Annotated in this window: 113 protein-coding genes, 1 tRNA gene, 2 pseudogenes and 1 riboswitch (1 of these 117 cut by a window edge); of the genes and pseudogenes, 61 read left to right on the top strand and 55 right to left on the bottom strand. The window is 64.4% G+C overall.

The features are described from left to right. Positions 1-399: 399 nt before the first annotated feature. Both HZZ13_RS06880 and HZZ13_RS06885 read right to left on the bottom strand, forming a co-directional pair. Positions 400-1,146, bottom strand: a complete 747-nt coding sequence (locus tag HZZ13_RS06880) for a C13 family peptidase (RefSeq protein ID WP_197958894.1) — start codon at positions 1,144-1,146, stop codon at positions 400-402. Between the two features lie 180 nt (positions 1,147-1,326). Further along, a complete protein-coding gene (locus tag HZZ13_RS06885) occupies positions 1,327-1,518 on the bottom strand; it encodes a hypothetical protein (protein ID WP_197958895.1) in 192 nt (63 codons plus the stop codon). Positions 1,519-1,781: 263 nt separating this feature from the next. On the opposite strand from HZZ13_RS06885, the gene HZZ13_RS06890 reads away from it, so the two are divergent. The 3 genes and pseudogenes from HZZ13_RS06890 (at position 1,782) to HZZ13_RS06895 (ending at position 5,699) form a co-directional block, all read left to right on the top strand. Then, entirely contained in the window at positions 1,782-2,060 is a 279-nt protein-coding gene (locus tag HZZ13_RS06890; RefSeq protein WP_197958896.1) for a hypothetical protein, read from the top strand. A gap of 264 nt (positions 2,061-2,324) precedes the next feature. Beyond that, a pseudogene (locus HZZ13_RS37605) lies at positions 2,325-2,450 on the top strand (double zinc ribbon domain-containing protein); the annotation flags it as partial. Positions 2,451-2,549: 99 nt separating this feature from the next. Then, positions 2,550-5,699 carry an AAA family ATPase gene (locus tag HZZ13_RS06895; protein ID WP_246504332.1) on the top strand — a complete coding sequence of 1,050 codons (3,150 nt, stop codon included), beginning with the start codon at positions 2,550-2,552 and terminating at the stop codon, positions 5,697-5,699. On the opposite strand, the pseudogene HZZ13_RS36705 reads toward HZZ13_RS06895, so the two are convergent. Continuing rightward, positions 5,699-5,848, bottom strand: a pseudogene (locus HZZ13_RS36705) (SAM-dependent methyltransferase); the annotation flags it as partial. The gene HZZ13_RS06895 and the pseudogene HZZ13_RS36705 sit on opposite strands and share 1 nt — an antisense overlap. A 103-nt stretch (positions 5,849-5,951) precedes the next feature. On the opposite strand from HZZ13_RS36705, the gene HZZ13_RS06900 reads away from it, so the two are divergent. Beyond that, positions 5,952-6,797 carry a class I SAM-dependent methyltransferase gene (locus HZZ13_RS06900; RefSeq protein WP_197958898.1) on the top strand — a complete coding sequence of 282 codons (846 nt, stop codon included), beginning with the start codon at positions 5,952-5,954 and terminating at the stop codon, positions 6,795-6,797. Between the two features lie 84 nt (positions 6,798-6,881). On the opposite strand, the gene HZZ13_RS06905 is transcribed toward HZZ13_RS06900, so the two are convergent. The 3 genes from HZZ13_RS06905 to HZZ13_RS06915 form a co-directional block, all read right to left on the bottom strand. Continuing rightward, positions 6,882-7,085, bottom strand: a complete 204-nt coding sequence (locus tag HZZ13_RS06905) for a hypothetical protein (RefSeq protein WP_197958899.1) — start codon at positions 7,083-7,085, stop codon at positions 6,882-6,884. 171 nt (positions 7,086-7,256) lie between these two features. Next, a complete protein-coding gene (locus HZZ13_RS06910; protein ID WP_197958900.1) occupies positions 7,257-7,481 on the bottom strand; it encodes a DUF3606 domain-containing protein in 225 nt (74 codons plus the stop codon). Between the two features lie 160 nt (positions 7,482-7,641). Beyond that, on the bottom strand, positions 7,642-9,072 hold the full coding sequence (locus tag HZZ13_RS06915; RefSeq protein ID WP_197958901.1) for a TAXI family TRAP transporter solute-binding subunit: 1,431 nt from the start codon (positions 9,070-9,072) through the stop codon (positions 7,642-7,644). 243 nt (positions 9,073-9,315) lie between these two features. Here HZZ13_RS06915 and HZZ13_RS06920 point away from each other — a divergent pair, with 243 nt between their 5' ends. The 5 genes from HZZ13_RS06920 to HZZ13_RS06940 all read left to right on the top strand — a co-directional run bounded on the left by HZZ13_RS06920 (position 9,316) and on the right by HZZ13_RS06940 (position 15,033). Beyond that, positions 9,316-10,560, top strand: coding sequence for an MFS transporter (locus HZZ13_RS06920; RefSeq protein ID WP_197958902.1), 1,245 nt, complete (start codon positions 9,316-9,318; stop codon positions 10,558-10,560). 103 nt (positions 10,561-10,663) lie between these two features. After that, complete coding sequence (locus tag HZZ13_RS06925) at positions 10,664-11,857, top strand: M20/M25/M40 family metallo-hydrolase (protein WP_197958903.1); 1,194 nt, start codon at positions 10,664-10,666, stop codon at positions 11,855-11,857. A 5-nt stretch (positions 11,858-11,862) separates the two neighbouring features. After that, a complete protein-coding gene (locus HZZ13_RS06930; protein WP_197958904.1) occupies positions 11,863-12,399 on the top strand; it encodes a hypothetical protein in 537 nt (178 codons plus the stop codon). Between the two features lie 170 nt (positions 12,400-12,569). After that, the gene (locus HZZ13_RS06935; RefSeq protein WP_197958905.1) at positions 12,570-13,655 is read left to right on the top strand and encodes a mandelate racemase/muconate lactonizing enzyme family protein; all 1,086 of its coding nucleotides are present in this window, start codon (positions 12,570-12,572) and stop codon (positions 13,653-13,655) included. Positions 13,656-13,884: 229 nt separating this feature from the next. After that, on the top strand, positions 13,885-15,033 hold the full coding sequence (locus HZZ13_RS06940; RefSeq protein WP_197958906.1) for an amidohydrolase: 1,149 nt from the start codon (positions 13,885-13,887) through the stop codon (positions 15,031-15,033). Position 15,034: 1 nt separating this feature from the next. Here HZZ13_RS06940 and HZZ13_RS06945 read toward each other — a convergent pair whose 3' ends face one another. Continuing rightward, complete coding sequence (locus tag HZZ13_RS06945) at positions 15,035-15,250, bottom strand: hypothetical protein (RefSeq protein WP_197958907.1); 216 nt, start codon at positions 15,248-15,250, stop codon at positions 15,035-15,037. A gap of 91 nt (positions 15,251-15,341) precedes the next feature. On the opposite strand from HZZ13_RS06945, the gene HZZ13_RS06950 reads away from it, so the two are divergent. From HZZ13_RS06950 to ftsH, 3 genes are all read left to right on the top strand, one after another. Next, positions 15,342-16,064 (top strand): DUF72 domain-containing protein, encoded by a 723-nt coding sequence (locus HZZ13_RS06950; protein WP_197958908.1) that lies wholly within the window; start codon positions 15,342-15,344, stop codon positions 16,062-16,064. Between the two features lie 185 nt (positions 16,065-16,249). Continuing rightward, complete coding sequence (locus HZZ13_RS06955; protein ID WP_197958909.1) at positions 16,250-16,528, top strand: hypothetical protein; 279 nt, start codon at positions 16,250-16,252, stop codon at positions 16,526-16,528. Positions 16,529-16,708: 180 nt separating this feature from the next. Next, complete coding sequence (gene ftsH / locus HZZ13_RS06960; RefSeq protein WP_197958910.1) at positions 16,709-18,550, top strand: ATP-dependent zinc metalloprotease FtsH; 1,842 nt, start codon at positions 16,709-16,711, stop codon at positions 18,548-18,550. A 12-nt stretch (positions 18,551-18,562) separates the two neighbouring features. Here ftsH and HZZ13_RS06965 read toward each other — a convergent pair whose 3' ends face one another. Continuing rightward, the gene (locus HZZ13_RS06965) at positions 18,563-18,787 is read right to left on the bottom strand and encodes a hypothetical protein (protein ID WP_197959190.1); all 225 of its coding nucleotides are present in this window, start codon (positions 18,785-18,787) and stop codon (positions 18,563-18,565) included. Positions 18,788-19,043: 256 nt separating this feature from the next. Between HZZ13_RS06965 and rpoH the strand changes: the two genes are divergently transcribed. After that, the gene (rpoH, locus tag HZZ13_RS06970) at positions 19,044-19,949 is read left to right on the top strand and encodes an RNA polymerase sigma factor RpoH (RefSeq protein ID WP_246504333.1); all 906 of its coding nucleotides are present in this window, start codon (positions 19,044-19,046) and stop codon (positions 19,947-19,949) included. A 450-nt stretch (positions 19,950-20,399) separates the two neighbouring features. Here rpoH and HZZ13_RS06975 read toward each other — a convergent pair whose 3' ends face one another. Continuing rightward, positions 20,400-21,083 (bottom strand): GntR family transcriptional regulator, encoded by a 684-nt coding sequence (locus tag HZZ13_RS06975; protein WP_197958911.1) that lies wholly within the window; start codon positions 21,081-21,083, stop codon positions 20,400-20,402. 123 nt (positions 21,084-21,206) lie between these two features. On the opposite strand from HZZ13_RS06975, the gene dctP reads away from it, so the two are divergent. From dctP to HZZ13_RS07000, 5 genes are read left to right on the top strand one after another with little or no spacing between them, the layout of a single operon-like run. Next, positions 21,207-22,226 carry a TRAP transporter substrate-binding protein DctP gene (gene dctP / locus HZZ13_RS06980; protein ID WP_197958912.1) on the top strand — a complete coding sequence of 340 codons (1,020 nt, stop codon included), beginning with the start codon at positions 21,207-21,209 and terminating at the stop codon, positions 22,224-22,226. After that, positions 22,223-22,780, top strand: coding sequence for a TRAP transporter small permease (locus HZZ13_RS06985; protein WP_197958913.1), 558 nt, complete (start codon positions 22,223-22,225; stop codon positions 22,778-22,780). Before dctP ends, HZZ13_RS06985 begins: the two co-directional genes overlap by 4 nt. Beyond that, positions 22,777-24,132 carry a TRAP transporter large permease gene (locus HZZ13_RS06990; RefSeq protein WP_197958914.1) on the top strand — a complete coding sequence of 452 codons (1,356 nt, stop codon included), beginning with the start codon at positions 22,777-22,779 and terminating at the stop codon, positions 24,130-24,132. Before HZZ13_RS06985 ends, HZZ13_RS06990 begins: the two co-directional genes overlap by 4 nt. Before the next feature lie 18 nt (positions 24,133-24,150). After that, on the top strand, positions 24,151-25,560 hold the full coding sequence (locus HZZ13_RS06995; RefSeq protein ID WP_197958915.1) for a malonyl-CoA decarboxylase: 1,410 nt from the start codon (positions 24,151-24,153) through the stop codon (positions 25,558-25,560). Continuing rightward, a complete protein-coding gene (locus HZZ13_RS07000; protein ID WP_197958916.1) occupies positions 25,557-27,077 on the top strand; it encodes a malonate--CoA ligase in 1,521 nt (506 codons plus the stop codon). Before HZZ13_RS06995 ends, HZZ13_RS07000 begins: the two co-directional genes overlap by 4 nt. Positions 27,078-27,134: 57 nt before the next feature. Here HZZ13_RS07000 and HZZ13_RS07005 read toward each other — a convergent pair whose 3' ends face one another. The 3 genes from HZZ13_RS07005 to groES form a co-directional block, all read right to left on the bottom strand. Then, positions 27,135-27,470, bottom strand: coding sequence for a hypothetical protein (locus HZZ13_RS07005; RefSeq protein WP_197958917.1), 336 nt, complete (start codon positions 27,468-27,470; stop codon positions 27,135-27,137). Between the two features lie 88 nt (positions 27,471-27,558). Further along, complete coding sequence (groL, locus tag HZZ13_RS07010) at positions 27,559-29,181, bottom strand: chaperonin GroEL (RefSeq protein ID WP_197958918.1); 1,623 nt, start codon at positions 29,179-29,181, stop codon at positions 27,559-27,561. A gap of 36 nt (positions 29,182-29,217) precedes the next feature. After that, positions 29,218-29,532: a co-chaperone GroES gene (groES, locus tag HZZ13_RS07015; RefSeq protein WP_197958919.1), complete on the bottom strand. Its 315-nt coding sequence runs from the start codon at positions 29,530-29,532 to the stop codon at positions 29,218-29,220. 234 nt (positions 29,533-29,766) lie between these two features. Between groES and HZZ13_RS07020 the strand changes: the two genes are divergently transcribed. After that, complete coding sequence (locus HZZ13_RS07020; RefSeq protein WP_197958920.1) at positions 29,767-30,654, top strand: VOC family protein; 888 nt, start codon at positions 29,767-29,769, stop codon at positions 30,652-30,654. 27 nt (positions 30,655-30,681) lie between these two features. Here HZZ13_RS07020 and HZZ13_RS07025 read toward each other — a convergent pair whose 3' ends face one another. The 6 genes from HZZ13_RS07025 to HZZ13_RS07050 are packed head-to-tail and all read right to left on the bottom strand — an operon-like array spanning position 30,682 to position 36,545. Continuing rightward, positions 30,682-31,731: a LacI family DNA-binding transcriptional regulator gene (locus HZZ13_RS07025; RefSeq protein WP_197958921.1), complete on the bottom strand. Its 1,050-nt coding sequence runs from the start codon at positions 31,729-31,731 to the stop codon at positions 30,682-30,684. Further along, positions 31,728-32,372 carry a ThuA domain-containing protein gene (locus HZZ13_RS07030; protein ID WP_197958922.1) on the bottom strand — a complete coding sequence of 215 codons (645 nt, stop codon included), beginning with the start codon at positions 32,370-32,372 and terminating at the stop codon, positions 31,728-31,730. The genes HZZ13_RS07025 and HZZ13_RS07030 overlap by 4 nt, the downstream gene beginning before the upstream one ends. 11 nt (positions 32,373-32,383) lie before the next feature. Further along, positions 32,384-33,481: a Gfo/Idh/MocA family protein gene (locus HZZ13_RS07035; protein ID WP_197958923.1), complete on the bottom strand. Its 1,098-nt coding sequence runs from the start codon at positions 33,479-33,481 to the stop codon at positions 32,384-32,386. Positions 33,482-33,500: 19 nt separating this feature from the next. Continuing rightward, on the bottom strand, positions 33,501-34,346 hold the full coding sequence (locus tag HZZ13_RS07040) for a carbohydrate ABC transporter permease (protein ID WP_197958924.1): 846 nt from the start codon (positions 34,344-34,346) through the stop codon (positions 33,501-33,503). Then, positions 34,339-35,277 (bottom strand): carbohydrate ABC transporter permease, encoded by a 939-nt coding sequence (locus HZZ13_RS07045; protein ID WP_197959172.1) that lies wholly within the window; start codon positions 35,275-35,277, stop codon positions 34,339-34,341. The genes HZZ13_RS07040 and HZZ13_RS07045 overlap by 8 nt, the downstream gene beginning before the upstream one ends. 2 nt (positions 35,278-35,279) lie before the next feature. After that, entirely contained in the window at positions 35,280-36,545 is a 1,266-nt protein-coding gene (locus HZZ13_RS07050; RefSeq protein WP_197958925.1) for an extracellular solute-binding protein, read from the bottom strand. A 163-nt stretch (positions 36,546-36,708) separates the two neighbouring features. Here HZZ13_RS07050 and HZZ13_RS07055 point away from each other — a divergent pair, with 163 nt between their 5' ends. Next, entirely contained in the window at positions 36,709-37,467 is a 759-nt protein-coding gene (locus tag HZZ13_RS07055; RefSeq protein WP_197958926.1) for an SDR family NAD(P)-dependent oxidoreductase, read from the top strand. Between the two features lie 43 nt (positions 37,468-37,510). On the opposite strand, the gene HZZ13_RS07060 is transcribed toward HZZ13_RS07055, so the two are convergent. From HZZ13_RS07060 to HZZ13_RS07080, 5 genes are all read right to left on the bottom strand, one after another. Next, positions 37,511-38,035, bottom strand: coding sequence for a DUF2867 domain-containing protein (locus tag HZZ13_RS07060; protein ID WP_197958927.1), 525 nt, complete (start codon positions 38,033-38,035; stop codon positions 37,511-37,513). A gap of 14 nt (positions 38,036-38,049) precedes the next feature. Next, positions 38,050-38,862 (bottom strand): hypothetical protein, encoded by an 813-nt coding sequence (locus tag HZZ13_RS07065; RefSeq protein WP_197958928.1) that lies wholly within the window; start codon positions 38,860-38,862, stop codon positions 38,050-38,052. A gap of 95 nt (positions 38,863-38,957) precedes the next feature. Further along, positions 38,958-39,512, bottom strand: coding sequence for a TetR/AcrR family transcriptional regulator (locus HZZ13_RS07070; RefSeq protein WP_197958929.1), 555 nt, complete (start codon positions 39,510-39,512; stop codon positions 38,958-38,960). After that, positions 39,509-39,937, bottom strand: a complete 429-nt coding sequence (locus tag HZZ13_RS07075) for a hypothetical protein (protein ID WP_197958930.1) — start codon at positions 39,935-39,937, stop codon at positions 39,509-39,511. The genes HZZ13_RS07070 and HZZ13_RS07075 overlap by 4 nt, the downstream gene beginning before the upstream one ends. A 64-nt stretch (positions 39,938-40,001) precedes the next feature. Beyond that, positions 40,002-40,238, bottom strand: a complete 237-nt coding sequence (locus tag HZZ13_RS07080) for a hypothetical protein (RefSeq protein ID WP_197959191.1) — start codon at positions 40,236-40,238, stop codon at positions 40,002-40,004. Between the two features lie 504 nt (positions 40,239-40,742). Here HZZ13_RS07080 and HZZ13_RS07085 point away from each other — a divergent pair. Together HZZ13_RS07085 and HZZ13_RS07090 are read left to right on the top strand one after the other, a co-directional pair. Next, positions 40,743-41,018: a hypothetical protein gene (locus HZZ13_RS07085; protein WP_197958931.1), complete on the top strand. Its 276-nt coding sequence runs from the start codon at positions 40,743-40,745 to the stop codon at positions 41,016-41,018. Positions 41,019-41,131: 113 nt separating this feature from the next. Then, positions 41,132-41,368, top strand: a complete 237-nt coding sequence (locus HZZ13_RS07090) for a hypothetical protein (RefSeq protein WP_197958932.1) — start codon at positions 41,132-41,134, stop codon at positions 41,366-41,368. Positions 41,369-41,882: 514 nt separating this feature from the next. Here HZZ13_RS07090 and HZZ13_RS07095 read toward each other — a convergent pair. After that, positions 41,883-43,172, bottom strand: a complete 1,290-nt coding sequence (locus HZZ13_RS07095) for a DUF445 domain-containing protein (protein WP_197958933.1) — start codon at positions 43,170-43,172, stop codon at positions 41,883-41,885. 98 nt (positions 43,173-43,270) lie between these two features. Here HZZ13_RS07095 and HZZ13_RS07100 point away from each other — a divergent pair, with 98 nt between their 5' ends. Beyond that, positions 43,271-43,882 carry an HMA2 domain-containing protein gene (locus HZZ13_RS07100; protein ID WP_197958934.1) on the top strand — a complete coding sequence of 204 codons (612 nt, stop codon included), beginning with the start codon at positions 43,271-43,273 and terminating at the stop codon, positions 43,880-43,882. Positions 43,883-44,063: 181 nt separating this feature from the next. Continuing rightward, positions 44,064-44,552 (top strand): hypothetical protein, encoded by a 489-nt coding sequence (locus HZZ13_RS07105; RefSeq protein ID WP_197958935.1) that lies wholly within the window; start codon positions 44,064-44,066, stop codon positions 44,550-44,552. Here the strand turns inward: HZZ13_RS07105 and HZZ13_RS07110 are convergent. The 3 genes from HZZ13_RS07110 to HZZ13_RS07120 all read right to left on the bottom strand — a co-directional run bounded on the left by HZZ13_RS07110 (position 44,536) and on the right by HZZ13_RS07120 (position 48,557). After that, positions 44,536-47,664: a cation-translocating P-type ATPase gene (locus HZZ13_RS07110; RefSeq protein ID WP_197958936.1), complete on the bottom strand. Its 3,129-nt coding sequence runs from the start codon at positions 47,662-47,664 to the stop codon at positions 44,536-44,538. The genes HZZ13_RS07105 and HZZ13_RS07110 overlap by 17 nt on opposite strands. A 96-nt stretch (positions 47,665-47,760) precedes the next feature. Further along, positions 47,761-48,054, bottom strand: coding sequence for a DUF5132 domain-containing protein (locus HZZ13_RS07115; protein ID WP_197958937.1), 294 nt, complete (start codon positions 48,052-48,054; stop codon positions 47,761-47,763). Positions 48,055-48,482: 428 nt separating this feature from the next. Continuing rightward, positions 48,483-48,557: transfer RNA gene (locus tag HZZ13_RS07120), tRNA-Gln, on the bottom strand. A gap of 246 nt (positions 48,558-48,803) precedes the next feature. On the opposite strand from HZZ13_RS07120, the gene HZZ13_RS07125 reads away from it, so the two are divergent. From HZZ13_RS07125 to HZZ13_RS07170, 10 genes are all read left to right on the top strand, one after another. Continuing rightward, entirely contained in the window at positions 48,804-50,582 is a 1,779-nt protein-coding gene (locus HZZ13_RS07125) for an acyl-CoA dehydrogenase family protein (protein WP_197958938.1), read from the top strand. A 158-nt stretch (positions 50,583-50,740) separates the two neighbouring features. After that, on the top strand, positions 50,741-51,499 hold the full coding sequence (locus HZZ13_RS07130; protein WP_197958939.1) for an enoyl-CoA hydratase-related protein: 759 nt from the start codon (positions 50,741-50,743) through the stop codon (positions 51,497-51,499). Between the two features lie 176 nt (positions 51,500-51,675). Further along, on the top strand, positions 51,676-53,331 hold the full coding sequence (locus tag HZZ13_RS07135; RefSeq protein ID WP_197958940.1) for a bifunctional metallophosphatase/5'-nucleotidase: 1,656 nt from the start codon (positions 51,676-51,678) through the stop codon (positions 53,329-53,331). A 122-nt stretch (positions 53,332-53,453) separates the two neighbouring features. Beyond that, positions 53,454-54,383 (top strand): histone deacetylase family protein, encoded by a 930-nt coding sequence (locus tag HZZ13_RS07140; RefSeq protein WP_197958941.1) that lies wholly within the window; start codon positions 53,454-53,456, stop codon positions 54,381-54,383. A 73-nt stretch (positions 54,384-54,456) separates the two neighbouring features. Beyond that, entirely contained in the window at positions 54,457-54,708 is a 252-nt protein-coding gene (locus tag HZZ13_RS07145; RefSeq protein ID WP_008132970.1) for an exodeoxyribonuclease VII small subunit, read from the top strand. A gap of 637 nt (positions 54,709-55,345) precedes the next feature. Then, positions 55,346-57,274 (top strand): 1-deoxy-D-xylulose-5-phosphate synthase, encoded by a 1,929-nt coding sequence (gene dxs / locus HZZ13_RS07150; RefSeq protein ID WP_197958942.1) that lies wholly within the window; start codon positions 55,346-55,348, stop codon positions 57,272-57,274. A 179-nt stretch (positions 57,275-57,453) separates the two neighbouring features. After that, a complete protein-coding gene (locus HZZ13_RS07155) occupies positions 57,454-58,008 on the top strand; it encodes a nucleoside 2-deoxyribosyltransferase (RefSeq protein ID WP_197958943.1) in 555 nt (184 codons plus the stop codon). Between the two features lie 28 nt (positions 58,009-58,036). Next, on the top strand, positions 58,037-58,771 hold the full coding sequence (locus tag HZZ13_RS07160) for a TlyA family RNA methyltransferase (protein ID WP_197958944.1): 735 nt from the start codon (positions 58,037-58,039) through the stop codon (positions 58,769-58,771). Continuing rightward, complete coding sequence (locus tag HZZ13_RS07165; protein ID WP_197958945.1) at positions 58,764-60,011, top strand: class I SAM-dependent RNA methyltransferase; 1,248 nt, start codon at positions 58,764-58,766, stop codon at positions 60,009-60,011. Before HZZ13_RS07160 ends, HZZ13_RS07165 begins: the two co-directional genes overlap by 8 nt. Positions 60,012-60,108: 97 nt before the next feature. Next, on the top strand, positions 60,109-61,188 hold the full coding sequence (locus HZZ13_RS07170) for an Acg family FMN-binding oxidoreductase (RefSeq protein WP_311972607.1): 1,080 nt from the start codon (positions 60,109-60,111) through the stop codon (positions 61,186-61,188). Here HZZ13_RS07170 and HZZ13_RS07175 read toward each other — a convergent pair. Continuing rightward, the gene (locus HZZ13_RS07175; RefSeq protein ID WP_197958947.1) at positions 61,185-61,784 is read right to left on the bottom strand and encodes a hypothetical protein; all 600 of its coding nucleotides are present in this window, start codon (positions 61,782-61,784) and stop codon (positions 61,185-61,187) included. The two genes, HZZ13_RS07170 and HZZ13_RS07175, sit on opposite strands and share 4 nt — an antisense overlap. 61 nt (positions 61,785-61,845) lie before the next feature. Here HZZ13_RS07175 and HZZ13_RS07180 point away from each other — a divergent pair, with 61 nt between their 5' ends. Then, entirely contained in the window at positions 61,846-62,739 is an 894-nt protein-coding gene (locus tag HZZ13_RS07180) for a nucleotidyltransferase domain-containing protein (RefSeq protein WP_311972608.1), read from the top strand. Between the two features lie 67 nt (positions 62,740-62,806). On the opposite strand, the gene HZZ13_RS07185 is transcribed toward HZZ13_RS07180, so the two are convergent. Further along, positions 62,807-63,670, bottom strand: coding sequence for a DUF1194 domain-containing protein (locus HZZ13_RS07185; RefSeq protein WP_197958948.1), 864 nt, complete (start codon positions 63,668-63,670; stop codon positions 62,807-62,809). Between the two features lie 297 nt (positions 63,671-63,967). Beyond that, a riboswitch (Fluoride riboswitch) is annotated at positions 63,968-64,045 on the top strand. Between the two features lie 132 nt (positions 64,046-64,177). On the opposite strand from HZZ13_RS07185, the gene HZZ13_RS07190 reads away from it, so the two are divergent. The 6 genes from HZZ13_RS07190 to HZZ13_RS07215 all read left to right on the top strand — a co-directional run bounded on the left by HZZ13_RS07190 (position 64,178) and on the right by HZZ13_RS07215 (position 67,344). Continuing rightward, positions 64,178-65,380, top strand: a complete 1,203-nt coding sequence (locus tag HZZ13_RS07190) for an MFS transporter (protein WP_197958949.1) — start codon at positions 64,178-64,180, stop codon at positions 65,378-65,380. Between the two features lie 19 nt (positions 65,381-65,399). Next, complete coding sequence (gene crcB, locus HZZ13_RS07195; protein ID WP_197958950.1) at positions 65,400-65,786, top strand: fluoride efflux transporter CrcB; 387 nt, start codon at positions 65,400-65,402, stop codon at positions 65,784-65,786. Between the two features lie 6 nt (positions 65,787-65,792). Further along, on the top strand, positions 65,793-66,215 hold the full coding sequence (gene crcB, locus HZZ13_RS07200) for a fluoride efflux transporter CrcB (protein WP_197958951.1): 423 nt from the start codon (positions 65,793-65,795) through the stop codon (positions 66,213-66,215). Positions 66,216-66,217: 2 nt separating this feature from the next. Beyond that, positions 66,218-66,559, top strand: a complete 342-nt coding sequence (locus HZZ13_RS07205) for a DUF190 domain-containing protein (protein ID WP_197958952.1) — start codon at positions 66,218-66,220, stop codon at positions 66,557-66,559. A gap of 43 nt (positions 66,560-66,602) precedes the next feature. Next, the gene (gene clpS, locus HZZ13_RS07210; protein ID WP_197958953.1) at positions 66,603-66,908 is read left to right on the top strand and encodes an ATP-dependent Clp protease adapter ClpS; all 306 of its coding nucleotides are present in this window, start codon (positions 66,603-66,605) and stop codon (positions 66,906-66,908) included. 244 nt (positions 66,909-67,152) lie between these two features. After that, the gene (locus tag HZZ13_RS07215) at positions 67,153-67,344 is read left to right on the top strand and encodes a hypothetical protein (protein ID WP_197958954.1); all 192 of its coding nucleotides are present in this window, start codon (positions 67,153-67,155) and stop codon (positions 67,342-67,344) included. Positions 67,345-67,400: 56 nt separating this feature from the next. Here HZZ13_RS07215 and HZZ13_RS07220 read toward each other — a convergent pair whose 3' ends face one another. The 4 genes from HZZ13_RS07220 to fabI all read right to left on the bottom strand — a co-directional run bounded on the left by HZZ13_RS07220 (position 67,401) and on the right by fabI (position 71,394). Next, positions 67,401-68,591 (bottom strand): adenylate/guanylate cyclase domain-containing protein, encoded by a 1,191-nt coding sequence (locus HZZ13_RS07220; protein WP_197958955.1) that lies wholly within the window; start codon positions 68,589-68,591, stop codon positions 67,401-67,403. A 101-nt stretch (positions 68,592-68,692) separates the two neighbouring features. Beyond that, entirely contained in the window at positions 68,693-69,781 is a 1,089-nt protein-coding gene (aroC, locus tag HZZ13_RS07225; RefSeq protein ID WP_197958956.1) for a chorismate synthase, read from the bottom strand. A 185-nt stretch (positions 69,782-69,966) separates the two neighbouring features. After that, the gene (locus HZZ13_RS07230; protein WP_197958957.1) at positions 69,967-70,566 is read right to left on the bottom strand and encodes a histidine phosphatase family protein; all 600 of its coding nucleotides are present in this window, start codon (positions 70,564-70,566) and stop codon (positions 69,967-69,969) included. Positions 70,567-70,578: 12 nt separating this feature from the next. Next, positions 70,579-71,394, bottom strand: a complete 816-nt coding sequence (gene fabI, locus HZZ13_RS07235) for an enoyl-ACP reductase FabI (protein ID WP_080135587.1) — start codon at positions 71,392-71,394, stop codon at positions 70,579-70,581. Between the two features lie 172 nt (positions 71,395-71,566). Between fabI and HZZ13_RS07240 the strand changes: the two genes are divergently transcribed. Then, on the top strand, positions 71,567-72,055 hold the full coding sequence (locus tag HZZ13_RS07240) for an RNA polymerase sigma factor (RefSeq protein ID WP_197958958.1): 489 nt from the start codon (positions 71,567-71,569) through the stop codon (positions 72,053-72,055). Between the two features lie 61 nt (positions 72,056-72,116). Next, positions 72,117-72,887: an anti-sigma factor family protein gene (locus HZZ13_RS07245; protein ID WP_197958959.1), complete on the top strand. Its 771-nt coding sequence runs from the start codon at positions 72,117-72,119 to the stop codon at positions 72,885-72,887. Between the two features lie 400 nt (positions 72,888-73,287). On the opposite strand, the gene HZZ13_RS07250 is transcribed toward HZZ13_RS07245, so the two are convergent. After that, a complete protein-coding gene (locus HZZ13_RS07250) occupies positions 73,288-74,250 on the bottom strand; it encodes a DnaJ C-terminal domain-containing protein (protein ID WP_197958960.1) in 963 nt (320 codons plus the stop codon). Between the two features lie 167 nt (positions 74,251-74,417). Continuing rightward, entirely contained in the window at positions 74,418-74,825 is a 408-nt protein-coding gene (locus tag HZZ13_RS07255) for an RT0821/Lpp0805 family surface protein (RefSeq protein WP_197958961.1), read from the bottom strand. Positions 74,826-74,938: 113 nt separating this feature from the next. Here HZZ13_RS07255 and pdxH point away from each other — a divergent pair, with 113 nt between their 5' ends. Both pdxH and HZZ13_RS07265 read left to right on the top strand, forming a co-directional pair. Then, positions 74,939-75,580, top strand: coding sequence for a pyridoxamine 5'-phosphate oxidase (gene pdxH / locus HZZ13_RS07260; protein WP_197947614.1), 642 nt, complete (start codon positions 74,939-74,941; stop codon positions 75,578-75,580). Between the two features lie 26 nt (positions 75,581-75,606). Beyond that, the gene (locus HZZ13_RS07265; protein WP_197958962.1) at positions 75,607-76,359 is read left to right on the top strand and encodes an SDR family NAD(P)-dependent oxidoreductase; all 753 of its coding nucleotides are present in this window, start codon (positions 75,607-75,609) and stop codon (positions 76,357-76,359) included. 308 nt (positions 76,360-76,667) lie between these two features. On the opposite strand, the gene HZZ13_RS07270 is transcribed toward HZZ13_RS07265, so the two are convergent. After that, on the bottom strand, positions 76,668-76,886 hold the full coding sequence (locus HZZ13_RS07270) for a hypothetical protein (RefSeq protein ID WP_035696491.1): 219 nt from the start codon (positions 76,884-76,886) through the stop codon (positions 76,668-76,670). A gap of 205 nt (positions 76,887-77,091) precedes the next feature. Next, complete coding sequence (locus HZZ13_RS07275) at positions 77,092-78,069, bottom strand: magnesium transporter CorA family protein (protein WP_197958963.1); 978 nt, start codon at positions 78,067-78,069, stop codon at positions 77,092-77,094. A gap of 338 nt (positions 78,070-78,407) precedes the next feature. On the opposite strand from HZZ13_RS07275, the gene HZZ13_RS07280 reads away from it, so the two are divergent. Beyond that, on the top strand, positions 78,408-79,088 hold the full coding sequence (locus tag HZZ13_RS07280; RefSeq protein ID WP_197958964.1) for a L,D-transpeptidase: 681 nt from the start codon (positions 78,408-78,410) through the stop codon (positions 79,086-79,088). Between the two features lie 36 nt (positions 79,089-79,124). Here the strand turns inward: HZZ13_RS07280 and HZZ13_RS07285 are convergent, their stop codons facing one another. Beyond that, positions 79,125-80,219 (bottom strand): extensin family protein, encoded by a 1,095-nt coding sequence (locus HZZ13_RS07285; protein ID WP_197958965.1) that lies wholly within the window; start codon positions 80,217-80,219, stop codon positions 79,125-79,127. A gap of 65 nt (positions 80,220-80,284) precedes the next feature. Here HZZ13_RS07285 and HZZ13_RS07290 point away from each other — a divergent pair, with 65 nt between their 5' ends. Together HZZ13_RS07290 and HZZ13_RS07295 are read left to right on the top strand one after the other, a co-directional pair. Continuing rightward, positions 80,285-81,913: a fatty-acid--CoA ligase gene (locus HZZ13_RS07290; RefSeq protein WP_197958966.1), complete on the top strand. Its 1,629-nt coding sequence runs from the start codon at positions 80,285-80,287 to the stop codon at positions 81,911-81,913. Positions 81,914-82,143: 230 nt separating this feature from the next. Next, positions 82,144-82,998, top strand: coding sequence for a DUF1499 domain-containing protein (locus tag HZZ13_RS07295; protein WP_197958967.1), 855 nt, complete (start codon positions 82,144-82,146; stop codon positions 82,996-82,998). A gap of 71 nt (positions 82,999-83,069) precedes the next feature. On the opposite strand, the gene HZZ13_RS07300 is transcribed toward HZZ13_RS07295, so the two are convergent. The 4 genes from HZZ13_RS07300 to HZZ13_RS07315 form a co-directional block, all read right to left on the bottom strand. Beyond that, a complete protein-coding gene (locus tag HZZ13_RS07300; protein WP_197958968.1) occupies positions 83,070-83,987 on the bottom strand; it encodes an MBL fold metallo-hydrolase in 918 nt (305 codons plus the stop codon). 151 nt (positions 83,988-84,138) lie between these two features. Continuing rightward, complete coding sequence (locus HZZ13_RS07305; RefSeq protein WP_024340297.1) at positions 84,139-85,353, bottom strand: acyl-CoA dehydrogenase; 1,215 nt, start codon at positions 85,351-85,353, stop codon at positions 84,139-84,141. A gap of 148 nt (positions 85,354-85,501) precedes the next feature. Continuing rightward, entirely contained in the window at positions 85,502-86,578 is a 1,077-nt protein-coding gene (gene ribB / locus HZZ13_RS07310) for a 3,4-dihydroxy-2-butanone-4-phosphate synthase (RefSeq protein WP_197958969.1), read from the bottom strand. A 176-nt stretch (positions 86,579-86,754) separates the two neighbouring features. Beyond that, entirely contained in the window at positions 86,755-88,485 is a 1,731-nt protein-coding gene (locus HZZ13_RS07315) for a cation:proton antiporter domain-containing protein (protein ID WP_197958970.1), read from the bottom strand. Between the two features lie 67 nt (positions 88,486-88,552). On the opposite strand from HZZ13_RS07315, the gene HZZ13_RS07320 reads away from it, so the two are divergent. Both HZZ13_RS07320 and HZZ13_RS07325 read left to right on the top strand, forming a co-directional pair. Beyond that, positions 88,553-89,080: a DUF3124 domain-containing protein gene (locus HZZ13_RS07320; RefSeq protein ID WP_197958971.1), complete on the top strand. Its 528-nt coding sequence runs from the start codon at positions 88,553-88,555 to the stop codon at positions 89,078-89,080. Positions 89,081-89,133: 53 nt separating this feature from the next. After that, the gene (locus HZZ13_RS07325; protein WP_197958972.1) at positions 89,134-90,366 is read left to right on the top strand and encodes an aminotransferase-like domain-containing protein; all 1,233 of its coding nucleotides are present in this window, start codon (positions 89,134-89,136) and stop codon (positions 90,364-90,366) included. A 19-nt stretch (positions 90,367-90,385) separates the two neighbouring features. Here HZZ13_RS07325 and HZZ13_RS07330 read toward each other — a convergent pair whose 3' ends face one another. Beyond that, the gene (locus tag HZZ13_RS07330) at positions 90,386-90,658 is read right to left on the bottom strand and encodes a helix-turn-helix domain-containing protein (RefSeq protein WP_036031024.1); all 273 of its coding nucleotides are present in this window, start codon (positions 90,656-90,658) and stop codon (positions 90,386-90,388) included. A 159-nt stretch (positions 90,659-90,817) separates the two neighbouring features. Between HZZ13_RS07330 and HZZ13_RS07335 the strand changes: the two genes are divergently transcribed. After that, positions 90,818-91,270 (top strand): hypothetical protein, encoded by a 453-nt coding sequence (locus tag HZZ13_RS07335; protein ID WP_197958973.1) that lies wholly within the window; start codon positions 90,818-90,820, stop codon positions 91,268-91,270. Positions 91,271-91,337: 67 nt separating this feature from the next. Here the strand turns inward: HZZ13_RS07335 and HZZ13_RS07340 are convergent, their stop codons facing one another. From HZZ13_RS07340 to HZZ13_RS07360, 5 genes are all read right to left on the bottom strand, one after another. Beyond that, positions 91,338-92,156, bottom strand: a complete 819-nt coding sequence (locus HZZ13_RS07340) for an aldo/keto reductase (RefSeq protein ID WP_197958974.1) — start codon at positions 92,154-92,156, stop codon at positions 91,338-91,340. 145 nt (positions 92,157-92,301) lie between these two features. Beyond that, on the bottom strand, positions 92,302-93,867 hold the full coding sequence (locus tag HZZ13_RS07345; protein ID WP_197958975.1) for an alkaline phosphatase D family protein: 1,566 nt from the start codon (positions 93,865-93,867) through the stop codon (positions 92,302-92,304). Between the two features lie 112 nt (positions 93,868-93,979). After that, positions 93,980-94,399 carry a hypothetical protein gene (locus tag HZZ13_RS07350; protein ID WP_197958976.1) on the bottom strand — a complete coding sequence of 140 codons (420 nt, stop codon included), beginning with the start codon at positions 94,397-94,399 and terminating at the stop codon, positions 93,980-93,982. A gap of 109 nt (positions 94,400-94,508) precedes the next feature. Continuing rightward, complete coding sequence (locus HZZ13_RS07355) at positions 94,509-95,510, bottom strand: NAD(P)H-dependent flavin oxidoreductase (protein ID WP_197958977.1); 1,002 nt, start codon at positions 95,508-95,510, stop codon at positions 94,509-94,511. A gap of 62 nt (positions 95,511-95,572) precedes the next feature. Then, entirely contained in the window at positions 95,573-96,310 is a 738-nt protein-coding gene (locus HZZ13_RS07360) for an SDR family oxidoreductase (RefSeq protein ID WP_197958978.1), read from the bottom strand. A gap of 170 nt (positions 96,311-96,480) precedes the next feature. Here HZZ13_RS07360 and HZZ13_RS07365 point away from each other — a divergent pair, with 170 nt between their 5' ends. Then, complete coding sequence (locus HZZ13_RS07365) at positions 96,481-96,954, top strand: winged helix-turn-helix transcriptional regulator (RefSeq protein WP_197958979.1); 474 nt, start codon at positions 96,481-96,483, stop codon at positions 96,952-96,954. Here HZZ13_RS07365 and HZZ13_RS07370 read toward each other — a convergent pair. The 3 genes from HZZ13_RS07370 to HZZ13_RS07380 all read right to left on the bottom strand — a co-directional run bounded on the left by HZZ13_RS07370 (position 96,951) and on the right by HZZ13_RS07380 (position 100,293). Next, entirely contained in the window at positions 96,951-98,564 is a 1,614-nt protein-coding gene (locus HZZ13_RS07370) for a DHA2 family efflux MFS transporter permease subunit (RefSeq protein WP_197958980.1), read from the bottom strand. The two genes, HZZ13_RS07365 and HZZ13_RS07370, sit on opposite strands and share 4 nt — an antisense overlap. Further along, positions 98,561-99,721, bottom strand: a complete 1,161-nt coding sequence (locus tag HZZ13_RS07375) for an HlyD family secretion protein (protein WP_197958981.1) — start codon at positions 99,719-99,721, stop codon at positions 98,561-98,563. The genes HZZ13_RS07370 and HZZ13_RS07375 overlap by 4 nt, the downstream gene beginning before the upstream one ends. Before the next feature lie 197 nt (positions 99,722-99,918). Further along, positions 99,919-100,293: a PRC-barrel domain-containing protein gene (locus tag HZZ13_RS07380; protein WP_197958982.1), complete on the bottom strand. Its 375-nt coding sequence runs from the start codon at positions 100,291-100,293 to the stop codon at positions 99,919-99,921. A 146-nt stretch (positions 100,294-100,439) separates the two neighbouring features. On the opposite strand from HZZ13_RS07380, the gene HZZ13_RS07385 reads away from it, so the two are divergent. The 7 genes from HZZ13_RS07385 (at position 100,440) to HZZ13_RS07415 (ending at position 105,105) form a co-directional block, all read left to right on the top strand. After that, positions 100,440-102,227 carry a thiamine pyrophosphate-requiring protein gene (locus tag HZZ13_RS07385; RefSeq protein WP_197958983.1) on the top strand — a complete coding sequence of 596 codons (1,788 nt, stop codon included), beginning with the start codon at positions 100,440-100,442 and terminating at the stop codon, positions 102,225-102,227. Between the two features lie 8 nt (positions 102,228-102,235). Further along, positions 102,236-102,463: a hypothetical protein gene (locus HZZ13_RS07390; RefSeq protein ID WP_197958984.1), complete on the top strand. Its 228-nt coding sequence runs from the start codon at positions 102,236-102,238 to the stop codon at positions 102,461-102,463. Between the two features lie 84 nt (positions 102,464-102,547). Further along, a complete protein-coding gene (locus tag HZZ13_RS07395) occupies positions 102,548-103,102 on the top strand; it encodes a DUF4142 domain-containing protein (protein WP_197958985.1) in 555 nt (184 codons plus the stop codon). Between the two features lie 159 nt (positions 103,103-103,261). Then, positions 103,262-103,849 (top strand): phosphatase PAP2 family protein, encoded by a 588-nt coding sequence (locus HZZ13_RS07400; RefSeq protein ID WP_197958986.1) that lies wholly within the window; start codon positions 103,262-103,264, stop codon positions 103,847-103,849. Then, the gene (locus tag HZZ13_RS07405) at positions 103,846-104,193 is read left to right on the top strand and encodes a DUF3147 family protein (RefSeq protein ID WP_197958987.1); all 348 of its coding nucleotides are present in this window, start codon (positions 103,846-103,848) and stop codon (positions 104,191-104,193) included. The genes HZZ13_RS07400 and HZZ13_RS07405 overlap by 4 nt, the downstream gene beginning before the upstream one ends. Next, complete coding sequence (locus tag HZZ13_RS07410) at positions 104,193-104,681, top strand: DUF3147 family protein (protein WP_197958988.1); 489 nt, start codon at positions 104,193-104,195, stop codon at positions 104,679-104,681. The genes HZZ13_RS07405 and HZZ13_RS07410 overlap by 1 nt, the downstream gene beginning before the upstream one ends. Positions 104,682-104,856: 175 nt before the next feature. After that, complete coding sequence (locus HZZ13_RS07415) at positions 104,857-105,105, top strand: hypothetical protein (protein ID WP_197958989.1); 249 nt, start codon at positions 104,857-104,859, stop codon at positions 105,103-105,105. Positions 105,106-105,251: 146 nt separating this feature from the next. Here the strand turns inward: HZZ13_RS07415 and HZZ13_RS07420 are convergent, their stop codons facing one another. The 3 genes from HZZ13_RS07420 to HZZ13_RS07425 form a co-directional block, all read right to left on the bottom strand. Then, positions 105,252-105,455 carry a hypothetical protein gene (locus HZZ13_RS07420; protein WP_197958990.1) on the bottom strand — a complete coding sequence of 68 codons (204 nt, stop codon included), beginning with the start codon at positions 105,453-105,455 and terminating at the stop codon, positions 105,252-105,254. Between the two features lie 71 nt (positions 105,456-105,526). Then, on the bottom strand, positions 105,527-105,655 hold the full coding sequence (locus HZZ13_RS37165; protein ID WP_283817128.1) for a hypothetical protein: 129 nt from the start codon (positions 105,653-105,655) through the stop codon (positions 105,527-105,529). Positions 105,656-105,768: 113 nt separating this feature from the next. Continuing rightward, on the bottom strand, positions 105,769-105,963 hold the full coding sequence (locus HZZ13_RS07425; RefSeq protein WP_197958991.1) for a hypothetical protein: 195 nt from the start codon (positions 105,961-105,963) through the stop codon (positions 105,769-105,771). A 95-nt stretch (positions 105,964-106,058) separates the two neighbouring features. Here HZZ13_RS07425 and HZZ13_RS07430 point away from each other — a divergent pair, with 95 nt between their 5' ends. Next, complete coding sequence (locus tag HZZ13_RS07430) at positions 106,059-106,571, top strand: DUF4142 domain-containing protein (RefSeq protein ID WP_197959174.1); 513 nt, start codon at positions 106,059-106,061, stop codon at positions 106,569-106,571. 3 nt (positions 106,572-106,574) lie between these two features. On the opposite strand, the gene HZZ13_RS07435 is transcribed toward HZZ13_RS07430, so the two are convergent. Next, positions 106,575-106,868 carry a hypothetical protein gene (locus HZZ13_RS07435; protein ID WP_197958992.1) on the bottom strand — a complete coding sequence of 98 codons (294 nt, stop codon included), beginning with the start codon at positions 106,866-106,868 and terminating at the stop codon, positions 106,575-106,577. Between the two features lie 283 nt (positions 106,869-107,151). Between HZZ13_RS07435 and HZZ13_RS07440 the strand changes: the two genes are divergently transcribed. Next, positions 107,152-109,555 carry the 5' portion of a HAMP domain-containing protein gene (locus HZZ13_RS07440; protein ID WP_197958993.1) on the top strand. Its footprint extends 3,890 nt past the window's final position, so the window shows 2,404 of its 6,294 coding nt (coding positions 1-2,404); its start codon is at positions 107,152-107,154; its stop codon lies off the right edge, out of view.

Raw genomic sequence — 109,555 nt, forward strand, 5'->3', positions numbered from 1 at the left:
TCCTTCCAAGCTGCGTCAGGATTGCTTCGGAAAGTGGTATGACGTCGTGCCGATAGCCGGCCGAGTATGTGAAATAGAGGACACGTTCTGGCGGGCGCTCTGCACGCGCGCCGAGCGGTCGGATTGCCGCCGCGCTGCTGACGAGTGTGATGAACTCGCGTCGCGTCACAATCCTCTCCCGATGCTTAACCGGCCAGAAAAGCTTAGCACATATCAGCGCGCCGCGCGCCCTGCGGCGCCGCCCTACGCCCGCGGTTCAATTGATAGCCTCGACTTGGCAATGTCGCTTAATGGCCCGAATGCGAAGTCTGAGCGGACCGCCAAACAGCCTGCTTATCGGAGGAGACCGGAACGGCGATGCGTCCGCAAGCACTAGCCTCTGCGTTCGCAGCCGGTAGTTCATGGGCGTGCGACAAGCAACGGCAGCACGTTTGCGCCGCCCGCCATGAGCGGATTCGACGGCTCGAAATGTTCCCGCAATTCTCGCTTCCGGACGAGTGAGCGCGCAGCGAGAAACGCCTCCTTCAGGCTAATGGCATTCCGGAGCGCGCGATTGAAAAAAGCGTCGCCAAAATAAGTCCACTTGGCCTTGTCCTGGCAGCCGAACGATGGATGCTTGGCATCGGCCGCGGTGATAACCAGCACATCGGGATTTGCCAGACGCGGGATAAAAATCCCAGAATAACAAGCCGAGATGACCACCACCTTGTGTCGCACACCTGTCTTCGCGAGGATGTCGCGGAGGCGAGATGGCGTGAGCGTTTCTGTGAGCCGCCCCGCCTTGATTGCAAGGCCATCAGGAGAGCCATGCGAGGTGAGAATCAAAAAAAGAACATCTTTCTCGGCATCCAAGCGGTTGGCTGCCGTCTGCAACGACTTGGTCAGAGCTTCGATTGTTGCACTTCCGCCATTCTTGGAATTGTACTCCACGTTGATCGGGCCAGTGTCGAAACGGCTGGCCACGACCCGAGCCGCGCCGATCGCCTCGAATCTAAACACGCCTTGATCGCCGTACAGTCCAAAGGACACCACGCCAACCTTTCTGGCGTCCTCAACAGCACCTACCGGCGCAACCAACGGCCAGATGGTCAGAAAAAAGGCGACGAGCGGCGCGCCGAGCCGCCTGATCGAGGGCCTGGAGGTCATGGCAAACCTCGTTTCGAGATGCCGCTATAGTACTGCCGTTCAACACAAGATAGCGGAAAGCCAGCACGCGCATGGGTCGGGATATGGCCCGGAGCCGAAGGTCCCTTGGGCGTTGGCGGCTTCCGTTGTCCGCTGCGGAGGTCAGCCACGGGGAGACGGTTGCTGCGCGATTGCAAGCCTTTAGCTGATAATCTGCTTGACCTTGATGCCGCGCAAGGTCTCGATGCAGTCAGCTACCAAATGCAAGAACTCTTGCCGCTTTATGCTTTTCACCTGACGACCTTCCATATTGATGAGAATGAATCTCGCCATGTCGTAGGCGACTTCAAACTGCGATTTTCCGGTAACCTCGACATCGATTCTTTCAGTCATTTCGCTCCCCGCTAATTGTAATTGGAAAGCAGAAGCCTATTGGAAAGCGCGTGGCCAAGTCGAGTCTGTCTTCCTTTGCGGTTACATCATATCGGCCTGAACGTCCGCTGGCGCCGCAACCTCGAACGGTAAGGTGGTTCGCGGTTCAACGTATGGAACTTTACCCATTTCTTGGGTACATCGTTTGACGTGCTAGAGCTAAGTTAGTGGGCATTGCAGCTTGGTCCAGTGACGGAGTGGTGGGGATTATGCCGATAAACAAGATGCCGGATTATCCCTCGTATATTGGCTATTGGCTTCTTTGGCTGGTTGCGGGTTTCGTCGTTTGGATCTTTAGCATTGCGCTATTCTGGTCTGGACACTGGATCATTGGCGTTATCGCCATTCTCGCGACCATCGCTCTCTACTTCCGTCACGGAATGGCAATCGCAAAGCAGCGGGAACGATGGCTGCGGTTTTCGTACGGCGCCCGCTATCGGCGGTATTTTCTCCGAGCGCGTTTCGGCACGGCTTCTCTGTTTCGACGTCGCAATGTGAGCTGATCCGGCGCAACTCAGACTTCCGCTTCTGGGCCCGTGGCTGACTTCCCCTCTTGGCCTCGCATGGTCCGCTTCCGAGGGCTGAGTGGAGAGTCATCGTTGAGACGCCGAGGGCAGCCTTTGACCCGAAGCGGTCATTCCGCCGCACTTCAAAGACCCGTTTCGTCCCAAATAGCCGTAGAATTTGCTCATTGCGTGTTGGATGATGCGATAGGAGCTTGGAAAGCTCCTGTGCTGGGCTCCCTGGTTGCCAAAAATAGGTGCCGCATGGAGTGCCCGAGCTGCGGCAGTGCGAATCCCGAGTGGAAGCGGTTTTGCGGCGACTGCGGCGCCCCACTGCCGCTTCGCTGCTCTGCTTGCGGAGCCGAGAATCCGCCGGACAAAAAGTACTGCGGCGATTGTGGCGCTGCGCTGACCATATGTTTGCCAGCCAGCCCGCAAGTACCAGCAGCGCAGGCCATATCGAGGCCCGCGAACAGGCGCGGAGAACCTTTGGCGCTGCCCGCTCGGAGACGCTCGCCTGAGCGCCGGCAGGTCACGGTGATGTTCTGTGACCTAGCCGGTTCGACCGCGCTGGCATCCCGCCTCGATCCTGAGGAGATGCGCGAGGTTCTCACGGCGTTTCAGAACGCGGTCACGGGCGAGATCGCGCGGCTCGAGGGCCACGTTGCGAAGCTGATGGGCGACGGCATCTTGGCTTATTTCGGCTGGCCGAGAGCCCATGAAGATGAAGCGGAGCGGGCCGTCCGCTCGGGGCTCGCCATCACCGCAGCGGTGGCCCGGCTCCGCACGCCGATGGGTGTGCCGCTGGCCTGCCGGGTCGGGATTGCAACCGGTTTAGTTGTGATCGGGGACCTCGTTGGTGAAGGCTCAGCGCAAGAGGAGGCCGTGGTGGGCGAGACCCCGAACCTCGCCGCCCGCCTTCAGGAGCTTGCCGAACCCGGCAAAGTGATCGTGGCTGATGCTACGCGCCGCCTTCTCGGTGCAGTGTTCGAGCTAACCGAACTCGGACCGCAATCGGTCAAAGGCTTCGCCGCCCCGATCCGCGCGCATATCGTCGAGGGCGAGACGACCGTCGAGGGCCGTTTCGATGCCCACCATGGCCTGGCGGTGCCGTTCGTCGGCCGTGCGCAGGAACTGGCGTTGCTTCTCGGCCGCTGGCAACTGGCGCAGGCCGGCGAAGGTCAAGTCGTGCTGCTCTCGGGCGAGCCCGGCATCGGCAAGTCGCGCCTCGTGCAAGCGCTGCGTGAGGCGACGCGGGGTGAGCGCCGCGTAAGCTTGCGCTACCATGGCTCGCCCTATCACGCGAATGACGCGCTCTGGCCGGTGGTGCAGCAACTCGTGCGGGCGGCCGGCCTCAGCCCGGAGGACTCGACCGAGACCAGGCTCGACAAGATCGAAGTTCTACTCGCGAGAGCGGTCGCCGACCCGCGAGAGCCGGCGCCACATCTCGCCAGGCTCCTGGGCCTCGAAGCCGGCGAGCGCTATCCGGTGCAGGACCTCACTCCGCAGCAGCAGAAGATGCGGACGTTCCAGGCCTTGATCACCCAGCTCGAGGGTCTAGCCCGGCAAGAACCCGTGCTCATCGTGGTCGAAGACCTGCACTGGTTCGACGCGACCACGATAGAGCTGTTTGAATCCGTCGTGGAGCAGCTGCAGCGCTGGCCGGTCCTGCTCCTCGGGACCTTCCGCCCGCAGCTTCCGCCGCCCTGGACTCGCTTTCCACACGTCACACTCCTGACGCTCAACCGTTTGGGGCGCGGCGACACAACGAGGCTCATCGACGGCATTGTGCGCGGTCGCAGCCTGCCTCCGCCCGTCGTCGACGCAATTCTGACCCGGACCGAAGGCATTCCGCTGTTCACGGAGGAACTGACGAAGACGATTCTCGAATCGGACCTATTGCGTACAACGGATCACGGCTTCGAGCTGGCCGGCCCGTGGCGACAGCCCGCCATCCCGAACACACTGCAGGACTCACTGATGGCCCGCCTCGATCGGCTGGGTCCTGTGAGAGAGTTGGCACAAGTTGCCGCATGCATCGGTCGGGAATTTAGCCACCAGCTGCTCGCTGCCGTGACCTCGCGGCCGGAGCCCGATCTGCTCGCGGCCCTCGACCAGCTGGTGGCCTCAGAACTGGTCTTCCGCCACGATCTCGCACCTGCAGCGACATACAGCTTCAAGCATGCGCTGGTGCGCGATGCCGCCTACGGCAGTCTGCTCAAGGAGCGCCGGCGCCAGATCCACGGCCGCATCGCCGAGGTGATCGAAGAGCGGTTTCCGGAGATTGCGGCCGCCCACCCAGGCATCCTGGCGCAGCACCTGGCCGAGGCAGGTCTGATTGAGCAGGCCGCCGAGGCCTGGACACGAGCCGGTCTCGCAGCGCTTGACCGCTCGGCCATGACCGAGGCGACGAATGCGCTCCAGAACGCGTCAAGACTGCTCGGCGAGCTTCCGGATACGAACGAGCGCAAGCGGCGCGAACTCGACCTGCTGGGCCCCCTCAGCGTCGCCCTTCTGAACACCCGCGGCCCCGCCGCGGCGGAGACCTCCGCGACCTACGAGCGTGCCGCGGTGCTAGCGCAGCAGCTCGGCGACAATGAGAATTGGCGCCGTGCCCGATGGGGCATTTGGCGTGTGGCCAATGCCCGGGCGCATCTGCACGAGGCCGCGGTGATCGCGGACGGGCTGCTAGAGGACGCGGCACGCGAGGGGAGCGCAGCTTGGGCCCTGCATGCGCATCACGCCGCCTGGTCGACGCGGCTGTTCATGGGCGATCTCGCGGCCGTTTGCCGCCGCGTCGACATAGGGCTTGCGCTCTACGACATCGATCGTGATCCTGCCGATTGCGTCGCTCTCGGCGGACACGATGCGCGCGAATGTGGGCTGGTCCAAGCTAGCACTTCGCAACTGGTCATGGGCTTTCCAGATCGCGCCCGCGCCATGAACCGTGCCGCAATCGAGCACAGCTTCCGCTTGGGCATTCCTCAGGCGATCGGCCACGCGCACAACTGGAGCCTGATCCTGCTCCAGCTAATCGATGACACTCAGGAACTCGAGGCTCGCACCAATTTCCTGGCCGATCTCGCCGAGCAACACGGAATGAACATCTACTATCCCGAGGCGCGGATCTTGAATGCCTGGCTCGGTGTGAAGCACGACCGAGATCCGAGGGCGCTGACGGCCATGCGCGACTTCTTCGAGCGCCGGCTCGCCATGGGGACGTACTTCTTCCAAACCTATTTCTATTGGCTGATCGGGGAGGCTGCCCTGCAGCTCGGTCGCGCAGAGGAGGCGCTCGCCGCAGCCAAACAGGGCTTGGCGCGGGCCTCTGCGACAGCTGAGGGTTTTTGCGTCGCCGAGCTGCGCCGCCTTGTGGCGCGCTGTCAGCTCGCGCTGGACGCCAGCGATTGCGAGAGCGCTGAGCACGCGCTCCAGGCTGCATTGGCGGATGCACGTGGTCGCTCGGCGCTCCTCTGGGAGGTGCGTGCGGCGAAGGATCTGGCGCGGCTTTGGAGCGAGCGTGTGCGTCGCGAAGAAGCGCTTCGTCTCCTCTCGTCAGTCTATGCCCGATTCACTGAGGGGTTCGACACGCCAGATCTGAAGGACGTGAGAAGGTTACTTGAGCAGCTGAGGGACTAGTCCATGCGCATCATCAGCTGCCTTTCCGTTACGTCCGCAAGTCCCTGTTCGAGAAAGGTCCGTTTCAATTCGCCGGGCTGCATCATCGGTTGGAAGCAATAGCGAACACGCAGCTGGCGCCCCGCTTCGCTGCACGCCGCCACGGTGGAGGTTCCGCGGGATATCGTCGGATACTGCCCCAGGATCGGAGTTTCGCCTGCGTTGCCGCTGCGATATATTGCCTTCGCTGGGGCAGGCTCCGAGGCACTGTCGATGGCCGACGATTCATTGAAATCCGAGCTTCGCAAAACGTGGGAGTCAGCAGCGCCTGGCTGGGCGAAGTGGGAGCACGTGTTCGCTGAGAGTCTTTCCAGCGCCACTGATGAGCTGATCGACATGGCCGGTATCGGACCCGGGATGCGAATTCTGGATCTTGCCTGCGGTGCCGGAAGCCAGAGCATCCAGACGGCGATGCGTGTGGGCCCGAACGGCAAGGTTATAGCCTGTGATATTTCGGCCACCATGCTGGAAAACCTGCGCCGAAACGCTGCTCGCGCAGGCCTTCAGAATATCGAAACCCTGGAATGTGCGGCGGACGAACTGAACGCCCAGCCGCCGTTCGACGCCTCGATTTGCCGATTGGGATTGATGCTTTTCCCATCGCCGCCCAAGGCGCTGGAGGCTGTCCGACGTGTGCTGAAGCCTGGCGCGCGTTTCGCGGCACTGGTCTTTGCGACGCCGGCCAACAATCCCTTCATGGCGCAGCCGATGGCCATCCTTCTGCGCAATGCCGGCAAGTCCCCTCCCGCACCCGGGCAACCCGGCATTTTCGCGTTAGGGGGTGATGGCGTGTTGGAACGCGTGATGAAGGACGGTGGCCTTGCAGATGTTAAAATCAGAACCGTGCGGACACGACTAAGGCTGCCAAGCGCATCCGACGCTGTGCAGTTGATGCAGGAAGCCGCCGGGGCATACCGTGCGGTCGTGGCGGACCTCAGCGAGACGGAGAAGTCCAAGGCTTGGAGCGAGGTTCATGAGTGCCTGAAGCAGTTTGAAACCAGTGGCGGCTTCGAGACAGAGCTCGAGCTCTTCATCGGGTCAGGTGCCAGGCTCAGCTAGCGCCTTCGGCGAAAGCTGACGTAACTTCCGGTCCTGGCCCCGAGCGGCACGCACGGCCAAATCGTTCAAAGACTACAGCGGGGTTCATCTGCTCCCAGCGGCGGAGCTAGCTGGCGTGATCTCCGGATCCACGGGGACAATCTGCAGCCCGGCTGCATTCAACGCTTCAGTGACCTGCTTTGCCAGTAGCTTGGCTTCTTCAATTCCGATTTGTGCGTCGGGATGCCCGTTGAAGAATGCGCAAACCGTCGTTGCGATGATGGTATTCACCTGGTGTGCATCAGCCATGTGCTGCTCGCGAGATTGCGGACTGCTTCACCGGGTCGGTACATCAGCCTGCAGGACGAGGACGGTCACCGCAAGCCGAAGAACGAAAGAATGGCCGCGATGATGACGACTAGTCCTATGAGATAGATCAGGCTGTTCATTGCAATTCTCCTCCTCCGGCGGGACTTGCATCTATTCGAGGGCTTGGGATCCGCTCTTGGGTTGACACTGCTGAACGGCCAACTTCTCGATCTCCACTTCCTTCTCTATGGCTGCCAGAGAGTTGCCGATCTTGTCGACGATCCTGACCAGATCGGACTCGGAGATGCGAAACCGCCTACGAACAGATTTGACCTGCCTTGCGTTCGCGAGATCGAGCGTGGTCCGAATGGGCCGTGGCGGTCGTGACGACAGCATGAGCAGGTCTCCTGACCGACCTAAGAGCGAGACGTCTCTTTTGTTCCTATTGTCCGCGACCGGAAGGCTCCCCAAAACGAGACGTGAGCGGGCGGCGCGACGATGGCAGCCATCGCGGGCCGCAGCGGAGCCCGCGATGACAGATTCACACGGCCGCGCGCTATCCGCGCCCGATAGCGCCCTGGCCTGCGACCACGCCTCGAACGGTTTCGGAGCCGGGACGTTGCAGCGCGGCTCGCCTTTCGGCAATGGCATTGCTCAAGAGATCCAGTACCAGGCCGAACGCCGCGAGCTCCTCTTGCTCGATTGCGCCGTCATCGTAGCACCCGAGCGTTTCAGCGATGATGGTATCCGCCTCGCGCTGGAGGGCGAGCAGTTCCTGGTTGGATTCCGCCGTGCGCGCGCTGGACACCATGTCGAGGATTCTCTTGCGATGGCTGGTGTTATCCTCCCTTTCGTCGCGGTTCAAATAGCGGCGTAGCCAGGCGGCAGCCGAGCCAATGCCGGAGAGAAGCAGGAGCCCGAACCAGAAGTAATCGCCGTAACGGTCGAGAAAGGTGCGTTCGTTGCCATCGATGACGGCTGCCGCGCCCCGATGCACCGGCAGCTCGGTATCCTTTTCGAGGTCGGGCTTGGTGATGTGTGTCGCGCCGGGGACCTGCCGCGCAATCGCCTGGCGAACGGCAAAGAGCTGCCGGAAGAAGGCCGCGACCGTCGTTTCCGATAAGCTCTTTCTCGCCACGAGCAAATGGCTGACGCTGAGCGTCTCGACCTTGTCTCCCGGCCAGGCCGGGTCCGCATTGAAGACGCTGGGCGGAATTTCCTCCGATTCGTACCGGGGATGCCTCAGGGCGATCGCTTCCGATGTCTCGATGGCGAGAAACTTCGGCTCGCCGCGAGCCCGCGCCGTGGCAGCGACGGCATCCGACGTGATCTTGCTGTCGAGCGGTCCGACCGCCATGAATGCATCGAGGGCGGGATCGCGCGCCAGCTCCTCGATCTGGTCCGTGCCAAAGTGCGTCACCGCGACCTTGTCCGCCTGCACGCCGGAGGCGCTCAGGATGACGCGCAGCAACGCGGCGTTCACCGGAGTCCGCCCGATCACGCCGACGCGACGCCCGGCGAGATCGGCGACTTCCTTGATCTTCGGCGACGGCTTTCGTTTGGAGCCCTTGCCCGCAAGCCCGGAGGGCGCCCAGAGCACGACGAAGTTCTTGCGCACGACGGCGACGGTCTGCGCCTCGGCGGGCATTTCCAGATCACCGCGGCCGACGGCAAGGTCGGCCTTGCCAGCACCAAGCTGGGCGAGAGCCTCCACCGCCCCGGCAGTCTTGATCAGAGTGAGCCTCGTCGTTCGGCTTTCGCTGGCGAACGCATCGGCCATCGCCTCAATGACTTTGGCATCGTCGCTGCCGGCCGGCCCAACCGCGACCCGCAAAACGTCCGGCCGTAACGCATAGTAGAGTGCACCCGCAGCGGCGCCAAAGACGAGAAATCCAACCGCGAGGGCGAGCAGGAGGGAATTGCTCCTTCTCCGCTCTCGGCGGGCCGCGTCACTGGTCGTCTGACTTGGACTCTCGGACGAAGACATTGCCGCTGCTACCACAGATCAAACGCTTCCTGCTCGGCAGGATACCACGTTTTCCCAAGCATAACGTCGTGGCGGCTGGCCTGGTTCATACCCATCCGCGGCCTGATCGGCTGCCGGCGGGAGCATGCCGGTGCCGTGATCCGGAGAAGCCACATTCCGGCATGAGGGGGTCCCGCTGCCGCCATTGGCGCCCGCACCCGCGATCATGTACCCCAGCAAAAACCTTCTAGGGACGGGACGCTCATGACCACCGCTGCCGACGACGCGGGCACCGCCACCCGCGCGCTGATCTTCGCGCTGGTCGCGCTCGCCTGCGGCCACATGCTCTCGACCCTGCTGCGCACGATTCCGGCGGTGAGCCTCGATCTGATGGCGGCGGATTTCCGCATCGAGCCGCAGGCGCTGGCGAGCCTCACATCGGTCTATCACTTCGCCTTTGCCGCCTCGCAAATCCCGGTCGGTGCGGCGATGGACCGGTTCGGCGTGCGGCCGGTGTCGCTCGGTCTTTTGGCAGGAACCGTGTTCGGCGCGGTGGCCTCGGGGTTCGCGACGGGACCTGCGAGCTTCGCCGTCGGGCAGCTGCTGCTCGGCGTCGCCACCTCGGGCATGCTGATGTGCCCGATGACGCTCGCGGCCAAGCAATTGTCGGCGGCGCGGTTCGGATTGTGGTCGGGCGCCATCCTCTCGATCGGCAATATCGGCATGCTGCTGTCGGCGAGCCCGCTCGCTTTCGTGATCGACACTTACGGCTGGCGCGCCGGGTTCTGGATCTCCGCGATCGGCGGCATCCTCGTCGCGCTCGCGGTGTTGGTGCTGGTGCCGCACCAGCCGGCCGAGCACAAGGACTCGTCCTCGCCGCTGTCGCAGATGATCGATGTGGTCAGGCTCGGCCTGTCGCGGCCGCTGCGCGGCGTGATCGCGCTGGCGCTGGTGTCGCTGGCGAGCACGCTGGTGCTGCGCGGCCTCTGGGGCGGGCCCTGGCTGATGGAGATCAAGGGACTGACGCGGGTCGAGGCCGGCAACCAGCTCGGCGCGTTCACGCTGGCGATGATCGCAGGCCCGCTGCTGATCGGCATGATCGACCGCAGGCTCGGCCGGCGCCGCGAACTGGTCGCCGGCACGCACTCGGTCGCAGCGCTACTGCTCGCGCTGATGGCGCTGGGAGCGCCGCACTTTGCCGTTGCATGGCTGTTCGGCGTGACCGTCATGCCGCCGTCCTACGATCTGGCATTGTTCGTGCTCATCGGGCTCTTCACCTCGGCGCAGCCGCTGCTGTTCGGCATGTCCAGGCAACTCGTCGATGCGCAGGTCGCAGGGAAAGCACTCGCGGCCGTCAATCTCGCCTTCTTTCTCGGCACCGCACTGATGCAGTCCGTCACCGGCGCGGTGGCGGCGCTCGCAGGCCTGCCGGCCGTGCTGCTGTTCATGGCCGCGGCGCTGGCGCTTGGCGTGGTGATCTTTTTGACTTACACGACGTCGCGTTCGTAGGATGGGTAGAGCGAAGCGAAACCCATCGTTCTTGCCGGGAAGTGATGGGTTTCGCTGCGCTCTACCCATCCTACGCGTTCGCGCCTCAAGGGAATTCAACTCCATGCCTGTCGACACCAAAGCCGCCACCGATCGTCTCATGCGCTTCCTCGCCGTCGAGGGCGTCACCGGACAGGAGGCGGCGATCGGGCGGGAGCTCACGGCCGCGCTGAAGGAGAGCGGCGTGCCGGCGAAGGCGATCCGGCTCGACGACGCCAACACGCGGATTCCGCTGCCGACCGAGACCGGCAACCTCATCGTCGACCTGCCCGGCCGCGGCGCGCTGCACAATCAGCCGCGGATCATGTTCATGACCCACATGGACACCGTGCCGCTGTGCGCCGGCGCCAAGCCAAAGCTGTCCGGGCGCAAGATCGTCAACGAGGCCAGGACCGCGCTCGGCGGCGACAATCGCTGCGGCTGCGGCGTGCTGGTGACGCTGGCCGCCGAGCTCGCAAAGCAGAAGCTCGATCATCCGCCGATCACGCTGTTGTTTTGCGTCCGCGAGGAGAGCGGGCTCTACGGCGCGCGGCACGTCAAGCTCGACGAGCTCGGCAAGCCGGTGATGGCGTTCAACTACGACGGCGGCTCGGCCTCCAACGTCGTGATCGGGGCCGTCGGCGCCGACCGCTGGACCGTCGAGATCTTCGGCCGCGCTTCCCATGCCGGCGTCGCCCCCGAGCGCGGCATCTCCGCGACCATGATCATGGCGCTCGCGCTTGCGGACGTGAAGGCCGGCGGCTGGTTCGGCAAGGTGGTGAAGGGCAAGAAGCAAGGCACCAGCAATGTCGGCCCCGTCACCGGCGGCGAAGGCCGCCCGGCGGGCGATGCCACCAACGTCGTCACCGACTACGTCCATGTGCGCGGCGAGTGCCGCAGCCATGACGGAAAGTTCTTCAAGGAGATCACCAAGGCCTACAAGGCCGCGTTCGAGAAGGCGGCGAAGAAGGTGACGAACGCGCAAGGCAAGTCCGGCAAGGTCAAGTTCAAGGCCGAGACCGATTATTATCCGTTCCGCATGAAGGAGAACCTTCCGGTGGTCAAACGCGCGATCGAGGCGGTGTCTGCGCTCGGCGGGACCCCGAACGTGCGCGCCGCCAATGGCGGCTTGGACGCCAACTGGATGGTCCGCCACGGCATTCCGACCGTGACCTTCGGTGCCGGTCAGAACGAGGCACACACGGTCGACGAATGGATCAATCTCGACGAATACGACCGCGCTTGCGCGCTGGCGGTGCAACTGGCGACGATGCGGTGAGCCGCATGGCTCGGTTCGCGCTCGCGGGACTTGCGCTGCTAGCGCTTGCGGGCGCAGCTCGTGCCGAAGAGGACAACAGCGCCTTGCTGGTCGACCTCTTCACGAAGATCTGCGCGCCCAAGCCGGCGAGACCCAGCCAGGTCGAGCGCATCGCAGCAGGCCTCGGCTTTGTCAGTGACGGCGGCCCGATCACGGCCGAGATGGAACGTCGGGCAAACATCGACATTCTCTACATGGCGAAGCTGATCAGGCGGGGCGAGAGGCTCGGCAGCATGTCGGCTTATTTCGCAGGGCCTGACGATGGTCCGAGCGTGAGCTGCACGGTGTCGGCCGTCGGCGTCTCGGCCGATGCGCTGCCCGGGTTGATCGAAACGTCATTGAAGGCCCGCGAGCGGATCGACAAGCCCTCTAACGACGACAATCACCGTCTGGCGAGCTGGCGTGTCGGCGCCGGCAACGGCGATACGCTCGAAATGTCGGTGTGGCGAACGCCGCCGCAGCGGGCCTCGATCAACATCAATTATATCGCCACCAAGCGGTAAGCGGGATCACCCGCGGCTTGTTCCGCGTTGCACAGAGGCCTGGCGCATCTACAATGCCAGTGCGTAGGATGGGTAGAGCGCAGCGAAACCCATCGTTCCTTGCAAAGACGAAGATGATGGGTTTCGCTTCGCTCTACCCATCCTACAAGAAGAAAATATAGGGAGGCACCATGCCGCGCATCGCAACGACCGAGACCGGATTCTACCGGATCCCCCTCCCCATCACGCTGTCGGACTCCACGCATGGCGACATGACGGCGTTCGAGCTGATCACCTGCCGCATCCGCGATGCCGATGGCGCCGAGGGCGTCGGCTACACCTATACGGTCGGGCGCAATGGCGGGGCTGTGGCCGACATTCTCAAGCGCGAGATCCCGCCGCTGGTCGAAGGGCGCGAGGCCGACGATACCGAAGCCCTCTGGCATCAGGTCTGGTGGGGGCTGCATTATGGCGGCCGCGGCGGGCCGGCGGTGCTGGCGCTCTCGGCGCTCGACATCGCGCTGTGGGATTTGAAGGCGCGGCGCGCGAAACTGCCGCTGTATCGATTGTTGGGCGGCTTCGATGCACGGGTGCCTTGCTATGCCGGCGGCATCGACCTCGATCTCTCCGTCGATGCGCTGCTCAAGCAGACCGACGGCAATCTCGCCAAAGGGTTTCGTGCCATCAAGATGAAGGTCGGCAGGCCCGACCTCAAGTCGGATGTCGCGCGCATCTCCGCGATGCGGCAGCATCTCGGCGACGGCTTTCCGCTGATGGCGGATGCCAACATGAAATGGACGGTCGAGGAGGCGATCCGCGCCGCGCGCGCTTTCGTTCCTTACGACCTCACCTGGCTGGAGGAGCCGATCATTCCCGATGACGTCGCCGGCCATGTGCGCATCATGCAGGCCGGCGGCGTGCCGATCGCGGCGGGCGAGAATCTGCGCTCGCTGTGGGAGTTCAAGAACTACATCGTATCCGGCGCGGTGTCCTATCCCGAGCCCGACGTCACCAATTGCGGCGGCGTCAGCGCGTTCATGAAGATCGCGCGGCTGGCGGAGGCGTTCAACCTGCCGGTGACGAGCCATGGTGCGCACGACATCACCGTGCACCTGCTCGCGGCCTGCCCGAACCGCTCTTATCTGGAGGCGCATGGGTTCGGGCTCGACAAATACATCGAGCATCCGCTGGTGCTGAAGGACGGGCTGGCGCTGGCGCCTGACCGGCCCGGGCATGGGATCGGGTTCGATTGGAAGGGGCTGGCGAAGCTGGCGTGATGCCGACGACTGTCATTCCGGGGCGCGACGAAGTCGCGAGCCCGGAATCCATTGGGCGTCGGAGCGAGTTGGGCAATGGATTCCGGGTTCGCGCCAAGAGGCGCGCCCCGGAATGACAGAAAGAGGAGCACGCTTTGCTTGCACGCGAGGCATTCCAAGGCGCGGGGTGCATGGCGCCGATAATCCTTTATGGTGACGGCAACCGACACCTTGCGAAAGATCCCCCGCCTTGTCCCCCGAACTGCACCAGAAACTGACCGCGTGGCGCCGGCACCTACATGCGCATCCCGAACTGTCGCTGCAGGAGAAGGAGACCGCCGCCTTCGTGCAGGACAAGCTCACCGAGCTCGGCATTCCCTTCGAGGCCAATATCGGCGGGCACGGAATCGTCGCGACCTTGACGCGCGGTCATGCGCAAAGGCGGGTCGGCCTGCGCGCCGACATGGATGCGCTGCCGATCACCGAGGATACCGGCCTGCCCTACGCTTCGCAGAGATCGGGCGTGATGCATGCGTGCGGCCATGACGGCCATACCGCCTCGCTGCTGGGCGCCGCAGCGCTGCTCGCCACTGATGCCGATTGGAGCGGCACGGTCGATTTCATCTTCCAGCCGGCCGAGGAAGGTTTTGGCGGCTCGCGCGCGATGGTCGCGGCCGGGCTGTTCGACCGTTTCCCGATGGAGCGGATATTCGGCTTCCACAACTGGCCGGGCCTTGCCGCCGGCACCATCGCCGTGCACGACGGCGTCGTGATGGCCTCCGGCGGGCGCATTACCATCACCATCGAGGGCCACGCCGGGCACGCCGGCATGCCGCATCTGACGCGCGATCCGGTGGTGGCGGCCGGGCACCTCATCGTCGCGCTGCAATCAATCGCCTCGCGCAGCATCGATCCGCTCGACACCGCCGTGCTGTCGCTGTGCACGATCGAAGGCGGCACCGCGCCGAACCAGATCGCCGGACGCGTCACCATCCGCGGCACGCTGCGCTACCATCGCGAGGCGGTCAAGGACATCATCCTCGACGGCATCGAGCGCACCTGCGCCGGAATCGCGACCAGCTTCGGCGTCAAGGTCACGCCCGAGATCGTCTGGGGCGTCGGCGTCGTGATCAACACGCCTGATGAGGCCGACCTCGCCCGCATCGCTGCGGAGAAGGTGCAGGCGCCGGTGCGGCGCGATCTCGCGCCCAGCATGGCCGGCGAGGATTTTGCCCATTATCTGCAGCAGCGGCCCGGCGCCTTCGTCTGGATCGGCAATGGCGAGTTGCGCGACGGCGCCGAGCTGCACGGCCCGCGCTACGATTTCAACGACGCGATCCTGCCCGTGGCCTCGCGCTGGATGGCCGAAGTCGCCAAGGCGGCGCTGGCGTCGAATTAGCTCAGGAGATTTCCGGCGGCAGCTTCCAATCCGGATGCGGCGCGAATGTCTCGTCCACGCGCTCGACGTGATAGCCGGCAGGCAGAATGTGGCCGCCCTCCTCGTCCGCGACCGGGACATCGGTCACGAGCCCCTCGATCAAGGCGGCTTCCCACACTTCCTTCTCGGTCGGAAAGGGATTGCCGATCTGCTTGTTGCCTTCGAACAGCGCGTACATCGGTTCCGGTCCTTGCGTTGATGCTGACGAGAAACGTATCGGCCGCACGGACGTTCCCTCCGGCACACTGGCAACGGATGGCACCTGAGACATGGCGCGCGTTCTGATCGGAACTTCGGGCTGGCACTACGCCTCCTGGCGCGGCCCGTTCTTCCCCGAGGGCGTGACGCTGAAGCAGCAGCTTCGCTACTATGCCGGGCAGTTCGACACCACGGAGCTGAACGGCGTGTTCTACCGCACCCCGACGCCGGAGGCGGTGACGGGATGGCGGGAGCAGACCGGGCGCGACTTCGTGTTCGCCTGGAAGGCGTCCAAGTTCATCACGCACTGGAAGCGCCTGTCGGACCGCTCCGTCAACAGCCTCGAGCTGCTCGAGGACCGCATCTCCAGGCTCGGCGGCAAGGCCGGCCCGATCCTATTCCAGCTGCCGCCGCAATTCGAGGCGAACGCGGACCGGCTCGCCTCGTTCTTCAAGCTGCTGTCGCGGAAACGCCGCTACAGCTTCGAATTCCGCCATCCGAGCTGGTATCAGCCGCGCATCCTGCGGATGCTCTCCGAGGAGAACATCTCGCTGTGCCTGTCCGACCATCACGATGCGCCGGCGCCGTGGAAGCGCACGGCGGATTTCGTCTATGTGCGCGGACACGGGCCGGGCGGGCGCTATCACGGGCACTACACCAGGGCCACGCTGGCGCAATGGGCCAAGCGCATCAAGTCGTGGAAGCGGCAGGGCTGCGACGTCTACGTCTATTTCGACAACGACCAGAAGAGCGCAGCTCCGGCCGATGCCAAGGCGTTGAAGCAGCTGCTGTGAGGCTGGATGATGCCGCCCCGCCGAAGCGCTGCGACGAAGCGTCCGAGCCGCGGCCCGAGACTTGAAGCCGTCTTCGCCAATCCTAGATTCCAGGCACTGCCGGGCCATGTGCCCGGCGAAACGAAACTCATGCAGAGGATCGAGCAGCCCGCGCGCTACGCGGGCACGTATCTGAGGGACGTCACATGAGAAAGCTTGCTCTTGCAATCGCCGCGGTAGCAACGCTCCTCATCGGAACGGTTGCGCCGGCTTCGGCCCATTGGCGGGGCCATCATCACTGGGGCGGTCCGAGCATCGGTCCGGCCGTCGCGCTCGGCCTGTTCACCGGAGCACTCGCCGCCGCGGCTGCACCTCCGGTCTATTATGAGCCGGTCTATGGTCCGCCGGGATATTATTACGGGCCCCGATATTATCGGACGGTCCGGTATTATCCGGCGGCGTACCCGTACTGGTATCCCTGGTGAGCTCAGCTAAGGCCCGGCCTGCAACCGGGCCTTATCGCTGCCCGGCACGGCTGGAACCGAGGGCAGCAGGAGACGTTTTGCCCGTAAGATGCAGGTCCGGACGCGCACCGGGCCCGAGCGCGCCAAGATGCGCCTCGACGTTAGCCCGGCCCGCCTGACACGATCGGATCTGGTCTTCGCATGAACAAGAACGCCCGTTTCAATGTCGGATATGCCATCGCTGCGATCTTCGCGGTCTTCCTGATCCAGTATCTGATCTCGGCCGCGCACCAGATCGCCGTGATCCCCTACAGCGAATATCAGCAATTGCTGCGCCAAGGAAAAGTCGAAACGGTCGGCATCTCCGACCGCACCTTGCAGGGCACGCTGAAGGAAGCGCTGCCCGGCGGCCAGAAGCAATTCGTCACCACGCGTGTCGACCAGGACGTCGCGCAGGAGCTCGAGAAGTACAACGTCCGCTTCACCGGGCAGATCGAGAGCACGTTTCTGCGCGACCTGTTGTCGTGGGTCATGCCGGTGCTGCTGTTCTTGGGCGTCTGGTGGTACATCGGCCGCCGCATGGCCGAAGGCGGCGGAATCGGCGGCGGGCTGATGGCGATCGGCAAGAGCAAGGCTAAGATCTACGTCGAATCCGACACCGGCGTCACTTTTGCCGACGTCGCCGGTGTGGACGAGGCCAAGGACGAGCTGCGCGAGGTCGTCGATTTCCTCAAGAATCCGACCGATTACGGCCGCCTCGGCGGCCGCATGCCGAAAGGCGTGCTGCTGGTGGGGCCGCCGGGCACCGGCAAGACCTTGCTGGCCAAGGCCGTGGCCGGCGAGGCGAAAGTGCCGTTCTTCTCGATCTCCGGCTCGGAGTTCGTCGAGATGTTCGTCGGCGTCGGCGCGGCGCGGGTGCGGGACCTGTTCAAGCAGGCGCCCGAAAAGGCGCCGGCCATCATCTTCATCGACGAGCTCGATGCGCTCGGCCGGGCCCGCGGCATCGGCCCGTTCGCCGGCGGCCATGACGAAAAGGAGCAGACCCTCAACCAGCTGCTCGTCGAGCTCGACGGCTTCGATTCGCGCTCGGGGCTCGTCATCCTCGCCGCCACCAACCGGCCCGAGATCCTCGATCCTGCCCTGCTCCGGGCCGGCCGCTTCGACCGTCAGGTGCTGGTCGACCGGCCCGACAAGAAGGGCCGCATCGAAATCCTCAAGGTGCACATGAAGAAGGTGCGCCTCGCCGAGAACGTCGACGCAGACGCGGTTGCCGCGCTCACCCCTGGTTTCACCGGGGCGGATCTCGCCAACCTCGTCAACGAAGCCGCGCTGCTGGCAACGCGCCGCGGCGCCGAGGCGGTGACCATGCGGGATTTCAACAATGCCGTCGAGCGCATGGTCGCAGGGCTGGAGAAGCGCAACCGCCTGCTCAATCCCAGGGAACGCGAGATCGTCGCCTATCACGAGATGGGGCACGCCCTCGTCGCGCTCTCACTGCCGGGGACCGATCCCGTGCACAAGGTCTCGATCATCCCGCGCGGCGTCGGTGCGCTCGGCTACACCATCCAGCGGCCGATCGAGGACCGCTTCCTGATGACCAAGGAGGAACTGGAGAACAAGATGGCGGTGCTGCTCGGCGGCCGCGCCGCGGAGCTCATCGTATTCGGGCACTTGTCGACAGGTGCGGCGGACGATCTGCGCCGCGTCACCGACATCGCCCGCAGCATGGTCACTCGCTACGGCATGTCGGAGCGGCTGGGCAGCATCGCCTATGAACGCGATCCCGGCAACTTCCTTGCCGGCGCCGACCGCGCCTATGCGACGCGCGAGCGCGACTATGCCGAAGAGACCGCCGCCGCGGTCGACCACGAGGTGAAAGCCATCGTCGACCAGGTCTTCCAGCGCACCCAGGGCATCCTGACCACCCGACGCCCGATCCTTGACCGCGCCGCAAAGAAGCTGCTCGAGAAGGAGACGCTCGAGCAGAGCGACATCGATGCGTTGATCCGGGAAATGCCCAAGGAAGGACTACGGGCGATCTAGGGCTCGGTCCCCTCACGCGCGCTTGCGCCCGATCTCGGCGGGAAGTTCGATCATCTTCCTGTCGAGCGGCGAACGGTTCGAGATGAGCGGCGCGCCTTCGTGCTTCGGCGCCTCGATCAAGGCGCCGGAATCGGTCTTTCTGGCGTGCCATTCGATCAAGAGCTGGCCGGCCACCAACATCAATCCGGCGCAAAACAGCGCGAGAGCCGCGCTGACGAGATCGCGATAGTCGTCCATCCCACGAACCAAACACGGATGCAGCCTCATCGGCGTGCGTGGACCAGATTGGAATGAAGGCTTCGCGTTTCAAGAGCCTGTCTGCAGCGGAGAAGGAATCCGGCCATCGCCGATTTCAGTCACGTCACGCTGGAACATTCGGGCCGTTTCCAAATTCTAGTGGCGCCCACCGGCCTGAGGCGCCTGGGTGCCATGATCGGGCTCGGCGGATCAGGTTCGCGGTGGTCAACCATCTTGCTCTATCGAGGATTTGGACATGAAACCTGGCACGATGTTGCTTGCCTCATGGCTTCCTGCGCTTCACTCCGAAGCCGGACTATCCCGCTATCTCAAGGAGATCCATCGGTTTCCGCTGCTCGAGGCATCGGAGGAAGCCGAATATGCTAGGCGATTGCGGGATTGCGGCGATCGGGAGGCCGCCTATCGGCTGGTGACGAGCCATTTGCGGCTCGCGGCCAAGATCGCCCTCCGCTATCGCCGCTATGGCCTGGCCATCGCCGACCTCATCTCGGAAGCCAATGTCGGGCTGATGCTGGCGGTGAAGCGGTTCGATCCCGAGAAAGGCTTTCGACTAGCGACCTATGCCTCCTGGTGGATGAAGGCATCGGTCCAGGAATACATCCTGCGATCATGGTCGCTGGTCAAGCTGGGTACCACGGCTGCGCAGAAGAAGCTGTTCTTCAACCTGCGCAAGCTGAAGAACAGGCTTGGCGTAGCGGAGGACAGCGATCTTCGGACGGATCAGCTGACCTATATCGCGAGCCATCTCGACGTGAGAGAAGCCGATGTGGTCGAGATGAACGGCCGGCTGCGCGGCGACATCTCACTCAACGTGCCGCTCAGCGTCGAGACGGAAGGCGACGAATGGCAGGACCGGCTGGTGGACCCCTCGCCCGATCCAGAGAGTCTGCTGCTGGAAGCCGCCGATCGTAAACGCACCAAAGCTGCCCTCGCGGATGCACTCGCGGCGCTGTCACCGCGGGAGCGCAGCATCGTGGAAGCGCGATATCTCGACGAGCCGCACCAGACGCTGGACGCGCTCGCCGTCAAGTTCGGCATCTCGCGCGAGCGCGTCCGGCAGATCGAGCAGCGCGCGCTGCAGCGCCTCAAGGCAAAAATGTTCGCGCGTCTCGATGATGCCCACCTCGCGACGTTACATTAGGCAAGCGGGAAGAAGAACGCTGATCGGCCAAGGCCGATCAGCATCCCCTGCAGGTGTCCGGGATGAGACGTTCGGGCGAAAACTCCCGGCTCCTGCGCTCAGCGGGGCCGGATTTCTCGGCATTGCTGCGAGGCGCTCCAACTGAGCTGGTCGCAAGCTGCCGGGCGGGCTCGGCCGAGCTCCGCACCTCGCCGCGAGGCGTGTCGGCCTCTTTGGCCTGGAGCACATTGACCATTCCCAACAGCGCGGCGGCAACGATGACGCCTCTCATGTCCATCATCATCCTTTCCCGTAAGCAAACGAGCGGCTGTGAAGCCACGCTCTGCAACCGAAGAAATATCTAGATGAAGGTCGTGCTGTTTCAACGGTGAACGCTGCGGCATGTCCGCTCCGCTCCCGGAGAGCAGATGCGTGCCGCTCAAGATGCAAGCGGCCAGCGAGCGGCCACGTCTATTTCGCAGTCTCCCTCCTGCTTTCCGCAGGAGACTGGCCGGCGCGTGAAAGGCCCAGGACCATGTCCGAGAACCGTTCGCCCTGCACCAGCACGTGATCGTGAAGACGCGTTGCAGCCAATTGCTCGTCGCCGGCGCGGATCGCTTGGAGGATGCCGGCATGCTCCTGCAGCGATTGCAGCAGCCGGTTGCGCGCCCGCAGCTGGATGCGGCGATAAGCGCTCAAGCGCTTGTGCAAGGCGAAGGCCTGATCGGCCAGGAAGCTGTTGCGGCTGGCGCGGTAGATCGCTTCATGGAAGTTGCGGTTGTCGGCGTAATACTGCTCACTGTCGCCGTTTCGCGCGGCCGTCTCGCAGGCCCGATGCGCAGCTTCCATCGCCGCATCATTGTCCGGCGTCAGCCGCCGCGCGGCCAGGCGCCCGCAGGCGCTTTCGATCTCCGCCATGGTCTCGAACATCTCGAACAGCCGGGTCGGTGACGGGACGCTGACGATGGCGCCGCGCCGCGGGCGGACATCGATGAAGCCTTCGGCCCCGAGCTGCAGCAGCGCCTCGCGGATGGGCGTCCGCGACACCCCGAATCGCTCCGCCAGCGAGGCTTCGTCCAAGCGATCGCCGGGCTGAAATTCCCCTGCAATCACAGCGTCTTCGATCGACTGCTTCAGTCTGAAGGCCTGGCTCATTGTATACACCCGATCCTGCAGTTCCATACCATATGCTTGACAAAACATACAGCATGCAGTTCATAGATGAATTGTATGCAAGACTAGAAATAAAAAATGCAATCTAGCAATGGGAGGTATGGAATGAGGATTTCAAGACGCCAAGCCCTCGCCTTGGGGATCGCGGCCCCGGCGCTGCTCCGGTTCGGAGCGGCGCGCGCGGCCACGGCCCTGAAGATCTCGCATCAGTTTCCAGGAGGCACCGCGACCGAGGGCGATTTCCGCGACCGGCTGTGCCGACGCTTCGCGGCCCTGATCCAGGAGCGCAGCAAGGGCGCCATGAGCGCCGAGATCTATCCGGGCTCGTCGCTGATGAAGACCAACGCGCAGGTCTCGGCGATGCGCAAAGGCGCGCTCGACATGAGCCTCATCCCGATCTCCTATGCCGGCGGCGATCTTCCCGAGCTGAACATCGGCCTGATGCCGGGCCTCGTCACCGGCTACGACGAAGGCCTCGGCTGGAAGAACAAGCCGATCGGCCAGGAGTTCAGCAAATTCCTCGCCGCCAAGGGCCTCGTTATCATCACCTGGATCTGGCAGGCCGGCGGCGTCGCCAGCCGCGCGCGGCCGCTGATCGCGGTCGGCGATGCCAAGGGCATGAAGGTCCGCGGCGGCTCGCGCGAGATGGATCTCGTGCTGCAGGCCGCCGGCGCCTCGGTGCTCTCGCTGCCCTCCAACGAGCTCTACGCGGCGATGCAGACCGGCGCATGCGATGCCGCCCTCACCTCCTCCACCAGCCTGACCTCGTTCCGCCTGGAGGAGCTCGCCAAGCATCTGACGACGGGGCGGGCCAAGAGCTACTGGTTCATGCTCGAGCCGCTCGTGATGTCGAAGGCGGTGTTCGACCGGTTGTCGAGCGAGGAGCGCGACATCATCGTCTCGGTCGGCACCGAGCTCGAAGCGTTCGGCCGCACCGCTGCGGTGGAGGACGATGTCCGCGTCGCCAAGGTCTACCAGGCCGCCGGCGCGACGGTGCACGATCTCGACGACAAGACGGTTCAGGCCTGGCGGGATCTGTCGCGCGACACCGCCTGGAAGGATTACGCCAACAAGAATGAGAACTGCGCCCGCCTGATCAAGCTCGCCATGGAGGCGGGCTCATGAGCGCGCACGGCATCGATTTCGGCCATTCCCCCGCCGTGACGGCGGCGCGCCCCGGCTCCCCGGTCGGACGGATCAGCCGCGCCATGACCCTGCTTAACAGGGCGATCGTCGTGCTCTGCTCGATCGCGCTCATCGTCGCGAGCACGATCCTGAGCTACAGCGTGGCCGCGCGCTACTTCTTCAACGCGGCGACCTATTGGCAGGACGAAGCCGCAGTGTTCCTGCTGGTCGGCGCCACGTTCCTGTCCACCGCGTTCGTGCAGGCCGGGCGCGGCCATATCGGCATCGAGGCCCTCACCGGCTATCTGTCGAAGCGCGGCAATGCGATCCGCATGCTCGTGGTCGACGCCGCGAGCCTGCTGTTCTGCGCCTTCTTCGCCTGGAAATCCTGGACGCTGTTCCACGAGGCATGGGTCGACGGACAGGTGTCCGGATCGACCTGGGCCCCGCCGCTGTGGATTCCCTACAGCATGATGTCATCAGGCATGACGCTGATGACGCTGCAGATCGCGCTTCAGCTCGCCGCGCGCGTCGAGGCATGGAGGAGCAAATGAGCACGTTTGCCGTCGGACTGATGTATGGCGGGGCCACGCTCGCCGTCATGGCCTCCGGGATGCCGATTGCGCTCGCGCTCGGCGCGGTCGCCGTCATCTTCATGTATTTCTTCATGCCGGCCGCATCGCTCGATACGGTGACGCAGAACGTCTACGAGGAGATGGCCTCGATCACGCTGCTGGCGATCCCGCTCTTCATCCTGAAGGGCGCCGCGATCGGCAAGTCGAAGGCCGGACAGGACCTCTACAGCGCGCTGCATGTCTGGATGGGCCGCATTCCCGGCGGTCTCGGCATCGCCAACGTCTTCGCCTGCGCGCTGTTCGCCGCGATGGCGGGATCGTCGCCGGCCACCTGCTCGGCGATCGGCTCCGCCGGCATCCCCGAGATGCGCAAGCGCGGCTATTCCGGCGGCTTTGCTGCCGGCGTGATCGCCGCCGGCGGCACGCTCGGCATCCTGCTGCCGCCTTCGATCACCATGATCCTCTACGCGGTCGCCGCCGAGCAGTCGCTCGGACGTCTCTTTCTCGCCGGCATCGGGCCGGGCCTGCTGCTGGTGCTGCTGTTTGCGACCTATGCGGTGCTGAGGTTCAAGGCCGAGTACAAGGCGGCGCAGCGCGCCTATGCGGCCGATCCGGCGCAGCATCCGATCCTGTCGAATGAGCGCTTCACCATGGCGATGCGGTTCGGCGCGCTGCCGCGCGTGCTGCCCTTCGTCGTGCTGCTCAGCGGCGTCATGATCGCGCTCTATGGCGGCTATGCGACGCCGTCGGAAACCGCAGGCCTCGGCGGCATCCTGGCGCTGGTCCTGATCGCCTCGATCTACGGCGTGTGGCGCCCCAGGGATCTCGGCCCGATCCTGGAATCGACGCTGAAGGAATCGACCATGCTGATGCTGATCATCGGCATGTCGCTGCTGTACTCCTATGTGATGAGCTATCTCCACATCAGCCAGGGCGCTGCGCAGGCGATCGTGGCGATGCATCTGTCGCCATGGGTTCTGCTGGGGGCGATCCTGGTGCTGGTGGTCGTGCTCGGCTTCTTCCTGCCGCCGGTCTCGATCATCCTGATGACCGCGCCGATCATCCTGCCGCCGCTCAAGGACGCCGGCTTCGACCTGATCTGGTTCGGCGTGGTGATGACGATCGTGATGGAGATGGGCCTCATTCATCCGCCCGTCGGACTCAACATCTTCGTGATCAGGAACATCGCGCCCGACATCCCGCTCCGGGACGTGATCTGGGGGACGCTGCCCTTCGTCGTGCTGATGGCGTTCGCAGTCGTCCTGCTCTGCTTCGTGCCGTCGATCTCCACCTTTCTGCCCAATCTGGTGATGGGCGCCCCGTCGCGATAACCCGAGGAGGCATGAACCATGCTGAGCGACATCCGATCCGGACGCATTGCGGCGCCCGAATTCCTGCAAGGGCTGATCGACACATTGGCGCAACGAGGCCGCGCGGTTCTCGGCATGAAGCCGGAACGCAGGGCGGGCGAGGATCGCGATCTCGCGCTTCTCGGCGAGGCGCTGTTGTCCCGGCGCGGTGAGGCCTCCGGCGTTGCGATCGCGCAATCGCTGCTTGCCGCTTTCCAGCAGGCGGGCGAGCCGGAGCGGCTGAAGTTCCTCTGTTCGCTCGCCGACCGGTTCGGGCCGGACCGCCGCGCGATTGAGCTCGCGATTGCCGCCTACCAGCGCAAGGAGGGCGGTGACGGCAGCAAGCTCGAGGCGCTGCACGCTGCCGCGGAGCCGCGCCGGCAGGAGCTGATCCGCCGCCTCAACCTCGCGCCCGGCGGGACGGCGTCACTGGTGCGGATGCGCGAGGTGCTGCTCTCGCTGCTGCGCGAGCATCCCGAGCTGCAGGCCGTCGACGACGATTTCGTCCATCTGTTCTCGTCCTGGTTCAACCGGGGGTTTCTCGTGCTGCGACCGATCGACTGGACCACCTCGGCCAACATCCTCGAAAAGATCATCAGGTATGAGGCCGTCCACGCCATCCAGGACTGGGATGATTTGCGCAACCGGCTCGAACCGCCGGACCGCCGGTGCTACGCGTTCTTCCATCCGCAGCTGGTCGACGAGCCGCTGATCTTCGTCGAGGTCGCACTTACGAAGGAGATTCCCGGTGCGATCGGGCCGCTGCTCGACAAGTCGCGTCAGGCGATTGCCGCGCGCGAGGCGACGACGGCCGTGTTCTACTCGATCTCGAACACGCAGAAGGGCCTTGCCGGCGTTTCCTTCGGCAACTTCCTGATCAAGCAGGTGGTGCAGGATCTCGCCCGCGAGCTGCCGAACCTGAAGACCTTCGTGACCCTCTCGCCCGTGCCCGGCTTTGCCGGCTGGGCGAGGCGCGAGCTCAAGAGCGAGGCATCGGCTGCGATCGACGACGACACACGCCGGGCGATGGCCGCGATCGAGGAAGGCGGCGACATCGCGCAGGCGAAAGAAGCCATCACAGCGCTCGCCGCCTATTACTTCCTGAAAGCCAAGCTCCCCTCGGGCAAGCCGGTCGACCCCGTCGCCCGCTTCCATCTCGGCAACGGCGCGCGCCTGGAACGGCTCAATTTCCTCGGCGACGCCTCGCCTAAGGGCATGAAGCAGTCGTACGGGCTGATGGTGAACTATCTCTACGCGCTCGAGCACATCGAGGCGAACCACGAGGCCTTTGCGGAAGCCGGCACCGTCGTTGCCTCCGACAACGTGAAGAAGGCGCTTCGCGCAAAACTGTCGTCGCGCGACCTCGTTCCCAGTCCTCACACCAACTCGCAACGGAAGATCTCGTCATGAGCTCAAACCTGTACGACCGCTTGCTCGCCGGCGCGGATTCCGATCAGTCCATCTGCATCGAGAAGGACGACGGCGCGGCATTGAGCTATGCCGAACTTGCCGCGCTGAGCGGCAGGTTCGCGAACTTCCTCGCGGGGATCGGCGTCGGCCCCAACCACCGTGTCGCGGCCAAGGTGGAGAAATCCGTCGAGGCCGTCGCGCTCTATCTCGCAACGCTGCGCGCAGGTGCGGTCTATCTGCCGCTCAACACCGCCTATACGCCGGCCGAGACCGAGTATTTCATCCGCGACGCGCAGCCGACATTGATCGTGTGCGATCCCAGGGAAGAGGCCGATTTGCGGGCCATCGCCGCCAAGGCAGGCGGCCGGGTCGAGACGCTCGATCAATGCGGCAAGGGTTCGCTCGTCCAGGCCGCGGCCGACTTTCCGGCGCGATTTGACAGCATAGCCAGGACGAATGACGATCTCGCCGCCATCCTCTACACGTCGGGCACGACCGGCCGCTCGAAGGGAGCCATGCTGACGCACGGCAACCTTTCTTCGAACGCGCTGACGCTCGTCCAGGAATGGCGCTATTCGAGCAAGGACGTGCTGATCCATGCCCTGCCGATCTATCACGTTCACGGGCTCTTCGTAGCCTGCAACGTCTCTTTCGCCGCACGCGCGCGCATCCTGTTCATGCAGAAGTTCGACGCCGAGCGTATTCTGGCGACGATGGGGCGCAGCACGGTTCTGATGGGCGTGCCGACCTTCTATGTCCGCCTGCTCGAGAGCCCTGACCTGAACGAGCGAAGCACCGCCAACATGAGGCTGTTCGTCGCCGGCTCGGCGCCGCTTCTGGCCGAGACACACCGGACCTGGAAGCAGCGGACCGCGCACGCGATCCTGGAACGCTACGGCATGACCGAGACCGGGATGATCGCCTCCAATCCCTATGAGGGGCCCCGTATCGCCGGCTCGGTCGGCCGGCCGCTTCCGGCCGTCGAGGTTCGCGTCACCGATCCAGAGACCGGCGCAATGCTCCCCGTCGGCGAGGTCGGCATGATCGAGGTGAAGGGGCCCAACGTGTTCGCGGGCTACTGGAACATGCCGGACAAGACCGCGGCCGAATTCCGTGCCGACGGCTTCTTCATCACCGGCGATCTCGGCAAGCTCGATGCGAATGGCTATCTGCACATCGTCGGACGCGGCAAGGACCTCATCATCACCGGCGGCTTCAACGTATACCCAAAGGAGATCGAGACCGAGATCGACGCGATTGCGGGCGTGTCCGAGAGCGCTGTCGTCGGCCTGCCGCACGCGGATTTTGGCGAGGGTGTCACCGCGGCAGTGGTTCGCTCGCCGGGCTCGTCGGTCGATGAGCGCGCCATTCTCGCCGCGCTGTCGGGACGATTGGCGAAATTCAAGCAACCGAAGCGGGTCGTGTTCGTCGAGGGCCTGCCGCGCAACGCCATGGGCAAGGTCCAGAAGAACGTCCTGCGCGAACGCTTTGCCGATCTGTATTTCGGGCGGGCGTAGCGCGGCGTTTTGGTAGGCACAAGGACGAGGGGCGGCCTCGCCGGCCGCTCCTCCGTTTCAGCTGGTGGCGGGCTCCGGCCTGCCCCGATCAGGCGGTGTGAGGTCGAGCCGGATCCCGGATGGTCCGAGCACCGGCGACAGCAATGTGTCGACCTTCATGGTCGGGCTGCCTCGTTCCCAGCTCGACCACGGCATCGTGTCGAGGTACGGGATCGGCGGCAAGGCGAGCCGTTCGAAACTGTCCGCCGTCTTGGCGGCAGCGCCGGCGCTTTCGGCGCCAAAGGCCGCAAACGGCACCAGCGAGAGGCCGGCGCCAACGGCCAACGCGGCGAGCCGTCGCAACGTCTTCTGGGTGGTTTCCCCGCGAGCGGAGAAAGCACGATCCTTGATCATTTCATCCTCCTTTCGTGTCGAAACAGATCCAATCGATCATCAGTCCATGGCCAGCGAGCCCGGCCGTTCGGCCGGGCTCGCTCGTCCTTTAGAAGTCCATCGCCGGAGCGCTTGCCGCCGCTTCCGTCTTCTTCGGCTTGTCGGCCACCAGCGCTTCGGTCGTGATCAGCAGCGAAGCCACCGAGGCCGCGTCCTGCAAGGCGGTGCGCACCACCTTGGCTGGATCGATCACGCCGGCCTGCACCATGTCCTGGTACTCGCCGGTCGCGGCATTGAAGCCCCAGGTGTAGGTCTCGTTCTCGAGCAGCTTGCCGACGACGATGGAGCCGTCCCCGCCCGCATTCTGCACGATCTGCCGCGCCGGCACCTGGATGGCACGGCGCACGATGTCGACACCGGCCTTCTGGTCGGGATTGGCGGTCTTGACGCCGTCGAGCGCCTTGAGCGCGCGCAGCAGTGCCACGCCGCCGCCCGGCAGGATGCCCTCCTCGACCGCGGCCCGGGTCGCATGCAGCGCGTCATCGACGCGATCCTTGCGCTCCTTCACCTCGACCTCGGTCGCGCCGCCGACCCGGATCACCGCGACGCCGCCGGCGAGCTTGGCGAGGCGCTCCTGCAGCTTCTCGCGATCGTAGTCCGAAGTGGTTTCCTCGATCTGCGCCCTGATCTGCTGGCTGCGCGCCTCGATATCCTTCTTGGCGCCGGCGCCGTCGACGATCGTGGTGTTCTCCTTCTCGATCACCACCTTCTTGGCACGGCCCAGCATCTTCACGGTGACGTTCTCGAGCTTGATGCCGAGATCTTCGGAGATCACGGTGCCGCCGGTGAGGATCGCGATATCCTCCAACATCGCCTTGCGGCGGTCGCCGAAGCCCGGCGCCTTGACCGCGGCAACCTTCAGGCCGCCGCGCAGGCGGTTGACGACCAGCGTCGCCAGCGCCTCGCCCTCGACCTCCTCCGCGATGATCAGGAGCGGCTTGCCGGATTGCACGACCTGCTCGAGCAGCGGCAGCATGGTCTGCAGGCCCGTCAGCTTCTTCTCGTGGATCAGCACATAGGGATCTTCGAGCTCGACCCGCATCTTCTCGGCGTTAGTGACGAAATAGGGCGAGATGTAGCCGCGGTCGAACTGCATGCCCTCGACCACTTCGAGCTCGGTGTGCAGGCTCTTGGCTTCCTCGACCGTGATCACGCCCTCGTTGCCGACCTTCTGCATCGCATCCGCCAGGAAGCGGCCGATCTCGGTGTCGCCGTTGGCGGAGATGGTGCCGACCTGGGCGATCTCGTCGTTGGAGGTGATCTTCTTGGCGTGCGACTTGAGGTCGGCCACGATCGCGTCCACGGCAAGATCGATGCCGCGCTTGAGGTCCATCGGATTCATGCCGGCAGCGACGGACTTTGCGCCTTCCTTGACGATGGCCTGCGCCAGCACGGTCGCCGTGGTGGTGCCGTCGCCGGCGAGATCGTTGGTCTTCGAGGCGACCTCGCGTACCATCTGGGCGCCCATGTTCTCGAACTTGTCCTCGAGCTCGATCTCCTTGGCGACGGTGACGCCGTCCTTGGTGATGCGCGGCGCGCCGAACGATTTCTCGATGACGACGTTGCGTCCCTTGGGACCGAGCGTGACCTTCACCGCATTCGCCAGTGTGTCGACGCCCCGCAGCATGCGCTCGCGGGCCTCGGTCGCGAACTTCACGTCCTTGGCAGCCATGTTGCTAAACTCCTTTCCGTTCGATGACTGTCAGCGTTACGCCGCCTTCTTCAGCGTGCTGGCCTGCTCGGCCACGCCGAGAAGATCGCTTTCCTTCATGATCAAGAGCTCCTCGCCGTTGATCTTGACCTCGGTGCCCGACCACTTGCCGAACAGCACCCGGTCGCCAACCTTGACGTCGAGCGGCACGAGTTGGCCCTGCTCGTTTCGTCCACCCGGTCCCACGGCGATGACCTCGCCCTGCTGCGGCTTCTCCTTGGCGGTGTCGGGAATGATGATGCCACCGGCGGTCTTCTCCTCGGCATCGATGCGGCGCACGAGCACACGGTCGTGCAACGGGCGGAAATGCATGCACATCCTCCTTGGGTAGGTTCAGCGATGTCCAAAATCCGGGTCCGGAACCGGCCCCCGGGCGGCAAACGACCTAGGAACAAGCCTCTTCCTGTTCAAGGGTCTCGGCGAAAAAATTTTCGTCCCTTAAGGGCGCCTGCGCGACGGGAGCGGCCGGGACCGGCGGAAGACTTCGACGGCCGGAAACTATTCTTTAAGATGCACTCGTTCGTCCCCAGCGAGAAGTGCACAACCATGCCGCAGCAATTCGATCGGTCCGCAGAAGATCTCGGCAACGCCATCCATTTCGAGCACGTCAACATCCAAGTGCCGGACCAGCGCCTCGCCACGCTGTTCTACGTCGCCGGGCTCGGGCTCACCCGCGATCCCTACCTGATGGTCTCAGACACCAACATGTGGATCAACGCCGGGCGGAGCCAGTTTCATCTGCCGAGCGGCCGGCCGCAGGTGCTGCGCGGTCACATTGGCCTCGTCATCGCAGGTCGCGAGGCGCTGCTGGCGCGCCTTGCGTCGGTCGCGAAGAAGCTCGAGGGCACCGCGTTCGCGTTTCGGGAGCACAACGACCATGTCGAGGCGGTCTGCCCCTGGGGTAACCGCCTGCGCTGCTACGAGCCCGACGCCGCGCGGTTCGGCCGGATCGCGCTCGGCATTCCCTATGTCGAGTTCGAGGTGCCGATGGGAACGGCGGCCGGCATCTGCGCCTTCTATCCCGAGATCATGGGCATGCCCGCGAGCTTGCGGAACGGCGAAGCCGCTGTTGCCGTCGTGAAAACGGGCCGCAACCAGCATCTGTTGTTCCGCGAGACCGACCGGCCGCAAGCCGACTATGACGGCCACCACGTGCAGATGTACATCACCGACTTCTCCGGCCCCTACCGCAAGCTGCTCGCGCGCAAGCTGATCTCCCGCGAGGACAATCAGTACCAATACCGGTTCTGCGACATCGTCGACCTCGGCAGCGGCAAGAAGCTGTTCACGGTCGAGCACGAGGTGCGCTCAGCGACCCATCCGATGTTCATGCGTCCGATGGTCAACCGCAATCCGGCGCTCAACAACCGCAATTACGCCTACGGCCACGACGAGTCGGCGTGGGCGATGGGGCCGGACCAGTACGAGGGATAATCCCCACGCCGCGGTCGGTACGTCACTCTACGGCAGATTGTCCCGCAGGAAGATGTCGATGCGGATGCGTTCCTGGTCGGGGCTGATCGGCTCGCCCGAACAATGCGCGAGCAGGACTCGCGCCGCGGACCGCGCCTCATGGCCGGCATCCTGGTTGATGATGGCGTCGAGCGTGCCGCGCACCAGGAATCGTCTCGTGTGCTCGGTCAGCTCATGGGTGATCCAGACCACCTCGCGCGCGCGGCCCGAGGCCTCGAGCGCATCGGCGATGCCGCGGTTTCCGGCGCCGCAGCAATAGATGCCGCGGAGGTCGGCATGGCGCGCGAGCAGCGCGGCCGTGAGCTCCCGCGTGCGGTTGCTGTCGTCGCGCCCCTCGATGACAGGCAGCGCGGACAGGTTCGCATACTCACTCGACAGGATCTGGTGGAAGCCGAACTGCCGTTCGGTGTGGTCGCGCAGCGACAACGACCCCGCAATCACGGCGACGGTGCCCTCGCGCCCGGCAAGGAAGCGCCCCATCAGCGTGGCGGCGGTGCGGCCGGCGGCCGGATTGTCGATGCCGACATAATGCACCCGGGACGAGCTCGGCGCGTCCGACACCAGGGTCACCACGGCAACCCCGCGCGCGACGAGCTCGTCGATCGCGGCACGAACCCGGGGATGATCGAGCGCGATGACGGCGACACCCTGATAGGCCGGCGAGAGGTTCTCCAAGGCGCCGGCAAGCACGTCGGGGTCGAACACGTCGACATGGTGGATGTCGATGAAGCCGCGATGGCCGGCGAGCCAGTCCGCGGTGCGCGCGACCTGCTCGGTGAGGTTGGTCATGAAGCTGTTGCTGCCGGTCGGCAGCACGAAAGCGAAGCGGAAGGTCTGCCCGCGGGCGAGCCGCGCCGCAGCAAGGTCGGCGCGATAGCCGAGCTTTGCCACCGCGGCCTCGACGCGCGCGACGGTCTTGGCGCGGACACCCTCGCGCCGGTTGACGACGCGATCGACGGTGGCGAGCGAAACGCCCGCCGCGCGCGCGACGTCCTCGAGCGTGGCCCGAGTAGCCGGCTGGGTCGCGCCTTCAGTCATTCGCGCGCGGCCCACAGCATGCCGCGGGTCATCAACGTCCGGATCTCCGGCACGTCGAGCTCGTAGGCGCGGTGACCCAGCGAGGAATAGAACACCCTCCCCGCGCCATAGCGCTTCTTCCACACCACGGGCATCACCACGCCCTCGATCCAGGGCGCGTGCTCGCCGGAGAAGGTCGTCGTTGCCAGCACCTCGATGGCAGGATCGACATGCATGTAATATTGCTCTGACCGATGCTCGAAGCTCTTCAGGCCCGTCATGATCGGATCGTCCGGTTTCGTCAAGTCGACCTTGTAGTCGATGATGTTGCCGGGATGGGCGACCCACTGCCCGCCGCACAGGAATTGGTAATCGACCGATTCGCGGAAGGCATCGCACATGCCGCCATGATGGCCGGCAAGCCCAACGCCACCACGCACCGCTTCGCAGAGATTGAGCGCTTCCGCCTTCTCGATCTTCGACATCGTGTAGATCGGTATGATCAGCGACAGATCGTGGATCGCGGGATCGGCGAATGCTGCCGTCGTGGTTTCGATCCGCACCTCGAAGCCTTCCGCCTTCAGCCAGCCGCGGATCATCGAAGCGCAGAGATCGGGATCGTGTCCCGGCCAGCCACCCCAAACAATCATTGCCTTGCGCATGGTTTATTCCCTCAATCGATCTGTCCGGTTTCACGCCCTGTGGGCAGCATCGCCGGCCGCTCGACGCGGCTCTCGATCTTGACGCGGAGGCCCTCGTCGGCGGCGGTCTGGAACGCCTCCATCACCTCCAGCACGTGGAAGGCGAGCGCGCCGCTGGCGCGGTGTGGTCGGTCGTTCAGGATCGCGCCAGCCATGTCGGCGACGCCGATGGAGCGGAACTCGCCCTCGACGTGACCGTGCGTCAGCGGCATCGCCTCCCATTCGCCGCCGGTCTTCGCCACCTGCACCTCGCCGCCGAAGCGGTTTGGGTCAGGCACCAACATGCTGCCCTTGTCGCCGTAGATCTCGATCGGCGCATGCCGATGTTTCGGCACGTCGAAGCTCATCGTGATCGACACGACCGCGCCGCTTTCGAACTCCAGCGTCCCCGCGACGTGGGTCGCGACCTCGACCGGAATCAGCGCGCCGTTCATCGGCTGGCTGGTGACAAGGCGCTCGGTCTTCGGACGTGCGATCGAGCCCATCACGCTGGCGACCGGACCGAGCAATTGCACGAGATTGGTGATGTAATACGGTCCCATGTCGAGCATCGGCCCGCCGCCGCGCAGGTAATAGAAGCCGGGCGCCGGATGCCAGCGCTCGTGGCCGGGGCAGCCGAAGAAGGCGCTGCCCGCGACGGGCGTGCCGATCGCGCCGTCGTCGATCAGCTTGCGCGCGGTCTGATGACCGCCGCCGAGGAACGTATCGGGCGCGCAGCCGACGCGCAGGTTCTTCGCGGCGGCGAGCTCCATGACCTTGCGCGCCTCAGCGACATTGATGCCGAGCGGCTTCTCCGAATGAACGTGCTTGCCGGCGTTCAGCACCGCCAGGCTGACGTCGGTGTGGGCGAGCGGCACCGTGAGATTGACGACGATCTCGACATCGTCGCGCTTCAACAATTGGTCGACCCGCATCCCCGGTACGCCGAATGCCGCGCCCTGGCGCTCGGCAACCTCGCTGCGCATGTCGGCGAGTGCCCTGATCTCCATGACCGGAAAGCGCTGCGCCGCCTTGAGATAGGCGGTGCTGATCACCCCGCAGCCTATGATTCCGATGCCGACTTTTCTCATTGCGATCTCCTCAGATGGCTCATCCCTTGACCGCACCTGCAGTGAGGCCGGCCACGATGTGCTTCTGCGCCAGCAGGAACAGAATGATCGTAGGCAGGATGGTGAGCGTGATGAAGGCCAGGATCAGGTGCCATTCGGACGAGTATTCGCCTTGGTAGACCATGATGCCGAGCGGCCAGGGATACAGCGCATCGGTGTTCAGCATCACCAGCGGCAGCAGATAGGCGTTCCAGCTGTTGACGAAGGTGATGGTGCCGACGGTTGCCAGGATCGGACGCGACAAGGGCAGCGTCACATAGCGGAAGAACTTGATGTAGCTGCAGCCGTCGACCAGCGCGGCCTCGAGCAGCTCGTATGGAATGTCCTTGAAGAAGCGGCGCAGCAGCAGCACGCTCATGGCGAGACTGAAGGCCACCTGCGGCAGCGCGACGCCGAAATACGTATCGAGCAGGCCGAGATCCCGCACCTTGATGAACAGAGGCAGCACGGCGGTCGCAGCGGGAAACAAGAGGCCCAGCGTCAGATAGCTGAGTAGCATCGATGAGCCGAAGAACCTGACATGGGCGAAGGTGAACGCGGCCATCGAAGCCGTGATCAGGGTCAACGTCACCGCCAGCGTCGAGATAACAAGCGAATTGCGCAAGAGCTGCCAGTAGCGCGCCGAGAACAGGATGTCGGCGTAGTTCTGCCACTCCCAATGGCTGGGCAGGCCGAACGGATTGACGCGGAGCTCGCCGAGCGACTTGAAGCCGCCGAGCAGGGTCGCGAGCAGCGGCACCAGGACGAAGATCGCGACCAGGCCGAGGAACAGCGCCTTGAACAGCACGGCGGGATCGAACGCGTGTCTCGCACCGGTACTATTCATCGCGCATGAACCATCGCTTGTAGGTGAAGGCAAAGGTCACGCAGATCGCGAACAGGATGACGCCGATGGCGCTGCCATAGCCGACCCGCATGCGCGAGATGCCGTTGTTGTAGAGAAAGCTCACCATCGTGTTCGAGGAATCGGCGGGTCCGCCGCGCGTCAGCGGCATGACGAGATCGAACAGCTGCAGGGATCCGATGATGGCGAAGAACACGGATAGGCGGATCGTGGGATAGAGCAAGGGGATCACGACGTGGCGCAGCGTCTGCGTCCGCGTCGCGCCGTCGATCCGGGCGGCCTCGACCAGGCTCTTGTCGAGGCTCTGCAGCGCGGCGATGAACAGCATCATGTGGAAGCCGAAATACTTCCAGACCACCACGATCAGGACCGCCAGCATCGCCGTGTCGGTCGAGGCGAGCAGATGCGGAGGCTCGGCGCCGAACGTGCGCCAGATCGAGGCGACGAGGCCGTAATCGCCGTCATAGACGAAGCTGAAGATCAGCCCGGTCGCGATCTCGGCGAGGATATAGGGCATGAAGAACAGCATGCGCAGCGCCACGGCGCCGCGAAACTTTTCGGCCAGCATCAAGGCCAGGGCCAGCGCGAGCGGCAGCTGGATCGCGAGCGAAACGGCAATGATCAGCCCGTTGTTGCGCAGCGCGAGCCAGAAGGCCCGCGTCTCCAGCACGAAGCGATAATTGTCGAGGCCGATCCAGTTGGTCGGCCTGCCGAAGCCGTTCCAGTTGAAGGCTGAATACCAGGCGGCCTCGCCGATCGGCAGCACCACGAACAGCGTGAACAGCAGCAGCGCCGGCGGCAGGAACAGGATCAGGACGGTGAAGCGGCCGTCCCAGCCTGGGCCACGCAGCGTCTGGGGAGCCGTCTCGCCAGCAACGTTCACCGGTGAGGCGATCGCGATCCGACGCGCCACCATCAGTTACCCTGCTTATAGGCCGCTTGAATGGCTTTCGCCGCGTCCTGCGGGCTCATGCTGCCGCCGGCGATCTCCGCCGTGACGTCGTTGACGACGCGACCGACCGAGGGGCCGAGGCTCTGGTCATAGAAGTTCTGGTGGTAGTTCGACTTGGCGAGATTGGCCGCGATCTGCTTCATGAAGGCGCTGTTGAGGCCGGCCTCGCCGCCCTTGACGACGGGAACGATGAAGTTGCCGGCGGCGAGCCGCGCCTGCACGTCCTTGGAGATAAAGAACTTGAGGAAATCGGTGGCTTCCTTGGGCGCCCCCTTGGTGATCAGCCAGCCGGTGATGCCACCGAGCGTGTCTGACGGCTCACCCTTGCCGCCAGGTACGACTGGAAAATCGAACCAGCCGAGCTTGTCGTCGCTGAGACCGACCTTATCGGCGGCGAGCGCGCGCTGGGTGTGATAGAAGGACGAGATGGCCAGGATCATCGCGGCCTTGCCGTCACCGAAATAGCCGACGGCCTGCGGGTTCTTGAAGCCGAGGAAGCCGTTTTGGAACGGCTGCAGATCGACAAGCTGCTTGAACAGCTCGCCAGATTTCTGGAAGGTCTCGCCGGCGAAGCCGCCATTCTCACCCTTCAGTGCTGCATCGAAGGCCGGCTTGCCGCCGATGCGCACGGCGAGATGCGTCCAGTAGAAATGCAACGGCCATTTGTCGGCACCGCCAACCACGATCGGCGTAACACCCGCGGCCTTCAGCGTTTTCACCGCGCCGAGCAGATCGTCCCATGTCTTGATCTTGCTCGCATCGACATTGCCCTTGGCCATCAAGTCCTTGTTGTAGAGGAAGCCGACCTGCGACAGCGCGATCGGAAGTCCGAAGACGCGGCCGTTCTGGGTGAAGGCGGCAAGCGCCGCCGGTGCGATCGTGTCGCTGTAGCCGCCGCTCTTCACTGAATCGGTGATGTCTTCCAGGACGCCGGCCTCGATCTGGGTCTTCAGGACCCCGCCGGCCCAGCTGTAGATGATGTGCGGCCGGTCCTTCGATTGCAGGATGGTCGGCAGCTTGGCCTTGTAAGCCTCGTTCTCGAGGAACTGCATCTCGACCTTCACACCGGGGTGCGATGCCTCATAGCTGCGTGCGACCTCCTCCCAGATCTTCACCTGGGCCGGGTTGACCTCGATATGGAGCCATTTCACCGTGGTGTCGGCTGACGCGGAACTGGCCCAAAGCAGGCATGCGACAGCAGCGAGTCCCAGTTTCCCGAGCAATCTCATCACATCCTCCCAACCGACTTTTATTCTTTGACGCAATCCTGCCCTCAATTTTTGAGGTACGCAACACAAAATCTGATCTATGCACCTCACCAGCGGAATGGCTAAGGTCTGAAAAAAGAGTCGGCCGCGTCCCGCCGCGCCGGCCGCTACGAACGAGGTGCCCATGGCTGCCATCTATTCCGACCTCGCCGGCAAGGTCGTGCTCGTCACCGGTGGCGCAGCCGGTATAGGCGCTGCGATCGTGCGGCGCTTTGCGGAGCAGAAATCCAAGGTCGTGTTCTTCGACATCAAGATCGACGAGGGACAGCGCCTGGCGCGTGAGCTGTCCGACCAGGGACTGGCCGCGCATTTCCAGCATGTCGATCTCACCGACATCCCCGCGCTTCGTGCCGGCGTCGTTGAGGCACGGAAGGCTCATGGCCCGATCAACATCCTGATCAACAATGCCGCGCATGACGAGCGGCACAACACCGAGGAGATGACGCCGGACTATTGGGACGACCGCATCGCGGTGAATCTGAAGCACCAGTTCTTTGCATCGCAGGCCGTGTTGCCGGACATGAAGGCGGCCAATGCCGGCGCCATCATCAATTTCGGCTCGGTGTCGTGGATCGCAGGACAAGGCGGCATGGCCGCCTACACCGCCAGCAAGTCAGGCGTGATCGGGCTGACGCGCTCGCTGGCGCGCGACTACGGCCCCTACAACATCCGCGTCAATGCGATCGCGCCGGGCTGGATCATGACCGAGCGGCAGCTCGAGAAATGGATGACGCCGGCCGGCGAGATCGAGCTGCAGCAGCGACAATGCCTGAAGCGCAGGCTCATGCCGGACGAAGTTGCGAAGTTCACCGTCTTCCTCGCCTCCGACGAGGCCTCCGCCTGCACCGCCCAGCACTACATCGTCGATGGCGGCTGGGTCTGAGAGGCTTTGCACGCGTCTCAGGAAGCGGGGCTCGGATCGGGCGTCATATCCGCCCCATCCTGACCGCATCGGCGAGCAACCAGCGCATTCCGAAGATGTGGAAGGGCGCCACGGCCACCAGATAGGCTTTTCCGGCGATGTTGTGCGGTCGACACACCGTCGTGACGGTGACGCTATTGCCCGACCCGCTCCGCGTCCGCAAAATCGAGACTCGGAAATCGAGATGCCGATTGTCGCGACCCGCTATGATCTCGTTGTCTTCCAGCGCAAAGATCGGCCATGGGCCGATCCGGTCGCCAACCGCATAAGACGACTTGAGCGGCGGGGCCAGGATCTCGTCATCGGCCGGGACTTCCAGCCCCCATCGCGCCGCCAAGCGGTTTCGCGCGATCAGCATCGTCTTCATCCAGGACGGGTGGTGACCGAAGATGGCAAAGAACAGCTCCGGCATTGTCTCGTGCCATACCGACAACGGCGCACGGTGAGCATCCTGGAACCAGGCAGGCTGTGCGAAAGTTTCGGCGAGCCGGGAATCGACGGGTATCTTGGTCGACGTTGCGATTGCCATGAGAACATCCACTTTCAAGTCGATGGCAAAGCGGGCGGCTGCCCCTCGCCCCACGGCTGAGGACGGAGATAGACGAATTCAACGCGTTCCGTCTGCTGTACGAAATGCGGACGGAGACCCAGCGACGCGTAGACGGGATGACCGATCGTCAGGCGATCGCCCGGTGCAAAGCGTCTGGTGACCTGCTTGGCGCCTCGCGAATAAGTGCTGGCAACGAGGTTCTGCCGGGAGCGGCCGCTGCGGGTATTGGCGACGGCGACGTGGATGTACGGCGATCGAGCGAGTCTGACCATCGTCTTGACGCCGAGATGCCGCATCAATTGCCAGGCCGCGCTCGCGGGTTGGCGGCGCGCGATGCGGATCGTGCCTTCGGCGACGAGGTTTCCGCCTGCATCCGGAAAATGAAACGCGATCTGCCCGTGGCCTTGCCTGATTTCGCTCGCTGAAAACGCCGCATTGAGGCAGAGATGCTCTGAATTGTAGCGAACCACGCGATGAGAGCTGTTCCACAATCCATGGCAGACCATCATGGCCTCCGGCACGCTCGCAAATGCGTGGAGAACAGCGAAGGGGCCGGCTTCGAGCGGCGGTATCGGGCGGAAAGCGGCAAACAGCGAAATCTGCAATTCATGATGGGGTCCAAGGCTGGCATCGGTGAAGTCACACACCCACATTGCGGCCAGGGCCCGGCCTTCGTCGTCGAGCACGGGTGTCAAGTCTTCGCCGGACAGAAGCTCCCGCGCCGCTTCCGCGCTGGCCGTTCCGCCGATCAGCAGCATGGTCCCGTCGTAGACATGGTACGGCGTGGCCAGCACCTCGCCCGCCACGTTGACGTGTCCATCCAACGGAAACGCCTCGAACAGAGAACTTTGCATCGGCGGATGCCCTGGCTCATACTGCAATGGAGATCATGTGCCCTTCGCTACAAGCGGCGTGACGTAAACCGGATGAAGGCTTTGTAGAGGCGCTCCAGCTCGCGGGTACTGCGCCTTGGGGCAAGCAATGGCAGGCCGACAAAGGCGGCATATTCTATGGTTGCCAGATCCCGTGCTTCCGTCCTGGAGTAGCCTGCGGCGGCGCGATAAAGATCGGCAAGATAGGAAATCCTGGTCTCATCAACCTCAGCGACCGCATCGGCGATCAGCGAATTCCTGGCGGCCAGCATCCTCATTCCATGGTCCAACTTGGCGTCGAGCCGCACCGCAAGATGGTTCAGCGTTGCGAGACGGTCGTTCGGGGTCCCCTTCTCGTCAACGGTCTGGATCACCGCCTCGGTGTTGCGCTTGCGCCAATCCGCTGCGAGCGCGATCAGGAAGGCGTCGTAATTGTCGAAATGCGCGTAGAAGGAGCCTTTTGTCTTCCTGGTCTTGCGGCAAAGCAGATCGATGGTGAGCGCATCCGGTCCACGCGCGCAAAGCTCCCTGGCCGCGACATCGATCCAATATTGCGCCGACACGCGGCCCCTGCTGCGTCTCATACGACATTTCCGGCGAGGCCGAGCAGAGCAATCAGGATGAACAATGCCCACTGCGGGAACTGGATCGGAGACAAGCGAAACCTGACGATCATTGCAACGCTCCATAGCGCGAACAGCAGCGCGATGGCGGTTGCGAATTGCGCGATATCCACCGCCGATGCCTGCCACGACGAATAGGCGAAGGCTGCCCCGAGCGCGCCGATGACGATCGTCACCAGATGCCAACAATAATAGTTGGTGAATTTGGCGACGTGATCGAGCCCGCTCGCAGCAAGCAGCGGACGCGCTGCTTCACGCCCGCCCATGACGACGTGCAATCCGCATATTCCGGCCGACAGAATGGCTGCCGCGGCAAACCATGCATTCATGATCACCCCCCGCACTTCAACTCGCATACCATACCGTATGGTATTGTAAGGATGCAAGCCCCTGCTTGAAGGCCCTCGCGGGAGGCAGGCGACCGAGGCCGCTGTGCGTCCTGCACGAAGCTCAAGGACGCGATGGATCGGGCCGCTCGTCGGGATCAGCCGGTGCCATGTTCGCGCGGGGCCGACCGATGCCCTCGCCCAACATCTTGCCGCTGGCGACATTGACGAAGTGCAGCGAGGCGCAAGCGGGACACTGGACGAGGACGTGCGTGTCAGCGGCGTCGGAGCCTGTGCCGGGAAGCCAGTGCTGCACGTTCATGCCCGTGCGGGGACATTTGAAGATGACGTTGCGCTCCATGCCGCAGAATATGCGCCCGGAGCGGCGACCTTGAAATTGCGGGCCGATACTTACGCAAATGTTCTGAACGGAGCCGCGCGGGAGCGGCCAAGACGTCGCGTAGCTTGTGGGCAGGTCGCCGATCGAGCGCGGTCGGTCGAATGCCGCCGTCTCCTTTGAGCTGGATCAAGACGTGTTGGTGACGCTGACTGTAGCCTCGTGTCGGCATCGGGAACGCTTTTTCGAGGTCCCCTTTGCCGGAGCGAGCGACGTTTGGATTCCGAGGCCTTCCCGGCGCCGCTTTCACGGATGAGTGCAGAGGACCGCGCGAACATGGAGCAGGCCGGAGAGCGGCTCCGCCGGACAGTTCGATGGAACGAAGGTCGGCAGCGCGGGTTTGTTGGACGAGTTCAGACCCTGGATGGGAACGATCGGCCTCGGCGCTCCCATGGAGCCCCGGGGCCGATTTTCGTCGAAGCCAGAGCATGGTCTGGACAAGGGAGAACGCCGATCAGGAGAACCGACATGCTTGCCGACATTCAAACCGACGACCTCACCGAGGTCGTGCGCTACGCACTGGAGACGACCCGCGCGACGACGGCCTGCCCGTTCCATTGGGACGTGATCATCCGCATCGGCGATGACGCCGCCGAGAGTCACGCCTTCGAGCGGGCCAAGCGAATCGTCAGATGCGACGGCACGGAATGGGACAAGGAGGCTCTCAGGGCCGAGCTCGGCCGCCAGCTCGGCGCAGCCGCCGACGGCCGCTGTCCGAAGTGCGATCCGGCCTCGTGCATCTAGTCTTGCACCTAACGCGCCGCGACTTGCAGGATTTTGCGGCGGCACCGCGCGCCGGCGACGAGCCAGTGCAGATCGACCCCGCTCCGGCGACTAAACTTGTATGAAGGCCGCAGATGGAATTGGCACCAAGCCTGAACGACGCGCGTCGTGCATCAGAGGTCAGAATTCCCGTGAAAGTGACAAAGCCGATCGCCTCCATCATGCGCGGGAGATCCAAGACGGATAGTCCGTCGCCGGACGGGGACGACGACCGTCAGCTGCCGTCATCGGCCGAGAGGCGTCAGGTCGTCGACGAGTACGCCGAAAACCTGCGGAAGATCATCCGAAGACTGCTTGGCAGGCTGAACTGAGCGCGTCAACCAGATCCAATTGCTTAGCATGGATTTCCAAACTGGGAGGCAGTTCTCCCGGGGATCGCCTCCGAACAACGAGGAGCTTGCGCGCCTAAGTTCGCGGTTCATCGAAGATCAGATGCATCTCGAAATAACTCGCATTCGATCCGGCCCCGACTGCCGAAGTAAACCTCTGTATATTCCAGGTTCCGCAAGTCCTGTGTTAAAGGTGCGCCTTTGATTTTACGGAGGGCGTATGAAAAAGTCCGACGTAACATGTCCGGAGTGCGGGGCGGGCTTTCGACGTCTTGAATTGCAGTTGGGACCCGGCACCACCGGCGAATACCGCTGCCCTGTCTGTCATGAGGTCTTGGAGGAGTTTGAGGGCAACGCGCTAGTCGCCTATCGCATGACTATACAGCCGTCGATTAAAGGCATTCGAGATTAGGGTCGTCTCAGTGAGTGGCTTAACCGATCTTGGTGCGACTCGCACTGAATCGGACGAAGCATCCGATTCAAGGCGATAGAGCGCCTAGCTAAAAAGCCAGGCGACGGTGAATATGAGGCAGCCTGCACAAGCTCCGACGATGGTACCGTTCATGCGAATATATTGGAGGTCGCTTCCGACAACCAGTTCAAGGCGATCGGAAAGGGTAGCCGTATCCCAGTTTCGCACGACCTCCGCGAAGAAAGAGCCGATCTCGCTGCGCCACGCGATGACGGAATCAGCCAAGTGCTCCATCACTTCATCAATGTGCCGCTGCATCACAGTGTCAGTCGCCAGCGCCTCAGCTACGATCGAGATGGGCTTTTCGAGCCCTCGTCGAAGACGCGATGATGGTTGCGCCAAGTCGTCGAGCGTCGCCTGGCAGAGCTCGTCCCAAACCGATCTAACCCAAGCCTGCGCCTCGGGATGCGCCAGCAGACGCCTCACGCCCTCATTTATTTTTTCGCGTTGCTCCGGCGAATCAAGCATGTCGTCGATTGTCGAGGCGAGCGCCTCGCGAAACCTCGAGGAGATTTCGCTGTCCGGCTGAGACAAGCCGTCGAACAACTCCGTGACACCATTGATTATGGCGGCTGCAATCCGGCGATCGATGGCCTTCGGGATCCACCAGCGGCTGCGCGCGGCCACCAGCTTTTCGATTTGGTCGCGGTTCTTCTCGAGCCGGTCGCTCGCGACCTCGCTGATACGTTCGAACAGAGCATTTGCCTCGTCGCTCGCCGTGAGAAGACGAAAGCCGCGTGCAATCATCGGCGCGAAATCCGCCTGACGAAGCTGGTCGCTCAAAATCCGCTGCACGAAGTCATGAAAATCCGGGTTTCGTAGCGAGTGGATGAGATAAGGCAGCATTGCCGTGATCGAGTCTGCGATCAGGGGTGCAGTGCTTGGGGCCGCGAGCCAGGCCGCAAAACGTGCCCCAACCCTCATTTGGCGCAGCTTCGGCAGAAGCACATCCCGCGTCAGAAAATTGCGTTCGATGAAATGCCCGATGGTGCGGCCGATCCTGTCCTTGTTGTTTGGAATGATCGCGGTATGCGGAACAGGGAGTCCCAGCGGATGGCGAAAGAGCGCCGTTACGGCGAACCAATCGGCGATACCACCGACCATGCCCGCCTCCGCACCGGATTGGATCAGCAGCGTCCCGAAGCCGGGCGCTGGAACCAACCTTGTCAGAACGAATATACCCCCCATGCCGGCGAGCAAGGTGCTGGCAACGATCCGGTTTCGTCTTAAGCGGTTGCGTGCCGCCCCGTCGGATTCGCTTGTCAATAGTGGGAGCGGGTTGCGCGGCGATGCCGGTGCGTACTCTGGAGACATTTGGCTCTCGCTTCGGTGCTGTCTTCGTCACCCCCTGCATGTATGATCGGCGCTCTTGAGCTGCACCTGGACACAATTGAACCGAGTGGAGGCGCGAGATGACCCCAATTGCGACCATCCAGCATCAGATCCCGGGACGGCTGCGCCTTCGAATTTCAGCGCGTCGCGGGGACGTCTCGTTCTTCCAAGGCATAGTCCAGGCGCTCTCACAGCTTCCCGGCGTCGACAAACTCGACGCGATTCCCCTCACCGGAAGCATCATTATTCGTCACTCTGGACCGGCACAGCCGATTGCCGCGGCGGCCACCGAACAAGGGCTTTTCGAAATCGGACCAGAGGAGCCCAAAGACGCTCCAGCTCCCTCCAGTCGCCGACGGCCCTATGCCGGATTGCGCAGCACAGCCGCCACGGGATTGAGCGGATTGGCACTATTCCAGGTCGCAAGGGGTCAGCTGACCGGCAATGCTGCCGAGAATTTCTGGAACGCGTATGGCGCGCAGCGGATTCTCGGTCGTCCAGAGATCGCAGCGGGATTTATGCTGCTGGGCCTTGCTCAAGTGCTAAGGGGCCAGCTGCTCGGGTCGGCTTCCTCGCTTTTTTTCTATTCCCTGATCACGCGTCAGCTGGGCTCAGTTGATCGCGGCGCGACCGTATCCGACGACTCCGGGGTGACGCTCCCGAGCGTATCGGGCGATCAGCAGACCGGCTAGCCAGGATTGTCGGAGTTTCGGCATCCAAGCGTGCTGCATTGGCACGTCCAGGTTCCCGCTTGGGGAGAACGTTGCGGGAATATGAAAAAGACAGACTTAGTGTCACATTAGCTTCGTCAAACCGGGTGCAGTGTCCGCCCCATCAGCGTGGCGACCCAACGCTGGTTAAGGACTGCGGATCATGCACGCACAAACCCGGGCCTTTGTGGTCCATCGCACACCAACACGCATTCGAATAAAGATACCGCAGCGACAGCGGCAACGGGCCTATTTCGCCGCTGTTGAGCGGGTTCTCATCGAGCACCCCGATGTTGTCCGCGTCCACTCAAATCCCCTCACGGCCGGGGTGATCATCGAGTGTCGGCAAGGATTCGATCTGACGGCACAACACTGCCGGTTTCTCGGATTGCAAATGCTCGAAACAAACGGCGCATTGCCGACGAGCGCTTGTCCGGCCCCCATGGCGCAGCCGAATGATAGAATTGACGACCTGCTGCCCACACTCACTCTCGCCTCGGGGGCGCTCAAGCTCATTGTGGCGGTCATCACCAAGCAGGTCGGTGTACAATTGATTGAATGGGCCATCGACGCCATTGTTCAAGCTGCAAGGCATGAGTCTCGACGACGCGCTATAGGTCGCCAGACGCTCCTCGTTACACCTTCGGAATAGGCAGCGACATAGTCACGCCCCATTGCGAGTCCGGTCGTCTAGCGCCCTCGCATGAGGTCTCAGAACGACCCTCGACGTCAGGCCTGCGGAAGTGCAGCCGGTTCAGCTCAGAGGACGGCCCAGAGCTACGCATCTGCGCTATTGCGCTGGGCAATACTCCGCCCGCAATCATGACACCGGCATCCAGCAAGCCGAGCGGCGCAACGTTAAGCGCGTTACGCACGCCCGGCACAAGCATAGCCGCGATTTGCGCGGCGACCGAGCCGGAAATGATCTGCACCAAACGTGACTCCGCCCAGAGCTGAGCTGGCCTGAATTTGCTTGGCCTGGACGAGCGATAATTAAGAGTGTGCAGAAGTTGGCCCACGGCCAGACTGCCAAAAGCCATTGTTCTGCCTTCGGGCGAATTGAAACCGTGGCGCATTGCACCGAAGGCAGCCGTCCCGAACGCGCTTGCCGTGAGCACGGCGGCTTCGCTGCCGAGGCGGGACAAATGGTCGGACCGGATTATCCGTTCATCCGCAGCGCGCGGTCCGCGCTCCATGACGTCGGGATCGACAGACTCCATAGCGAGACCGATCGCGGGAAGGACGTCGGAGATGAGATTGATCCACAGGAGCTGAATCGGCGAGAGCATCTCGCCAAAACCGACAGCGGCTCCCGCCAGCATCAGCAGGATCTCGCTCGTGTTGCTGCTGATGATGTAGTGAACCGCATTGCGGATACTGGTATAGGTGCCACGGCCACGCGCGATGGCGAGCGGCAATGACGCAAGATCGTCATTCGCAAAAAAGATGTCGGCGACTTCCCGTGCTGCCGCATCTCCATTTCGTCCCATCGCCATGCCAACGTCAGCCGCACGCAGCGCCGGGCTATCATTGATGCCATCCCCGATCATCGCCACCACGGAGCCCGCCTCCTGAAGGGCACGCACGATCTGAAGCTTCTGTCCGGGACTGATTCGTGCGAACGCATGCGCCTCGCGCGCCTTGGCAGCGAGCTCGAGAGGCGCTACGTGGTCGAGGCCTGCCGTATCGATAATCTTGACCCGACCATCTGAACTAAGGCCGATTCGTTCCGCCACTGCGCGCGCTGTCGTACTCTGATCGCCAGTCAGCATGATGGTCTGGATGCCAGCGTGATGCAGCTTCTGCATCAGCGCGGGAAGGCCGGACCGCACCGGATCGGCAAGACCGACAAGACCGCTCCATATCAGTTCTTCTGTTTGTATCTCGCCTGCCTCAAGATCGGCGCCAGGCACCTGCAATTCACGGTACGCCATTCCCAGCACCCGAAGTGCCTGCTCAGCCATCTTGGCATTTTGAGCTTCGATCTGAGCGCGCCGTGCCGCGGTGAGAATTTGCCGAGTACCGTCAGGCAATGCTTCGAACGCGCAACGTGCCAACACCTCGCCGGGGCTGCCCTTCACCGCGATCAAGACGCGAGCTTCGTCAGCATGCGTCGTCGCCATGAACCTATAGGCCTCGGTGCGATGCTGAATCGACCGCCTTACGTAGCGGCGCCGCAGCTCGCTCACATCAATATCGTGATCGAGTGCTGCCTGAACGAGCGCAATTTCAGTAGCTGAGCCGCTGAGCTGCGTCTGCCCGTCGCGCTCCTCGACCTCGGTCTCGCTGCAAAGAGCTCCGACCAACAGCAGCATACGAAGACGGCGGTCCTGCTCCGGTCGGGCAACCAGCCCGCTCTGGTCCACCAGGCCGTTCTCCTGTCGGCCGCAGACGCGGTCACCGATAGCGACGGCTTCCAATGACATGGAGCCGTGGGTCAGCGTCCCCGTTTTGTCGAAGCACACGACGTCGACGGAGGCCAGAGTCTCCAGCGCTTCGAGCCGTCTGACCAGAATTCCCTGCCGCCGCATTTCCTCGACGCCGAGTGCGAGCGTCGTCGTGGCAACCATCGGCAATCCTTCCGGAACCGCCGCGACCGCTACGGATAGCGATGAACGTACCAGCTGGAGGAGCGCCAGCCCACGCAACCAACCGACACCGAATACCGCAGCGCTTGCCGCCAGTGTGGCCCAGACGAGTTGTTCTCCGAGCTCGCCGAGATGTCGTTGCATCGGAGTTTCGGGTGTATTGGTTGCGCCGACCAGCCGCTGGATGCGTCCGAGCTGACTTCTCGCCCCAGTCGCCACAACGACAAACGTTCCACTCCCGCCTGTCACAATGGTCCCCCGATGGACCATGTTCGTCCGGTCAGCGAGCGCCGCCGTGTGAGGGACAGTTTCGACTGATTTCACGACCGGCAAGCTCTCCCCAGTGAGAGCAGCCTCGCTGACAGTGAGCGCGCGGGCGCTTACGAGTCTGCCGTCGGCGGGAACAACGGTCCCGCGCCGGAGAAGGACGAGATCGCCAGGGACGAGCAGGTCGGCGCGTACATCCATCTCTGCCCCCTCGCGCACCACGCGCGCGGTCAGCGAGGCGGGGGCTCCGAGGCTCCGGATGGTCTGTTCAGCCTGATTTTCAGTTGTAAACCCGATAGCGGCATTGAGTGCCACGACAGCCATGATAGCCCCGGCCTCAAGCAACGTCCCGGTCACGACCGAAACCACGGCGACCCCGGCCAAGAGTGCCACTGGCATGCTCTGAAACTGATCGAGAAAAATACTGAGCTCCGAGCGCTGATGCAGCAGCGGGATCGAATTACCAAGCCCTTGAGCAAGTCGTTCGGATACTCGCGCGTTCGACAGGCCGTCCGAACAGGAGGTGTCGAGTTCGGACGCGATGGCTCCCGTCTCAATCGTATGCCACGGGAGCTCGGCCGGATCGTCAACGGCGGGCGTGATCTCCCCCAGAAGCAGTCCGCTTATCCGTTGGACGAGCTGATCGATCGAGACCGAGTCCTCGTAATGGATGAGGATGTTGCCAGTGAGCGCGTTGGCCGAGACATCATGGATGCCAGGTACCCCTGCGAATCCTCGCTCCAGCAGGCTCGCAATTGCCGGCGCGCCACGCATGCCTTCGATCTTCAGCCGAACTCGTCCGGCCACCGCCGTGTGCAGCGGCACAATCGCGATGGGTATTTGGGCTCGTGCATTCCGCGACGACAGCGGAACGATCGCGCTTTTGTTTGATGGAGCAACGAGACTCATCGTCCTCGGACCCGTAGCGTGCCGAGTGACACAACCCCATTGCGCCGCGATCAAATCGCTGCACGCAATTTGGCCGAGATTAATTTGGTTTGAAAGCTACGTGCCCTGGTGAGCAGGTTCCGCCTTTCTCGGTCTTTTCGATTTTTCCTCTTGCTCGGCTTGTTCGGCAAGCTCAGACCGAGCCTCGGCCAGCACATCGCCGGTTTGCTCGTTGAGCTCCGCCAATGCGACCCGACCTTGATCATAAGCGACGAGCCCGGCCTTAATGACCGTTTTTGCGATCGGCCTGAGCACGGGGATAAGTGCCGGCGCCACGACTCCCGCGCCGATACCTATGGCCAGCCCAGTGACGATATTACCACCCTTGAAGATGTCCTCGAAAAAAGCCATGGGGGTCCTCCTTTCACTGGCTGCATCGCCAGCGCACCTGCCCTCAGCTAACGTCAACAAGACGTCCGGGGCGAAGTTGCTGTGGGGTGCTGAGATTTGCGCTCCCTGCCGTCAGAATCAAGGCTGATAATTTTGGCAAGAGACCTGCCGTTTCGCAGGAGACGCGCGGCCGAGGCGCGCTCAACCGGTGAGGCTCGTGCGAACGTTGTTTGTAGTTGAATGCGCGCAACCTGAGTTGCGGAGCGGGTTGGCCATCTAGCAAAGCGCAGATGCTCCGAGCATTCAGCGACGAACAGTTCGCTTTGCGCCACTGAATACATGCGTCGCTTGACTCGATTCCGGATCGACCGAAGCTCCATTTCCAAACAAGTAAAAAAAAACTGGCAGGAATGGAGCTGCTTCCCTGACGAACTCAACAGCTTGAGCGCTGGCTGGGGCGGGAGGGATCGAACCTCCGAATGGCGGAATCAAAATCCGCTGCCTTACCGCTTGGCTACGCCCCAACAGACGACGAACGGGACGGGTATAACCGGCACCCGCAGATTCCCGTCGGTCGCAGCCGGTCTATAGGGAGCGGCGCGGCATTTCAACCGCCTGGAGGGGCAAAAAGGGCCGGGCGGCTGGCGGCCGACACTCTATTCTGGGCCCCCATTGCCCCCCGTTCCGGCCAGACCATCGGCGTTCCGGCAGTTGAGACTGCTCCCGTTTCATGGGAATACGGCGCCAATAATTGTCCTCGGGAGTGAGCCATGACCTACCGCGCGCCGATTTCTGACATGCTGCTGTCGCTCAACCATGGCGCGGGCCTCAAGGCCGCCGTGGAGGCCGGCCATTACGGCGATTTCGACGCGGACCTCGCGGCCGCCGTGCTGGAGGAAGCCGGCAAGTTCGCATCCGACGTGCTGGCGCCGCTCAACAAGGTCGGCGACGAGCACGGCATCAAGCTCGAGGGCGGCAAGGTCACGACCGCGCCGGGCTGGCCTGACGCCTACAAGCGCTGGACCGAGGGCGGCTGGAACGCGGTGTCCGGCCCCGAAGATTTCGGCGGCCAGGGCCTGCCGCTCGCGATCAACGCCGCCTGCACCGAGATCTGGAGCGCAGCCAACGTCGCCTTCGGCCTCTGCCCCCTGCTGACGGCCTCGGCGATCGAGGCGCTGGACGCCCACGGCAGCGACGAGCTGAAGCAGATCTATCTCGAAAAGCTCGTCTCCGGCGAATGGACCGGCACGATGCAGCTGACCGAGCCGCAGGCCGGCTCCGACGTCGGCGCGCTGCGCACCCGCGCCGAAAAGCAGCCCGACGGCACCTATCGCATCAAGGGGACGAAGATCTTCATCACCTATGGCGAGCACGACATGACCGACAACATCGTGCATTTCGTGCTGGCGCGTCTGCCGGATGCGCCCGCCGGCACCAAGGGCATCTCGCTGTTCCTGGTGCCGAAGTTCATGGTCAACGCGGACGGCTCGCTGGGGCCGCGCAACGACATCTATGCGAGCGGCGTCGAGCACAAGCTCGGCATGCATGCTTCGCCGACCTGCACCATGACCATGGGCGATCATGGCGGCGCGATCGGCTATTTGATCGGCGAAGAGAACCAGGGCATGCGCTGCATGTTCACGATGATGAACCAGGCCCGCCTCGGCGTCGGCCTGGAGGGCGTCGGCGTCGCCGACCGCGCCTACCAGCAGGCCCTGTCGTATGCCCAGGAGCGCCGCCAAGGCCGTGCGGTGGGCAAGACGGGTGAGGGCTCGGATGCGATCTTCGTGCATCCCGACGTCAAGCGCATGCTGATGCGGATGCGGGCGCAGACCGCGGCCGCGCGTACCATCTGCTATGCGACGGCTGTTGCGATCGACGTCTCGATCCGCGCCAGGGATCCGAAGGTGCGCACTGAAGCCGCCGCCCGCGCGGCGCTGCTGACCCCGATGGCCAAGGCCTATTCCACCGATATCGGCAACGAGGTCGCCTATCTCGGCGTGCAGGTGCATGGCGGCATGGGCTTCATCGAGGAGACCGGCGCGGCCCAGCACTACCGTGATGCCCGTATCACCGCGATCTACGAGGGCACCAACGGCATCCAGGCGATCGATCTCGTCACGCGCAAGTTAGCTGCCAATGGCGGCGCGTCAGTGTGGGCACTGCTCGACGAGCTCTCGGCAATTGTCAAGAAGGTGGAGGCTTCCAACGATCCCGCCTTCGGCACGACCGGCACCAAGCTGCGCGAGGCGCTGGAGGCGCTGACACGGACCAGCAAATGGCTGCTGGAGCGCGTTGCCTCCGCGCCCAACGACGCGCTTGCCGGCGCGACGCCCTATCTGCAGCAGTTCGGCGCGACGCTCGGCGGCTGCCTGCTCGCCTCCGAGGCGCTCGCCGCCAAGGCCGAAGGCCTTGGCGATGCGCAACGCTATGTCGCGCTGGCGCGCTTCTTCGCCGAGAACATCGCGGTGCAGGCCGGCGCGCTCGAGCGCACCGTGACTGAGAGCGCGGAATCGGTCGCCGCGGCGGATGCGGCGTTGCTGGGGTAACAAAGCCTGTAGCCCGGATGGAGCGGCAGCGTCATCCGGGCCGGCGTCGCCCGCGGAAATTGCGCCGAAAAGTTGAGCCAGCGCATTGGCACGCCTGCGGGATGATGTAGGCTGATGCCTGCCGAGACTCGCCAAGCGGCGAGCGCAAGGGGGCTCTCATGCCGAATGGCAACATCGTCGTCACCGAAGAGCGCGGAACGCGCGTCATCACCCTGCGCCGTCCGGGCAAGAAGAACGCGATCACCCAGGACATGTACCGGGAGATGAGCCACGCGATCGATACCGCCCAGAACAATCCGGACATCCGCTGCATGATCATCACCGGCGGCTCGGGGGTCTTCACCGCGGGGGACGACATCGACGATTTTCTCCACGCCGACACGGCGCGCCCGGAGACGCTGTCGAACGGCGTCAAATTCCTCTACTCGCTCGCCCTCAATGCCAAGCCGATCATCGCAGCCGTCGACGGCGCCTCGATCGGGATGGGCACGGTGATGCTGTTTCATTGCGATTACGTGCTGGCCTCGACAGCGGCGACGTTCTCCGCGCCCTACATCAAGCTCGGGCTCGTGCCGGTCGGCGCTTCCAGCCTGCTGATGCCGAACACGATGGGTTACCAGCGTGCCTTCGCGATGCTGGTGATGGGGCGGAGCTTCACGGCCGCGGAAGCCCATGCCGCGGGCTTCGTCAACAGCGTGGTCTCGCCGGGACATACCGAGGTCGAGGCGCGCAAGGTGGCGCGCGAAATCTGCCGGTTGCCGGCCGAGGCGGTCGCGACTTCGCGCAAGCTGCTGCGCGCCCCGCCCGAAGAGCTGACCCGCCGCATCGACCAGGAAGGCCATCTGTTCGGCGACCGGCTCAAGTCGGAAGAGGCGATTGCTGCGTTCAATGCGTTCGCGAACAGGAAAAAGCGGTGAGGCGAGCACGCCCCCACCCACGCCGTCATTCCGGGGCGCGCGAAGCGCGAACCCGGAATCCATCAAGCAGCAGAGCTGGTGGATGAATGGATTCCGGGCTCGACGCTGCGCGTCGCCCCGGAATGACAACGACAACCTTCGTGAAATCTTCGCGCGGAACGACTAGTCTCAATTTCATGCCATACCGATCCATCCTTGCGGCGCTCGCGCTGGCCTGCGCCCTGCCCGCTTCTGCAGAGACCGCTGCCCCCGTCGAGCTGCGCATTCTCGCCATCAACGATTTCCACGGCAATCTGCGGCCGCCGCCGGGCGGCATCCGCATCGACGACCCCGAGGACAAGTCCAAGAAGGTGACGGTGGCGGCCGGTGGCGCCGAGTACATGGCGACCCTGGTGAAGCAGCTGCGCGAAGGGCACAAGAACACCATCTTCGTCGCCGCGGGCGACCTGATCGGCGCGAGCCCGTTTCTGTCGGCGATGTTTCACGACGAGCCCTCGGTCGAGGCGCTCTCGATGATGGGCCTTGCGATCAGCTCGGTCGGCAATCACGAATTCGACGAGGGCAAGGCCGAGCTTCTGCGCATGCAGAACGGCGGCTGCCATCCCGTCGACGGCTGCCAGGGACCGCATCCCTTTACGGGCGCCAAATTCCATTATCTCGCGGCCTCCACCGTCGAGACCGCGACCGGCAAGAGCGTGCTGCCGCCCTACGAGATCCGGGAGTTCGACGGCATCCCCGTCGCCTTCATCGGCCTGACCTTGAAGGAGACCGCCGGCATCGTCTCGCCAGCGGGCATCGCCGGGCTCGAATTCCGCGACGAGGCCGAGACGGTGAACGCGCTGGTGCCGCAACTGAAGGCGCGCGGCGTCGAAGCGATCGTGGTGCTGATCCATCAGGGCGGCGAGCCTGCCGGCGACTACAACGAATGCCCTGCCATCACGGGGCCGATCGTCGACATCGTCAGGAAGTTCGATCCTGCCGTCGACGTCGTCGTCAGCGGCCACACCCACCGCGCCTATGTCTGCGATATCGACGGGCGGCTCGTCACCAGCGGCGACAAATACGGCACGCTGGTCACCGCGATCGACCTCAAGCTCGATGCCGCAACGCGCGACATCGTCGGCGCCAAGGGCGAGAACGTCATCGTCGCCAATGCTTCGCTGGCCAGGGATCCCGAGCAGACCGCATTGATCGACGCCTACGACAAGCTCTCCGCGCCGATCGCCAACCGGCCCGCCGGCTCGGTGACGCAGACCTTGTCGCGCGTGCCGAACGAGGCCGGCGAAAGCGCGCTCGGCGATATCATTGCCGACGCGCAATTGCTCGCAACCCGCGAGGCGAAGGATGGCAGCGCTGTCATCGCGCTCACCAATCCCGGCGGCATCCGCACCGACATCGTTCCGAAGGAGAATGGCGCGATCACGTTCGGCGACGTCTTCGCCAGCCAGCCGTTCCGCAACCGCCTCGTCACCATGACGCTGACCGGCAGTCAGCTCAAGGACATGCTCGAGCAGCAATGGCTGGACCCGAAGCGGCCGCGGATTCTCCAGGTGTCGAACGGCTTCAGCTATACTTGGGATGCTTCAAGGCCGTTCGGCGAGCGCGTCAGCCTCGAAAGGATGATGCTCAACGGCAGGCCGCTCGAGCCTGGAAGCGGCTACCGCGTCACGCTCAACGATTACCTCGCCGTCGGCGGAGACGGGTTTACCGTCGCTAAACAGGGCACGGCCCTGCAATATGGCGGCTACGATGCGGACGCGCTGTTCGCGTTCTTCCGGGCGCACGGGCCGGTCGGTCCGCTGCCGCCCACCCGCATCCTGCGCGTGAATTGATCCGGATCAAGCGGGCGGCCCTTTGCCATTCCCGGCCAAGCGCTTAGATTGGGTTTTGCATTGCGTTTCGGCGCCGGATGCGCCAACGACGCCAAAAGCCCGTTTTCCGTGAGGCCGACCTGATGAGCACGCTTCTCCTTTCCCACAAGGCCTGCCTCGACCACGTCACGCCGCCGGGACACCCTGAAAGGCCGGATCGCCTGCGCGCGGTGGAAGAAGCTTTGTCGCATGAACGCTTCCAGTTCCTGGCGCGCGCGGAGGCGCCGGAGGGCGATCTCGATCTCGTCACGCTCTGCCACAACGAGCATTACGTCACCGAGCTGCGCCACATCGCTCCGACCAGCGGTCAGGTCTATATCGACGGCGACACCTCGATGTCCCCGGGCACGTGGGAGGCGGTGATGCGCGGCGTCGGCGGCGCGGTGGCGGCGACCGAAGCGGTGATGACCGGCGAGCATCGCAACGCCTTCGTCGCGGTCCGCCCGCCCGGACATCACGCCGAGATCGGCAAGCCGATGGGCTTCTGCTTCTTCGACAACGTCGCGATCGCCGCGCGCCACGCCCAACGCAAATACGGCATCAAGCGCGCAGCCATCGTCGACTTCGACGTGCATCACGGCAACGGCACGCAGGACATCTTCTGGTCGGACCCGACCGTGATGTACTGCTCGACGCACCAGATGCCGTTGTTTCCGGGCACCGGCGCCAGGAGCGAGCGCGGCGATCACGACACCATCGTCAATGCGCCGCTCGCCTCCGAGGACGGCGGCCCGGAATTCCGCGTCGCGTTCGAGAACCTGATCCTGCCGCAGCTCGAGAAATTCAGCCCCGAGCTCTTGATCATCTCGGCCGGCTTCGACGCGCATTATCGCGATCCCCTGGCTTCGCTGAACCTGCGCGCGGAGGACTATGCCTGGGTGACGCGAAAGCTGATGGATCTCGCCGACAAGACCGCCGGCGGCCGCATTGTTTCGGTGCTCGAGGGCGGCTATGACCTGCAGGGACTGAAAGAATCTGTTACGGCGCATGTCGGCGCCCTGATGGGCGCTTGACGCACCCGCCACATTACGCCCGCAAAACTCTGCTTTCTCCAGGGTGAAGTGAATCGGGCAATCGGAAACGGATATGGCCGAAAATACGCAAGTCGACGTCTCCAGGCTCACCTTCGAGCGCGCGATCGAGGAACTCGAAACCATCGTGAAGCGGCTCGAGGACGGCAAGGTGCCGCTCGAGGAATCCGTGACGATCTACGAGCGCGGCGAGGCCCTGAAGCGGCGCTGCGAGGAATTGCTGCGCCAGGCCGAGGCGCGCGTCGACAAGATCACCACCGATGCCAGCGGCCAGGCCACCGGCACTGCGCCGCTCGACGTCCAGTAAAGCGTGCTTATTCGCTCAGCCGCCTGACGACGCAGGGCCGCGCGAGACGCGACGCAGGTCCGCGAATATGTCTCCGCGGGGGCCGGGGCTGCTGCATCCCACGAGGGGATCGCACGACGCGGTTCCCGGCCGGCATAGCGGTTCCGGGGGTATGATCGGATACGTCCCCGCCCCAGAATCGGGGCCGTTAAGGGCGAGAAATGCCCGTATTCGGACAAAAAGCCTGCGAAGGAACCGGGCAAGGCTGGAACCGCTTCCCCCAGGCCAAGGTTAACCACGCTGGCCCGCGAGTTGCACCTGCATACCCGTAATCGGCCCGGCGGGTTGGCTTTGGCCCAAGCTTTGGTGTAAAGCTGCGCGGAGTGTGGCTTTTTGCAAGCCTTGCGTGGGCACCGATTACCGACGACAAGTGCTTCAAACTGCTAATGAAATTGGCTTGGGACGGACGAAGCCGATCTAAGTGACAGGGATCACAGAGACTGAACCGGAGCGCACTTAAGCTTACCTAAGCTTGAAGGCGGGGCCTTGCCCCGTGCAGGTGGCTCCGACGGTTTATAGGACTCGCGCTGCGCCGATATTGTGCAAAACCCATCGCGCACCGGAATGACCTTCCGGTGCTGACAAATTGGAAATCGCCGTGAACGCATACAGTAAGACGCCGCTTCTCGACACCATCCGGACGCCGGAAGATCTGCGCAAGCTCAAGGTCGAGCAGATTCGCCAGGTTGCCGACGAGCTGCGGCAGGAGACCATCGATGCCGTCTCGGTGACCGGCGGTCACTTCGGCGCGGGCCTCGGCGTGGTCGAGCTCACCACCGCGATCCATTACGTCTTCGACACGCCGCGCGACCGGTTGATCTGGGACGTCGGCCACCAGGCCTATCCGCACAAGATCCTCACCGGCCGGCGCGACCGCATCCGCACGCTGCGCACCGGCGGCGGCCTGTCCGGCTTCACCAAGCGCAGCGAGAGCGACTACGATCCGTTCGGCGCCGCGCATTCCTCGACCTCGATCTCCGCCGGTCTCGGCATGGCCGTGGCGCGCGACCTTTCCGGCGGCAAGAACAACGTTATCGCCGTGATCGGTGACGGCGCGATGTCGGCCGGCATGGCCTATGAGGCCATGAACAATGCCGGTGCGATGAACTCGCGCCTGATCGTCATCCTCAACGACAATGACATGTCGATCGCGCCGCCGGTCGGCGCCATGAGCGCCTATCTCTCGCGCCTCTACTCCGGCAAGACCTATCGCACGCTGCGCGATGCGGCCAAGCAGATCAACAAGCGCCTGCCCAAGATCCTCGCCAACCGCGCCAATCGCGTCGAGGAATATTCCCGCGGCTTCATGATGGACGGCGGCACGCTGTTCGAGGAGCTCGGCTTCTACTATGTCGGCCCGATCGACGGCCATAACCTCGACCATCTCCTGCCGGTGCTGAAGAACGTCCGCGACATGGAGACCGGCCCGATCCTGGTCCACGTCGTGACGCAGAAGGGCAAGGGCTACGGCCCGGCGGAAGCCTCCGCCGACAAGTACCACGCCGTCGTCAAGTTCGACGTCGCGACCGGCACGCAAGCCAAGGCCAAGCCGAACGCGCCGGCCTATCAGAACGTGTTCGGGCAGAGCCTCGTCAAGGAAGCGGAGAAGGACGACAAAATCGTCGCCATCACCGCGGCGATGCCCTCGGGCACCGGCGTCGACATCTTCAACAAGGCCTTCCCGGACCGCACCTTCGACGTCGGCATCGCCGAGCAGCACGCGGTGACCTTTGCCGCGGGCCTTGCGACCGAAGGCTACAAGCCGTTCTGCGCGATCTACTCGACCTTCCTGCAGCGCGGCTACGACCAGATCGTCCACGACGTCGCGATCCAGAGCCTGCCCGTCCGCTTCGCCATCGACCGCGCCGGCCTCGTCGGCGCCGACGGCGCCACCCATGCCGGCTCGTTCGACAACGCCTATCTCGGCTGCCTGCCCAACATGGTGATCATGGCGGCGGCGGACGAAGCCGAGCTCGTGCACATGGTGGCGACACAGGTTGCGATCAACGACCGTCCGAGCTCGCTGCGCTATCCGCGCGGCGAAGGCCGCGGCGTCGAGATGCCCGAAATCGGCGTTCCGCTCGAGATCGGCAAGGGCCGCATGATCCGCCAGGGCAGCAAGATCGCCCTGCTCTCCTTCGGCACCCGCCTCGCCGAATGCGAGAAGGCCGCCGACGAGCTCGCCGCCCATGGCCTGTCGACCACGATTGCGGACGCGCGCTTCATGAAACCGCTGGATACCGAGCTGGTGCTCAAGCTCGCGCGCGACCATGAGATCCTGATCACGATCGAGGAAGGCTCGATCGGTGGTTTCGGCTCGCATGTCGCGCAGTTCCTGACCGACCAGGGCGTGCTCGACACCGGCATGGTCAAGTTCCGCGCGATGGTGCTGCCCGACGTGTTCCAGGATCACGACACCCCAGCCGCGATGTACGCCCGCGCCGGCCTCGACGCCAAGGGCATCGTCGCCAAGGTGTTCGAGGCCCTCGGCAAGGACGTGAAGACCGAGACGGTCAAGCTGGCTTGAGCTGGTTCACCTCTCCCGCTTGTGGGAGAGGTCGACGCGAAGCGTCGGGTGAGGGCTTTCGCCTCTTGGGGGTTCTCGATCGCGGAGATACCCTCTCCCCAGCCCTCCCCCGCAGGCGGGGAGGGAGCAGAGCACGTGCTGTGGCTAGCACCCGGCCCAAATTGTCCGGTCCGAACTCCATGAAAATCTATCTGGCAGGCCCTGACGTGTTCCTGCCGGATGCGGTCGAGATCGGCCGGCGCAAGGTCGATATCTGCACCGCTCACGGCCTCACCGGGCTCTACCCCCTCGACAACGCGATCGATCTCACCGCCCCCGACGCCTCGCGGCAGATTTTCTGCGGCAACGAGGCGATGATGGACGCGGCCGATGCCATCATCGCCAATCTGACGCCGTTCCGCGGCGCCGGCGCCGATCCCGGCACCGTCTATGAGCTTGGCTACATGGCCGGCCGCGGCAAGTTCTGTCTCGCCTATTCCAACGACGGCGCCGCCTATGCCGACCGCGTCTCGCGCTTCATGGAGGTCACCTCCGAGGAGGGACGGCTGGTCGATGCCCAGGGGCTGACGGTCGAAGATTTCGGCCTCGCCGACAACCTCATGATGATCCATGCGCTGGAGCTGCACGGCTGCCCGCTGGTGACACCGGCGGCGATGCCGATCGACGTCTGGCACGACCTCACAGCGTTCGAGACTTGCGTCCGGATGGCGGCCGCGCGATTCATCGCTACATAAGCACCTCAATCGTGGCCATGAGAGCGTAATGCCCCCTGCCCGCAAGCGCGCGGATGTATTGCTGGTCGAGCGCGGCCTGTTCGAAAGCCGGGCGCGGGCCCGCGCGGCCATCGAAGCCGGCCTCGTCACGGCCGACGACAAGCAGGTCTCGAAGCCGTCGGAGACGATCGCCGAGGATGCGGTGATCCGGGCCGAGCCCGCGCATCCCTACGTCTCCCGCGGCGGCGTCAAGCTCGCCGGCGCGCTGGAGCGGTACCCGATCGACATCGAGGACCATGTCTGCCTCGACGTCGGCGCCTCCACCGGCGGCTTCACTGAGGTGCTGCTGGCAAACGGCGCGGCCCTGGTGTTCGCCATCGATGTCGGCACGAGCCAGCTGCATCCCTCGCTGCGCGATCATCCCAAGATCGTGTCGATGGAGGAGACCGACATCCGCAGCTATGAAGGCAAACGCCTGCCGGCCCGCCCCGACGTCGTCGTCATCGACGTCAGCTTCATCTCGCTAAAATCAGTGCTGCCGGTGGCGCTGTCGCTGGCAGCCGCGCCGATGAGCCTGCTGGCGCTGATCAAGCCGCAATTCGAGGCTGACAGGAAGCATAACAAGAAGGGCATCATCCGCGATGCCGCCGTGCACCGGGAGATCTGCGACGACATCGCGGCCTTTGCCGCGTCGCTCGGCTGCACCGAGATCGAAATATTCCCCTCACCGATCACGGGCGGCGACGGCAACATCGAATTCTTCCTGGGCGCGCGTCGTGGTTGAGCGCATCACGATCGATCATGTCGGCCATCGCGGCGACGGCGTCTGTCTCGACGCCGGCGAAGCGATCTACGTGCCTTACACGCTCGGCGGCGAAACCGTCGAGGTCGATCACGTCGCGGGCCATCACCCCGACCGCCGCAAGCTGCTGGCGGTGGAGGTCGCAAGCGCCGAACGCGTCGAACCATTCTGCCCGCATTTCGGCGTGTGTGGCGGCTGCGCGATCCAGCATTGGGCGACCGAGCCGTATCGGGCCTGGAAGCGCAATACCGTGATCGAAACGCTGGCGCAGGCCGGCATCGATTGCGAGGTGGCGCCGCTGGTCGACGCCCACGGCGCCGGGCGCCGACGTATCACGCTGCACGGCCGGTTCGGCACACACGATATCCTCAAGGTCGGCTTTTCGGCTGCGAGCTCGCACGACGTCATCCCGATCCATCGTTGTCCGATCCTCGATCCCGCGCTCGAGGGCGCACTCGATGCCGCCTGGGCCCTCGCCGAGCCGCTGACGTCCAAAATGCCGGTGACGAAGCCATTGGACATCCAGGTCACCGCGACCGCAGGCGGCCTCGATGTCGACGTGCGCGGCTCCGGCCCGCTGCCGACGGCACTGGTCACGGCGCTGTCGCGCGTTGCCGAGCAGCACCGCCTGGCGCGGCTGACCCGGCATGGCGAGCTGGTGCTGCAACGCCTGCCGCCGACGGTGAGGATGGGCCGCGCCGAGGTGACGCTGCCGCCGGGCTCGTTCCTGCAGGCGACGGTGGCGGGCGAGGAGACGCTCGCCGCGCTCGTTGCCGAGCGCATCGGCAAGGCCAACGAGGTGCTCGACCTCTTCTGCGGCGTCGGCCCGTTCGCGCTGAGGCTCGCGGAGAAGGCGCGCGTCACCGCTTTTGACAGCGACGCCGGCGCCATCGCGGCGCTGGCGAAAGCTGCGCGGACGCCGGGCCTGAAGCCGATCAAATGCGAGCCGCGCGACCTGTTCCGGCGCCCGCTGGTGCCGCAGGAGCTGCGCGACTTCGACGCCGTGGTGTTCGACCCGCCGCGCCAGGGCGCGCAGGCGCAGGCCCTGAAGCTTGCGGCGAGCAAGGTGCCGGTCGTGATCGCCGTATCCTGCAACGCCGCAACCTTCGCTCGCGACGCGCGGCTCTTGATCGACGGCGGCTATCGGCTGGAGGCCCTGGTGCCGGTCGACCAGTTCCGCCACACGCCGCATGTGGAGCTGGTGGCGCGGTTCGTGCGGTAGGCTGCAAACGCGTCGCCGGCAGCCTTGATACTGGTCAATCGCTCCGCCGTCGGCCGGCTTAAGAATGCGCTGCGCAATCGAAGCGGAGCGTAAGTTCGTGGCTAACCGGCGACAATTCATCACGGCCGCACTCGGGCTTTCTGCGGCGGCGATCGGCGGCCCCGCTGCGGCGCTGGCAGCAATGACCTATGACGAGGCCGTCAGCGCGTCACGGGCTCCGCTGCGCGCAGCGCCGCGGGATCGCGAGCTCGTCCGGTTTGCGACGCTTGCGGCCAACAGCCACAACACCCAGCCGTGGATTTTCTCCGTCCGCGGCAATGTCATCACGATTGCGCCTGACGTCGCGCGGCGCTGTCCGGCCGTCGATCCCGACGATCATCACCTCTTCGTCAGTCTCGGCTGTGCCGCCGAAAATCTCATCCTCGCCGCGTCCACGCTGGGCTGGCGCGCCGATCCGGTCGTCGATGGCGATCGCATCGTGATCACGCTCGACGAGGCCCCTGCTGCCGCATCGGCCCTCACTGAAGCAATTCCCGTCAGGCAATGCACCCGCGCGGCCTTCGCCGACAAACCTGCCGCGCCCGAGATCCTGCGCCAGCTCGAGAACGCTTGCCGCGAACCCGGCGTCGGGGCGATCCTGATCACCGAACGTGCCGGAATCGCTGAGGTCACCGACTATGTGCTCGAAGGCAATTCGGCGCAGATGCGCGACAAGGCCTTCATGCGCGAGCTCGTCGACTGGATCCGCTTCAACGAGGCAGAGGCGGTCGCGACCATGGACGGGTTGTTCGCGCCCGCATCGGGAAATCCCGCGTTGCCGTCGTGGATGGCACGGCCGCTTCTGAAGCTGTTCTTCACCGAGAGCGGAGAAAACAAGAAATACCGCGAGCAGCTCGACAGCTCCGCCGGCGTCGTCGTGCTTGCGGCCGATCGCAGCGACATTTCGCACTGGATCGCCGTCGGGCGCGCCTGCCAGCGCTTCGGCTTGCAGGCGACCGCGCTGGGACTGAAATATTCCTTCGTCAACCAGCCGGTCGAGGTCGCAGCGCTGAGGCGGCAATTCGCGACCCGGCTCGGCCTCGGCGAACGGCGCCCCGACATCGTGATGCGCTTCGGGACCGGCCCAAGCCTGCCGAAATCGCTGCGGCGTCCGCCGGAGCGCGTGATGCGTTCTTAACGCCGCAACCCGCTCAGCGCCGGCGATTCGCCGGGCAGCATGTTCGATCTGATATCGCTGTCCATGCGCCCCGAATCCTGCTGGCTGTAGCCGACGCCAAACGACAGGCTGAGATTTGAGGTCGGCTTGAATTCGACACCCGCGAACCCGCCATAGCCGGGCGCGGCGCTGGAGGTAAGCGGCGCCAGCGAGCTGCCGATGCCGTTGCCGTATTTCAGCGTGTCGAAGCCGGCAAATAAGGTAACGGGCATGCCGCCCGCGGTCTTCATCTGATAGCCGAATTGCGTGCTGTCATAAGAGAGCGCGCTGAAATTGCCGAACGAGCCCGCTTGGTTGAAGCCGCTCAATCCGAAATCGTCGCGTCCGCGGCCAACGAAGAACCCGTTTGCAGAGCTCGCACGCCAATCGGCCTCTCCGGCGTTGAAGCTCGCAAAGTTGCCATAGGTGTCGGAGCTCAGGCCGGCAGCGCCCCCAAGGCCGAAAGGCCCACCGGGAATCCAGTATCGCAGCGGCGCGACTTGCGCATGAACCGGCGCTCCGCCGAGGCAGAGCACGGCGAGAGCCGCGAGAGCGCATGAGCGTGCAACGTCGAACATTCTTGCTACCGTCTAAAACCCTGCAAAACTATACTCCTCGGCCATCATCAATGCCAGCGGAGTGACCGCGCCGCCCTCGCGCCCGCAGCTCTTTCGGGGAACCGCACCTGTGCCGCAAGATCTGTTGCTCACCCGCCTGACATCCGTTCTTGCCGACGTACCGGGCGTTCAAGCTGTCGTGCTCGGCGGCTCTCGCGCGCGGGGCCGAGCGCACGCCGCCTCGGACTACGATATCGGCGTCTATTTCAAGACGGCGATTCCCCTGGACACCGAACTGGTGCTGGCCGCCGCGAAGGCGATCGCTGACGATCCCGCCGCCATGACGGTGACGTCCGTCGGAGAATGGGGCCCATGGATCGTCGGCGGCGCCTGGCTTTCGGTGGAAGGCCGCAAGGTCGACCTGCTCTACCGCAACGCCGACGCGGTTGAGGCCGTCATGGAATCCTGCTGCGCCGGCGTGGTCACCATGGATTACCAGCCCGGCCATCCTCATGGCTTCTGCTCGGCCATTTGGATGGGCGAGATCGCATATTGTCAGCCGCTGCACGATCCGAACGGCGTGATCGCCCGGCTCAAATCGATCGCGCTTCCCTATCCGGAGCCTCTGCGCAGCGCCCTGATCCGGCGCTTCCAATGGGAGGTCCTGTTCAGCATCGAGAATGCCGAGCTCGCGGCCGCACGCAACGAGCGGACCCATGTCGCGGGTTGCCTCTACAGAGCGCTCGCCTGCCTCGCGCAGGTACTGTTCGCACTGAACAAGCGCTATCTGATCAACGAGAAGGGGGCGCTGCAGGAGGCAGCGGGCTTGCCGCTGACGATCCCGCACCTGGTGGAGCAGGCCGACGAAATCTGGCAACTCGTCGGTGATGACGGTTTCGCACGGGCCTGCACAATGCTGCGGCAGATCGACCGGCAATTGAAGGCGCTGACGCGGCCCGACGGGACCGCGTCGTGAACGCTATGCCGTCTTGTCCTCGATCGGCGGGCGAGATCAGGCGAAGGTCTCTACCGCCGGCCGGTGATCACCGTCCCCAGCGATCGGACCAGATCTTCTCGCCAATGAGGCAATTGACGCGCGGCTCCTTGTCGGCGACGCGCATCACCGGACGCTCCGGCGTGCGGCCGGCGACTTCCATCAGCAGCTTGGTGCGGATCGCTTCCTTGAACTTGTCGCGGTCCTTGATCGTGATGACGAAGGAGCCGGGACCGCCAATGACGCAGTCCTCGTAATAGAGGTCGAGATTGTCGATATCCATGGTCGAATAGGACGGCTCCTTGACCATGATCGGCAGGCCGTTGATGACGACGCCCTTCTCCAGCGCGGCATCGCGCGCCATCGTGACCGGGCCGCCATTGTTGTTCGGACCGTCGCCGGAAATGTCGATGACACGGCGCAGGCCGCGATAGGGGTCCTCGTCGAACAGCGGCATGGCGAAGTTGATCGCGCCTGATATCGAGGTGCGCGAAGCGCGCCGGATCGGCGTCTTCATGATCTCGGCGGCAACCGCATCCGCCGTCTCGGGGCCATCGATCACCCGCCAGGGAATAATGATCTTCTGGTCGCTGGAGGCGGCCCACTCGAAATAGGTCACCGCGATGCGGCCGTTCGGGCCGAGCTTGAGCGCCTGCAGGAACTCCTTCGACTGGATCGCCTGCGCGTAGCCCTCGCGCTGGATCGCGAGCTCGTCCATATCCATCGAGTAGGACACGTCGACCGCGAGGACCAGCTCGACATCGACGGCCTGCGCGTCCTTGTCGGCCGCAAGCCGCTGCGGCTGAGTGCTGGGCGATTCGAATTTGGGTCCTGGTGCCGCGATGCCCGCGACGTCCCCTCCGGCAAGCATGCCGGCCACCAGCACAGCCCCGATCGAGAACAGCAAGCGCATCGCAGTCTCCCGTCGTATGACGGGATGGTGACATGCAATCGCCTTGCCGCAAAGGCCGAAGATGGCTTGCGCTTCACAATCGAGTGCATCGCCGCTGCGTGTTGCCATCGTTTGGCCATAGCGCCGACAGGTTGGGAACAGGCGCGCTCACATGAGCCGTCATTCCGGGACTCGCGAAGCGAGGACCCGGAATCTCGAGATTCCGGGTTCGATGCTGCGCATCGCCCCGGAATGACAGCCGGCGGTGGAGACGCATCCCGCCCACTTGTCCGGCGCGATTTCCATGCTAGGGTTGGTGACACCGATGGGGATGGAGTCCCCCGACAACCGCCCGGCGGTCGATGACCTTCGTGGGCCGATGACTCCTGCTCGAGGAGAGGCAATCTTGGGCCTCTGCCTTTGGCGGGAGCATGAACATACCCGCCGATGGCGGGTTTTTTGTTGCCTGATGACGGCCGGCGGGCGAATGCCAGGGGACGACGAAGACGTGACGACGAAGACGTGGCGATGACGACACCGAATGCCGTACGTACCACGCTGCCCAGCGGGATCTGGGTGCTCGGCTTCGTCTCGATGCTGATGGACATCTCCTCCGAGATGATCCACGCGCTGCTGCCGGTCTATCTCGTCACCGTGCTTGGCGCCTCCACGCTCACCGTCGGCTTCATCGAGGGCATTGCCGAGGCGACCGCCTCGATCATCAAGATCTTCTCCGGTGCGCTGTCGGACTGGCTCGGCCGCCGCAAGCTGCTCGCCGCGCTCGGCTATGGTCTGGCCGCCTCCACCAAGCCGCTGTTCCCGCTCGCGCCCAGCGTCGGATGGCTGGTCGCCGCGCGCTTCATCGATCGCGTCGGCAAGGGCATTCGCGGCGCGCCGCGCGATGCGCTGATCGCCGACATCGCGCCCGTCGGCCTGCGCGGGGCGAGCTTCGGCCTGCGGCAATCGCTCGACACGATCGGCGCCTTCGTCGGGCCGCTCGTGGCGATCGGGCTGATGTGGTGGACGGCGGACAATTTTGCCGTCGTGTTCTGGGTGGCGGTGCTGCCGGCCTTCCTGTCCTTCGGCTTGATCGCGTTCGCGGTGAAGGAGCCGGAGCCCGATCCGGACCGCAAACCTGCAGAGAATCCGCTCAATCTCGCCGCGATGCGCCAGCTCGGAGCGGTCTATTGGCGCGTCGTCGCCGTGGGCGTCGTGTTCACGCTCGCGCGCTTCAGCGAGGCCTTCCTGATCCTGCGCGCGCAGAACATCGGCCTCAATGCGATGTGGGTGCCGGCCGTGCTGGTCCTGATGAATGTCGTCTACGCGCTCTCCGCCTATCCGGCCGGCGTGCTCTCGGACCGGATCAACCGGACCGGCCTGCTCGCGCTCGGCCTCGTTTCCCTCGCCGGCGCCGACCTCGCGCTGGCGCTGCTGCCGAACCTGGCTGGCCTTACGCTCGGCGTCGTGCTGTGGGGGCTGCATATGGGACTGACCCAAGGGCTGTTCTCCGCCCTTGTCGCCGACGCCGCGCCGCCCGCCCTGCGCGGCACCGCATTCGGCTATTTCAACCTGTTCACCGGGCTTGCCTTGCTGGCTGCGAGCGTGATCGCGGGGGCACTGTGGGACGCCTATGGACCGGCGGGAACGTTCCTTGCCGGGCTCGGCTTCGCGCTGGTTTCGCTGGTGGGGCTGCTCGCCGTCGGCCACGGTCTCGCCACGGAGGACAAATGATGACGGGAGCTCGTTGGACGTGCTGAGCGGAGTGCTTGCGATCATGATCGGCAGTGCCTTGGGCGGTTGCACGCGCTATTTCGTTTCGGGTGCGATCGCGCGGCGGCTCGGCGAGACCTTTCCGTGGGGCACCATGACCATCAACGTCACCGGCGCCTTCCTGATCGGCATGTTCGGCGCACTGGCGACCCATCCCGGCTCGGCCTTCGCCGCGCCCACGCCATGGCTGTTCGCGGTGACCGGTTTTCTCGGCTGCTACACCACCGTGTCCTCCTTCAGCCTGCAAACGCTGACGCTCGCGCGCAGCGAGCCGATGCATGCGCTCGGCAATATCCTGTTCTCGGTCGGGCTGTGCCTTGCCGCCGTCAGTTGCGGCTTCGTCCTTGCGGACGGTCTGGGAGGCTAGCGGCCGATGAACTCTCCCGCCGAGCGCCGGCGCGTTGCGCTGCTCTATGCCTGGGTCGCCGCCGGCAGCATCGTCGGCGGCCTGACGCGTTATCTCGTCGGGCTTGCGCTCGACACCGGGCCGGGCTTTCCCTTCGCGACGCTGTTCATCAACGCGACGGGATCGCTGATCATCGGCTTCTACGCGACGCTGACCGGCCCCGACGGCCGAATGCTGGCGCGGCCCGAGCACCGGCAGTTCATCATGACCGGGTTCTGCGGCGGCTACACCACTTTTTCAACCTTCAGCCTGGAGACCTTCCGCCTGTTCCACGGCGGAATGAAATACACCGCCCTCGCCTACATCGCCGCATCCGTGATCTGCTGGCTGGCGTCGGTATGGATCGGTCATATGATGGCGAGCCGCTACAACCGCTTGACAAGGAGCTGAGCATGCAAATTCCCAATCAGGCAGTTTCGCTCCGGATATTCATCGGCGAAAGCGATCATTTCGAAGGCAAGCCGCTCTATGAAGCAATTGTGATCAAGGCGCGCGAGCTGCACCTCGCCGGCGCCACCGTGCTGCGCGGGCCGATGGGCTTCGGCAAGTCGAGCCGGCTGCACACCTCGAAGATCCTGCGGCTGTCGGAAGATTTGCCGCTGCTGATCGAGATCGTCGACAGCGAGGACAACATCAACGCATTCCTGCCCATCCTGGACGGCATGATGTCGAGCGGGCTGATCACCTTGGAGAAGGTGCAGGTCCTGCAATATGGTGAGAAGGCCGCGAGCTGATCGCCGCGGCAGGGAACCGAGCCCGCCGTGTCCAGGAGGCGGAATGAGCGACACCGTCACCAAGCCGAAAACCACGACCAGGACCAAGGTCGAGCGGCCCAAGCTGCACAAGGTCATCCTGATCAACGACGACTACACGCCGCGTGAATTCGTCACTATGGTGCTGAAGGCCGAATTCCGCATGACGGAGGATCAGGCCTACAAGGTGATGATCACCGCGCACAGACTGGGGGCTTGCGTGGTGGCCGTATTCACCAAGGACGTCGCCGAAACCAAGGCCACACGCGCCACCGACGCCGGCCGCGCCAAGGGCTATCCGCTATTGTTCACGACCGAGCCGGAGGAATAACGCTCGCTGCTCGCGATCCGGCGCCCGAGGCGTGCCATGATGATCCGGTCGCAGGTTACTTCAACCTGGCAAGCACCTTGCTGAACTCCGGAAGCTGCAGCCTTCGCTTCTCCTCCAGGTATTCAGATTCCGTGAAGGGACCGCTCACGGAAACCCGCACCGCAACGTCCCATTCGTTTGCTGTTCGCGAGATGTAGTAGAATTCCGTGACGGAGCGGTCCGGTCGCTTTGCCGATGTCCGTGGATGGCGAGCAAACACGATGTACTGGGCATTCGCGCCGGCCTGAAAAACCGTAGGCTCTGGAAGGCCGTCGCCAACGCAAACTCCGTCCGTGCCGACGGAGCGGCAAAGCGTCATGTCGTCATCCGTGTCAACGGCGACCAGACGATAGGGACCATCAATCGCTTCGTCCTGAACGAACCCGCAGGCAGCTAGGCATGGGAAGATTGCGAAGCATACCCATCGATTAACATGTGAGACCATGATTGACTTCAAGCCATCACCACCGGCGTCTCCTCCGCAAGCCCGTACACGCGCTGCGCCTTGGAAAATCCGGCGATCGGAAACTCGCCGAGCTCGTGCCAATCATGGCGGCAGACCTTGGCAAAACCTTCCGAGGCCACGACGGTCCGCCCCAGGCGCCCCGTGATTTTCTCCAGCCGCGCGGCGAGATTGACGGCCGGGCCGATGCAGGTGAAGTCGAGGCGGTTGCCGCCGCCGATATTGCCGTAAAGGATGTTGCCGACATGCAGCGCGACGCCGAAGCGGAAGCGCTCGACGACGTCGCCGACCGGAATGGCGAGCGCTTCGACGCTGGCGCGGGATTCGCGCGCCGCCTCCAGCACCCGCGCGCAGACATGGGTGGCGTCGCCGACATATTCGTCGATCGGAAACACGGCGAGCAGGCCGTCGCCCATGAATTTCAGCACCTCACCGCCATGGCCGCGGATCGCGGCCACCTGGCAGTCGAAATATTGGTTGAGGATCTCGACCACGGTCTCGGCCGGCAGCCGGTCCGATAGTGCGGTGAAGCCGCGCAGGTCCGACAGCCAGATCGCCGCCTGCATGGTGTCGTTGTGGCCGCGGCGGATCTGGCCGCCGAGGATGCGCGCGCCGGCGCGGTTGCCGACATAGGTGTCGAGCAGCATCTCGGCGGTGCGACGCAGGCTGATGATCTCGCTGACGCGCGCGAGCGGCGCCATGACCGCTCGGATCGCCGCGATGTCGTCGTCGCTGAAGCCGCCGGGATGCCGCGTCACCCAGCTCGTCGCATGGCCCGAGCCGTCGAGAAACGGCAAGGGTACCGCAATGTAGTCGGTCGCCCCTTCGGCCTGCATGTCCTTGATGAACGGAAATCGCTCGCTTTCGGGATCGTCGATGCGCCCCCTGATCTCGATTCGCTGCTCGAACACGATCCGAAGCGGACTTTGGGCGAACTGCGGCGAATCCAGAATCTCGAATTCGACAGCGCCGATTTCGACCTCCTCTCCCTGCCGCCAGATGAAGTTGCGGCCGAAGACTTCGGGATGCAGCGTGCGGATGAAGATGCCGAACCGCCACAGCGGCAGGCCGGCCGCGATCAGACGCTCGCAGAAATCGGCGATCATCTCGGCCGGCTCCTGCGCCGACCAGGCGCCGTCGATCAGCCAGTTGCAGACCCGCTGGAGCTCGGAGCTGTTCATGGCCGCATTTGCCGACGAAGTTGCGGGCCCGTCAAGCTGCGCGGGGGGCTTGTACCGTGACGGGAAGTTCACCTCTCCCCATTGGGGAGAGGTGAAGAAGACTATCGTCCGACCTGCCCGCGATCACGCAGGAAGTGATCGGCCAGCACGCAGGCCATCATGGCCTCGCCGACGGGGACGGCACGGATGCCGACGCAGGGGTCATGGCGGCCCTTGGTGAAGATCTCGGTCTCGGTGCCTTGCCGATCGACGGTGAGACGCGGCTGCAGGATCGACGAGGTCGGCTTCACCGCGAAACGCACCACCACGGGCTGTCCGGTGGAGATGCCGCCGAGCACGCCGCCGGCGTGGTTGGAGAGGAAGCGCGTGCCGTCATTGCCGGAGCGCATCTCGTCGGCGTTCTCCTCACCCGTCAGTTCTGCCGCGCCAAAACCGGCGCCGATCTCGACGCCCTTCACCGCGTTGATGGTCATCATCGCGCCCGCCAGATCGGAATCGAGCTTGGCGTAGATCGGCGCGCCGAGACCTGCCGGCACGCCTTCGGCGACGACCTCGATCACGGCGCCGATCGAGGAGCCGCTTTTGCGGATGCCGTCGAGATAGGTCTCGAAGAACGCGGCCTTGTCCTTGTCCGGGCAGAAGAACGGATTCTTGGCGACCTCGTCCCAGTCCCATTTGTCGCGGTCGATCTTGTGCGGGCCGATCTGCACCAAGGCGCCCCGCACCCTGACATCAGGCAGCACTTTCCGGGCGATGGCGCCGGCGGCAACGCGCATCGCCGTCTCGCGGGCCGAGGAGCGCCCGCCGCCACGATAATCGCGCAAGCCGTACTTCGCCTCATAGGTGAAGTCGGCGTGACCGGGACGAAACTTGTCCTTGATCTCGGAATAATCCTTCGAGCGCTGGTCGGTGTTCTCGATCAGAAGGCCGATCGGCGTGCCCGTCGTCACCTGAACGCCGGTTTCGGGATGGGCCATCACGCCGGAGAGGATCTTCACCTGGTCCGGCTCCTGGCGCTGGGTGGTGAAGCGCGACTGGCCGGGACGGCGGCGGTCGAGATCCCGCTGGATGTCGGCCTCGGTGAGCGGGATCATCGGCGGGCAGCCGTCAACCACGCAGCCGATCGCCACCCCATGGCTCTCGCCGAAGGTGGTGACGCGGAACATGTGGCCGAAGGTGTTGAAGGACATCCGTCTCTGGCTCGTAAGTCAGTTCTGACTTGTGGTAGCGCCCGGCGGGCCGAGGGTCAAACCAGTTACTCCGTCATTCCGGGATGGTCCGAAGGACCAGACCCGGAATCTCGAGATTCTCAGGTGCGCAAGGGCGCACCGGAGTTCGGTGCTGCGCACCGCCCCGGAATGACGGCGGGTTGGGATTAACTAAACTTCTCCAGCCGCCCGTCGCGGAACACGTAGACGGCGCCCTGTTCGATATAGAGCTCGGCGGCGCTGGCGGGTGTCTCGATCCCCAGGGATACCATCAGGGCCCGGCAGGTCCCGCCATGGGCCACCGCGACGGTGTCGGTCCGGAGCTGGTCGTACCAGGCGCGCACGCGGACCTGCACGTCCGCGTAGGTCTCCCCGCCCGCAGGCGCCACGGTCCATTTGTCGGCGAGCCGCCTTGCGTAGATGTCCGGATCGTTCGCCTGGCTCTCGGCCAGCGTCAGCCCCTCCCAGGTGCCGTAGCCGATCTCGCGCAGACGATCATCGAGCGCGTAATCGGCAGGCGGCAATTCGAGCTTGCCGCGCGCGAGCTCCATGGTCTGGCGCGCGCGGCCGAGCGGGCTCGACACGTAAGCCAGCGCAGCCTTGTCGCGTCCGTCGCGCTTGAACAGTTCGGCGAGAACGCCGCCGGCCTGCACGGCCTGGCTGCAGCCGCGCGCGTTCAGCGGAATATCCCTGGTGCCCTGAAGCCTGCCGAGCGCATTCCACTCGGTCTCGCCGTGGCGAAGATAGTAGATCGTAGGCCCGGGCATTTCAGCTCAAGGCTAGTCCTTCCCGCCAAGCGAGATATCAGGAGCATCCGGCCGCTTCATGCCGAGCACGTGATAGCCGGAATCGACGTGATGCACCTCGCCGGTGACGCCGCGCGAGAGGTCGGAGAGGAAATACAGCGCGCTGCCGCCGACGTCTTCGGTGGACACGTTGCGCCGCATCGGCGCGTTGGTCTCGTTCCACTTCAGGATATAGCGGAAGTCGCCGATGCCGGATGCCGCCAGCGTCTTGATGGGACCTGCCGAGATCGCGTTGACGCGAATGTTCTTCTCGCCGAGATCGGCAGCGAGATAGCGCACGCTGGCTTCCAGCGCCGCCTTCGCCACGCCCATGACGTTGTAATGCGGCATCCACTTCTCGGCGCCGTAATAGGAGAGCGTGATCAGCGAGCCGCCATCCGTCATCAGCTTCTCGGCGCGCTGCGCCACGGCCGTGAACGAATAGCAGGAGATCAGCATCGACTTCGAGAAATTCTCCTGCGTGGTGTCGACGTAGCGGCCGTCGAGCTGCTCGCCATAGGCGATCGCATGCACCAGGAAGTCGATCTTGCCCCACTTCTCCTTCAGCACCGCAAAAGCGGCATCGATGGTTGCGGCATCGGTGACGTCGCAATGGCCGAGCACGAGGCCGCCGATTTCGGCGGCAAGCGGCTCGACGCGCTTCTTCAGCGCATCGCCCTGATAGGTGAAGGCGAGCTCGGCGCCCGCGGCGTGGCATGCCTTGGCGATGCCCCAGGCGATCGAGCGGTTGTTGGCGACGCCGAGGATGACCCCGCGCTTGCCTTGCATCAGACCCGAATTCTGCGCCATTTTTGCACGTCCCGTCGAACTCTCGTTGAGGTCTGGAGGTACACCAGCCCTCCCCCGCGGTACAGCCCTAATCCGCGGCGTTAACGCTGTTTCGAGTACCGGAATAGCCGTTCCGCTCGGGTGTTATGATCGCTAGAGGCGCACGCCAAACGCCAAGGACCTCAGGACTGCAATGAGTGCGTTTCGCCAGAATGTGGAAGCCATGATCCCGGCGTTGCGCCGCTACGCCCGCGCGCTCACACGCGATGCGGATGCGGCCGACGATCTGGTCCAGGATACGTTGGTACGCGCGCTGCGTTCGGAGCGGCTGTTTCTCGGAGGCGACGTCAGGAGCTGGCTCTATACGATCCTGACCAACCTCAACAAGAACCGGCGGCGGTCCCTGGCAAGGCGGCCGCAATTCATGCCGCTGACAGAGAACAACCCGGATGCCAGCGGGACCGAGGCTGAAGGACGCGACATCGAGAGGGCGCTGGCCACCCTCGTCGAGGAGCAGCGTTCGGTGCTGCTGCTGGTGATGCTGGAAGGCATGAGCTACCGCGAGGTTGCCGACATCCAGGGCGTGCCGATCGGCACCGTGATGTCGCGCCTGGCACGCGCAAGAGCTCATGTCAAAGCCTCGCTGGAGGGCGAGCGCACGGCGCTCAGGCGGGTGAAATGATGAGCTGTGCGAAGCTAACTCGCAAAAGATATTTTGGGCCGCAGAGCCAGAGACGATCGATATGAACGACCCCACGATCCCAGTGACCGAGGACGAACTGCACGCCTATGTCGACGGCGAGCTGCCGGCTGAGCGACGCGCCGACGTCGAGGCGTTTCTTTCCGTCCACCCCGAGGACGCCGAGCGGGTGCAGTCCTGGCGGAGCATGGCCGAGATGCTGCACGCCCGTTACGATTCGGTCGCCCATGAGCCGGTGCCCGCACGGCTCGAGCTCGAGCGGCTGGAGCGCCGCCCGCGGCAATGGCTCTATGGCGCCGCCGCAGCCGTGCTGGTTGCCTTCGTCGCCGGCGGCACCGTCGGCTGGGTGGCGCATGGTGCCGCCAACGCACCCTCGACCTTCCAGAGCTTTACGGCGGACGCACTCGGCGCGCACCGCCTCTATGTCGTGGAGGTCCGCCATCCCGTGGAGGTCGGCGGCAACGACCGCGATCACTTGCAGGCCTGGCTGACCCGGCGCTGCGGCTGGACCGTATTCGCGCCGAACCTGGAGGCGAGCGGGCTGAAGCTGGTCGGCGGCCGGCTTCTGCCGGGACCGAACGGTCCGGCGTCGTTCCTGATGTACGAGGGCGCCTCGGGCGAGCGGTACACGATCTACAGCGCCAAGACCGAGAATGGTGCAACGCAAATGCGCTACGCCAAGACGGACAAGGATGGCGCGTTGTTCTGGGCCGAACGCGGCGTCGGCTACGTCGTCAGCGGCAGCGGCGATCGCGAACGGCTGACCAAGGTGGCGCAGTCCGTCTACGACCAAGCAGAGAAAAACGGCACCTAGACAACCGCACAAGCGCAGTGCCCAGATTCCGTCATCGAAAATTTGGAATCAGGACATCGACGCGTCTCATTATCGCACCGGGTGTTCACGCGATTATGAGTGGCGTTCGATCCGCCGATCGACGCGGGCGGCCTCGATTGGGGTTTTTGGTACCGCGCTGGTCCCCCTCTCGAGGCCGCACTTTTTTTATCGGCTGCCCCGCCGGACAGCCGACACGTCGAGGCATGAAGCGCTACCACGCTTCAGGCGTATGATGGACATCATCTCCTGAACGACGCCGTAAGCCTTTAGGAGAACCCCTTCAGTTCGCTCTCGCCCTAAAGCGCGATGGCTCGCGCCTTAGCTCTTTGTTGCGCATGATCTTTCCGGAAAACCGCTACACACTTTTCCGGATCATGCTTTAGCCAAGCCCGCTACGTGGATTGTAGGGGTGTTGGTCCCGCCACTTCTCCATCAATGCTTCAAGCTCGGCGTCGTTCCCGTCCGGTAGCATAATCCTGATGGTGACGAAGAGATCCCCGGTCCCGCCGGATTTCGGCAGGCCCTTGCCCTTGAGGCGGAAGGTCCGGCCGCTGGAAGTGTTTTTGGGGACCGAGAGCTCCACGGCATTGCCGAGGGTGGGCACGCGGACCTTGCCGCCGAGCACTGCCTCGTAGAGCGTGACAGGCAGGTCGATCCTGAGGTCGGTGCCCTCGACCTTGAAGAACGGGTGCGGCGCGATGTTGATGGTGATCAGGAGATCGCCGGGCGGATGGCCCTGCGCGCTTTCTCCCTGCCCACGGAGCCTGATCTGCTGGCCCTCGGTGACCCCGGCCGGAATCTTGACGTTGAGCTCCTTGCCCGTCGGCAGCCGGACACGCTTCTCGCCGCCCTTGACCGCCTCTTCCAGCGAGACGCTCATGGCGACGTTGACGTCGAGATCGAGCCCGATGCCGCCGGTGTCGAACTCGAACTGGGCACCGCCGCCGGCTCCGGGCCGCGCGCCGCGCATCCCGCCGCCGAACATGCTGTTGAGGATGTCCTCGAACGCGCCGGCGCCCGGGCCGCCCGCACCGCCGCTTCGGAACGTATAGCTTTCGAACCCGCCAGGGCCGGCGCGGCCGCGAGGACCGCCGCCGCCCGGAAAGCCCTGGAAGCGCGGCTTGCCCTCGGCGTCGATCTCGCCGCGGTCAAACTGCTTGCGCTTGTCCTCGTCGCCGAGGATCTCGTTGGCCGAGTTGATCTCGGCGAAGCGTTCGGCCGCCTTCGGATCACCCTTGTTGCTATCCGGATGGTGCTTCTTGGCCAACTTGCGATAGGCGCCCTTGATCGCGGCAGCGCTGGCGCTCCGCGGCACCCCCAAAACCTCATAGGGGTCGCGCATTCGTCACGTCTCCTTCAAGAAATCGAATTGTCCAAAGGGCTCCCCGCCCCACCTGCCGGTGATGTGGGAAGAGAGTGGCATTTTTGCAACTAAGAACGCGAGCTGAAGCTCTCTGTTCGGAGCATCGTCTTATCGGAAAACCGGTTCCCAACTTTTCCGGATCAGGCTCAGCTCCGCCACGGCTTTAGCGTATGAATCTCCCAACGGCCACGGCTGCTTTGGCAACCGGCGCCCTGGAGCCAGCTTTCGGTATTGCCGTTGACATAGCTCGCCAGGAAGTCGCGGCATTTGCGCCCGTCCTCGGCGGCGTAGGACTGGGCGATGGGCGTCACCGAGCCGCGCGCCCCGGTCTCCGGATTCTCCCAATGCTGGCTGGAATCCTTGTCGCCCTTGCTGAGGACGTCGGAGGCGGCGTTGCGGGTGAAGGCGAGATCGGTCTCGGTCGGGGGAGCGTCCTTCGCCGGCCGCGCGATCGAGCCGGTGAGGTCGCTGTCGTCGCCCTTGGCATAGGCGTTGCTGTCGTTGCGGGAAAAGCTGCAGCCGCCGGCACCGAGCCCGATCAGAATCATCGTCATGACGAAGCCGGACGGCCTGATCGCCGATAGGCCAACGGGTCCCCATGCCCTATATAGGGCGGTAGCGGACAACAACGCGTTTTGGGCCGCGGGACGCAACTCGGACTCCGGACATGACCGACACGACCTCGATGAAACACCAGACACCCTTAACATCCGGTGATTTCACCGCCGCCGACGAGCCATTTGCGTTGTTCGAGGCCTGGCTGAACGAAGCGGTCAAGAGCGAGCCGAACGATCCGAACGCCATGGCGCTCGCAACCGTCGATCCCGACGGGATGCCCGATGTGCGCATGGTGCTGATGAAGGGCTTCGATACGGACGGTTTCGTCTTCTACAGCCACATCGCCAGCCAAAAGGGCCGCGAACTCGCCGCAAATCCTAAGGCAGCGTTACTTTTTCACTGGAAGTCGCTGCGCCGTCAGGTTCGCATCCGCGGCAACGTGACGCCGGTGACGGACGCCGAGGCCGATGCCTATTTCGCGACGCGACCGAAGCAGGCCCAGATCGGCGCCTGGGCGAGCAAGCAATCGCAAGAGCTGGAGAGCCGGTTCGCGTTCGAGCAGGCCATCGCCAAGGTCGCGGCCAAATACGTCATCGGCGAAGTGCCGCGGCCGCCGGGCTGGAGCGGCTGGCGCATCACGCCGCTCCGCATCGAGTTCTGGCACGACCGCCCGTTCCGCCTGCACGACCGCATCGAATTTCGCCGTGACGCGGCCGGCCAACCGTGGTCCAAGACGCGGATGTATCCGTAAGCTTTGGGCCGACCTGAAAGATGTCCATGCCGCATTCGTCCAATGCGCCGCGCCGTACGCTGCTCCTGACCGGAGCCAGCCGCGGCATCGGCCACGCCACCGTGATCCGTTTCTCCTCCGCGGGCTGGCGCGTTATCACCTGCTCGCGGCACGCTTTCCCCGAGGACTGCCCCTGGGACGCCGGGCCGGAGGATCACATCAAGGTCGACCTCGGCGATCCCCAGGACACCGCGCGCGCGATATCGGAGATCCGCAACCGGCTCGAGGGCGGCACGCTGCATGCGCTGGTCAACAACGCCGCCATCTCGCCGAAGGGCCCGGGCGGCTCCCGGCTGGGCTCGGTCGACACCGACCTCGACATCTGGACGCAGGTCTTCCATGTCAATTTCTTCGCGCCGATCATGATGGCACGGGGGCTGATCGAGGAATTGAAGGCGGCCAAGGGGTCGGTCGTGAACGTCACCTCGATCGCGGGCTCGCGCGTGCACCCCTTCGCCGGCGCGGCCTATGCCACCTCGAAGGCGGCGCTTGCGGCGTTGACGCGCGAGATGGCCTCCGACTTCGGCCGCATCGGCGTCCGCGTCAATGCGATCGCCCCGGGAGAGATCGACACCTCGATCCTGTCGCCGGGGACCGAGAAGATCGTCGAGCAGCAGATCCCAATGCACCGCCTCGGCACGCCCGACGAGGTGGCCAAGATCATCTACGTGCTGTGCACGGACACCAGCTCATACGTCAACGGCGCCGAGATCCACATCAACGGCGGCCAGCACGTGTGATCCGTTGTGTCATTACGGGGAATGATGGCGCAATGGCGACACCCCTGCTCTCGTGTCCCGGATGCGCTGCAACGCGACGCGTTGCTGCGCAGAGCCGGGATCCAGATCACAACACGGCAGGCGTAGAGAGAGACATGGCCCCCGGCTCTGCAGCGCACCGTCGAAGTGACGCTGCGCCGCGTCCGGGGCACGAGAGTATAATCGGCGTACGCTTGGTCATTGCGAGCACGAGGCCGCAGCGCGAGAGGAAAGCAAGGCGATCCAGACAACGCCGCCGCAAGACCTGGATCGCTCTTACCTTCCGTTCCTCAATCGAGTCGAATCCGACGTGACCGCTCGCGCGGCCGCGGAGCGGCCGTGCTGAATGCAGTCGAGCAGTCGTCGTCGTTCTCACCATCGAGCAGCGGAGCACCACAGTGCCGGCACATGCGCGCCGACATCGACGGCGCCTTGCCGCTCGCCAGGACCTGACGGTAGTTCGCCAGATCGATGACGTTGCGGGGCGACGTTATGTGTTTCTCAACCATGGCTGTTCCTCGCGGCTACGCCCTGCTTATCGCAGACAAGTTTCGCGCAAACGTTCAGCCCACCGCTCAAATTTTACCGGAGGAATTGCGGCGTGACACACACATCACGGCGTCGCCGCAATGCCGATCTATTCTGCGACACGATTCATCGTGTCTGTGCGAGCGGCGTAAGGTCTCGGTAGGTATCTTTGCTCGAGCAGGGTTCCTACAGCCACTTCTTCCACTTGAAGATCCAGTACGGGACGATGGCAGCGATCAGCATCATCACCAGCGCCATCGGATAGCCGTGCACCCATTCGAGTTCCGGCATCACCTTGAAGTTCATGCCGTAAACCGAGGCGATCAGCGTCGGCGGCATCAAGACGACGGCCATCACCGAGAACAGCTTGATGATGTTGTTCTGCTCCAGGTTGACGACGCCGAGCATGGCATCGAGCACGAAGGTGATCTTGTTGGAGAGATAGGAAGCGTGATCGGTCAGCGAGGCGACGTCGCGCTGCATGGTCTTGAGCTGCTCGCGCATGTCCTTCGACCATTTCACGCCCTCGACCACGGCCGACAGGAACGTCACGACGCGGCCGATCGACACCAGGCTCTCGCGAACCTTCGAGGTCAAATCGCCCTTGCGGCCGATCGAGATCAGGATCTGGGAATATCGCTTGGCATGGCCGTGGCGCTCGCTCTCCGGCTCGAAAATCTCGTGCGAGACCTGGTCGATCTCGGCGCCGCAGCGCTCCAGAATGTCGGCGCAGCGGTCGATCACGGCGTCCAGCAGTTCCATCAGCACCATCTCGCCGGTGATCGACGGGGTGCAGGAGCGGGCGAGCTTGGCCTCGACCAGGGCAAAGGGCTTGGGCAGGTCGTAGCGGACCGTGACCAGGCGGTGGTCACCAAGGATGAAGGTCACCGCCGTGGTCCGCGGCATGTCGGTGTCGGAGTGGCACATCAGCGTCGCGGTCATGTAGCGCGCGCCGTTCTCCATATAGAGCCGGCTGGAGATCTCGATCTCCTGCATGTCTTCCCGGGTCGGGATGGCGATGCCCGCCAGCCGCTCCACGGCCTTGTCCTCGGCGGCCGAGGGGTTGACCAGGTCGATCCAGACTGCGTTCTCCGGCAGCGCCGAGAGATCCTCGATCACCGCCTTCTTGAGGGAGGTCTCGGAGGGAACGAACACCGAAAACATCAAAAGCTCCAGAGATCCTGCGACAGAACGACAGCCCTTAGCGCGATTCTGACAGGTTCACGATGACAACAACATTAACGGAGCGTTTGCAGCTGCGGCGGCCCCAAGGCGCAACTGTGGCGCCGAAGGAACAGCCTGGCGCCTCACACCACAAAAAACCCTCACTGCCCCCAAATTTTGCGGCAGAAAAGCCACAGCTGGGGTCTTGCAGCGCGGGAAAACGGCTTCAGCGCTGGAATTGTGGCAGATTTCCACGATAATGGGCTTAACGGAGTCGAGGAACTTGGGCGCTAAGCTCAGGCTCCTTCCGCACGGTATTGCTTTGATTGGAACCAAACATGTCGTCGCTGAAAGTTATTCTTGGGATTCTGGCCGCTGGCCTGATGCTGTCGGGCTGCATGCAGGCCACTCGCTATGAGGCGACCGACACCAAGGCGTTCAAGCCGAAGGACAAGGAACTTCTGGCCAAGGTCAGGTATGAGAATACTGCCGTGGCAGAGCCGTTCCGCCGCGCCATTGTCGATTTCCACCGCAAGGAAGCGCCGGGCTCGATCGTGGTCGATTCCGACAATCATTACCTTTACTACGTGCTGGAGGGCGGCAAGGCGATCCGCTACGGCATCACCGTCGGCGAAGAGGCCATGGCCTGGTCCGGCATCGCCAAGGTCGGCAGCAAGACCGAGTGGCCGGCATGGCACCCCACCCCGGGCGAGATTTCGCGCCTGGGCGTGCCGACCTATGTTGCACCGGGTCCGGACAATCCAATGGGCTCCCGCGCGATGTACCTCTATTCGGGTGGCAAGGACACGCTGTTCCGCATTCACGGCACCAACCAGCCGGAATATATCGGCGCCTCGATCTCGTCAGGCTGCATCCGCCTGACCAACGAGGACGCGATCGATCTCTATGATCGCGTCAAGATCGGCACCCTCGTCGTGGTGCTCGAGCCGAAGCACGGCGATTCGCCCTACAATTCGCGCCTCGCCCTCCAGGGCGGCGGCTCCAATTCATCGTACTAAGCAGGCCTGCCCCAGGGCTTTTCAAAAGCGCCGGTTTCACCGGCGCTTTTTTGTTGCTGGTTTGTGCGATGGGGCTTTGTTGCCATCCGTGGCCGGCTTGTCCGCAGGATCTGGAGGTGTCTCCGCCCCTCCCTCGTCGGCGCTCTCCTTTGCCTCGGGTTTGGCCGCGACCTCGCGCGGCGGCGCCTCCTCGGGACGTTCCGCCGGCAGCAGCGGAGCGATCTGTGGCAGCGGATCCCACACGTTCCACTGGCAGATCCGGTAGTCGTTGCGCCGCTGGGCGAGATCGAGATGGACGTGGTCCTCGTGGTACCAGTCCGAGCCCGGGCCGAGCACGGTGGAAAAGCGTGCGCAGACCGAGTGCAGCACGCGCTCCCGCACCTCGCGCGAGGTGGTGCGGTCGGTCAGGCCGATCGACTGCCCATTGGCGAGCTTGATGGCGCGGATGTCGATCGCATTGGCCTTGCCATGCTCGGACAGCATCGCGCCAGCGACGCGGTTGCGGCCGCGGCACTCGAAGGAATCGAAATTATCGAGTTCGCTGATGGGCGAGCCGAGGCTGGCGGCCAGCGGCACCATGTCCTTGCGCAGCCAATCGGCGAGCGCAGACGCCATGGGGCAGCGAAGGATCGCCGCCGGCTTCACCGTCACCTTGCGCTTGTCCGGCAGCACGACGGCCTCCAGCCGCACCAGATCCTCGCCGCCGCAGGCGCCGGGGCCGCGGATATCCGGGATCGAGGGCGCGATCGCAATGTCCTCGGTCAGCGCGAGCCGGCAGGCTGAGGCCTGTTTCTGGGGTGGCGCAGCCTCGGCAGGCTTGTCGGCGGCCGGCTGGTCGGCAGGCGGCTTTTCCTCCGCCTCGGGCGAAGCTTCGTCCGTTATCTTTTCCTGCGCCTTTGGGGCCTCTGCGGGCCGCGGTCTCGGCAGCGGAATCCTGGCGGCGTGAGCCGCCGCGCGCGGCCGTGGTGTACCAAGGTTGAAGAGATCGACTGGCGCGGGATGTTTCCGCGCCTCTGCCGTCCCCGCGGGCACGAGCACCAGGCCGAGCGCAGCGGTAACCATTGCCGCGCCAGCGGACATATAGCCGCGACAAGACCATTTGCGGCGAAAGTCCGGCAGGCTAAAACTCATGTCAATTCTTTGGCCCAACGCTGAGAGCGAGAATGCGCCCAGCGACTTTTCGGAGGAACGTCGGAATGCTTGGTTTGATGCAAGATTGGCCCCTGCTCTGCCACCGGATCATCGAACACGCCGCCAGGATTCATGGCAAGCAGGAGGTGGTCACACGCTCGGTCGAGGGACCGATCCATCGCACCAACTACGCCGAGATCCACCAGCGCGCGCTCAAGGTCTCGCAGATGCTGGAGCGCGACGGCATCAAGCTCGGCGACCGTGTCGCAACGATCGCCTGGAACACCTGGCGCCATCTCGAGGTCTGGTACGGCATCATGGGGATCGGCGCCATCTGCCATACCGTCAATCCCCGCCTTTTCCCCGAGCAGATCGCCTGGATCATCAATCATGCGCAGGATCGCATCGTGATGACCGACATCACCTTCGTTCCGATCCTGGAGAAGATCGCGGACAAGCTGTCCAGCGTGGAGCGCTACATCGTGCTCACCGACAAGGCTCACATGCCGGAGACCACGCTGAAGAACGCGGTCGCCTACGAGGACTGGATTGCGCAGGCCGACGGCAAATTCAAATGGAAGGACTTTGACGAGAACACGGCGGCGGCGATGTGCTACACCTCCGGCACGACCGGCGATCCCAAGGGTGTGCTGTATTCGCATCGCTCCAACGTGCTGCACGCGCTGATGGCCAACAATGTCGACGCGCTCGGCACCAGTGCGTCCGAGACAATGCTGCCGGTCGTTCCGCTGTTCCATGCCAACAGCTGGGGCATCGCCTTCTCCGCCCCCTCGCAGGGCACCAAGCTGGTGATGCCGGGCGCCAAGCTCGACGGCGCCTCGGTCTATGAGCTGCTCTCGACCGAGAAGGTGACGCACACCGCCGGCGTGCCGACGGTGTGGCTGATGCTGCTCCAGCACATGGCCGCCAATAATCTCAAGCTGCCGGAGCTGAAAATGGTGATCTGCGGCGGCTCGGCGATGCCGCGCTCGATGATCAAGGCCTTCCTCGACATGGGCTCGAACGTCCGCCACGCCTGGGGCATGACCGAGATGAGCCCGATCGGCAGCGTCGCGGCCCTGAAGCCGCCGTTCCAGAATGCGACCGGCGATGCCAAACTCGACGTGCTGCAGATGCAGGGTTATGCGCCGTTCGGCGTGCAGATGAAGATCACCGACGATGCCGGCAAGGAGCTGCCCTGGGACGGCAAGACCTTCGGTCGCCTCAAGGTCTCCGGTCCCGCCGTCGCCAAGGCCTATTACCACGTCGACAGCAACATCCTCGACGAGGAAGGCTTCTTCGACACCGGCGACGTCGCGACCATCGACGAGGACGGCTATATGCGGATCACCGACCGCTCCAAGGACGTCATCAAGTCCGGCGGCGAGTGGATCTCCTCGATCGACCTCGAGAACCTCGCGGTCGGCCACCCCGCCGTGGCGGAAGCCGCAGTAATCGGCGTGTTCCACCCCAAATGGGACGAGCGGCCGCTTCTGATCGTGCAGCTCAAGCAGGGCCAGCAGGCCACGCGCGAGGACATCCTGAAGTTCATGGAGGGCAAGATCGCCAAATGGTGGATGCCCGACGACGTCGCTTTCGTCGACGGCATTCCGCATACCGCCACCGGCAAGATCCTGAAGACGGCGCTGCGCGACCAGTTTAGGGATTACCGCTTCCCGAACGCGGCGGCGTAGGGGCACAGCAAGCAACGTCATTCCGGGATGGTCCGAAGGACCAGACCTCAGGTGCGCAATTGCGCACCGGGGAATCCCGAGATTCCGGGTTCGATGCTCCGCATCGCCCCGGAATGACGGGCAGTAACAGTCCGGTCTCCCTTGAATTTGCCGCCGCGCCGTGGTCTCAACGGCCCATCGTCGCGCCGATCGGCCGGCACCGCGCTCAACATCCGGCAGAGCTTCACCCGATGGCCCGCAGGTTTTCCGCTCCCTACCAGTCGGAGCCCGTGTCCAGCCTCGCGAGCTGGGCGCGCAATCTGGCCGTGTTCGCGGTGGTGGCGGTGGTGGTGTCGATCATCATCGTCCGCTTCGATTTCCTGGAGCCGAAGCCGGCGCTTGCGACGTTCATCGGCGGGCTCGCGATATCAGGCCTCTCGATCCTGTTCGGGCTCGCCGGCTTTGCCGCAATCTGGCAAAACGGCTCGCGCGGCATGGCGCGCATCCTGCTCGCCTTCCTGATCGACGGGGCGATCCTCGCCTACCCCGCCTATCTCGCCTTGCAATATCGCAAGCTGCCGTCAATCTACGACATCACCACCGACCCGATCGATCCGCCGCGCTTCGACGCGCTGGCGCGCCTGCGCACCGGCGAGGGCACCAACAGTGCGGTCTATGCCGGGCTCTATTCGGCGGAGCAGCAGCGCCACTTCTATCCCGATATCGAGCCCGTCGAGCTCGAGATTTCGGTCGACCGCGCCTATGCGATCGCGCTCCAGCTCGTCCATAAGCGCAAATGGATCGTGATCGACGAGCGCGCACCGCAGCCGCCGCGCCGCATCGGCCGCATCGAGGCGGTGGCGCGCACGCCGATCATGGGTTTCCGCGAGGACGTTTCGATCAGGGTCGTGCCGGATGGCGATGATTCCCGCGTCGATATCCGCTCTGCGTCGCGCAATTTCGACAACGACCTCGGCAGCAACGCCGCGCGCGTCAAGAAATTCATCGACGACCTCAACACCGCCGCCGATGCCGACGCGCTCAAGCCGGTGAAGAAGACGCCGGTCGCACCGCCCAAGGCGCCCGCGAAGACGGTGAAGAAATGAAATTGGCGAATGGGGAGTAGCCAATAGCGAATGGAGCCGCCTACTCGCTACTCCCCATTCGCTATTCGCCCTCAAGCCATCCGATAGGTCCCGCCGATCACGGGATCGCCATCCGTCGCGACCACGCCGCGGGCGACCAGGTCTTCGAGGTGCGCCAGCACGGAATAGCCGGCCGCGGTGGTCAGGCGCGGATCGATACCGATATAGATCGCGCGGACCATGGTCGGGATGTCGGCCTCGCCCTTGGCGAGGCGGTGCAGGATCGAGGCCTCGCGCGCCTTGCGGTGGCGGATCAGGAAGCGCACGAAGCGCTGGCCCTCGGGAATCTCGGGGCCATGGCCCGAGAAATAGAGATCCTCCTCGCGGGCTGCGAGCCGGTCGAGCGAGTCCATGTAGTCGATCATCGAGCCGTCCGGCGGCGCCACGATCGAGGTCGACCAGCCCATCACGTGATCGCCGACGAAGTTGAACTTCCGCTCCGGCCAGGCGAATGCCAGATGGTTCGCCGTGTGGCCGGGCGTGGCCACGGCCTCGAGCCGCCAGCCGTCACCTTCCACGACGTCGCCGTGTGCGAGATTGACGTCCGGCGCAAAATCGCGGTCGGCGCCGGATTCCGGATTGTGCTTCTCGCTCTCGAACCGCGGCCGCGAGGCGCGATGTGGGCCTTCGGCATAAACCGGCGCGCCTGTCGCCTGCTTGATGCGCGCGGTGTTCGGCGAATGGTCGCGATGGGTGTGGGTGACGAAGATGTGCGTCACCGTCTCGCCGCGCACGGCATCGAGCAGCGCCGCCGCATGCGCCGCATCATCAGGACCGGGATCGATGATCGCGACATTGCCCTTGCCGACGATGTAGCTGACCGTGCCCGTGAAGGTGAACGGGCTCGGATTGTTGCAGAGCACGCGCCGCACGCCGGGGCGGACCTCCTCGACGATGCCGGGCTTCAGCGGAAAATTGCGGTTGAACGGGACGTCGTCGTTGTCGGACATGGCTTGCTCATTCCTTGCTGACTTCGTCATGCCCGGCCTTGTGCCGGGCATCCACGTTCTTCGCGTGGCTTAAGACGTGGATGGCCGGCACAAGGCCGGCCATGACGCAGTTGGAGAGTTCTCGTGCCTCACGCGTTCACCGCGTAGCCGTTCAGAAAAACGCCTGAATACCCGTGATCGCACGGCCCAGGATCAGGGCGTGGACGTCGTGGGTGCCCTCATAGGTGTTGACCGTCTCGAGGTTATGGACGTGGCGCATCACGTGATACTCGATCGAGATGCCGTTGCCGCCGTGCATGTCGCGGGCGGTGCGGGCGATGTCGAGCGCCTTGCCGCAATTGTTGCGCTTGACGATCGAGATCATCTCGGGCGCGAACTTGCCCTCGTCCATCAGGCGGCCGACGCGCAACGAGGCCTGCAGGCCCAGCGCGATCTCGGTCTCCATGTCCGCGAGCTTCTTCTGCACCAGCTGGGTCGCGGCGAGCGGCTTGCCGAACTGCTTGCGGTCGAGCGTGTACTGGCGAGCGCGATGCATGCAGTCCTCGGCGGCGCCAAGCGCACCCCAGGAGATGCCGTAGCGGGCGCGGTTGAGGCAGCCGAACGGGCCCTTGAGGCCGGAGACGTTGGGCAGCAGGGCGTCCTCCGGGACCACGACGCCGTCCATCACGACCTCACCGGTGATGGAGGCGCGAAGCGAGAGCTTGCCGCCGATCTTCGGCGCGGACAGGCCCTTCATGCCCTTCTCCAGCACGAAGCCGCGGATCTGGTTGTCATGCGCGGCCGACTTGGCCCAGACCACGAAGACGTCGGCGATCGGCGCGTTCGAGATCCACATCTTGCTGCCGGTGAGGCGATAGCCGTCCGACACCTTCTCGGCGCGGGTCTTCATGCCGGCCGGATCCGAGCCGGCATCGGGCTCGGTCAGACCGAAGCAGCCGACCCACTCGCCGCTGGCGAGCTTGGGCAGGTACTTCTTGCGCTGGTTCTCGTCGCCATAGGCGTAGATCGGGTACATCACCAGCGATGACTGCACCGAGTTCATCGAGCGATAGCCGGAATCGACCCGCTCGATCTCGCGCGCGACGAGGCCATAGGCGACGTAGCTCGCATTGGCGCAGCCATATTCTTCCGGCAACGTGATGCCGATCAGGCCGAGCTCGCCCATCTCGTTGAAGATCTCGCGATCGGTCTTCTCTTCCAGATAGGCCTTGGAGACGCGCGGCAGCAGCTTGTCCTGGGCATAGGCGCGAGCGGTGTCGCGCACCATGCGCTCGTCTTCGGTGAGCTGCTCGTCGAGCAGGAACGGATCGTCCCACTGGAAAGAAGCCGCAGCCGGCTTGTCCTTGGCCTGAGGGCGCACGCTCATGAAACGTCCTTTCGCGTCTGGTTCCGTCGATAATTGCCCGACAAATTAAAGCGCCGCGGCAACAAGTTCAATTGCATCCTGGCTTCGGTCGTTCCGGAGGGACGCGAAGCATGGCGCTTTCAGCGCCACCCCGGAATGACAATGCGCGTCAGCTTTCGAGCTGCTCGTTGGCGACGATCTCGATGCCGAAGCCCGACAGGCCCTTGTAGTCGTGCACCGACGAGGTGAGATGCCGGATCGAAGTAACGCCGAGGTCGCGCAAGATCTGCGCGCCGACGCCGACCTCGCGCCACTGGCGGTTGCGGTCGGCCTCCGTCGATGTCTCGTCCGGCAGCGGCGAAACGGGCACGCCGGCCGCGCCGTCGCGCAAGTAAACCAGCACGCCACGGCCGGCTTTCTTGAAATGCTCGAGCACGGCGGCCATGCGCTTGTGGCCGGTGAAGGTGTCCTTGACGATGTTCGGCTTGTGGAAGCGCGTCAGCACGTTCTTGCCGTCGCCGACGCCGTTGTAGACGAAGGCGACGTGGGCGATGGAATCGAACGGCGAGCGATAGGCGTAGCCCTGCAAGGGACCGATCGGGCTGTCGGTGACGAAGGTCGAGACCCGCTCGATCAGCTTCTCGCGCGCCTGGCGGTAGGCGATCATGTCCGCGATGGTGACGTGCTTGAGCTTGTGCTCGGCGGCAAAGCGGGCGACCTGCTCGCCCTTCATCACGCTGCCGTCGTCGTTCATGAGCTCGCTGATGACGCCGACCGGCGGCAGACCGGACAGCTTGCAGAGGTCGACGGCGGCCTCGGTATGCCCGGAGCGCAGGAGCACGCCGCCGTCCTTGGCGATCAGCGGAAAGATGTGGCCAGGCCGGGCGAAGTCGTGGGCGCCGACATTGGGATTGGCGAGCGCGCGGCAGCACGAGGCGCGCTCCTCGGCGGAGATGCCGGTGCCGCCGTCGGGCTTGTAGTCGATCGAGACCGTGAACGCGGTGGTGTGCGCGGAATCGTTGTGGGCGACCATCGGATCGAGCCGCAGCCGGCGCGCGTCCTCGGTCGTCACGGGCGCGCAGACGATGCCGGAGGTATGACGGATGATGAAGGCCATCTTCTCGGCGGTGCACAGCGAGGCGGCGACGATCAGATCGCCCTCGCCCTCGCGGTCCTCGTCGTCGGTGACGACCACGAGCTCACCCCGGGCAAAGGCCTGCAAGACTTCCTGAACGCTATCGGGCATTTCCCAATCTCTATCGGTTATGGCCGGGAGGCTTAGCCGGACTTGGGTCGGGGCGCTAGTCTCCCCAGCGCAACCACATATGCCAGAGGACAGGCCTGCCGATGGGTTTCAGGCTTGCACCGGGCATACCAGCGATATAGGCGCAGATTGCCCGCAAGGAAGGCTGCCGGACGCTGTCAGGGCAGCACCTCGCGGCGTTCGCCGAGACGCTGATCGAGCTCGGCACGCTTGTCCGCGAGCAGGCCGGCCTGGGCGGCTTCGATCACGGTAAACAGCTCATGTGCATCGCTGAGCCGGGTCACGGTGACGTAGCTGGCGCCGGCCTCGTAGAGCGCGCCGACGTCGGCCAACAGGTCGGCCGTGGCGACGATCAGGGCGGTCGGATTGAGCGCGCGGACGTGGCGAACCAGCTTCTCGTTGGTTGCGCCCTTCAATAGCGAATCCGGCACGCTGAGGATGATCATCTCGGACTTGCCGATGCCGGCGTGGATCAGCGTGTCGACATTGCTGATGTCGCCATAGATCACGTGCAAGCCGCGCGAAAGCAGGGTCTTGTACACATTGGGGTTGAAATCGACCACGGTGATCTGCTCGAGCAGCACCGGCGTCTGCCGTTCGATCTCGGCCAAAAGCGCGCTCGCCGCGCGGAAAAAGCCGAGGATGACGATGCGCCGGGCCTCACCATGGCCGCCCTCGTGGCCCTCCTCGGCATGGCCGTGGCCGTGGTCGAGATCGCGCAGGCCGATCCGCTTCAGGGGGCCGATCGCCCAGCGGGTGATCTCGTCGCTGCGGGTCATCACGAAGGTCGAGAGCACCGCCAACACCACGAAGGCGAAGGAGGCGGCATTCGCCGTCTCGGCTGCGATGTGGCGGTCGGTGACGCCGGTCTGGATCACCACCAGCGAGAATTCGGAGATCTGCGCGAGGTTGAGCGCCGGCAGCAGGCTGGCGCGCAGGCCCTGGTTCATCAGGTACAGCGGCGTGAACGTCGTGACGAGGCGGCTTGCCACCGTGAACGCCGCGATCATCAAGGCAAGGCCGATCACCGAGAGGCCGGGAACGGGAATGGTCATGCCGAGCGCGACGAAGAACAGCGTGATGAAGAAGTCCCGCAGCGTGGTGACTTTGGCGGTGACGTCGAGCGCGTAAGGGAATGTCGAGAGCGACACGCCGGCGATCAGCGCGCCCATCTCGCGCGACAGCGACAGCCGCTCGGCGGTCTCGGCGACGAGAAAGCACCAGGCGAGCGCGCCGAGCAGGATCAGCTCCGGGCGCCGGGCGATCTGGTGGAACAGGCGCGGCAGTACATAGCGGCTGACCAAGAGCGCGGCGGCGACCAGCACCGCGACGCGGCCGATCGAGAGCAGGATGACGCTGACCTGCAGATTGGCGAGACTCGGCTGCACGGCCAGGAACAGGATGGCGAAGATGTCCTGGAGCACCAGCACGCCGAGGGTGATGCGGCCCGGCAGCGTATCGAGTTCGCGCTTCTCGTAGAGCACCTTGACGATGATGACCGTGCTCGACAGCGCGCAGGCGACACAGAGATAGACCGCATCGAAATGCCCGCCCCCGAGCGAGAGGCCGATGCCGACGAAGAACAGAACCCCGAGCAGACAGCCGCCGAGCAGCTGGCTGCCCGCCGCGAACAGGATCACCCGCCCGGCCCGCACGATCTTCTTGAGGTCGATCTCGAGCCCGATCATGAACAGCATGAAGATCAGGCCGAGCTCGGAGATGACGCTGATGGATTCCTGCGAATGGACCCAGCCGGCGCCGAATGGACCTATGCAGAAGCCGGCGATAAGGTAGGCCAGGATCAGCGGTTGCCGGGAGAAATGGGCGAGTAGGCCCAGCATCCAGGCAAACAGGATAGAGAGAGTGATGTCGCGAATGAGCTCGTGCATGCCAAATTGGTCCGTTTTGCCGCACCCTAGAGCCGGGTTGCGGTGCGGCAAGCGAGCAATTCGTCACATGCGGAATGGGCTCATCGCAGCCATGCTGCTAGGTCCCCTCGCCTTTGCCGTGCCCGCCGCCGCGCAATCAAAGGTCAATATCGAACAAAACTTCGCCGATTCGCTCACCGCGCTGCCGAAGGAGGACCTCGCCGTGTCCGGCGGTTTCTACGTGCCCGCCTATTCCAGCGTCGCGATGAGCCAGGGGAAGCTGCGTGTCGACTTCTCGGTGACGCTGAGCGTACACAACGCCTCCGAGACCCTGCCGCTGGTCATCAAACGCATCGCCTATTTCGACACCGCAGGCAAGCAGGTCGAGAGCTATCTGAAGACGCCGGTGGCGTTGAGGCCGCTCGCCACGGTCTCGATCTTCATTCCGATCGACGACGTGCGCGGCGGGACCGGCGCCAATTTTCTGGTCGACTGGGCCGCCACGGGCGAGATCGCCGAGCCGGTGGTCGAGGCCTTGATGGTTGGCGGCATCGCCAACGCGCATTACGCTTTCATCAGCCAGGGCCGTCCGACCAGGACGACCGGCAAGAAGTAAGGCGGCCGGTGCAAAGCCGGCGCTCAACAAGAACAAAACGAGGAACGCCTCCCATGACGTCCAGCTTCGATTTCGCGCCCCTGTTTCCAGCAGGGCTGCCGGCCCCGTCTGCGCGCTGGACGGGACTTGCCAAATACAGCTTCGTCGGCGGCAACAACGATTCCGAACAGGTGCCGCTCGACGAGCTGATCGAAGCGACCAACACGGTGCTGCGGCGCGAGGGCCGCTCGCTCGCCACTTATGGGCTGGCGCATGGGCCGCAGGGCTACCTGCCCTTGCGCGAATTCCTGGTGACCAAACTCGAGCGCGATGCCGGCATCAGCTGCACGGTGGATGATCTCCTGATCGTGTCCGGCTCGCTGCAGGCGCTCGACCTCGTCAACGCCACCCTGCTGACGCGCGGCGACACCGTGATTGTCGAGCAGGAGAGCTATCAGGGCTCCCTGACCCGCCTGGCGCGGCTCGGCGTCAACGTCGTCGGCATTCCCCTCGACAAGGACGGCATGCGCATGGACCTGCTGGCCTCCGCGCTGGCCGACCTGAAGCGCCGCGGCATCCGGCCGAAATACATCTACACCATCCCGACGGTGCAGAACCCGACCGGCAGCATCTTGCCCGAGAGCCGCCGCACCGAGCTGGTGCGGCTCGCGACCGAATATGGCGTGCCGATCTTCGAGGACGATTGCTATGCCGACCTGGTCTGGTCCGGGCAGCGACCGCCCGCGATCTACGCGATGAGCGAGAGCGGCGGCGTGATCCATATCGGTTCGTTTTCCAAGTCGATCGCGCCGGCGCTGCGCGTCGGCTTCGTCGTGGCGCCCTGGGAGGTGATGTCGCGGATGCTGGCGCTGAAGACGGACGCTGGCTCCGGCGCGCTGGAGCAGATGGTGCTCGCCACCTATTGCAAGCCGCATTTTTCAACCCACGTGCCGGCCCTAACCAAGGCGCTGCGCAGCAAGCTCGACACGCTGATGGAAGCCCTGAACGAGCAGTTCGGCACGGCGGCCGAATTCGAGGAGCCCAAGGGCGGCATCTTCCTCTGGGTGAAGCTGCCCGACCAGGTCGATACGCTGAAGCTGTATCAGGCCGCGCTCGCCGCCGGCGTCTCGATCAATCCGGGGCCGGAATGGTCGACCAACAAGGACCATTCCGCCTCGCGGCTGCGGCTGTGCTTTGCCAGCCCCACGCACCAGCAGATCCGCGACGGCGTCGCCGTGCTGGCCGAGGTCTGCCGCAAGGAGTTCGGCGTGCCGGCGCGGAGCGGCAATGTGGAGAAGCGAGCTTGAGGTCTGGTCGAGCGTCTCCTCAGGCCGCCTGTGGCTGACTGCCGTGAATCGCGGACGCCAGCCGCAGCAACAGGACGATGGAGACGTTGCCCTTGCCGGCCTCGATCTGGGCGATGTAGCGCTCGGAAATCCCCGAGCGGCGGGCGAGCTCGCGGCGCGACAGGTCGCAGCGCATGCGGGAGGACCGCAAGCGATCGCCCAACTCGCTCAGAAACGCGGCCTCGGAATAAGGCGGTACGGCACAGCTCCCCGGCAGCACTTCGCCCGCAAAATCCATGACTTGATTCAGCATTGCTCTATCCACGTTCGCCTTCGGGAAATGCCATCTTACCTTCGAAACGTCCCGCCTCATTGACGCGGATCAAATTCGCGAGCGATCGGCGGCTGCCGTGGCAGGGCCGCGCGCGAGATGCTAGACTTTGGAATTGTTCGAGGCGGGGTTTTTCAGGACATGATGCGTTGTTCGGGCCGCTGGATCGCGGCTGCGGTGCTGTGGGTCGCGTTCACCGCCACGGCCGGTGCCGAGACGTTGGCCGTGACCGTTGAGCAATGGGGCCTGCTCGGCTCGTGGGCGGTCGATTGCTCGGCCCGGCCCGACCGCGACCAGGGTGCGCGCTTGTCGTACGAAATCCGGCAAGACGGCCGGGTGATGTACCGGCGCAATTTCGGCGCGGCCAGAGACGAGAACGAGGTGGTGTCCGCCACAGTCAATGCCGAGGGACTGCTCAATGTGATGGTGTACTTCCCCTCGCTACATCAGGCCCGCGAATTCGGGTTGCTGTTGCAGAAGGACGGCAGCCTGCGCGCGATCTACAATCGCAGCGAGCGCGGCGAGTACACGATCAGGAACGGCAAATACGTCGGCACCGGTGCGCCGACGCCCGCGCAGCAGCGCTGCGATTAGCGACGCCTCGTCTGAACATCCGTTCAGAACTCTCTCCTCTCCCACACAGGGAGAGTGAAAGGCCAGCCTAATCCCATGCCGGCGCGAAGCCGGGATTGACGCAGCGTCTGTCCTTCGCGAGCGCAGCGACTTTCTTGCGGTCGGCACCGTCGAGCGTGATCTTCAGCGCGTCGAGATTGGCCTGCTGGCTCTCGCGACGCGAGGCTTTCGGAATCGCGGCGACGCCGTCCTGGTCGAGCAGCCATTTCAACGCGACCTGCGCCGCGGTGGCATTGTGCCTGGCGCCGATGTCGGCCAGCACCGGATCGCTCGCGAAACGCCCTTGCGCCAGCGGACAATAGGCAACCAGCGGAATCGATCTCGCCTGGAGATAGGCCAGCACCTTCGATTGATCGAGCATGGCGTGGTATTCGACCTGATTGCAGGCGATCGGCGCCTTGATCTCCTCGACCGCAACCTTGAGCAGAGCGGTGGTGAAATTGGCAACGCCGATAGCGCGCGTGCGCCCCTCCTCCTTGAGCTTCATCAGCGTCTCGAACACCGCGCCCCAGTTCGCCGCCTTCGAGGGCCAATGCACAAGATAGAGGTCGACATGGTCGAGCCGGAGCTTCTTGAGGCTGGCGTCGAAAGCGCGGCGGATCGCATCGGGGCTGAGGTTCTCGTGCCAGACTTTCGTCGTGATGTGCAGCTCGCCGCGCGGCACGCCGGACGCGGCGATGGCCGCACCGATCGCCTCCTCGTTGGCGTACATCTCGGCCGTGTCGATGTGGCGATAGCCGATGGACAGCGCGCTCTCGACCGCGGCACGGCAGGCATCGCCCTGCATGCGGAAGGTGCCGAGGCCGAGCTTGGGCATGCTGATGCCCTGTGTCTTCAGATGGTCCATGAAACAGGCTCCTGAGCAATTCAGCCCACCGGATGCGCGCGGCGATGCCGCGTGAGCAGACTTTTCGGTGATGGAAAAGAAGTGGCGGGAACCCCCACGCTAGCGCGGGAGGAGCGCGTCCGCCAATCAAGATCGGGTTAGCAGCCTAGGAATGCTGCGCCACCACCGCGGGATGCACCTGCGGCTGCGGCACGATGTCGACCGACCAGAGGTCGCGATTGTCGACGTCCTTCAGGGTCACCGTCATCACACCGCTGCGGCCGTCGATGTCGACCCGCCCGAAGAACTGCAAGCCGAAGCAGGGCGCCAGATTGTCGCCTTGTGCAGCGCTGCAGCCATGCTGGTACATCGCGACCGGGCCGAAGGTGTCGTCGAGCTCGCCCGGTCCCCAGCTGCCGGCATGCAGCGGGCCGGAGACGAACTCCCAGAACGGCTCGAAGTCCTGGAATTGCGCCTTGTTCGGATCGTAATAGTGCGCGGCGGTGTAGTGCATGTCGGCGGTGAGCCAGACGATGTTGCGGATGCCGGCACGCTTGATCGAGGCGAGCAGATCGGCGATCTCGTGCTCGCGCCGGTCAGGCGGCCCATCGCCGAGCGCGACGGCGTCCAGGCTGATCAGGCCGATCGGCAAATCGGCCGCGATCACCTTCCAGGTGGCGCGCGAAGCGGCGAGCTCGCGCTTCAGCCAGGCGAGCTGCTCGGCGCCCAGGATCCAGCCGCGGTGATCATCGCCCTTGTTCCAGCTCTCGTCGCGGTAGCTGCGCATGTCGATCATGAAAACGTCGAGCAGCGGACCGTAGGCGATCTTGCGATAGACGCGGCCATGCCGCGCGCCGATGTCGCGGATCGGCATGAAATCGAAGAAGGCCCGGCGGGCGCGCGCAACCAGGCGCGGGGTGCCGTCGTCCTCGTAACCGGCCTCGTCATAGGTCCCGATCGGCGACCAGTCGTTGGTCACCTCGTGATCGTCCCATTGCGCGAACATCGGCACCTCTGCATGGAAGGCGCGGAAGTGTTCGTCGAGATGGTTGTATTTGTAATTGCCGCGGAACTGCGCCAGGGTGTGCGCCACCTCCGATTTCTCTTCGGTGACGATGTTGCGCCAGGTCTCGCCGTTCGGCAGCTTTTGCTCAGCCGGAATCGTGCAGTCCGCGTAGATGTGATCGCCGGAGTGGATGAAGAAGTCCGGATGATTGTCGAGCATGGTGCGATAGCTCCGATAGCCGCCGCGGGAGACGTCGATGCCCCAGCCCTGCCCCGCGGTGTCGCCGGACCACAGAAAAGAGATCGACTGGCGCGCTGCCGGCGCGGTGCGGAAATAGCCGATGCGGCTTTCGCCGATGAGACCGGTGGCAATGTCGTCGAAGCGGACGCGGTAGAAGATGTCCTGCCCGGGCGGCAGATCCGCCAGCAGGAGTTTTGCAGTGAGATCGGCGTCGGGCAACGCATCGCCGGAAGTCGAGGCGATGATGGTCTTGAAGCTCTCGACGGTCGAGCATTCCACCTGCATCCGCGCTGGCCGGTCGGCGCGCGCCCAGACCACGGCGGAGCCGCCGGAGACATCACCGGACTGGATGCCGCCTGCGATCCGCGGCCGATCGGCGGCGCGGCTCAGGTGAGGCTTCGCAAGGGAGGCGATGGCGAGACTGGAGGCGGAGCGGACCAGGAACTGCCGCCGGGTCCATGCGCGCGAGGCGCGGAGCGTTGCCATTCAGGAGACCTTCGTCGAATCGCGACGGAAGGTGCCTGCGCTCCTTGACTCCCAGCTTACGGTTTCTTGACTCCGCGCCTACGGTTTTGCGACGCGCGGATGACGCCTGTGATTACCGCTTCCAGTTGCAGATGCCACCCGAGCGGCATGGCCAGGTCTGGATGCGGGCGTCCATCGCCTGCGCATCGAGCGGGTTGCCGCGGCGGTGTGCAAGCCTGGCGCGCGCGGCGCCGCGCGGCTGCTTGCTCGCCGCATGCGCGGCCTTCGGCTCGGCCACACGAACGCGTTCGGCGGCAACCTTCTTCGGCACGTCGACGGGCTCAACGCGCGCCTGCGCCTCGTTGCCGCCATGCGCTTCGAGCGCGACCGGCGCAAAATGCGTCTCCGGCCCGAGACGTTTCGGCGACAGCACGGCCTTGGAGAGATCGAGGCCGAGATATTCGCCGGGCCTGTAGTCGTCGGCGCGCGCGATACCGGCCCCTGCGACCACGAGAGCAAAGGCAATTGCGAAGGGAACGCTTTTCAGGACCACGGACGCCTCCTGAAATCGATTTATGAAAGGGGCAATTTACCCCTATCTAGGAGGCGCCGCGCGTAATTCCAGCGGTCAAATGCCGCCGTGGTTAAGAAGTTTGCCGGTGTCAGGCGACCTTTCGCGCCGCGCCCGTCCCGTCCAGGAACCCCATGAGGCGGCTGCGGATGATGGTTTCCGCCTCGCCCATGATGCGATCGATCAGCTCCTTGCAGGAGGGGATGTCGTGGATCAGGCCGGCGACCATGCCGCAGCTCCAGGCGCCGGCGTCCATCTGGCCGTCCAGCATGATCTTGGGATAGACGCCCGCGACCTGGTCGTGGATGTCGTCGATCGTGAGCTTGGCGCCCTTCTCGCGCTCGATCTCGAGCAGGCGGTCGACATTGGCGTTCTTCAGCACGCGCTCGGTGTTGCGCAATGCCCGCATGATCAGGCGGGTATCGAGCTCGGTGGCCGCGACCAGCGCGTTCTTCACGTTCTGGTGCACCGGCGCTTCCTTGGTGGCGATGAAGCGCGTGCCCATGTTCATGCCCGCCGCGCCCAGCGAGAGCGCCGCGACCAGGCTGCGACCATCGGCCATGCCGCCGGAGGCGACGAACGGGATCTTCAACTCCTCCGCCGCACGCGGCAGCAGGATCATGTTGGGAATGTCGTCCTCGCCGGGATGGCCGCCGCACTCGAAGCCGTCGACGCTGACGGCGTCGCAGCCGATGCGCTCGGCCTTCAGCGAGTGGCGCACCGAGGTGCATTTGTGGATCACCTTGATGCCGGCGGCCTTCAGCGCCGGCATGTAGGCTTCCGGGCTGCGGCCTGCGGTCTCGACTGCTTTGATGCCACCTTCGACAATGGCCGCGATGTATTCGGGGTAGGGCGGCGCGGAGAAGGCCGGCAGGAAAGTGAGGTTCACGCCGAACGGCTTGTCCGTCATGTCGCGGCAGCGCGTGATCTCCTTCGCCAGCAGCTCGGGCGTCTTCTGCGTGAGACCGGTGATGATGCCGAGCCCGCCGGCATTGGAGACGGCAGCAGCCAGCTCGGCGAAGCCGACGAAATGCATGCCGCCTTGGATGATCGGGTGCTCGATGCCGAACAGTTCGGTGATCGCGGTCTTCACTGAAAATCCTCTCGGAATCTGCTTGATGTCGAGATCAGTCTAGCCGGACTTTTGCGTTCAGGTCACCACTTCTCTCCAAAGGGGCGGATCTCCATCTCGAAGGTCCAGGCGCTCTTCGGCTGCTGGTAAAGCTGCCAATAGGCGTTCGCGACCGACGACGGCGGCATCAGGAGGTCGGGATTATCAAGCGCATTCGGCCCGAGCGCCTCGAGCCGGCGCTGGCGCACCCATTCGGTGTCGACGCCGGAATCAATGATGAGATGAGCGACGTGAATGTTCTTCGGCCCGAGCTCGCGCGCCATCGCCTGCGCCACCGCGCGCAGGCCGAACTTGGCGCTGGCAAAGGCGGCAAAGCCGCTGCCGCCGCGCAAGCTCGCGGTCGCACCCGTGAAGAAGATGTTGCCGCCGCCGCGCGGCAGCATCAGCCGCGCCGCCTCGCGGCCCGCAAGGAAGCCGGAATAGCAGGCCATCTCCCACACTTTCCGAAACACGCGCTCGGTGGTGTCGAGGATCGGGAAATTGACGTTGGCGCCGACGTTGAAGATGCAGACTTCGAGCGGTGCATGCTTGTCGGCGTCGTTCAGGAAGGCGATGACCTCATCTTCCTTCCGCGCGTCGAGCGAGCGGGCGTGGATCTCGCCACCGGCGGCTTCGATCTCTTGCACCAACGGCGCGAGCTTATCTCCGTTGCGGCGGCCGGCGAAAATCGAGAACCCTTCGGCGGCAAATTTCTTGGCAATCTCGGCGCCGATGAAGTCGCCGGCGCCGATGACGGCCACAGTGGCGTTTCGCTTGGACAAGACCGCCTCCTCCGATGAGCCGCAGCGAGCGCGCGGCGTTTATGTGCCGGAGGCTACAGTTCAAAAATAGAACTGTCAAACCTGGCGGCAGGATGCTACATATCAGCAAAAATATCGCTGCTGATCAACTTAGTTCCTTTTTTAGACTGACGCCTTGCAGGTACCGCATCATGAAATGGGACACGCTGGAGGAAGAGCCCTGCTCGCTCGCCCGCACCGTCGCCGTGATCGGCGACCGCTGGACGCTGCTGATCCTGCGCGAGTGCTTCTTGCGGGTACGGCGCTTCGAGGCATTTCAGTCCTCGCTCCAGATCACACGCCATCTGCTCTCGGAGCGGCTGAAGAAGCTGGTCCGCTTCGGCATCCTGCGCCGCGTCCCCTATTCCGAGACACCGAAGCGCTACGAATACATCCTCACCCAGAAGGGCCTCGAACTCTACCCGATCATCATGGCGATGGTGCATTGGGGCGACACCCATATGGGCGACGAGCGCGGCCGCCCGCTGCTGCACGAGCACAAGAGCTGCGGCAAGCTGTTCGACCCCGTGATGGTGTGCTCGGAGTGCGGCGAGGTGCTGCATGCCAAGCAGGTGCATGTGCATGCGGGGCCGGGGCGGAAGGAAGCAAGTCTTGAAACGACCTAGTGCCCTCGCGCTGGCGTTCTCAAATCTATTGGGCGCAGCACCGCCGCCGTTGGAATCATCAGTACAGCGACGATCGCCAGCATCCAGAACACGTCGATATAGGCGAGCAGCTCGACCTGTTGCTGCAAGGTGCGGCCGACCCAGGCGATTGCCTGCGACGCCGCATCGCTTGCGTTCGAGCCCTGCGCCTGGAAGTAGCGTGTCATCGCGTCGATCGTCTGCTGGTAGCCCAGATCCGAGGGCGCGGCGTGCTCGACGAGGCGGCTCTGGTGGAATTGCTGGCGCTGCGCCAGGAGCGTCTGCGCCAGCGCAACCCCCATCGAGCCGCCGATATTGCGCGCGACATTGATCAGGGCGGAAGCCTGATTGGTCTTCTCGGGTGGCAAGCCGTCATAGGATGCCGTCGTCACCGGAAGGAACAGGAACGGAAGAGCGACCGCGAGATAGATCCGCGCCAGCGCGGCATAGCCGTAGGTGATCTCCCCGGTAAGTCCGGTCAGATGCCACATGGAAAGTGCGGCAGTCGCAGCGCCGAACATGATCAGATATTTGGGCTGCACTATCGTGACTAGTCGTCCCGCCACCGGCATCAACATCATCGTCACGACGCCGCTCGGCGACAGCACCAATCCTGCGAGCATGGCGGTATAGCCCAGCTCCGTCTGCAAAAGCTGTGGCAATAGCTGCGTCGTTGAGATCAGCACCGCAAATGTGCCGAGCATGACCAGGAAACACGACCCGAACTGGCGCCTGCCGATAAGGCTGATGTCGACGATCGGATCATCCCGCATCAACTCCCATGGGATCAATGCGAGCAGGCAGAAGGCGGCAAGCAGTGCAAAGGACAGGATCATGTTCGATCCGAACCAATCATTGCGCTGACCTTCGTCAAGAACGAATTCGAGCGCGCCGAGCCCGATCGCAACCAGCAGGAAGCCGATGTAGTCGACGCGCAGACCTCTGCTCAGCAGCTCCGCCCTCTCCTCTTCCGCGCCCGAGGGCTCCTTGACCAGCGCGCCGACCAGGAACAGCGAGAGGAGCCCCATCGGCACGTTGATCAGGAACACCCAGTGCCAGCTGTACGTATCGGTGATCCAGCCGCCCAGCGTCGGTCCGATCACCGGTGCGACCACGACGGCGACGCCATAAATAGCGAAGGCCTGGCCGCGCTTGTGCGGCGGAAAGGAGTCGGCGAGGATCGCCTGCTCGCTGGTGGCCATGCCGCCACCGCCGAGGCCCTGAAGGATACGAAACAGCACCAGTGACTGCAAATTCCAGGCGAAGCCACAGAGCAGCGAGGCCAGCGTGAAGACCGCAACACACATCATGTAGAAGCGCTTGCGGCCGATCACGGTCGAGAGCCAGCCCGAGATCGACAGCACAATGGCGTTGGCGACGAGATAGCTGGTGATGACGTAGGTGCTTTCGTCGATGCCGACCGCAAGGCCGCCGGCGATGTGGCGCAGCGCGACATTGGCGATGGTGGTGTCGAGCACCTCCATGAAGGTCGCGATCGAAACCACAAAAGCGATCAGATAGGGATTGTGCCCGCCCGCCGCCGACCGTTCCGGCGACCAGCCGGCGGTCCCGCCTTGCGTCGCGTCCGTCATCGCACCCGGGTCCAGGGCACGACCGACATGCCGGGACCGACCGGCAGATCGGGCGGCCAGTTGTCGACCGCGATCTTCACCGGCACGCGCTGCACCACCTTGACGTAATTGCCGGTGGCGTTCTCCGCCGGCAGCAGGCTGAACGCGGTGCCCGAGCCCGGCTGCACGGAATCGACACGGCCGGTCAGCTTGCGGCCCGGATAGGCATCGATGCGAATCTCGACCGGCTGGCCCGGACGCATGTCGCTCAGCTGCGTCTCCTTGTAATTGGCGACGATCCAGACCTCGTCGGGGACGAACATTATCAGGCTCTGGCCGGCCGTGACGAAGGTGCCCTTGGCGCCGCTGAGCTTGACGACACGACCGGACTGCGCCGCAACGACGTTGGTGTATTGCAGATTGAGCCTGGCCTGATCGAGCTGCGCCTGCGATTGCTGCAGCTGCGCCCTGGCGCCTTCGAGCTGTGCTTGCAGTGTCTTGATGCCAAGTTGCGCCGCCGTGACCGCGGTCTTGGCGCGCTCGGTATTGGCCTGCTGGGCCTGAAGATCGGAACGGGTCTGTTGCTGGCGCTGCACGGTTCCGGCGCCCTTCTCGACCAGCTCTTCCGCGCGTCTGAACTCCTCCTGCGCAAACTGAAGCTGAGCTTGCGCCTGCTCGAGCTGGGCCTGGGCCTGCTTGATCTGCTCCTCTTGCGAGACGATCTGCGCCTCGACATTGTCGATATTCGCCTTTGCGCTCGCAACCTGCGCATTGGCCTGCTCGATGGCAATCCGGTAGTCGCGTTCATCGATCTTGGCGAGGAGATCGCCGGCATTGACGTGCTGATTGTCCGTCACGGCGACGTCGGTCACGTAGCCGCCGACCTTTGAGGCCACCGAAAAGCTTCGCGCAGCGATGAACGCATCGTCCGTGGATTCGTAGTGGCGCACCTCGAGCCAGTAGAGCAGACCGGCAACGAGCGCGGCGACCAGCACGATGGCGCCGGCGCTTGCCAGCAGCCAGTGCTCGCGAAGCCGGTCGCGCAGCGACGGCGTTGGCGCCGGCTTGTTCGACTGATCCTTGACGTCCGAAGCCTGATCTGGAGAGCTCCTGGGCGCTTCTTTCGTCCGCAGCGGCTGCTCCGCGGATGACCCACGCTCCCGTGTCTGAGCATCCACGGCTGGCACCTTATTCTCGGGATTATACCTGCGGCAAGCGGTTGAGCCGGCCTGCGCGCCGGGAGCGTAACCGCAGGGCCGGAACATGGTTCCGCCCAGCAACAGCAGCGCTGTCATTCGTGATCGCAGGGCTCAAAAATAGCAGCGCGGCATCGGTGATGCCGCGCTAATCGATCGATCTTCCATTCCACGCAGGCTCAAACGAAGGGGACGCCGTAATACGAGTTGATGCCGCGCACTGCGGCGTCATCACTCCAGTTCCAGTCGGTCGTCTCACCGTATTTCGGCGCGCCTTCCAGATCCTTGGCGGTAATGGCAGTCACGTAACCGCCGAGCTCGGTGTCGTATTTCAGCGACTGCCAGGGCAACGGATAATGATCATTGCCGAGGCCGAGAAAGCCGCCAAAACCAAGCACCGCGTAAGAAACCTTGCCGCTGATCTTGTCGATCATGACCCGTTCGATTGATCCGATCTTGTTGCGATCGGCGCCGTAGACGGCGGTTCCCTCGACCTTGTCGCTTCCGATCAGCCGGCCCATCTCGTTGCGGTCCAGTTCGCCCTGATTCAGCATCGTGATTCTCCACTCAGCCATTCATGAATCAACCGAACGGGGCGCGTGATCGTTCCGGCGTGTGTTCCGGTAGATGCTTGGGAACATCACCACAAAGAACCGGTTCTCTGAGGCACCCGAGGCCGCAACAGAGAGGGCCGCCCGCAATGTCCCAGACCGTCTCCGATTTCATCATTCAGCGCCTGCATCAATGGGGCGTGCGCCACGTCTTCGGCTATCCCGGCGACGGCATCAACGGCGTGTTCGGTGCGATGAACCGGGCGGGCGGCAAGATCGGCTTCGTGCAGGCGCGGCACGAGGAGATGGCGGCGTTCATGGCAACCGCTTACGCGAAATTCTCGGGCGAGCTCGGCGTCTGCATTGCGACCTCAGGTCCCGGCGCCTCGCATCTCGTCACCGGGCTTTACGATGCGCTGCTCGATCACCAGCCGGTGCTGGCGATTGTCGGCCAGCAGTCGCGCAACGCGTTGGGCGGCCATTATCAGCAGGAACTCGACCTGCTCTCCATGTTCAAGGACGTCGCCGGCGCCTATGTCATGCAGGCCTCCTCGCCCGCGCAAGTGCGGCACCTGATTGACCGGTCGGTGCGGATTGCGCTGGCGCGGCGGACTCCCACCGTCATCATCTTGCCCAACGACTTGCAGGAGGAGCCTTACGAGGACCCGCCGCGCGCCCACGGCACGCTGCATTCCGGCGTCGGGTACAGCGCGCCCAAAATCGTCCCTCGTGATGCCGATCTCGACCGCGCCGCGGAGATCCTCAATGCCGGCAAGAAGGTCGCGATGCTCGTCGGCGCCGGCGCGCTTGGCGCCACCGATGAAGTCATCGCGGTCGCCGACCGGCTGTCGGCGGGCTGCGCCAAGGCGCTGCTCGGCAAGGCCGCGCTGCCCGATGACCTGCCATGGGTCACCGGCTCGATCGGCCTGCTCGGCACCGAGCCCAGCTACACCATGATGATGGAATGCGACACGCTGCTGATGGTGGGCTCGGCCTTTCCTTACGCCGAATTCCTGCCGAAGGAAGGCAGCGCGCGCGGCGTGCAGATCGACATCGACGCCAGCATGATGTCGATCCGCTTTCCCATGGAGGTCGGCCTCGTCGGAGATGCCACTGAGACGCTGCGCGCATTGCTGCCGCGGCTGAAGCCCAAGAGCGACGGCGCCTGGCGCCAGGGCATCCAGGAGGACGTTGCGACATGGTGGACGACACTGGATGCCCGCGCGCATCAGCCCGCCGCGCCAGTCAATCCGCAGCTCGTCGCCTGGGAATTGTCTCCGCGCCTGCCCGACCGCGCCATCATCACCAGCGATTCCGGCTCTTGCGCCAACTGGTTCGCCCGCGACCTGAAGATGCGGCGCGGCATGACGGCCTCGCTCTCCGGCGGCCTCGCCTCGATGGGCGCTGCGGTGCCTTACGCGCTCGCGGCCAAATACGCCCATCCGGACCGCCCCGTGATTGCGCTCGTCGGGGACGGTGCCATGCAGATGAACAACATGGCGGAGCTGATCACCGCTGCGAAGTATTGGCGCGACTGGAAGGACCCGCGTTTCATCGTCTGCGTCTTCAACAACGAGGACCTCAACCAAGTCACCTGGGAGCAACGGATCATCAACGGTGATCCCAAGTTCGAGGCGTCACAGCGCATTCCCGATGTCTCCTATTCGCGCTTCGCCGAGCTGATCGGCCTGCGCGGCATCTTCGTCGACAGCCCACAGCTGCTCGGCTCGGCCTGGGAGCAGGCGCTGGGAAGCGAGATGCCCGTCGTGCTGGAGGTGAAAACCGATCCCGAGGTGCCGCCACTGCCGCCGCACATCACCTTGCAGCAGGCCAAGAACTTTTCGCTCGCCGTGATGAAGGGCGACCCGAACGAGAGCGGGATGATCAAGGGAGCAGCGCGGCAGGTGCTGGAATCGATCCTGCCCGGAAAGCAATGAGGTGAGCCATGGGTGACTTCCGCGACATCCGGCACGGCGTCAACGATCCGGTCGACGGTCTCGACGTCAAGCGCCGGATCAACGACAACCGCACATCCCACGAGCAGGCGCAGCACCACGCTGATGTACGCGCCGACGCAACCGTTACGCCGGCCGAACCGTTCCTGCCCGAGCGGCTTCGACGCAAGCCGACAGATCCGATCAATCCGCGCACCGGACGGAATCCCACGGATTAGCCGTTAGGAACCTCGGCTCGGGCGGCGTGTTGGTCGGCGCACGTCGCCGGCAAGCGGCCGCGCGACCTATGGGAAGGATTGACCATGAAACGCACCATCATCGCCCTGGCCTGCATGGTTCTCGCAGGCCCCGCGCTCGCCCAATCGCTGGGCGAAAAGACCGGCGTGAATTCGGCGCTCGGCGTTGCGCCTGCGACCGCAGACTTCGTCACCCAGGTCGCGATCAGCGACATGTTCGAGATCGAATCGAGCAAGCTCGCCCAGCAGAAGGGCAACGCGGAAGAGAAAACCTTCGCGCAGCAGATGATCACCGATCACACCAAGACGAGCACCGAGCTCAAGGGACTGGTCGGCAATGGCAAGGTCCAGATCACGCTGCCGACGGCGCTCGACAGCTCGCATCAGAGCAAGATCGACAAGCTCAAGAATGCGAGCGGCAAGGACTTCGGCTCGGACTATAATTCCTATCAAGTCAGCGCGCATGAAGATGCCGTGTCGCTGTTCGAGCGTTACGCCAAGGGCGGTGACAATGCCGAGCTCAAGGATTGGGCCGGCAAGACGCTGCCGGCGTTGAAGCACCACCTCGACATGGCCAAGAACCTCGGCAGGGCGCCGAGCGTCGGCCAATCCAAGAAGTAACGCATTGCTGAGAGATGCCGGCCCTGCCGGCGTCCTGCCTGGCGCGCGATGAAAACGTCATCGCGCTGCCCCTGGGCGGTGCCTGCCGGTTAGCCCAGGAACTTTCCTTGTTTCGAGGCTTTACAAAACTGTCATGGAGGAAATGTCGCCGACGGACCGATGGCCTTAGTAACAGTCAAACCCACCCGGATCGATACGGCGATCGCCAACGAGATCGCGCACAATACCAACTCGGGGCTCGAGCATGCCGCCCAGGCCATGACCTGGGGCGCCGACGAGCGTATCCTGGTCGCGCTGGCGGCGGCGGGATGGCTCTACACCCACCTCCGGCATCCACAGCAGCGTCGCGTGGCCGATCACGTCCTGGTCGTGTCGCTGGTGACAGCCGTGTTGCCGCATGTCCTGAAATCCGTGTTCGATCAGACGAGGCCCGACCGGCTGACCGTGAGCGGCCACTGGCGCGGTGTTCCCGTTTCGGGGCGGGCCCGCGACGCGTTTCCCTCGGGTCACGCCGTACATATGGGCGCCCTTGCCTCGGCTGCCGGCCTGTTGCCGCCGGCCCCGCGCAATTTGGTGCGATCGTTTGCGGTAACGCTGTCCCTGACGCGCCTCGCGCTGCTCGCGCACTGGGCCAGCGACGTCGTGGCAGGTTTCACGCTCGGCATCGTCGTCGAGCGCCTGTTCAGGCCGTTGACGCTGGCGAAGTCACGGCCCCGGCGCCGCGAGGCTTCGGAGGGAGGGCCATGACCGAATATCTCGTACGCTTCGTCGCCGGTGGCCTGATCGTATCCGTCTTCGCGATCGCAGGTGACATGCTGCGGCCGAAGAGCTTTGCCGGGCTGCTCGGCGCCGCACCGTCGGTGGCGCTTGCCACCCTCGGCATCGCAGTGGTCCAGCACGGCCCGCAATATGCTGCGGCCGAGAGCTGGACGATGATCTATGGCGCCATCGCGCTCGCCTGCTACAGCGTCGTCGTCTGCCACCTCCTGATGAGGTTCCGTGTCGGCGCGCTTCCAGCAACCATCGTTGCCTTCGCTGCGTGGCTCGTGGTCGCCTTCGGCCTGCTCGTCGGCCTGGGAGGTACCGCCTGATGCTGGTGAAGCTATCGACATCGGCGCTGAAACAGACGCGGTGGTACGAGTACGCCGTTCGATTCGTGCTCGGCGGCGGTGCGACGGTGCTCGCGGGCGTTATCGGTTCGAAGTTCGGCCTGTCCGTCGGCGGGCTCTTTCTTGCTCTTCCGGCCATCTTCTGCGCCAGCGCGACGCTGATCGAAAGCCACGAGCGCCACGCCAAGGAGAAGGCGGGCCTGAGCGGGCGGCGTCGCGGACAGAAGGCCGCGGCGCTCGATGCCGCCGGCGCCGCACTCGGCAGCATCGGCCTCGCTGCGTTCGCCGCCACCTTCCATATTGTGGTCGGGGCAAGCGCCGCCTTCGCTTTCATCGCCGCGCTGACGGTCTGGGCCGTCGTGTCCGTGTCGGCCTGGTGGCTCAGGCGCAAGCTTCGCATTGTCTCGCACAGATCGCGCCGATCAGGCCATTCGCCGTCGGCAACGGGCTCCCGCTTCGTAAAGCCCTAGCTCGCTTTCGCCGCTGTCGAAGGCTGCGATTGCGCCGGCTGCAGGCGGCGCTCTTCTAAATAATTGATTCTATTTTGTTTTCTTACTCATTGGGCGGGTTTGTCGGCTTTCGCGGAACTCTCATCAAGTTGGTTCGTTGAGTAAACTACTCAACTTACTCATTTGCGTGATCGCCATGAACGACCTTCGCGCCGAGCGCCTTCAGGTCATGCTCTCGCCGGAAGAACTGGCCGCCATTGACGATTTCCGGTTCAAACACCGCATGCCGACGCGGGCGGCCGCAGTCCGCGAGCTCCTGAAGTTCGGACTGGCCGCTGTGGGCGTCGATGCCACCGCCGGCGTCAAGTCAAGCAGCTTCGGCGTGTTCGGCCGCGGGCCCGACGGACATACCCAAGGGGATCCAGAGAGCGGCGGTAGCGGCTAACGCACGGAAGCACGGTCCATAGCAAACGGCCCCGGCACGGTAGGTGCCAGGGCCGTCCTTGGAGATTGCTTCCGGCGCACCGGGGGCATGACAGCCGGAAGCAATCCGTCGACTCTTCCCGCGCGACTTCGTTCCTCGTGAGAGAGCTATCCTGTGGCGTCGCTCGAGCCGTCCGGCATGGCGCCGGAACCCGGCGTCTTGCTGTTGTCGTTCAGCTTGGGGTCGCGCGTCGCTTCACGGGAGGGTGAGCCTTTCGGATCCGTCTTGTGCACGGATTGCGCACGCTTCTTGTCGCGCGGCTGCTCCTCTCCGCGCTGATTCTTGACGATGCCTTGGTCGGAATGGGCCATGATGCGCTCTCGCTTCTGCTGATGTGTCGGAGCGCTTACGCAGTGCGGCCGCGAATGTTCCGCTGCAGCAATCAGCTGCGCGCCGCGTGGACGGCAGATGCGTTCTCGATATGCACCTGTCGCACCGTCGTCACCGTCGCGAACGCGACGGAGACGCCAAAGGCGAGAATGAGGGAAAGCAGAGCCAGACGTGGAGCCATCGCCAAACCTCCTTCTGCAACTGGAAATCGCCGCAGTCGACGTTCCCGGATGATGCCAAATCAGTTGCGCCCCTTCCGTGAGCGGTCTCACATGCAGGTTCGCGCGGACGAGCTCACCCGTTCTGCTTTGGAGCTGCACCGACGGGAACAGGCGAAACTTCGCCGTCGAGCCAATCCTGCTCGTTGGCGAGTGCCGTCCAGGCGTCGGCCATGCGCGAATAGCGCTTTTGGGCGGGCTGTCCGTCGGCACGCTCGGCGAGCTGAAGACAATTGTCGGCGTTGTCTCTGAAGATGTCAGACTGTTTCATGTCAAAGACGTGGGGACGGAACTCTTGCCTCGCAAGCCGCTTACCGGATCGTAATAGTCAGGGAACTTTCGCACACCGTGACCCATTTGATATCGATGCGAGTTGTCGCCGCAATCATCCTGGCATTCATCAGCAGCTCGGCGCCTGCCGACAGCGGTGGCGAACGAAAGGCCGGCGAATGGCCACCCTCCGCGACCGAGGTGATCAGCGGCGTCTACGCTTTCAGTCGATTCCAACAGGGACTTCTCGAGAACACCGACCTCAAGGGCAACGCGGAGGTCAAGAATCTCGCCGCCCTGCGCGCCGAGGAAGCGGTCAAGCGCGACAAGAAACTGAGAGAGGTCCAGGAGGCTATCGGCGCGGAACTGCACCTCGGCAGGTCAACATCCTCGAGCGCGAGCCTCGTCGAGCCGGAAATGTCGGATGGTCCGGCCTACGTCAGAAGTTTCTATGCCGCGCAGATTCCCGAGTATGAATCCATCATCGGCCTGCTCGAGCGCTATCTGGCGGCGCCGGACAACGCGGCGCTCGCAGCGTTCGCGCGCGAACAACTGCCGCTGCTGCGTGCCCAGGTCAGGGACGCCGAGCGCACCATGGCGGACAAATAGCCTCTACCTGTCGCTCGGTCGTTGCTGGCTCTGCGGCCGCACGGTGCGGTCGCTCTCCGGCATCTTGTCGCGACCCGCATCGCCGGTGTCGTCCTTGCCGCCGGAAGACGACGTGCCGCTTCCGCTTGGATTCGAGCGGGTGGCCGCGCCGGTGGTCGGCGTATCCGCCTGCGGGTTGGCGGAGCTTGCAGCGGGGTCGCCTGTCACGGAGCCGCGCCCGCTTGGCGCACCGCCCTGCGCCAGCGCCGATCCCGCGGCCAGCACGGTGATCGCGATGGCGACAATTGCTGCTTTCATGTCCGTTCTCCCTGTCTGCGCTGGCTAACCGTCAGGCTCGGCGCTCCGTTCCGAAGGATGCATGCGGACGAGGGCCTCTGGGGTGACCCGCCCCCGCGGCCTTTTTCCTGCCGGAGCACATGGAACCAAACCCGCGGATCGTCGTTACCTCGATTGGGCTGAGCAAGGCTGGTTCCATTTCCTGGCGCCACACGTTGGCGCTTGATTTCGAATTTGGCTGACGCTCTTATTTCGACCAACGCGTCTTGCCTTGGATTCGGCGGACGCCTGCGGGGGAAACAGTATGAGCGACCTCGATCCCGGAACTGCATCACGCTCCGGTCGTCGCGTCCCAAAGCCAAAAATCAACGGTACTTCCGAGCCGGATTCCCGAGCAGAACTGCTGCTCGCCTTGCAGGCGATGCGCAGCGGCGACTTTTCGGTGCGCATGAGCGGCGACTATCTCGGCATTGACGGCAAAATTGCCGACACTCTTAACGAAATCATCGCCGCCAACCAGCGCATGGCGCAACAGCTCGAGCTGGTCGGTCAGGTGGTGGGACGCGAAGGCAAGACGCGCCAGCGCGTGAAGTTCGGCCTCGCCTCGGGCTCCTGGGCCGACATGGAAGGTTCGGTTAACACGCTGATCGACGACCTGTTGTGGCCGACGCGCGAGGTGACGCGCGCCGTCGCGGCCGTCGCACAAGGCGACCTGCTGCAGACCGTCAAGCTCGACGTCGACGGCCGTCCGCTCGGCGGCGAATTCCTGCAGTCGGCGACCATCGTCAACACCATGATCAAGCAGCTCGGCGTGTTCACCTCCGAGGTGACGCGCGTTGCGCGCGAGGTCGGCACCGAGGGCAAGCTCGGCGGCCAGGCCCAGGTGCCGGAGGTGACCGGCGTCTGGAAGGACCTCACCGAGAGCGTCAACTCGATGGCGAACAACCTGACCAACCAGGTTCGCAACATCGCCGAGGTGACGATCGCGGTCGCCAATGGCGACCTCTCCAAGAAGATCACGGTCGACGTCCGCGGTGAGATCCTGCAACTCAAGGAAGCCATCAACACGATGGTGGATCAGCTGCGCTCGTTCGCCTCCGAAGTGACGCGCGTGGCGCGCGAGGTCGGTACCGACGGCAAGCTGGGCGGCCAGGCCATCGTGCCGGGCGTGGCCGGCACCTGGAAGGACCTCACCGACTCCGTCAACGCGATGTGCGGCAACCTGACCGCGCAGGTGCGCAACATCGCCAACGTCACCACCGCGGTGGCGCGCGGCGACCTCTCGCGCAAGATCACCGTGGACGTGCGCGGCGAAATCCTGGAGCTGAAGGACACCATCAACACCATGGTGGACCAGCTCAACTCGTTCGCCTCGGAAGTGACGCGCGTGGCGCGCGAGGTCGGCACCGAGGGCAAGCTCGGCGGCCAGGCCCAGGTGCCCGGCGTGGCCGGCACCTGGAAGGACCTCACCGACAACGTCAACTTCATGGCCTCGAACCTGACCGCGCAGGTCCGCAACATCGCCGACGTCGCGACCGCGATCGCGAGCGGCGATTTGTCGAAGAAGATCACGGTGAACGTCTCGGGCGAGATCCTTCAGCTGAAGGAGACGCTCAACACCATGGTCGACCAGCTCAACGCCTTCGCCGGCGAAGTGACGCGCGTCGCCCGCGAGGTCGGCACCGAGGGCCGGCTCGGCGGCCAAGCCAACGTGCTCGGCGTCGCCGGCACCTGGAAGGACCTGACCGAGAGCGTCAACTCGATGGCCTCGAACCTGACCGCGCAGGTCCGCAACATCGCCGAGGTGACGACCGCAGTCGCCGGCGGCGACCTCTCGAAGAAGATCACCGTGGACGTGCGCGGTGAAATTCTGGAGCTGAAGGACACCATCAACACCATGGTGGACCAGCTCAACGCCTTCGCCGGCGAAGTCACGCGCGTGGCACGCGAGGTCGGCACCGAAGGCAAGCTCGGCGGTCAGGCGGTGGTGCGCGGCGTCGGCGGCACATGGAAGGACCTCACCGACAGCGTCAACTCGATGGCCTCGAACCTCACCGGCCAGGTCCGTAACATTGCCGAGGTCGCAACCGCGGTGGCGAAGGGCGACTTGTCCAAGAAGATCACGGTGAACGTCTCGGGCGAAATCCTTCAGCTGAAGGAAACGCTCAACACCATGGTCGACCAGCTCAACGCCTTCGCCGGCGAAGTGACGCGCGTCGCCCGCGAGGTCGGCACCGACGGCAAGCTCGGCGGCCAGGCCGACGTGCCCGGCGTCGCCGGCACCTGGAAGGACTTGACCGACTCCGTCAACTCGATGGCGGGCAACCTCACCGCCCAGGTTCGCAACATCGCGGAAGTTGCCACCGCCATCGCCGGCGGCGACCTCTCGCGCAAGATCACCGTGGACGTGCGCGGCGAGATCCTTCAGCTCAAGGACACGCTGAACACCATGGTCGACCAGCTCAACCGCTTCGCGGGCGAGGTGACGCGCGTGGCGCGCGAGGTCGGCACCGAAGGCCGCCTCGGCGGCCAGGCCAACGTGCCCGGCGTCGCCGGGACCTGGAAGGACTTGACGGACTCCGTGAATTCGATGGCGGGCAACCTCACCGCCCAGGTCCGCAACATCGCCGAGGTGACGACCGCGGTCGCGCGCGGCGACCTCTCGCGCAAGATCACCGTCGACGTGAAGGGCGAAATCCTCGAGCTGA

This window comes from Bradyrhizobium agreste (assembly GCF_016031625.1).
Lineage (GTDB): Bacteria > Pseudomonadota > Alphaproteobacteria > Rhizobiales > Xanthobacteraceae > Bradyrhizobium > Bradyrhizobium agreste.

Excerpts from the sequence above, each read along its gene's own strand:
- groL (WP_197958918.1), bottom strand. The coding sequence starts at position 29,181 with ATGGCTGCCAAGGACGTGAAGTTCGCGACCGAGGCCCGCGAGCGCATG.
- HZZ13_RS06890 (WP_197958896.1), top strand. The coding sequence starts at position 1,782 with ATGCCGGATTATCCCTCGTATATTGGCTATTGGCTTCTTTGGCTGGTT.
- HZZ13_RS07290 (WP_197958966.1), top strand. The coding sequence starts at position 80,285 with ATGCTTGGTTTGATGCAAGATTGGCCCCTGCTCTGCCACCGGATCATC.
- HZZ13_RS07155 (WP_197958943.1), top strand. The coding sequence starts at position 57,454 with ATGAAAATCTATCTGGCAGGCCCTGACGTGTTCCTGCCGGATGCGGTC.
- rpoH (WP_246504333.1), top strand. The coding sequence starts at position 19,044 with ATGAAACCTGGCACGATGTTGCTTGCCTCATGGCTTCCTGCGCTTCAC.
- HZZ13_RS07335 (WP_197958973.1), top strand. The coding sequence starts at position 90,818 with ATGATGCGTTGTTCGGGCCGCTGGATCGCGGCTGCGGTGCTGTGGGTC.
- HZZ13_RS37165 (WP_283817128.1), bottom strand. The coding sequence starts at position 105,655 with ATGGCTCCACGTCTGGCTCTGCTTTCCCTCATTCTCGCCTTTGGCGTC.
- HZZ13_RS06950 (WP_197958908.1), top strand. The coding sequence starts at position 15,342 with ATGGCGCGCGTTCTGATCGGAACTTCGGGCTGGCACTACGCCTCCTGG.
- HZZ13_RS07055 (WP_197958926.1), top strand. The coding sequence starts at position 36,709 with ATGGCTGCCATCTATTCCGACCTCGCCGGCAAGGTCGTGCTCGTCACC.
- HZZ13_RS06905 (WP_197958899.1), bottom strand. The coding sequence starts at position 7,085 with ATGGCTGATGCACACCAGGTGAATACCATCATCGCAACGACGGTTTGC.
- HZZ13_RS07400 (WP_197958986.1), top strand. The coding sequence starts at position 103,262 with ATGGCCTTAGTAACAGTCAAACCCACCCGGATCGATACGGCGATCGCC.
- HZZ13_RS07005 (WP_197958917.1), bottom strand. The coding sequence starts at position 27,470 with ATGATCAAGGATCGTGCTTTCTCCGCTCGCGGGGAAACCACCCAGAAG.
- HZZ13_RS07025 (WP_197958921.1), bottom strand. The coding sequence starts at position 31,731 with ATGACTGAAGGCGCGACCCAGCCGGCTACTCGGGCCACGCTCGAGGAC.
- HZZ13_RS07390 (WP_197958984.1), top strand. The coding sequence starts at position 102,236 with ATGGGTGACTTCCGCGACATCCGGCACGGCGTCAACGATCCGGTCGAC.
- HZZ13_RS07145 (WP_008132970.1), top strand. The coding sequence starts at position 54,457 with ATGGCCGAAAATACGCAAGTCGACGTCTCCAGGCTCACCTTCGAGCGC.
- HZZ13_RS07380 (WP_197958982.1), bottom strand. The coding sequence starts at position 100,293 with ATGCTGAATCAGGGCGAACTGGACCGCAACGAGATGGGCCGGCTGATC.
- HZZ13_RS07270 (WP_035696491.1), bottom strand. The coding sequence starts at position 76,886 with ATGGTTGAGAAACACATAACGTCGCCCCGCAACGTCATCGATCTGGCG.
- HZZ13_RS07115 (WP_197958937.1), bottom strand. The coding sequence starts at position 48,054 with ATGGCTTTTTTCGAGGACATCTTCAAGGGTGGTAATATCGTCACTGGG.
- HZZ13_RS07345 (WP_197958975.1), bottom strand. The coding sequence starts at position 93,867 with ATGGCAACGCTCCGCGCCTCGCGCGCATGGACCCGGCGGCAGTTCCTG.
- HZZ13_RS07405 (WP_197958987.1), top strand. The coding sequence starts at position 103,846 with ATGACCGAATATCTCGTACGCTTCGTCGCCGGTGGCCTGATCGTATCC.
- HZZ13_RS07190 (WP_197958949.1), top strand. The coding sequence starts at position 64,178 with ATGACGACACCGAATGCCGTACGTACCACGCTGCCCAGCGGGATCTGG.
- HZZ13_RS07125 (WP_197958938.1), top strand. The coding sequence starts at position 48,804 with ATGACCTACCGCGCGCCGATTTCTGACATGCTGCTGTCGCTCAACCAT.
- HZZ13_RS07085 (WP_197958931.1), top strand. The coding sequence starts at position 40,743 with ATGCTTGCCGACATTCAAACCGACGACCTCACCGAGGTCGTGCGCTAC.
- HZZ13_RS07000 (WP_197958916.1), top strand. The coding sequence starts at position 25,557 with ATGAGCTCAAACCTGTACGACCGCTTGCTCGCCGGCGCGGATTCCGAT.
- clpS (WP_197958953.1), top strand. The coding sequence starts at position 66,603 with ATGAGCGACACCGTCACCAAGCCGAAAACCACGACCAGGACCAAGGTC.
- HZZ13_RS07300 (WP_197958968.1), bottom strand. The coding sequence starts at position 83,987 with ATGTCCGACAACGACGACGTCCCGTTCAACCGCAATTTTCCGCTGAAG.
- HZZ13_RS07295 (WP_197958967.1), top strand. The coding sequence starts at position 82,144 with ATGGCCCGCAGGTTTTCCGCTCCCTACCAGTCGGAGCCCGTGTCCAGC.
- pdxH (WP_197947614.1), top strand. The coding sequence starts at position 74,939 with ATGACCGACACGACCTCGATGAAACACCAGACACCCTTAACATCCGGT.
- groES (WP_197958919.1), bottom strand. The coding sequence starts at position 29,532 with ATGCATTTCCGCCCGTTGCACGACCGTGTGCTCGTGCGCCGCATCGAT.
- HZZ13_RS06935 (WP_197958905.1), top strand. The coding sequence starts at position 12,570 with ATGCCGCGCATCGCAACGACCGAGACCGGATTCTACCGGATCCCCCTC.
- HZZ13_RS07395 (WP_197958985.1), top strand. The coding sequence starts at position 102,548 with ATGAAACGCACCATCATCGCCCTGGCCTGCATGGTTCTCGCAGGCCCC.
- HZZ13_RS06965 (WP_197959190.1), bottom strand. The coding sequence starts at position 18,787 with ATGGACGACTATCGCGATCTCGTCAGCGCGGCTCTCGCGCTGTTTTGC.
- ftsH (WP_197958910.1), top strand. The coding sequence starts at position 16,709 with ATGAACAAGAACGCCCGTTTCAATGTCGGATATGCCATCGCTGCGATC.
- HZZ13_RS07105 (WP_197958935.1), top strand. The coding sequence starts at position 44,064 with ATGCACGCACAAACCCGGGCCTTTGTGGTCCATCGCACACCAACACGC.
- crcB (WP_197958951.1), top strand. The coding sequence starts at position 65,793 with ATGAACTCTCCCGCCGAGCGCCGGCGCGTTGCGCTGCTCTATGCCTGG.
- HZZ13_RS06880 (WP_197958894.1), bottom strand. The coding sequence starts at position 1,146 with ATGACCTCCAGGCCCTCGATCAGGCGGCTCGGCGCGCCGCTCGTCGCC.
- HZZ13_RS07220 (WP_197958955.1), bottom strand. The coding sequence starts at position 68,591 with ATGAACAGCTCCGAGCTCCAGCGGGTCTGCAACTGGCTGATCGACGGC.
- HZZ13_RS07060 (WP_197958927.1), bottom strand. The coding sequence starts at position 38,035 with ATGGCAATCGCAACGTCGACCAAGATACCCGTCGATTCCCGGCTCGCC.
- HZZ13_RS07340 (WP_197958974.1), bottom strand. The coding sequence starts at position 92,156 with ATGGACCATCTGAAGACACAGGGCATCAGCATGCCCAAGCTCGGCCTC.
- HZZ13_RS07070 (WP_197958929.1), bottom strand. The coding sequence starts at position 39,512 with ATGAGACGCAGCAGGGGCCGCGTGTCGGCGCAATATTGGATCGATGTC.
- HZZ13_RS06985 (WP_197958913.1), top strand. The coding sequence starts at position 22,223 with ATGAGCGCGCACGGCATCGATTTCGGCCATTCCCCCGCCGTGACGGCG.
- fabI (WP_080135587.1), bottom strand. The coding sequence starts at position 71,394 with ATGGCGCAGAATTCGGGTCTGATGCAAGGCAAGCGCGGGGTCATCCTC.
- dctP (WP_197958912.1), top strand. The coding sequence starts at position 21,207 with ATGAGGATTTCAAGACGCCAAGCCCTCGCCTTGGGGATCGCGGCCCCG.
- aroC (WP_197958956.1), bottom strand. The coding sequence starts at position 69,781 with ATGTCCTTCAACACCTTCGGCCACATGTTCCGCGTCACCACCTTCGGC.
- HZZ13_RS07425 (WP_197958991.1), bottom strand. The coding sequence starts at position 105,963 with ATGAAACAGTCTGACATCTTCAGAGACAACGCCGACAATTGTCTTCAG.
- HZZ13_RS07265 (WP_197958962.1), top strand. The coding sequence starts at position 75,607 with ATGCCGCATTCGTCCAATGCGCCGCGCCGTACGCTGCTCCTGACCGGA.
- ribB (WP_197958969.1), bottom strand. The coding sequence starts at position 86,578 with ATGCCCGATAGCGTTCAGGAAGTCTTGCAGGCCTTTGCCCGGGGTGAG.
- HZZ13_RS07325 (WP_197958972.1), top strand. The coding sequence starts at position 89,134 with ATGACGTCCAGCTTCGATTTCGCGCCCCTGTTTCCAGCAGGGCTGCCG.
- HZZ13_RS06975 (WP_197958911.1), bottom strand. The coding sequence starts at position 21,083 with ATGAGCCAGGCCTTCAGACTGAAGCAGTCGATCGAAGACGCTGTGATT.
- HZZ13_RS07040 (WP_197958924.1), bottom strand. The coding sequence starts at position 34,346 with ATGAATAGTACCGGTGCGAGACACGCGTTCGATCCCGCCGTGCTGTTC.
- HZZ13_RS06990 (WP_197958914.1), top strand. The coding sequence starts at position 22,777 with ATGAGCACGTTTGCCGTCGGACTGATGTATGGCGGGGCCACGCTCGCC.
- HZZ13_RS06885 (WP_197958895.1), bottom strand. The coding sequence starts at position 1,518 with ATGACTGAAAGAATCGATGTCGAGGTTACCGGAAAATCGCAGTTTGAA.
- HZZ13_RS06930 (WP_197958904.1), top strand. The coding sequence starts at position 11,863 with ATGGCTCGGTTCGCGCTCGCGGGACTTGCGCTGCTAGCGCTTGCGGGC.
- HZZ13_RS07285 (WP_197958965.1), bottom strand. The coding sequence starts at position 80,219 with ATGAGTTTTAGCCTGCCGGACTTTCGCCGCAAATGGTCTTGTCGCGGC.
- HZZ13_RS07370 (WP_197958980.1), bottom strand. The coding sequence starts at position 98,564 with ATGACGGACGCGACGCAAGGCGGGACCGCCGGCTGGTCGCCGGAACGG.
- HZZ13_RS06915 (WP_197958901.1), bottom strand. The coding sequence starts at position 9,072 with ATGTCTTCGTCCGAGAGTCCAAGTCAGACGACCAGTGACGCGGCCCGC.
- HZZ13_RS06945 (WP_197958907.1), bottom strand. The coding sequence starts at position 15,250 with ATGTACGCGCTGTTCGAAGGCAACAAGCAGATCGGCAATCCCTTTCCG.
- HZZ13_RS06920 (WP_197958902.1), top strand. The coding sequence starts at position 9,316 with ATGACCACCGCTGCCGACGACGCGGGCACCGCCACCCGCGCGCTGATC.
- HZZ13_RS07090 (WP_197958932.1), top strand. The coding sequence starts at position 41,132 with ATGGAATTGGCACCAAGCCTGAACGACGCGCGTCGTGCATCAGAGGTC.
- HZZ13_RS07230 (WP_197958957.1), bottom strand. The coding sequence starts at position 70,566 with ATGCCCGGGCCTACGATCTACTATCTTCGCCACGGCGAGACCGAGTGG.
- HZZ13_RS07020 (WP_197958920.1), top strand. The coding sequence starts at position 29,767 with ATGCCGCAGCAATTCGATCGGTCCGCAGAAGATCTCGGCAACGCCATC.
- HZZ13_RS07275 (WP_197958963.1), bottom strand. The coding sequence starts at position 78,069 with ATGTTTTCGGTGTTCGTTCCCTCCGAGACCTCCCTCAAGAAGGCGGTG.
- HZZ13_RS07430 (WP_197959174.1), top strand. The coding sequence starts at position 106,059 with ATGCGAGTTGTCGCCGCAATCATCCTGGCATTCATCAGCAGCTCGGCG.
- HZZ13_RS07245 (WP_197958959.1), top strand. The coding sequence starts at position 72,117 with ATGAACGACCCCACGATCCCAGTGACCGAGGACGAACTGCACGCCTAT.
- HZZ13_RS07365 (WP_197958979.1), top strand. The coding sequence starts at position 96,481 with ATGAAATGGGACACGCTGGAGGAAGAGCCCTGCTCGCTCGCCCGCACC.
- HZZ13_RS07435 (WP_197958992.1), bottom strand. The coding sequence starts at position 106,868 with ATGAAAGCAGCAATTGTCGCCATCGCGATCACCGTGCTGGCCGCGGGA.
- HZZ13_RS07410 (WP_197958988.1), top strand. The coding sequence starts at position 104,193 with ATGCTGGTGAAGCTATCGACATCGGCGCTGAAACAGACGCGGTGGTAC.
- HZZ13_RS07135 (WP_197958940.1), top strand. The coding sequence starts at position 51,676 with ATGCCATACCGATCCATCCTTGCGGCGCTCGCGCTGGCCTGCGCCCTG.
- HZZ13_RS07080 (WP_197959191.1), bottom strand. The coding sequence starts at position 40,238 with ATGGAGCGCAACGTCATCTTCAAATGTCCCCGCACGGGCATGAACGTG.
- HZZ13_RS07250 (WP_197958960.1), bottom strand. The coding sequence starts at position 74,250 with ATGCGCGACCCCTATGAGGTTTTGGGGGTGCCGCGGAGCGCCAGCGCT.
- HZZ13_RS06995 (WP_197958915.1), top strand. The coding sequence starts at position 24,151 with ATGCTGAGCGACATCCGATCCGGACGCATTGCGGCGCCCGAATTCCTG.
- HZZ13_RS07305 (WP_024340297.1), bottom strand. The coding sequence starts at position 85,353 with ATGAGCGTGCGCCCTCAGGCCAAGGACAAGCCGGCTGCGGCTTCTTTC.
- HZZ13_RS07280 (WP_197958964.1), top strand. The coding sequence starts at position 78,408 with ATGTCGTCGCTGAAAGTTATTCTTGGGATTCTGGCCGCTGGCCTGATG.
- HZZ13_RS07185 (WP_197958948.1), bottom strand. The coding sequence starts at position 63,670 with ATGCGCTTGCTGTTCTCGATCGGGGCTGTGCTGGTGGCCGGCATGCTT.
- HZZ13_RS07215 (WP_197958954.1), top strand. The coding sequence starts at position 67,153 with ATGGCGAGCAAACACGATGTACTGGGCATTCGCGCCGGCCTGAAAAAC.
- HZZ13_RS06955 (WP_197958909.1), top strand. The coding sequence starts at position 16,250 with ATGAGAAAGCTTGCTCTTGCAATCGCCGCGGTAGCAACGCTCCTCATC.
- HZZ13_RS06900 (WP_197958898.1), top strand. The coding sequence starts at position 5,952 with ATGGCCGACGATTCATTGAAATCCGAGCTTCGCAAAACGTGGGAGTCA.
- HZZ13_RS07315 (WP_197958970.1), bottom strand. The coding sequence starts at position 88,485 with ATGCACGAGCTCATTCGCGACATCACTCTCTCTATCCTGTTTGCCTGG.
- HZZ13_RS07320 (WP_197958971.1), top strand. The coding sequence starts at position 88,553 with ATGCGGAATGGGCTCATCGCAGCCATGCTGCTAGGTCCCCTCGCCTTT.
- HZZ13_RS07385 (WP_197958983.1), top strand. The coding sequence starts at position 100,440 with ATGTCCCAGACCGTCTCCGATTTCATCATTCAGCGCCTGCATCAATGG.
- HZZ13_RS07205 (WP_197958952.1), top strand. The coding sequence starts at position 66,218 with ATGCAAATTCCCAATCAGGCAGTTTCGCTCCGGATATTCATCGGCGAA.
- HZZ13_RS07255 (WP_197958961.1), bottom strand. The coding sequence starts at position 74,825 with ATGACGATGATTCTGATCGGGCTCGGTGCCGGCGGCTGCAGCTTTTCC.
- HZZ13_RS07050 (WP_197958925.1), bottom strand. The coding sequence starts at position 36,545 with ATGAGATTGCTCGGGAAACTGGGACTCGCTGCTGTCGCATGCCTGCTT.
- HZZ13_RS07100 (WP_197958934.1), top strand. The coding sequence starts at position 43,271 with ATGACCCCAATTGCGACCATCCAGCATCAGATCCCGGGACGGCTGCGC.
- HZZ13_RS07330 (WP_036031024.1), bottom strand. The coding sequence starts at position 90,658 with ATGCTGAATCAAGTCATGGATTTTGCGGGCGAAGTGCTGCCGGGGAGC.
- HZZ13_RS06910 (WP_197958900.1), bottom strand. The coding sequence starts at position 7,481 with ATGCTGTCGTCACGACCGCCACGGCCCATTCGGACCACGCTCGATCTC.
- HZZ13_RS06925 (WP_197958903.1), top strand. The coding sequence starts at position 10,664 with ATGCCTGTCGACACCAAAGCCGCCACCGATCGTCTCATGCGCTTCCTC.
- HZZ13_RS07240 (WP_197958958.1), top strand. The coding sequence starts at position 71,567 with ATGAGTGCGTTTCGCCAGAATGTGGAAGCCATGATCCCGGCGTTGCGC.
- HZZ13_RS07140 (WP_197958941.1), top strand. The coding sequence starts at position 53,454 with ATGAGCACGCTTCTCCTTTCCCACAAGGCCTGCCTCGACCACGTCACG.
- HZZ13_RS07035 (WP_197958923.1), bottom strand. The coding sequence starts at position 33,481 with ATGAGAAAAGTCGGCATCGGAATCATAGGCTGCGGGGTGATCAGCACC.
- HZZ13_RS07175 (WP_197958947.1), bottom strand. The coding sequence starts at position 61,784 with ATGTTCGACGTTGCACGCTCATGCGCTCTCGCGGCTCTCGCCGTGCTC.
- HZZ13_RS07030 (WP_197958922.1), bottom strand. The coding sequence starts at position 32,372 with ATGCGCAAGGCAATGATTGTTTGGGGTGGCTGGCCGGGACACGATCCC.
- HZZ13_RS07415 (WP_197958989.1), top strand. The coding sequence starts at position 104,857 with ATGAACGACCTTCGCGCCGAGCGCCTTCAGGTCATGCTCTCGCCGGAA.
- HZZ13_RS07130 (WP_197958939.1), top strand. The coding sequence starts at position 50,741 with ATGCCGAATGGCAACATCGTCGTCACCGAAGAGCGCGGAACGCGCGTC.
- HZZ13_RS07110 (WP_197958936.1), bottom strand. The coding sequence starts at position 47,664 with ATGAGTCTCGTTGCTCCATCAAACAAAAGCGCGATCGTTCCGCTGTCG.
- HZZ13_RS07160 (WP_197958944.1), top strand. The coding sequence starts at position 58,037 with ATGCCCCCTGCCCGCAAGCGCGCGGATGTATTGCTGGTCGAGCGCGGC.
- HZZ13_RS07095 (WP_197958933.1), bottom strand. The coding sequence starts at position 43,172 with ATGTCTCCAGAGTACGCACCGGCATCGCCGCGCAACCCGCTCCCACTA.
- HZZ13_RS07420 (WP_197958990.1), bottom strand. The coding sequence starts at position 105,455 with ATGGCCCATTCCGACCAAGGCATCGTCAAGAATCAGCGCGGAGAGGAG.